General features: G+C 43.7%; 67 protein-coding genes and 1 tRNA gene. 31 read left to right on the top strand and 37 right to left on the bottom strand.

Annotated elements, in window-relative coordinates; genetic code table 11:
* Nucleotides 1-224: 224 nt before the first annotated feature.
* Complete coding sequence (locus DD657_RS13960) at nt 225-836, top strand: thymidine kinase (protein WP_021987355.1); 612 nt, start codon at nt 225-227, stop codon at nt 834-836.
* Here the strand turns inward: DD657_RS13960 and DD657_RS13955 are convergent.
* The 4 genes from DD657_RS13955 to DD657_RS13940 form a co-directional block, all read right to left on the bottom strand.
* On the bottom strand, nt 820-1,416 hold the full coding sequence (locus DD657_RS13955) for an IMPACT family protein (protein ID WP_287050505.1): 597 nt from the start codon (nt 1,414-1,416) through the stop codon (nt 820-822). The two genes, DD657_RS13960 and DD657_RS13955, sit on opposite strands and share 17 nt — an antisense overlap.
* Nucleotides 1,417-1,490: 74 nt before the next feature.
* Nucleotides 1,491-2,915 (bottom strand): chromosomal replication initiator protein DnaA, encoded by a 1,425-nt coding sequence (dnaA, locus tag DD657_RS13950; protein ID WP_068688836.1) that lies wholly within the window; start codon nt 2,913-2,915, stop codon nt 1,491-1,493.
* Nucleotides 2,916-3,295: 380 nt separating this feature from the next.
* Entirely contained in the window at nt 3,296-4,486 is a 1,191-nt protein-coding gene (locus tag DD657_RS13945) for an MlaD family protein (protein WP_287050502.1), read from the bottom strand.
* A gap of 1 nt (nt 4,487) precedes the next feature.
* Entirely contained in the window at nt 4,488-5,621 is a 1,134-nt protein-coding gene (locus DD657_RS13940; protein WP_021987359.1) for an N-acetylmuramoyl-L-alanine amidase family protein, read from the bottom strand.
* Between the two features lie 173 nt (nt 5,622-5,794).
* Here DD657_RS13940 and DD657_RS13935 point away from each other — a divergent pair, with 173 nt between their 5' ends.
* Nucleotides 5,795-8,395: a putative LPS assembly protein LptD gene (locus DD657_RS13935; RefSeq protein ID WP_287050498.1), complete on the top strand. Its 2,601-nt coding sequence runs from the start codon at nt 5,795-5,797 to the stop codon at nt 8,393-8,395.
* Between the two features lie 120 nt (nt 8,396-8,515).
* Here the strand turns inward: DD657_RS13935 and rlmB are convergent, their stop codons facing one another.
* Together rlmB and DD657_RS13925 are read right to left on the bottom strand one after the other, a co-directional pair.
* Nucleotides 8,516-9,259 carry a 23S rRNA (guanosine(2251)-2'-O)-methyltransferase RlmB gene (gene rlmB, locus DD657_RS13930; RefSeq protein WP_068688832.1) on the bottom strand — a complete coding sequence of 248 codons (744 nt, stop codon included), beginning with the start codon at nt 9,257-9,259 and terminating at the stop codon, nt 8,516-8,518.
* Nucleotides 9,260-9,330: 71 nt separating this feature from the next.
* On the bottom strand, nt 9,331-11,271 hold the full coding sequence (locus DD657_RS13925; RefSeq protein WP_021987362.1) for an ABC-F family ATP-binding cassette domain-containing protein: 1,941 nt from the start codon (nt 11,269-11,271) through the stop codon (nt 9,331-9,333).
* A gap of 347 nt (nt 11,272-11,618) precedes the next feature.
* Between DD657_RS13925 and pruA the strand changes: the two genes are divergently transcribed.
* Together pruA and DD657_RS13915 are read left to right on the top strand one after the other, a co-directional pair.
* Nucleotides 11,619-13,250 carry an L-glutamate gamma-semialdehyde dehydrogenase gene (gene pruA / locus DD657_RS13920; protein WP_021987363.1) on the top strand — a complete coding sequence of 544 codons (1,632 nt, stop codon included), beginning with the start codon at nt 11,619-11,621 and terminating at the stop codon, nt 13,248-13,250.
* Between the two features lie 372 nt (nt 13,251-13,622).
* Complete coding sequence (locus DD657_RS13915) at nt 13,623-16,130, top strand: beta-N-acetylglucosaminidase (RefSeq protein ID WP_287050492.1); 2,508 nt, start codon at nt 13,623-13,625, stop codon at nt 16,128-16,130.
* Nucleotide 16,131: 1 nt separating this feature from the next.
* On the opposite strand, the gene DD657_RS13910 is transcribed toward DD657_RS13915, so the two are convergent.
* Both DD657_RS13910 and DD657_RS13905 read right to left on the bottom strand, forming a co-directional pair.
* Nucleotides 16,132-16,686, bottom strand: coding sequence for a cob(I)yrinic acid a,c-diamide adenosyltransferase (locus tag DD657_RS13910; protein WP_021987366.1), 555 nt, complete (start codon nt 16,684-16,686; stop codon nt 16,132-16,134).
* Between the two features lie 129 nt (nt 16,687-16,815).
* Nucleotides 16,816-17,388 carry a hypothetical protein gene (locus DD657_RS13905; RefSeq protein ID WP_021987367.1) on the bottom strand — a complete coding sequence of 191 codons (573 nt, stop codon included), beginning with the start codon at nt 17,386-17,388 and terminating at the stop codon, nt 16,816-16,818.
* Between the two features lie 158 nt (nt 17,389-17,546).
* Here DD657_RS13905 and recG point away from each other — a divergent pair, with 158 nt between their 5' ends.
* Complete coding sequence (gene recG, locus DD657_RS13900; RefSeq protein ID WP_021987368.1) at nt 17,547-19,646, top strand: ATP-dependent DNA helicase RecG; 2,100 nt, start codon at nt 17,547-17,549, stop codon at nt 19,644-19,646.
* Nucleotides 19,647-19,797: 151 nt separating this feature from the next.
* Here the strand turns inward: recG and aspA are convergent, their stop codons facing one another.
* From aspA to DD657_RS13880, 4 genes are all read right to left on the bottom strand, one after another.
* Nucleotides 19,798-21,210 carry an aspartate ammonia-lyase gene (gene aspA / locus DD657_RS13895; RefSeq protein WP_021987369.1) on the bottom strand — a complete coding sequence of 471 codons (1,413 nt, stop codon included), beginning with the start codon at nt 21,208-21,210 and terminating at the stop codon, nt 19,798-19,800.
* A 294-nt stretch (nt 21,211-21,504) separates the two neighbouring features.
* Nucleotides 21,505-21,990 (bottom strand): DUF4494 domain-containing protein, encoded by a 486-nt coding sequence (locus DD657_RS13890; protein WP_021987370.1) that lies wholly within the window; start codon nt 21,988-21,990, stop codon nt 21,505-21,507.
* Nucleotides 21,991-22,067: 77 nt separating this feature from the next.
* Nucleotides 22,068-23,204, bottom strand: coding sequence for an acyltransferase (locus tag DD657_RS13885; protein WP_287050509.1), 1,137 nt, complete (start codon nt 23,202-23,204; stop codon nt 22,068-22,070).
* Between the two features lie 179 nt (nt 23,205-23,383).
* Nucleotides 23,384-24,586, bottom strand: coding sequence for a hypothetical protein (locus DD657_RS13880; RefSeq protein ID WP_287050487.1), 1,203 nt, complete (start codon nt 24,584-24,586; stop codon nt 23,384-23,386).
* Between the two features lie 252 nt (nt 24,587-24,838).
* On the opposite strand from DD657_RS13880, the gene DD657_RS13875 reads away from it, so the two are divergent.
* Together DD657_RS13875 and DD657_RS13870 are read left to right on the top strand one after the other, a co-directional pair.
* The gene (locus DD657_RS13875) at nt 24,839-26,236 is read left to right on the top strand and encodes an MFS transporter (protein ID WP_021987373.1); all 1,398 of its coding nucleotides are present in this window, start codon (nt 24,839-24,841) and stop codon (nt 26,234-26,236) included.
* A gap of 188 nt (nt 26,237-26,424) precedes the next feature.
* Nucleotides 26,425-27,066, top strand: coding sequence for a flavodoxin family protein (locus tag DD657_RS13870; protein ID WP_021987374.1), 642 nt, complete (start codon nt 26,425-26,427; stop codon nt 27,064-27,066).
* A gap of 28 nt (nt 27,067-27,094) precedes the next feature.
* Here the strand turns inward: DD657_RS13870 and DD657_RS13865 are convergent, their stop codons facing one another.
* Nucleotides 27,095-29,239, bottom strand: a complete 2,145-nt coding sequence (locus tag DD657_RS13865; protein ID WP_287050483.1) for a KamA family radical SAM protein — start codon at nt 29,237-29,239, stop codon at nt 27,095-27,097.
* Nucleotides 29,240-29,801: 562 nt separating this feature from the next.
* On the opposite strand from DD657_RS13865, the gene DD657_RS13860 reads away from it, so the two are divergent.
* Genes DD657_RS13860 through DD657_RS13820 form a run of 9 tightly spaced genes read left to right on the top strand, consistent with a single transcriptional unit; the run spans nt 29,802 to nt 42,693 of the window.
* Nucleotides 29,802-30,971, top strand: a complete 1,170-nt coding sequence (locus DD657_RS13860; protein ID WP_021986917.1) for a PP2C family protein-serine/threonine phosphatase — start codon at nt 29,802-29,804, stop codon at nt 30,969-30,971.
* Between the two features lie 24 nt (nt 30,972-30,995).
* Nucleotides 30,996-31,301: an STAS domain-containing protein gene (locus tag DD657_RS13855; RefSeq protein ID WP_068692055.1), complete on the top strand. Its 306-nt coding sequence runs from the start codon at nt 30,996-30,998 to the stop codon at nt 31,299-31,301.
* 13 nt (nt 31,302-31,314) lie between these two features.
* Entirely contained in the window at nt 31,315-31,719 is a 405-nt protein-coding gene (locus tag DD657_RS13850; protein WP_287050478.1) for an ATP-binding protein, read from the top strand.
* Between the two features lie 13 nt (nt 31,720-31,732).
* A complete protein-coding gene (locus DD657_RS13845; protein WP_287050476.1) occupies nt 31,733-33,331 on the top strand; it encodes a hypothetical protein in 1,599 nt (532 codons plus the stop codon).
* On the top strand, nt 33,328-36,150 hold the full coding sequence (locus DD657_RS13840; protein ID WP_287050474.1) for an ATP-binding protein: 2,823 nt from the start codon (nt 33,328-33,330) through the stop codon (nt 36,148-36,150). Before DD657_RS13845 ends, DD657_RS13840 begins: the two co-directional genes overlap by 4 nt.
* A gap of 25 nt (nt 36,151-36,175) precedes the next feature.
* Nucleotides 36,176-37,012 carry a sensor histidine kinase gene (locus DD657_RS13835; RefSeq protein ID WP_118773848.1) on the top strand — a complete coding sequence of 279 codons (837 nt, stop codon included), beginning with the start codon at nt 36,176-36,178 and terminating at the stop codon, nt 37,010-37,012.
* Complete coding sequence (locus DD657_RS13830; protein WP_287050471.1) at nt 37,009-39,372, top strand: TonB-dependent receptor plug domain-containing protein; 2,364 nt, start codon at nt 37,009-37,011, stop codon at nt 39,370-39,372. The genes DD657_RS13835 and DD657_RS13830 overlap by 4 nt, the downstream gene beginning before the upstream one ends.
* Before the next feature lie 11 nt (nt 39,373-39,383).
* The gene (locus tag DD657_RS13825; protein WP_287050469.1) at nt 39,384-41,813 is read left to right on the top strand and encodes an amino acid adenylation domain-containing protein; all 2,430 of its coding nucleotides are present in this window, start codon (nt 39,384-39,386) and stop codon (nt 41,811-41,813) included.
* Between the two features lie 4 nt (nt 41,814-41,817).
* The gene (locus tag DD657_RS13820; protein ID WP_118773851.1) at nt 41,818-42,693 is read left to right on the top strand and encodes a hypothetical protein; all 876 of its coding nucleotides are present in this window, start codon (nt 41,818-41,820) and stop codon (nt 42,691-42,693) included.
* Between the two features lie 332 nt (nt 42,694-43,025).
* Here the strand turns inward: DD657_RS13820 and DD657_RS13815 are convergent.
* Nucleotides 43,026-43,099, bottom strand: a tRNA-Arg gene (locus DD657_RS13815).
* A gap of 147 nt (nt 43,100-43,246) precedes the next feature.
* On the opposite strand from DD657_RS13815, the gene DD657_RS13810 reads away from it, so the two are divergent.
* On the top strand, nt 43,247-44,533 hold the full coding sequence (locus DD657_RS13810; protein WP_287050467.1) for a Na+/H+ antiporter NhaC family protein: 1,287 nt from the start codon (nt 43,247-43,249) through the stop codon (nt 44,531-44,533).
* A gap of 1 nt (nt 44,534) precedes the next feature.
* Here DD657_RS13810 and DD657_RS13805 read toward each other — a convergent pair whose 3' ends face one another.
* From DD657_RS13805 to DD657_RS13770, 8 genes are all read right to left on the bottom strand, one after another.
* The gene (locus DD657_RS13805; RefSeq protein WP_287050465.1) at nt 44,535-45,797 is read right to left on the bottom strand and encodes a TolC family protein; all 1,263 of its coding nucleotides are present in this window, start codon (nt 45,795-45,797) and stop codon (nt 44,535-44,537) included.
* Nucleotides 45,798-45,886: 89 nt separating this feature from the next.
* Nucleotides 45,887-48,931, bottom strand: a complete 3,045-nt coding sequence (locus DD657_RS13800; protein ID WP_287050462.1) for an efflux RND transporter permease subunit — start codon at nt 48,929-48,931, stop codon at nt 45,887-45,889.
* Between the two features lie 16 nt (nt 48,932-48,947).
* Nucleotides 48,948-50,030 carry an efflux RND transporter periplasmic adaptor subunit gene (locus DD657_RS13795; protein WP_287050458.1) on the bottom strand — a complete coding sequence of 361 codons (1,083 nt, stop codon included), beginning with the start codon at nt 50,028-50,030 and terminating at the stop codon, nt 48,948-48,950.
* Between the two features lie 103 nt (nt 50,031-50,133).
* Nucleotides 50,134-52,527, bottom strand: coding sequence for a gliding motility-associated ABC transporter substrate-binding protein GldG (gldG, locus tag DD657_RS13790; RefSeq protein WP_287050456.1), 2,394 nt, complete (start codon nt 52,525-52,527; stop codon nt 50,134-50,136).
* 9 nt (nt 52,528-52,536) lie between these two features.
* A complete protein-coding gene (locus tag DD657_RS13785) occupies nt 52,537-53,316 on the bottom strand; it encodes a 3'-5' exonuclease (RefSeq protein WP_021986933.1) in 780 nt (259 codons plus the stop codon).
* 181 nt (nt 53,317-53,497) lie between these two features.
* Entirely contained in the window at nt 53,498-54,622 is a 1,125-nt protein-coding gene (gene dnaN, locus DD657_RS13780; protein WP_068688779.1) for a DNA polymerase III subunit beta, read from the bottom strand.
* 90 nt (nt 54,623-54,712) lie between these two features.
* Nucleotides 54,713-56,101 (bottom strand): aminopeptidase P family protein, encoded by a 1,389-nt coding sequence (locus DD657_RS13775; RefSeq protein WP_021986935.1) that lies wholly within the window; start codon nt 56,099-56,101, stop codon nt 54,713-54,715.
* A gap of 262 nt (nt 56,102-56,363) precedes the next feature.
* Nucleotides 56,364-58,430: an alpha-L-fucosidase gene (locus tag DD657_RS13770; RefSeq protein WP_287050453.1), complete on the bottom strand. Its 2,067-nt coding sequence runs from the start codon at nt 58,428-58,430 to the stop codon at nt 56,364-56,366.
* A gap of 505 nt (nt 58,431-58,935) precedes the next feature.
* Between DD657_RS13770 and mce the strand changes: the two genes are divergently transcribed.
* The 5 genes from mce (at nt 58,936) to DD657_RS13745 (ending at nt 63,567) form a co-directional block, all read left to right on the top strand.
* A complete protein-coding gene (mce, locus tag DD657_RS13765) occupies nt 58,936-59,340 on the top strand; it encodes a methylmalonyl-CoA epimerase (RefSeq protein ID WP_021986937.1) in 405 nt (134 codons plus the stop codon).
* Between the two features lie 114 nt (nt 59,341-59,454).
* Entirely contained in the window at nt 59,455-61,014 is a 1,560-nt protein-coding gene (locus tag DD657_RS13760; RefSeq protein WP_021986938.1) for an acyl-CoA carboxylase subunit beta, read from the top strand.
* Between the two features lie 11 nt (nt 61,015-61,025).
* Nucleotides 61,026-61,391, top strand: coding sequence for an OadG family protein (locus tag DD657_RS13755; RefSeq protein WP_118773857.1), 366 nt, complete (start codon nt 61,026-61,028; stop codon nt 61,389-61,391).
* A gap of 80 nt (nt 61,392-61,471) precedes the next feature.
* Entirely contained in the window at nt 61,472-61,900 is a 429-nt protein-coding gene (locus tag DD657_RS13750; RefSeq protein WP_021986939.1) for a biotin/lipoyl-containing protein, read from the top strand.
* A 488-nt stretch (nt 61,901-62,388) separates the two neighbouring features.
* Nucleotides 62,389-63,567, top strand: a complete 1,179-nt coding sequence (locus tag DD657_RS13745) for a sodium ion-translocating decarboxylase subunit beta (protein ID WP_068692051.1) — start codon at nt 62,389-62,391, stop codon at nt 63,565-63,567.
* 48 nt (nt 63,568-63,615) lie between these two features.
* Here the strand turns inward: DD657_RS13745 and DD657_RS13740 are convergent, their stop codons facing one another.
* Entirely contained in the window at nt 63,616-64,047 is a 432-nt protein-coding gene (locus DD657_RS13740) for a DoxX family protein (RefSeq protein ID WP_287050451.1), read from the bottom strand.
* Nucleotides 64,048-64,267: 220 nt separating this feature from the next.
* Between DD657_RS13740 and DD657_RS13735 the strand changes: the two genes are divergently transcribed.
* The 3 genes from DD657_RS13735 (at nt 64,268) to DD657_RS13725 (ending at nt 66,840) form a co-directional block, all read left to right on the top strand.
* Nucleotides 64,268-65,290 carry a threonine aldolase family protein gene (locus tag DD657_RS13735; RefSeq protein WP_337955384.1) on the top strand — a complete coding sequence of 341 codons (1,023 nt, stop codon included), beginning with the start codon at nt 64,268-64,270 and terminating at the stop codon, nt 65,288-65,290.
* A 9-nt stretch (nt 65,291-65,299) separates the two neighbouring features.
* Entirely contained in the window at nt 65,300-65,986 is a 687-nt protein-coding gene (gene mnmC2 / locus DD657_RS13730) for a tRNA (5-methylaminomethyl-2-thiouridine)(34)-methyltransferase MnmC2 (protein ID WP_287050448.1), read from the top strand.
* A 77-nt stretch (nt 65,987-66,063) separates the two neighbouring features.
* Nucleotides 66,064-66,840 (top strand): TIGR02757 family protein, encoded by a 777-nt coding sequence (locus DD657_RS13725; RefSeq protein ID WP_021986944.1) that lies wholly within the window; start codon nt 66,064-66,066, stop codon nt 66,838-66,840.
* 41 nt (nt 66,841-66,881) lie between these two features.
* On the opposite strand, the gene DD657_RS13720 is transcribed toward DD657_RS13725, so the two are convergent.
* Nucleotides 66,882-67,436, bottom strand: coding sequence for a nitroreductase family protein (locus DD657_RS13720; RefSeq protein WP_287050506.1), 555 nt, complete (start codon nt 67,434-67,436; stop codon nt 66,882-66,884).
* Between the two features lie 484 nt (nt 67,437-67,920).
* On the opposite strand from DD657_RS13720, the gene DD657_RS13715 reads away from it, so the two are divergent.
* From DD657_RS13715 to DD657_RS13705, 3 genes are read left to right on the top strand one after another with little or no spacing between them, the layout of a single operon-like run.
* A complete protein-coding gene (locus DD657_RS13715) occupies nt 67,921-68,277 on the top strand; it encodes an ankyrin repeat domain-containing protein (RefSeq protein WP_021986945.1) in 357 nt (118 codons plus the stop codon).
* Between the two features lie 28 nt (nt 68,278-68,305).
* Complete coding sequence (locus DD657_RS13710) at nt 68,306-69,646, top strand: hypothetical protein (protein WP_287050443.1); 1,341 nt, start codon at nt 68,306-68,308, stop codon at nt 69,644-69,646.
* A gap of 36 nt (nt 69,647-69,682) precedes the next feature.
* A complete protein-coding gene (locus DD657_RS13705) occupies nt 69,683-70,102 on the top strand; it encodes a beta-N-acetylhexosaminidase family protein (RefSeq protein WP_235837401.1) in 420 nt (139 codons plus the stop codon).
* A 145-nt stretch (nt 70,103-70,247) separates the two neighbouring features.
* On the opposite strand, the gene DD657_RS13700 is transcribed toward DD657_RS13705, so the two are convergent.
* From DD657_RS13700 to DD657_RS13690, 3 genes are read right to left on the bottom strand one after another with little or no spacing between them, the layout of a single operon-like run.
* Entirely contained in the window at nt 70,248-70,706 is a 459-nt protein-coding gene (locus DD657_RS13700; RefSeq protein WP_021986948.1) for a shikimate kinase, read from the bottom strand.
* Nucleotides 70,706-73,456: a DNA gyrase/topoisomerase IV subunit A gene (locus DD657_RS13695; protein ID WP_021986949.1), complete on the bottom strand. Its 2,751-nt coding sequence runs from the start codon at nt 73,454-73,456 to the stop codon at nt 70,706-70,708. The genes DD657_RS13700 and DD657_RS13695 overlap by 1 nt, the downstream gene beginning before the upstream one ends.
* 31 nt (nt 73,457-73,487) lie before the next feature.
* A complete protein-coding gene (locus DD657_RS13690) occupies nt 73,488-75,323 on the bottom strand; it encodes a DNA topoisomerase IV subunit B (protein WP_021986950.1) in 1,836 nt (611 codons plus the stop codon).
* Nucleotides 75,324-75,478: 155 nt separating this feature from the next.
* On the opposite strand from DD657_RS13690, the gene DD657_RS13685 reads away from it, so the two are divergent.
* A complete protein-coding gene (locus DD657_RS13685; protein ID WP_287050435.1) occupies nt 75,479-77,533 on the top strand; it encodes a family 20 glycosylhydrolase in 2,055 nt (684 codons plus the stop codon).
* A gap of 74 nt (nt 77,534-77,607) precedes the next feature.
* A complete protein-coding gene (locus tag DD657_RS13680; RefSeq protein WP_287050432.1) occupies nt 77,608-79,671 on the top strand; it encodes a GDSL-type esterase/lipase family protein in 2,064 nt (687 codons plus the stop codon).
* Nucleotides 79,672-79,710: 39 nt separating this feature from the next.
* Here the strand turns inward: DD657_RS13680 and DD657_RS13675 are convergent, their stop codons facing one another.
* Nucleotides 79,711-81,153 (bottom strand): TlpA family protein disulfide reductase, encoded by a 1,443-nt coding sequence (locus DD657_RS13675; RefSeq protein WP_287050429.1) that lies wholly within the window; start codon nt 81,151-81,153, stop codon nt 79,711-79,713.
* A gap of 229 nt (nt 81,154-81,382) precedes the next feature.
* Here DD657_RS13675 and DD657_RS13670 point away from each other — a divergent pair, with 229 nt between their 5' ends.
* Nucleotides 81,383-82,156 carry a fimbrillin family protein gene (locus DD657_RS13670; protein WP_287050426.1) on the top strand — a complete coding sequence of 258 codons (774 nt, stop codon included), beginning with the start codon at nt 81,383-81,385 and terminating at the stop codon, nt 82,154-82,156.
* A gap of 135 nt (nt 82,157-82,291) precedes the next feature.
* Here the strand turns inward: DD657_RS13670 and DD657_RS13665 are convergent, their stop codons facing one another.
* From DD657_RS13665 to DD657_RS15190, 9 genes are all read right to left on the bottom strand, one after another.
* On the bottom strand, nt 82,292-82,819 hold the full coding sequence (locus DD657_RS13665) for a DUF4252 domain-containing protein (RefSeq protein WP_021986955.1): 528 nt from the start codon (nt 82,817-82,819) through the stop codon (nt 82,292-82,294).
* Between the two features lie 78 nt (nt 82,820-82,897).
* Complete coding sequence (locus DD657_RS13660; RefSeq protein WP_021986956.1) at nt 82,898-83,917, bottom strand: PorP/SprF family type IX secretion system membrane protein; 1,020 nt, start codon at nt 83,915-83,917, stop codon at nt 82,898-82,900.
* On the bottom strand, nt 83,910-84,257 hold the full coding sequence (locus DD657_RS13655; RefSeq protein ID WP_068688748.1) for a bactofilin family protein: 348 nt from the start codon (nt 84,255-84,257) through the stop codon (nt 83,910-83,912). The genes DD657_RS13660 and DD657_RS13655 overlap by 8 nt, the downstream gene beginning before the upstream one ends.
* Before the next feature lie 169 nt (nt 84,258-84,426).
* Nucleotides 84,427-85,287: a helix-turn-helix transcriptional regulator gene (locus DD657_RS13650; protein ID WP_021986958.1), complete on the bottom strand. Its 861-nt coding sequence runs from the start codon at nt 85,285-85,287 to the stop codon at nt 84,427-84,429.
* Between the two features lie 13 nt (nt 85,288-85,300).
* Nucleotides 85,301-85,615: a hypothetical protein gene (locus DD657_RS13645; RefSeq protein ID WP_021986959.1), complete on the bottom strand. Its 315-nt coding sequence runs from the start codon at nt 85,613-85,615 to the stop codon at nt 85,301-85,303.
* A gap of 95 nt (nt 85,616-85,710) precedes the next feature.
* Entirely contained in the window at nt 85,711-86,586 is an 876-nt protein-coding gene (locus tag DD657_RS13640; RefSeq protein WP_068688746.1) for a helix-turn-helix domain-containing protein, read from the bottom strand.
* Between the two features lie 16 nt (nt 86,587-86,602).
* Entirely contained in the window at nt 86,603-88,084 is a 1,482-nt protein-coding gene (locus DD657_RS13635; RefSeq protein WP_287050424.1) for an SUMF1/EgtB/PvdO family nonheme iron enzyme, read from the bottom strand.
* Nucleotide 88,085: 1 nt separating this feature from the next.
* Nucleotides 88,086-89,057 carry a glycoside hydrolase family 16 protein gene (locus tag DD657_RS13630; protein ID WP_287050422.1) on the bottom strand — a complete coding sequence of 324 codons (972 nt, stop codon included), beginning with the start codon at nt 89,055-89,057 and terminating at the stop codon, nt 88,086-88,088.
* A 173-nt stretch (nt 89,058-89,230) separates the two neighbouring features.
* Entirely contained in the window at nt 89,231-89,326 is a 96-nt protein-coding gene (locus DD657_RS15190) for a hypothetical protein (RefSeq protein WP_353745301.1), read from the bottom strand.
* Nucleotides 89,327-89,335 lie beyond the last annotated feature (9 nt).

Below are 89,335 nucleotides of genomic sequence, written 5' to 3'. Positions count from 1 at the left end.
CTACTGAGCTAGCGAATCAGTCTTTTGCCTAATTGCGGGTGCAAAGATAGGGGGAAAATCCGGAAAATGCAAATTTTATCTGTAATTTTTTACATTTTATTATATCTTACAGTATATCAGACGACAAAACTGTTCATAAATAAACGGATTTTATCAATTCTTTTCATTGCCCGAATATGGGGATTTTTATATTTTTGCCGGGGATAAGATTAATTCAATAAAAGATGTTTTTGGAAAGTGCCAGCAAAGCGGGATGGATAGAAGTGATCTGTGGATCGATGTTTTCAGGTAAGACGGAAGAATTGATCCGGCGCCTGAAACGGGCGCAATTTGCACGACAGCGGGTGGAAATTTTCAAGCCGAAAATTGATATCCGGTATTCGGAGGAGGAAGTTGTATCGCATGATGCCAATTCAATCCGCTCCACCCCTGTAGAAAATTCCGGAAATATCTTACTGCTCACAGGAGAGGTCGATGTCGTGGGAATAGACGAAGCCCAGTTTTTCGACGCCAACATTGTGGCGGTCTGTCAAAAACTGGCCGACAGCGGTATACGGGTCATCGTAGCCGGATTGGATATGGATTTCCTGGGAAAACCCTTCGGGCCGATGCCACAACTCATGGCTATTGCAGAATATGTAACCAAAGTGCATGCCATCTGTGTACATTGCGGTAACATCGCACAGCATTCCCATCGCCTTACAGCCAACGACCGGCTGGTTATGCTGGGGGAAAAAGACACCTACGAGCCTTTATGCAGACATTGTTTCAATAAAGCGAAAAACGAGGAACAGAAGCAGAAAAGTGAAGCCGGAAAACTCAATTTTCAAAACTAAGGGATTCTATTTGCTGTAAGCGGGAACTCAAACGGGAGGCATTCTGTTTACGGATAGATAACGTCATCCGGCATTCCATAGAGAAATCACGGGACATGACTTCCGGTTCTTCTTCCTTTACCACCCGCATGACTTCATTCATAACGGTATAGTCGAATTTAATACGAAAAACCTCGTCATCGGTTTTCTCGACGATCCGGGCATGACCGATAGCATCGGCAGCAGCAGCCCGGTAGGCATTGATCAAACCGGAAACCCCTAATTTTATTCCGCCGAAATAACGCACGACAACAATCAGGATATCTGTCAGATCATAGGAAAGAATCTGCCCCAGAATGGGTTTCCCCGCCGTAGAAGAGGGCTCTCCGTCGTCATTCGCCCGGAATTTTTTCTTATCGGCACCCAATCGGTACGCATAACAGTGGTGGCGGGCATCGTAATACCTGACTTTGATTTCCCCCACGATTTCCTTTACAGCTTCTTCTGTACGGACGGGATAAGCCAATGCGATAAATTTACTGCCCTTCTCCTTGTATAATCCCTCTGCCGGAGTTTCTATCGTTTTGTAGACATCTTCCATAGCTTAAAAAAAGGGGTTAAAATTCAGTCCCGGACTAAACTCTAACCCCTCGTTAATTCATTTATACTTTCCGATCAATTGCTGCAATACAATTTTTTCTGAATCTCTTCCACTTCTATACGGAACTTTCTATCAGTCTCCATCAGATCGGTAACAGCTTTACAGGCATACAATACCGTTGCATGATCCTTTTTGCCGATCTGATTTCCGATAAACGACAAAGAAGCTTTCGTATAATTCTTACAAAAATACATTGCCAACTGACGCGCCTGTACCACTTCCCGCTTCCGGGTCTTCGCCTGCAAAGCTTCCGGCTCGATATGGAAATGAGTACATATCACCTGCTGAATTTTATCGACCGTCAAATCCTCGGTTGCCTGTTTCCGAACCATCTTACCCAAAATATCCCTGACCAGCTCAACCGTCAGATCCTTTTTATTAAAGGTAGCCTGCGCCAGCAAAGAAATCATCGCTCCCTCGAGCTCCCGGACATTGTTATTTACAAATTTACAAATATAGGCAATCACATCGTCAGAAAATTCAATACCATCTTTCTTTGCCTTGTACAATACAATTTCTTTACGGGTTTCAAAATCCGGCGATTTGATTTCTGCGGACAACCCCCATTTAAAACGGGACAGCAACCGGTCTTCAATCCCGCTCAACTCAGCCGGAGCCTTATCACAAGTCAGTATCAACTGTTTTCCGAGTTGCTGCAAATGGTTGAATATATGGAAAAAAGTGTTCTGCGTAGCCGTCTTGCCTGCCAACTCGTGAATATCGTCCAAAATCAATACATCTATCAACTGATAGAAATGCAGAAAATCGTTGATTTCATTCTTTCGTACGGCTTCGGTAAACTGTGTCTGAAAAAGATTGGTAGATACATATAATACGATCTTCTCCGGAAAATTTTGCTTTACTTCCAGTCCGATGGCTTGTGCCAGATGGGTTTTTCCCAATCCGGAACCACCGTATATCAGCAAAGGATTAAAAGCGGTTCCTCCCGGATTCTGTCCGATAGCCATACCGGCAGATTTCGCCAAACGGTTACAGCCGCCTTCAACAAAACTTTCCATTGTATAAGCCGGGTTCAATTGAGAATCGATCTGTAAACGGCTCACATTCCGTTCGAACGGATTTTTCAATCCGCCGGAAATCTGATTGTTCAGATAAATGGTATTCGCTTCCGGTTTTTTCTCAGGCGATGAAGACATGGTAACTGATAACGGCTTTTTAGGCTGATTCTCAACAACAACCGAATATTCCAACTTGGCATTCGGACCGATCACTGTCTTCAAAGAACTGCGCAATATATCTATAAAACGCTCTTCCAGGCATTCGTAAACATAGCTACTCGCTACCTGTATCGTCAACACCCCCTCCTTGAACCTCAAAGGACGTATCGGCTCAAACCATGTCTTGTATGTTTTGGGCGGCAACTGCTCCTCAATCAACTTCAAACATTTCGACCAAATTATTTTACAATCTTTTTCCATAGTTCTGTTATACAGATATATATATTATACTCTTCTTCTCTGTTTTGGGAACGCTAATTTCCAAAAAAAAACCAACAAAAAAAAATCGGTTTTTATTTGATTTTTTATAAAAAGCCATTAAGGTTTATTTATCAGTGATTTAGATACACATAACTGATTATCAGTTATATATAAACAAAATCCAAGATTATTTTAAAGAAAATTTTCTTATATAATACAAGAAAACAGACTCAAAATTTATACGGGATTGTCCTGCCTAAAATATTAAAGCAGAAGGTGAGTGAACGCTTCAACATTTGACATAAAAATAAGTTTCGTTACAACATTATGTCAACTACATCCCTCCCTTAAAACGATCCTATTTAGAAGCGTTCTACATATTAGTTTTGTGATATTTTAACAATAAATGCATCTTTGAAAGCTTTATTAACAATAGTCAAATCCTTCTCTGCCCGCTTCAAAGTAGCATAGCTTCCAATCAAATAAAAGAAACGCCCGTGACGTTTAATTTCCTTTAAATCAGGATATTTCAGATACAACTCGGCTGTCAGCGGAAGCGGCTTCTCCGATTCATAAATGGCAATTCCATAATTGTCTTTCCCCTGTTTTCCCGATCCGCCGAAATCAAAAAGGGACAAATTAACAAACCGTTTGGGATCAGACCTGAAATCGACCAGTAACTTATTCAGGTTCTCACTGACGGCTGTCAGATTATAATACAGATCGTCATCGTTGACCATCTCTCCGAACGTTCCTTTTCCCCGGTTAATTTTCCGGGTAATCGAATCGAGCTGTTCCAATATACCGTTAAGACGATGTACCGTTTGGTTCAGGTTTACACTCCGCAACGAGTCGGAAATAACGACGATATTATCGATACCCCGGGAGATATTATGGTTATTTTCCCGCAAATTGGCTGATATGCTATTGACATTCTCCAATATCGAGGCAATTTGTGAAGATTGCCCTGTAATCAACTGGTCGAGTCCAGCAGAAGCATGCTCTACATTCGACAATGTATTCCGTACACTCTGCAAACTCTTTTCAATATTCCCTTTCGTATTGCTGTTAAATACTTCCTGTATATCGGTCAATACGGAATCGAGGGAAGAAAGTATATTTTCAGCCTTCAGTTTCAGGGGTTGTATCTGCTTATTCATTTGCTCTATCAACCCCAACTCTATTTGGGTTTTCAACGTATCTCCGCTACTGGCATAAGCAAGAGCATTCCCCGGTATAATATTGATAGCTTTCGAGCCCATCAAATCAGTACTCTGTATAGCCGCTATCGAATTAGCCGGGATTTCCAGATTTTTTCCTATTGAAAACTGCACCAATACCCGGTCGAAACGTTTCCCGATAAAGCGGATGGCATTTACCTGTCCCACGTGATATCCTCTATATACAACACTACTGGATACCTTCAGTCCGTCCACCCGTTCATACACCCCATAAAACATATTGTTCCGGTCGAACAAGGCTTTCGCTTTCAGAAAATTAATGCCCCAAAGCAGGATAACCACTGCGGCAATAGCCGTTATGGCCAACTTCACTTCCTTCCTTATTTTCATATCATTTCAATTTCTTTTCTATTTCCCGTGCCTCCGCAATCTTAATTAATTTTCCTTTATGTACGGCTATTATAAAGCAATCTTTTACAATTTTACGAACTTTCCCCAAACTTTTCTTCACGTCATCAAAACTTTGTGCCGCACCGACATAATAGCGGTAGCGATCACCGGTATGTATTTCACAAACAGAAAAAGAAGAACACAACTTAGCCGGTTCCTTGATTTTTGCACCCGCCGAAGCGACTTGCACCGCATAGAAAAAATCGGTCGGAACCACCGTATTCTTTTTTTCATCCGGTACAGAAACCTCCTCTGAATCTTCGGTTCCGGCCTGACTCAAAATAGCGCTGTTTCTTTCGACATGTGCCTTATAGCGAATAAAAGCCGTCACAATAGAATTGGCCATCTTACGCTGTCCGGCAGACGAATTTAAAAAAATTTCTTCCTCCGGATTGGACAAAAATCCCAATTCCACCAAAATAGCCGGCATTGCTACATCCTTCAAAACCAAGTACCCTGCCTGTTGCACACTGCGATCCTTCTTTGCCGTACTCTTGATCAATTCTTCCTGTACCAATCCGGCAAACTCGAGACTCTTGCCGAGATACAGACTCTGCATCATCGAAAAAATAATATAAGACTCTGCATTGGAAGGATCAAAACCGGCATATTTCACCGTATAATCGTCCTCGTATTTGATTACCGAGTTTTCGCGCATAGCCACCTTCAAATTCGCCTCCGTCTTGTGTAAACCGAGTATATACGTTTCAATTCCGCGTACCGAACGTTCTTTTACGGCATTCGCATGAATGGAGATAAAAAGATCAGCTTTCTGGTCGTTAGCAAATTTACTCCGGTCTCCCAATTGGACAAATACATCTTTTTGCCGGGTATATACAACTTTTACATCAGGCACTTTTTCCTTGATCAACCGCCCCACTTCCAAAGCCACTTTCAGGGTAATATTCTTTTCATAACTCTTTGATCCGACACAACCGGGATCTTTTCCGCCATGCCCCGCGTCAATGCAAACGCAACGAATTTTGCCCAAATCAGCCTGAGCAACAGCACTTAATGAAAGGATAAAAAACAAAAATACCGACAAAAACCAACCCGCCCCGTATCGAATTATCATGACATTTAAAACTTTTTAAAAAGAATCGTGAGTATTAACAATCAATATTTCTTACATTTGCCCTCCGAATACAGAAAGTAAAACGGCAATTATATTCAATACAAAAATAATACAATAAATTGCAAATTAGAGAATATATATACCAATTTATTAAGGTGTGTTTCATTTTTATAATGACAACATTTTCTTTCTCAATACTTTCTGCACAAGAGAAAGCCGACTCCTTACACCTTCTACGGCCTCTTTCCCTACCCCCTGCCGACACCTTAGTCGTCGTAAGCGACACGATACGGGTCGATACGGTCAGCGGAGATTCGGTCAAACCCGACAAACCTCTTTTTAAAGATATCATCTCTTACGATGCCGAAGATTCCATCCGTTTTTCTATCGAGCAAAAAAAAGTATATCTGTACGGAAATGCAAACGTCAAGTATTTAAAAACCGAATTAAATGCCCAATTCATTGAATTGGACATGGATAAGAAACAGGCTTTCGCATCCGGGATGCCTGATACGTCAGGTACGTTGATCGGTACTCCGAAATTTAAAGACGGAGGTCAGGAGTTCGAATCCAAAGAATTGAAATACAATTTTGAAACGGGAAAAGGATTTGTCAAGGAAATCATTACCCAGGAAGGCGACGGCTATGTACAGGGCAAATTGACCAAACGAATGTCCGACTCGATTTATTGTGTGAAAGACGGTTGGTATACAACTTGTGACCAGCACGATCATCCGCATTTCTATATTCATATGCGACGGGCCAAAATGATAAAGGATAAAAAAGTGATCTCCGGCCTGGCAAACCTGGTTATCGAAGATGTTCCTCTTCCGCTCGCTATCCCGTTCGGCTTCTTTCCCATTACCAAAAAAGGAACCTCGGGTATTATCATGCCCACCTATGGAGATGAACGGATGCGTGGTTTTAATCTTAGAAACGGCGGATATTATTTTGCGATCAGTGATTACATTGACCTGTCTTTGACCGGAGATATATATACCAACGGCTCGTGGGGACTGAACGTAATATCCAACTACCGTAAAAAATACAAATACAGCGGTAATCTCAATTTTACGATGAGCCGCAACCATACCAGCGAAAAAGGTATGCCGGACTATACCCAATCCAGCGACTGGTCGATCCGGTGGACCCATTCGCAAGATGCTAAAGCCAATCCGTACAGCACGTTTTCTGCATCGGTAGATATGTCTTCAGCCAACAACAACTATTACAACTCCACTAATATCAATGATATTGCCAACCAACGTAAACAGTCGAGTATATCCTGGAGTAAAAAATGGCCGGAAAAACCGTTCAGCCTTACGGCAGCATTCAATCACAACCAAAATAGCCGCGACTCTTCGATTTCATTGACCTTTCCGAATGTCAATTTCCGGGTCAGCCAGTTTTACCCGTTCCGGAAAAAAGGAAAATCGAGTAATCTGAAATGGTACGATAACATTGCCACCTCTTATACGGCGGAATTACGAAACAGCATACAAACAAAAGAAGATCTGCTGTTTAAATCATCCCTGGCAAAAGACTGGCAAAACGGTTTCAAGCATTCGATACCGTTGAGTACGACCATCAACCTGATCAAAGACGTATCCTTGACCCCGAATTTTTCTTATAACGGTGTATTATACCTGCATGCCATCGAAAAAACCTGGGTAAGCGATACCTCTTATGCAGCCGGAGGCTATGTAAAAAAGGATACGACCTATGGGTTACATTATGCCCACAATTACAGCGGATCGTTATCACTGGCTTATAACCCGACGATCTACGGTATGTTTATGTTTAAACCGAACAGCAAGATACATGCTATCCGCCATGTAATCCGCCCGAGTATATCCGTTGCCTATTCTCCGAAAATGGGCGTAAAAAAAAGCAAATATCATAAGGTATATCTGGACCAGAATAATCAGGCACAGGAATATTCCATATTTGAAGACGGTATATACGGTACCCCCACCGGTACGCTGGAATCTTCCGGTACAATCAACTTAAGCCTGGACAACAATGTGGAAATGAAGGTCAGAAACGACCAGGATACGACCGGCGAAGACGAATTTAAAAAGATAAAGCTACTGGAAAGTTTCCGTATCGCCACCAGTTACGACATGTTCAGGGATTCCCTAAACTGGAGTGATATCAAATTGAATGCCCGCACCAAACTGTTCAACAACCGAATCAACCTGGACGTAAGCGCAACTCTGGATCCCTATGCCGTCAACGTCAACGGAACGAAAATCAACCGCTATAACGGTGGACTCGGACGTCTCAAAAGCGTCACGGCTTCTACCGGCATACAGTTCTCTTCCGACAACGGCAAAAACAAAGAAGAGAAAAACGACCTGGTAGGTGGATTTTATGACCGGTACACCGATTTCGACGTACCCTGGTCGTTCAATATCGATTACACACTGAACTATTCGAAAAGTTGGACTAAAAACTCGGCAGAAGGTGCCACAAAAGCCCTTTCGAGCAGCACCCTTTCACAAATGTTACGTATCAACGGTGATTTTTCGCTGACTCCAAAAATGAAAATCGGTTTCTCTACGGGATACGATTTCGGTAACCATGAAGTGACAGCTACCAGTTTCAATATCACCCGCGACCTGCATTGCTGGGATATGACATTTTCCTGTATCCCGTTCGGTACTCACCAGTCATACAACTTCCAAATCAACGTACGCTCAAGCTTATTGAAAGACCTCAAACTAACGAAAAAAGAATCCTGGTACGATACCGGCAATTTCTATAACAGATAAACGGACTTATACGGCTTTTACTCCGGTAAGAACAAATGGCATCGCGCCTTTATGTCAAAATAAAAAAACGTGTGAATGATAACCTCCACACGTTTCATATTTTCGAAAATATTTTTCCGGTTATCCGCGCTGACGGACCACTTCAAACAACATTACCGCGGCAGCGGCCGACACATTCAGCGATTCAATCTCTCCTTTCAACGGAATCTTAATCTGCTGATTCACGATATTTAATATACCTTCGTCAATACCTTTATCTTCTGCTCCCATAACAATCGCCAGCGGCAGGGTCATATCAGCTCCGGTATACAACTCGGTTGCTTTTTCCGTAGCCGCATACACATAAATCTTCCGGTCGAATTTTAATTCCCGCACTAATTTTTTCAAATTGAGGATCCGGCAGACAGGTATATGATACAATGCTCCGGCAGACGTCTTTATGGCATCCGAGGAAATTTTAGCCGAATTTTTATTCGGAATGACGATCGCATGTACTCCTGCACAAGCCGCACTTCTGGCTATTGCCCCGAAATTGCGTACATCGGTAATCCGGTCGAGAATCAATATAAACGGTACTTCCCCTCTCGCTTCTACAGCATCCAATACCTCATTAAGATCCTGATAAGCCACAGGGGAAACCTCTGCCAACACCCCCTGATGATTGCGGTCGGCAACCGGTTTAAACACTTCATCCGGTACATATTGGAAAGGAATGTTATTTTCCCGGATCAAAGCAAACAACGACTGGAACAATTCGCCGCGCGTACCTTGCTTCAACATCACTTTATCGATTTCTTTCCCCTGCTGTATCGCTTCCATAACAGCCCGGATTCCGAAAATATACTCTTGTTTGTACTTCGCCATATATTTTTATTTCTAATTATTATTAAGGGCACCTCCTTTTCTGTCAATCCAAAAGTTTCCCTTTATGTAAATCAATATTTTTCTTTCAACTCCTCCAAAGCTTCATGTGCCGCTTCCCACTCCGTCAAACACTCTTCCTGACGTTTTTTTACTTCGTCATACTCTTTATAAAGCCGGTCCTCAATTTCTCCCGTAGCCATACGTCTTTCCATCTCCTCCTGCTTTTTTTCCAGAGCGGCGATTTCCTGTTCCACCTTCCCGATCCGCTGTTCGGCTTTCCTGATTTCCCGGTTCCACTGCTTCCGTTCTTCAAACGACACTTTATTCTCTGAAACCGTTTCTTCTGTAATTCCAGCCTCACCCTTCCCCTTTCCGGATTTCCAGCGTTCGTATTCGCTGAAACAAGCTATTTTTTTAGCTGCCAGAAAATCCGTCACTCCTCCCAGATATTCTTTTACGCCATGATTGGCAAATTCATACACTTTATCGGCCAAACCGGACAGGAAATCCCGGTCGTGGGAAACGACAATCACCGTTCCTTCGAAATTACGCAATGCTTCTTTCAATATATCCTTCGTCCGCATATCCAAATGGTTCGTCGGCTCATCGAGTATCAGTACATTATAAGGCTCAAGCAATAAACGTACCATTGCCAAACGGGTGCGCTCCCCTCCGGACAAAACTTCTACCTTTTTATCGACATCTTCTCCGGAAAACAAAAAAGCGCCGAGAATATCCCGTATTTTCTTGCGAATCTCTCCGACAGCCACCCGATCCACCGTATCCAGTACAGTCAGCCGGGTATCCAGTAAATCAGCCTGATTTTGTGCAAAATAGCCGATATTCACATTATGACCGACTTTTAAAAGCCCGTCATAAGGAATTTCGTTCATGATCATCTTAACCAAAGTAGATTTACCTTCACCGTTTTTCCCGACAAAAGCCACTTTTTCTCCCCGCAATATATCAATATCCACCTCTTTTATCACCAGTTTTTCACCATAGGATTTATGCAATCCCCGCCCACTGATAACAATCTCACCGGAACGTACCGCCGGCTGAAAACGGATCCTGATACGAGCCGTATCCTCCTGCTCGACTTCTATCCGATCGATTTTCTCCAATTGCTTAATACGGGATTGTACTTGTACGGCTTTCGTCGCCTTATACCGAAAACGCTCGATAAAATCTTCCATATCCCGGATTTGGTTCTGTTGATTCTGATAGGCCCGTAATTGTTGTTCTACCCGCTCTTTACGCAACTCCGTATATTTGGAATACGACACTTTATAGTCGTATACTTTTCCCAATGAAATTTCAATGGTCCTGGAAGTAACATTATCCAGGAATGCCCGGTCGTGGGAAACCAATACGACTGCTCCCGGATAGCTCTGCAAAAAAGATTCCAGCCAAGAGATTGATTCAATATCCAGGTGATTGGTCGGTTCATCGAGTAAAAAAATGTCGGGCTTTTCCAATAAAATCTTTGCCAGTTCGATACGCATACGCCATCCGCCGCTAAACTCCTCACATTTACGTTCCATATCTTCATTGGTAAATCCAAGTCCTTTCAACACCAGCTCTACTTCTCCATTCACATTTCCTTCTCCCCGCAACGTCAGTTGTTCCGTTTTATCGTTAATCCGGTCAATCAAATGCATATAGGCCTCCGATTCATAATCGGTACGCTCTGCCAGTTCCGCATTCAGCCGGTCAACCTCTTCCCGCAAGGCCAGCAAATCGGAAAAAGCCTTTTCTGCTTCCTTCCGTACCGTATTTCCATCCTTGTATAACATGCTTTGCGGCAAATAGCCCAAACGAAGGTCTGAAGCCATCGAAATATTACCTTCAGAAGGCTGTTGTAATCCGGCCAGCATCTTCAACATCGTCGATTTGCCTGCCCCGTTACGCCCCGTCAAACCAATACGGTCTTTCTTATTGATCAGAAAAGAAACCGAATCCAACAGGTAAAAACCCCCGAAAACAACGCTCACATTATTTACCGAAATCATAAATATTTGAAAATGAAAAAATGAAAATGGAAAATTCCGGCGCAAAGATAGGAAATATATTACAAATTGCAGAAAGTAAAAGTCATGGAAAGGATTATTGCTATATTGTTCATTTCCGGCAAACCGGAATTTCAGAACCCGGTTTACCTTATTTATGATATACAAATTCTCCTAAAAGATCTCTTCCCGCATATAAATACAAGCCTCTTACTTTCGTAACCCTATACTTTAGATTCAGTCAAAAATCATCCTTTTAAATCCCAAACCTGTCATTTGTCATATTTTTTATCTGGGAAATATTTTTATATTTGTGAACGTGAAAAAATTAACACTTAAAACATACAAACATGCCTAAAGGAGTATACAAATTACCAAACATGACGAACGAACCGGTAAAAACTTATGCACCCGGTTCTCCCGAGCGTAAAGCATTGCAGGAAAAACTGGCGGAAGTAAAACGCCAGGTAGTCGATTTACCGATGATTATTGACGGCAAAGAAGTACGTACCGGAAAATTAATGGATATTCGTCCGCCTCATGAACACAAACACCTGTTGGGACATTATCATCAGGGAGATGCCAGCCACGTACAAATGGCCATCGACGCTGCTTTGAAGGCTAAACCGGCTTGGGAAAAAATGCACTGGGAAAGCCGTGCGGCCATTTTCTTAAAAGCGGCAGAACTGATCAGCGGTCCTTACCGCCAGTTAATGAATGCCGTGACAATGCTCGGACAATCTAAAAATGCATTTCAGGCTGAAATCGATTGTGTTGCCGAACTGGCAGATTTCTATCGTTTCAACGTAAAAAATATGTACGAAATCTATCATATGCAACCGAACTCAGCCCCCGGTATATGGAATCGCACCGTATGGCGGCCGTTGGAAGGTTTTGTTTTTGCACTAACACCGTTCAACTTCACCTCTATTGCCGGTAATCTTCCGGGTGCTCCGGTTTTAATGGGTAACGTATGTGTTTGGAAACCGTCGAAAACTGCGGTTTATTCTGCACATCTGATCATGCAAATCTTAAAAGAAGCCGGATTACCCGACGGAGTTATCAATCTGGTATATTGCTCCGGCCCTGCTGCATCGGAAGTGATCCTTGGCAGTAAAGATTTTGCCGGAATCCATTTTACAGGCTCTACCGGAGTTTTCAACAGCGTATGGTCGAATATCGTTAAAAACATTGACAAATATCGTACTTATCCGCGTATTGTGGGTGAAACCGGAGGTAAGGACTATATCTTCGCCGACCCGACAGCACCGGCAAAACAAGTAGCCACAGCCATGGTCAGAGGGGCTTTCGAATACCAGGGACAGAAATGTTCGGCTGCTTCCCGTGCTTACATTCCTGCCAACATCTGGCCGGAAGTACGGAAATACGTTGAAGCCGATCTGGCTAAAATAAAAGTAGGCGGCGTGGAAGATTTTACCAATTTTGTCAATGCTGTAATCGATGAAGATTCGTTCGACAAGCTGGCTAAAGCCATTGACGAAGCGAAAGCTTCTCCGGACGCAGAGGTTATTATCGGCGGTAAATACGACAAATCGGAAGGTTATTTTATTTATCCGACCGTTATCCAGGCCAAGAAACCGGATTATGCAACCATGCTGGAAGAATTGTTCGGCCCCGTACTGACCGTTTATGTATACGAACCGGATAAAGTAGCGGAAACACTGGACATTCTGGATAATACCTCTACGTATGCCCTGACAGGAGCCATTTTCTCCCAGGACAGAGCAGCCATCGAAAAAATGACGGAAAGACTGACCCATACAGCGGGTAACTTTTATATCAACGACAAACCGACAGGAGCCGTCGTTGACCAGCAACCGTTCGGTGGCGGCCGTGCTTCCGGTACCAACGATAAAGCCGGTTCCGTATTGAACATGTTACGTTGGGTATCGCCGCAAACCATCAAGGAAACTTTTGTTCCCGCAACGGATTATATGTATCCGAACTTTTTAGAAGATTGATTTGCAAATCTACATACAAATTGTAGACTCTGGATTTACGATTTTAGATTGATCTCACAGCTTCCCCGCTAAACAAGAAAAATCATAAATCGTAAATTTAAAATAAAGATAACGAGGATGTGTAAATACATCCTCGTTTTTATTTCCCTAAACTTTATTAAAAATTTTATTATCTTTGGCCAGGCTACTAAAGATTCGTCCCCGGATTTTACGGATTTGAACCAGAAGAGGAAAAAGGACGAAAAAAGTAAAATAAACTTTTTTACAAAGCATTCTTTATTATCGGAACCGAAGTTTCAGGATAAAGAATTTACAGTTTTATTTAATTTGAGACCGAAAATCAATCATTAATCATAAAATTAAATTCAAAACATGCGTATTCTTTCCTTACTTTTATGTGTACTGACAATCACATTTCTACAAGCTCAGGATATAAAAATATATCCGACACCCCAATCCGTTAAAACCAATGCCCGGACAATCGTTCTGGACGCCCCGGTATTTTTGAACGGCGCAGCAGAAGCCGATACGACAGCAGTCGAACAACTTCGTCTATTGCTAAAAAGCGGAGCACAAAAGAAAAGCTATACGATTTATATCGGAGAGAGAAACGATCGTGCGGTAAAAAAATACGACAAATTCATTCCACAAGTGGCGGGAGGTTATTATTTATCCATTACCCCTGCCAAAACCGTAATTGCGGGAAATGATGAAAGAGGTACATTTTATGCCGTACAGACTCTAAAGCAATTAGTAAAAAACGACACGCTCCCGGAAATAGAAATCACAGACTATCCGACGGTAGCTTTCCGCGGTGTTGTCGAAGGATTTTACGGGCAGCCCTGGAGCCACAAAGACCGGATCAGCCAGCTTCGTTTCTATGGAGAAAATAAATTGAACACCTACATTTACGGTCCGAAAGACGATCCCTACCACAGTTCTCCCCATTGGCGAAAGGCATATCCGGAAAAAGAAGCCCGCCAGATCAGCGAACTGGTTGCTTTATCCAAAGCCAGTAAAGTCGATTTTGTCTGGGCAGTTCATCCGGGACAAGACATACAATGGAATGACGATGACCGTCAGGCCCTTCTCGACAAATTCGAAAATATGTACAAATTAGGCGTCCGTTCTTTTGCCGTATTCTTCGACGATATTTCCGGTGAAGGAACCGATCCGGTTCGCCAGGCAGAATTACTCAATTTCCTGCACGACCGATTCGTTGCTAAAAAAACAGATGTGACACCCCTTATCATGTGTCCGACCGAATACAACAAAAGCTGGTCAAATCCCAAGCCGGGTACTTATCTCGATATTTTAGGCGACAAACTGTATCCTTCCATTATGATTATGTGGACAGGTGACCGGGTTATCTCGGACATCACAGCCGAAGGGCTGGAGTGGATCAACAAACGCATCAAACGTCCGGCCTATATATGGTGGAATTTCCCTGTCAATGACTACGTACGCGATCACCTTTTAATGGGACCTTCCTACGGGCTGGACCTAACGGTAGGCCAACAAATGTCGGGATTCGTTTCCAATCCGATGGAACGTGCCGAAGCTTCAAAAATTGCTATTTTCAGTGTAGCCGATTATGCCTGGAATCCTGCAAAATACGATTCGAATGCTGCCTGGGAAAAAGCCATTCAGGTGGTCATGCCTCACGCTGCCGACGCTTTCCGTACTTTCGCTGCCCACAACTCCGACCTGGGAAAAAACGGACACCGGTACAGAAGAGACGAATCGGTCGAAATCAAACCCACCATCGAAAAATTTACAGCCGACTATCGTAAAGGCATACTTTCCGACCAATTATTAAAAGAAATTGCAAACGAATACCAGAAAATAGCTGTTGCCGGCACTTCCATTAGAGCTTTCAACGACAATCCGGAACTGATCCGAGAAATCACACCCTGGCTGGAACAATTTACGGTCTTAGGCAAAGCCGGACTAGCCGTAACCCGACTGGTAACCCTGAAAACTCCTCACGAAATCTGGAAAGCTTATTGCGAATTTTTAAACCTGGAAGCCCAACGACAGGCAATCGATAAAAAAGAAAATCAAAATCCCTACCAACCCGGAGTAAAAACCGGTTCTTTGGTGATGCAACCCTTTATTGATACCATCGCTTCCCTGATTGCCGACCGGTTTTATATACAGTCGGGCGGTAATACCTTGACTTCAACGGCTACAGCAGAACCGCAATTGTACACAGATATTACCCAATTGAAAAACCAGACCTTACAACAAACCTCAAACACAGTGGCTATCAACCCGGTATTGGAAGTGATCAAAATCGGCGCCGGTCAATACGCAGGAATTGAACTCCCGCAAACACCTGCTGCCCTCCAACTGGAAGCTGAACTAAACACAGCCATTGGTAACTGGGGAAAATTCCAAATCTCGACAGACGGGAAGACTTGGGAAGACAGGACCCCCAACAGCCGGACAAACACAGTTATCACATTAAATGATAAGCCTGTCCGGTTTGTCCGGTTTTGCAATACCGGGAAAAAAGACCGGGAAATTTACCTGAAAAAATTCATATTGACCCTGACAGCATCCGACGACCGCCTAAAAGAACTGGCATTCCTTCAAGACGGTAAACTCAACACGGCTTGTCCCCTGTCACAAAGAGAAAGCATCACTGTAGTCAATCCCTGTTCCGGACAGAATACAACCGTAACCATTTTACAAAACACTTCCGACCCCGTTTCCCTTAAAGTCACAGGTTTCAACAGCAAAGGCAATCCGACAGAACTAGGCATCATTACAGAAGCCTATGCCCGGCTGGATTGCCCTGCCGGTATAACCACCCTTCGTCTGACTTCGGAAAAGGGCGCAACAAACCTGAATGAAATCATCTGGCGGCAGAACTAACTTACTGATGACGGGGAGTCCAGTTTATTTCTCTGACTCCCCGGTCATTTGCCACCTTACGCGACAATACGAACAAATAATCGGAAAGCCGGTTGATATATTTTATCACCGCATCGTCTACCTCAAATTCCCGGTTCATATCGAGAATCCGCCTTTCCACCCGACGGCAAACCGTGCGGGCAATGTGACAAAAGGAAACGGCCTGATCTCCGCCCGGTAAGACAAAACTTTTCAAAGGCGGTAATTGCGCATCCATCCTGTCCATAGCCTTTTCCAACACAGAGATATCCTCTTCTGTCACCCCCAGACGAATCTTCAAGCCTTCGACACTGGTATCTGTAGCCAGATTACCACCGACATCGAACAATATGGTCTGAATCGTCACCAATTCGGATAGTTCCTGTTCTTCCAACGGAAAAGAACGGATCATTCCGATATACGTATTCAGCTCATCTACGCTACCATAGGCTTCAAGCCGTGCACTATTTTTAGGTACCCGTGTACCTCCGATCAGGGACGTCATCCCTTTATCGCCTGTTTTGGTATATATTTTCATCTTTAATTTTATAAAAGTATTTTACGTTTGGTTTATCCTACACAAGTTGTAACGAACAAATGTCCCGCATTGTTTTTTGTTTGCTCCATGTTTTCGCTGAACCGACACATCCCTTTCAAACCCCTGTCTCTATATGATCAAATTATACCGTCCCTTTTGCAGCTTCTCATCAAAAAACAGTAATCCGTACCACATCATATCCACCGATACCGTCGCTTTTCCTCTCCATTGCTGCCATAAGCGGGCATTAAAACTGTTCTTGTATATATCTGTTATTACGATACACTTTTGCCGGACCGTAGCTGTCGGCAGAAAATCGATCACCACATCCTGTAACACGGTCCGGGCATCCTTACCGATATAAATAAAACCGGCCTCCCGCATAAAACGGGGTTGATTGGCCTCCTTCCGGGCTGCACTACCGGAAAGATAAGCAAGTATATCCCCGGAATGAGCACTGAAACACAAAACATAATCCACGTTTAAGAAACAAACCAACCGGCAAATAAGGCGGTAAAGCTTCCGTTGCTTCAGCCGGATTTTCCGGTTATGCTCTGCCTCTTCCGGATAATTGAACTTTTTCTCCTTATCCCGGATTACATTCAGTATCAAATTGAACATAAAAGGAGAATGTACTCCGAATCCTCTCTTATGCCGGAACCGAACCGCATGTTTAATACGCTCTCTCAAATACGAATACATAAAACCGAATCATTTTTCAATACAAAAAAATTGTATGAACGAAAATAAGATATATTCCGCCGAAAGGGAAATAAAACACCGTTTTTTTCAGCATTCTTTTTTCCACCTCCGAAAAACATTATAACTTTGAAACTATTGTAACCAGCAGAAGAGAAACATTGGAAATATCGGGTCTGAACATAAAATACCTCTCGGGTGTCGGAGATAAAAAAGCTGCGATATTACGCGAAGAACTAGGGATTGAGAGCTACGAAGATATGTTATATCATATCCCTTACCGGTATATTGACCGTTCCCGGATCTATACGATCTCCGAATTGAATCCTCAGCTTCCTTATATACAGATCAAGGCATACATCCGTGATCTGAAACCGGTGGGGGCCGGTAAAGCCGCCCGGATGGTTGCAACAGCCTATGACGATACCGGCGAGTTGGAACTGGTATGGTTCAACGGCTTCAAATACCTGGCCAGCCAGATAGACGCCCAAAAAGAATACCTGATTTTCGGACAGCCTTCTTCCTTCAACCGGAAGCTGAACATTGTACATCCGGAAATCAATCCTTTTGAAAAAACATCCCCGTTGCTGGTCGGATTTCAAGCCGTCTATCCCACTACGGAGAAAATGAAAAAGGCTTTTCTGAATTCAAAAGCAATCGGTAAAATTCAGGAATCGATTTTCAAAAGTATCAACGGTAAAATTCCGGAAACCCTTCCGGCCTGGTTTCTCACAAAATACAAACTGATTTATCTGCACGAAGCCCTTTTCAACATTCATTTTCCGACCTCCCCGGAAATGTTGCAGAAAGCCATCTTCAGACTGAAATTCGAAGAGTTGTTCTACATACAACTCAATATTCTGAAAATGAAATACAAAAGGAAAACCGTTTTCAAAGGTTGTCCTTTTACCTCCGTCGGGGCGTATTTCAACAACTTCTACAACCGTTATCTTCCTTTCCCCCTCACCGATGCACAAAAACGGGTGATCCGGGAGATACGGCAGGACTGCGGCAGCGGTAAACAAATGAACCGCCTGTTGCAAGGGGATGTCGGTAGCGGTAAAACATTGGTCGCCGTCATGTGCATGCTTATCGCACTGGACAACCATTACCAAACTTGCCTGATGGCCCCCACAGAAATTCTGGCCAACCAACATTTCGACACCGTCAGCCAGATGTTAAAGGACCTGGGTATCACAGTAGCCTTACTGACAGGTTCAACAAAGAAAAAAGAACGGACCGAAATACTACAGCGACTGGCAGCAGGAAACCTGCAAATCATTATCGGAACTCATGCCTTACTGGAAGATGTCGTCGCTTTCAATAACGTAGGACTGGTTATCATCGACGAACAACACCGCTTCGGTGTCGCCCAAAGAGCCAAACTGTGGCATAAAAACAACATTCCGCCGCATGTGCTGGTCATGACTGCTACCCCCATTCCCCGTACACTGGCTATGACCCTATACGGGGATTTGGATGTATCGGTAATCGATGAATTACCTCCGGGACGTAAACCGATCACCACCTTACACGCTTATGAAAACAAATACAAAGAAGTATTTAAATTCATCGAACAGGAGTTACAAAAAGGCCGTCAGGCCTACATCGTATATCCCCTGATTTCCGAATCCGAAAAAATAGACTTTCATAATCTGGAAGAAGGATACGATAAGGTAAATGAATATTTTCTACCCCGAGGCTACTCCTGCAGTATGGTACACGGTAAAATGAAAGCCGTCGACAAAGACGAAGAAATGCGACGTTTTGTAAACGGCGAAACTCAGATACTGGTAGCGACAACGGTCATTGAAGTCGGAGTCAACGTACCGAATGCTTCCATTATGGTCATTGAAAGCGCCGAACGCTTCGGACTTTCCCAATTACATCAGCTAAGAGGACGTGTCGGACGGGGAGCCGAACAATCCTACTGCATTTTGATGACTTCTTATAAAATATCGAACGATTCCCGCAAAAGAATAGAAACCATGACCTCAACAAACGACGGATTCGAAATTGCCGAAGCGGATTTAAAACTCCGGGGGCCGGGAGACATCGAAGGTACACAACAAAGCGGACTTACCTGCAACCTGAAAGTAGCCAACCTGGGAAAAGACGCTCTTATCCTGAACGAAGCCTGCCGGGTTGCAGGAAGCATACTCGAAAACGATCCCGATTTAATCAAAGAAGAAAACGCCGTCTTTGCCTCCCAAATCAAACGCCTTTTCAAAACCAAAATCAACTGGCGGTTTATCAGCTAAATAAAATTGCCCTATCGTTACACAATTCATGCAACTCATAGGGCAATTCTATTAAAAAAGAAATTCCGGTTATTCGGCTCTCTGTATAATGACTCCCGGTATCCGAAAAAGATCATTAAAACAAAAAAACGAACATACTCCGTTCCAATATTTATTTTTTCCGGTAAAATTTATGCGGTTTTATCATCAGTTCCGGTTTCAGCAATTCATCCAATTCTTCTTTCGTCAACAGCTTTTCTTCCAACACCAGATCATAAACACTTCTGTTTTCTTTTAATGCCCGTTTGGCAATACGGGATGAATTTTCATACCCCAAAGTCGGATTCAAAGCCGTTACGATACCGATGCTGTTCAATACCATTTCACGGCAACGGTCAGCATTTGCCGTAATACCGTCTACACACAACACTCTCAAGCGTTCCATACCTTTTTGCAACATCTTGATCGAACCGAATAAAGCATGTACAATAATCGGTTCCATCACATTTAATTGCAACTGCCCGGCTTCTGCTGCAAAAGTAACCGTCAGATCATTACCGATAATACGATAGCATATCTGATTCACTACTTCCGGAATAACCGGATTCACTTTTCCCGGCATAATAGAAGATCCCGGCTGCATCGGCGGCAGATTAATTTCATTCAAGCCGCAACGCGGACCGCTGGACAATAAGCGCAAATCGTTACAAATCTTAGACAATTTGACGGCCATACGCTTCAATGCCGAAGAATACATGACGGTAGAACCGGTATCGGGAGTCGCTTCAATCAGATTGGAAGCCAACACGAATTCGTGTCCGCTGATAATCCGCAGATTCTTGATGCACTTCTGGGAATATTCGGGCTCGGAATTGATTCCCGTGCCGATAGCTGTAGCTCCCATATTCACCTCCAAAAACAACTTAGCCATCTGATTCAGGCGGTCGATTTCTTCTTCCAGATTAGCGGCAAAAGCCTCAAATTCCTGTCCCAAAGTCATAGGCACAGCATCCTGCAATTGAGTACGACCCATTTTCAGAATATCTTTAAACTCCTCTCCTTTCTTCCGGAAAGCCTGAATCATCAAACGCAATTCAGCTACCAATTCCTCATTCATGAAAATAAAGGCCAATTTGAAAGAAGTCGGGAACGCATCGTTCGTAGATTGTGATAAATTCACATGGTTGTTGGGATGGCAATATTGATATTCGCCTTTTTTATGCCCCAGAATTTCCAAGGCCCGGTTAGCCACCACCTCATTGATATTCATATTGGTAGACGTACCGGCACCGCCTTGTACCAGATCCACCGGAAACTGATCGTGAAAACGACCGTCAATAATCTCCTCGCAAGCCTCGGTTATGGCTTTGGCAATATCTTCCGGAAGCAATCCCAATTCCAGATTAGCTTTGGCAGCAGCCCATTTCACCATAGCCAAAGCTTTCACATAATTGGGATAATCACCGATTGTAATGCCACTGATATTTGCAAAATTCTCAATGCCTCTTAACGTCTGTATTCCGTAATACGCTTCTGCCGGAACTTCTTTTTCGCCCAGCAAATCATGCTCCATACGTGTTTTCATGATATTTTCTTTTATTAGTTTTTGTATGTTATTATTCAGTTACTTCCAAACTGTTATTTTTATTCTCTCCAAAAGAAAGATACCTTAAAAATATAACAATCTCTCCTTTGAGGACGTCAAAGTTAACAAAGAAAAACAGATTAACCCAAACTTTTCAGGAAAGAAATAGATGTTTGATTTTCACGCAATAGAAGGTTTCTCAAACGTTTACGAAGAATTAAAAAATATTTAACAAAAGGACTCCCCGCAGGAAGTCCTTTTTAACCTCATTTATTTGAAATTTTTCCGGAACATTTATTCCTCTTCCAGAGGTTTCAGGTTTTCCGGAATATGCTCCTCGTCATCTGAGAAATAAGGAAAAACATCCATAAACTGTGTATCGGCGATCGCCCCGATTTCATAAGGCACCACAAATGTGGAAAGGGCTTTTTCCAGATTTTCCAATGCTTTGTTTATATTGGCTGCCGCAATCAGATAGTACTGCGAACTCGATTTTTCTTTGCCGCTTACCTCATCGGCATCGATAATCGCTACTTTGGCCTTATACCAACGGTCGTCGTTCTCATCTTCCGATTCCACTAATTCCGTAATATTGGATTTTTTCAATCCGGTTATGTAATAATCGCCTTTGATAACCGATTCCATTTCATGCATAATCCGACTTTCTGCCTCCGTATACGACATGGCATCCAACAGATAAGCCTCGGTCACTTTTTTCTCTCTTCCGTCTTCGTTGACCTTCATATACTTCACTTTCGCTTCAAACCAATTTGCTGTCATAATTTTTTACTTTTCCACATTTAATATATATTCAACATATCTTTATCCCTGTATAAACACAGAGACTTACAAATCATTTACATAACGAGCCGGCGGGTCCACGAAAACGCCTTCATTCCCCATACAAGCAACCAACTGATACCAAAAGCCAGACAAGCCATCCCCAATATACGGACAATCACAGGAAGTCCGCTGACCGTTCCCAGGAGATCATAAGCCACCTGCACAAATACAAAATGGCACAGATAAATTCCGAATGTCAGAGAAGCCAGACGGGACAACCAGGCTGCAGAAGGCACATTGAGCTTTTGTACAATAACAAATACGGGAAATGTCATCATAAACACATTGATCCCGGAAAAATACCAGATGATCTCAAGATTTGCATAACTACCCGGAAAATATTTCTGGGTCAATACAAAGCCCAGTGACGTAACGGTATAACCGATAAGGAACATCGGTAGCGTAATGCCTAACGTACGTTTCCAACTCCATGTAAGCGGATATTTCACCAGATAGTATGCCAATACCAAATAGCCCACAAATCCGGACATATAGTAAAACATTCCGTAAATATTCCAGTCACACTCGCCCAGTAATCCCATATTACCGTAATTTCCGGTATATCCCAGCAAAGGAGCAGCCATCTTCACATACGGAAGTACCAGCGATATTCCCCAAATCCGCAGAAACAACCGGATATCCTTTTGTTTGGCATGCTCCATCCAGGTATTGAGGATCGGAATAATAAAATACAGACCGATCAACATATACAAATACCATAGCGGAGTCGTATCATAAGTAAAATTGAAAATAAAAGTATATAATTTCGTCAATGTCGCACCCATCGTAAAATTCTCCGGAGCAATAGAAGGGCTTACCGAAGATACCATGAAATTCAAATATACATAATACAAAAGCGGGAGCATCACTGACCAGAAAATAAGCGGTACGACAATCCTGCCGATACGTTTCCGGTAGAATACTCCCATTTCCAAACGCACAGGAAACAATAACACCCCACTCATCATAACAAACAAAGGCACGCAAGCCCGCACAAAGCTACCTGTAAAAGCTCCGGTCAGAAAAGAAGTACGATCGTTATCAAACTGACCGACAAAAGGATCGCAACAATGAGACAATACGACTAAAAAACAAGCAATAATACGCAACAGGTCTACCCAACCTATATTTTCTCTTTTCTGAAATTCCATCATGTCGTTTTATTATTATATAGTAACGGATAACCGTTTTTTTCATCCGGCTCTCCGTTTTCTTTTTCATAGAGCAGAGTTTGCACAAATTGTGCAAAATTCGGCGCAAAGGTAATGGATTCCCTCAAAAAACGACAAGAAACAAAAGTATTATCCTGAAAAAAATAACAACCGGTAAATTACAATCGTTTATAGATATCTTCGATAATCCGGGTGGCTTCTCCATACAATTTCTGTATTTCCACTTCGTTCAATCCGTTCTCTTCCCAAGCCGGAACGTGAGGCAGGAAAAGATAGAATATCTTATTCTCGGCTCCCTGTAACTGTTGCATATACCCGTTCCCCGTTTCATTCCAAAGTAAACGCCAATGCAGGTATTTTTGTCCGTTTCCCCGGTGAATCGGGTAAACCTTATCCTTCAAACGGGAAGCATAAAAACAAAGCGGCGCTGTCTTCATCTCATCATTATAAACAGCAAGGGAGGGCTGATTTTCTCCCATCTTCACCCATAACGGCAACACCACCGCTGTCGGAGGATAACCGAGAGCCGTCCACAAGGTCGTAAGTTCCGGATCATTTCCCGGCCTTACTCCCTGTATTACGATAGCAGCAGTCGACTCGCTACGCGGAATCATATCCTGCTCCACAAACCAACCGCTCGCCCGGTTCGGACTCTGTGCCTCGTCTTTCAAATCTATACCCAGGCGGCTGTTATAAAATGAACGGGAAGCTTCCTGCAGGATGCGTTGCGGAGTATATCCCTTCTGCTGCATTTTCAGAAAAACGGAAGTCGCATTATCAAAACGGATGTACCCCAGACCTTCGTCTTTTCGTCCCTCAAAAGAAAAATTAGTATAAATCAGATAACCGTTCGGCGCTAAAGACTCGTCATTCACATCTTTTTTAAAATAACAATCGTTCCCGGTTTCAAAGTAAGCGGCTCCGCCATAAGCATCGATCACACCGAAATTAGCCTCGACACGCATCGGTCGTTCAAGAGTATCCAGGAAATGCTCAAAATCCCGGACAGTCCTGCACACGCTCAACGCTTTACGCATCAATGCCCCCTCGTGATCCATCTCTTTTATCTCATCGTTCTTCAAATTAAAAGAAGCCGTATTCATAATACAGAAACCCGCCTCGTTACTTCCGGTCCAGACATCCCCGGAAACTCCGTCACTATTTACCAAACCCAAAAACCGATAACCGCCGTCATTGAAAAAAGCCATATGATTGAACGGCGTCTCCGTATCCCGGTGCTTCCACATCAGAGGCCGCCCGTCGGGAGTCACCTTACCCGAAATAATAACAGACGTACATGCCTCAACATCCTGCATGAAGAGACAAAAAGCAACTGTAATAAATACAATCCGTGTTTTCATAGGTTTCCTCTTATTTACAATTTTCACTCCTGCACAAAACAATACGCTAAAATAAAGGATTTTACCGATGCCCGGGCTAAATATCCGTTTATTTTTTTCAAATAAAAACAGAAATTAAAAAGATCAGGCATTAAAAATAGAAAATGTTAACGTTATTTTATCTTTTCCGAACGAAATTTATACCGAAAGTATCCTTAATACAGGAACATCCGATCGGTGATTTTACTATTTTTGTCACCAGAAAATAATCAAATGAGCAGCGGTACTATATCTATTCAGAACGAACCCGACGGATTACCGTTTCCACGCAGGATATGGGCAGTCATAGCCGCTTCGCTGGCACTGGTGATGTCGGTGCTCGATGCCAATATCGTGAATATCGTACTTCCGACTCTTTCGAGGGAGTTCGGCACAACGCCTTCCCTTACCATCTGGGTCATGAATGCCTATCAGTTAGCCATTACGATCTCCCTGTTGTCATTTTCTTCTTTAGGAGATATCTACGGTTACCGGAAAGTATTTCTTTCCGGGGTAGCGGTGTTCTGCGTAACTTCGCTCGTATGTGCACTTTCCACCTCTTTCTGGATGCTGACCATTGCCCGGGTATTGCAAGGCTTCGGAGCTGCGGCTATCACCAGTGTGAATACCGCCCAGTTACGTACGATCTATCCCCGGCAATATCTCGGCCGGGGTATGGGAATCAACGCCATGGTCGTAGCCGTGTCCGCCGTAGCCGGTCCTTCAGTAGCCAGTGCCATACTTTCGCTGGGGAGCTGGCACTGGCTGTTTGCCATCAACATACCGTTAGGACTGGCAGCACTGTGGATGGGTCTGAAATTTCTTCCCAAAAACGAACAGCGCCAAAACCGGAAATTCGACAAGATCAGTGCTATTGCCAATGCCTTCACTTTCGGATTACTGATCTATTCCATGGAAGGATTCGCCCACCATGAAAGTACCGATATGCTTTTGCTGCAACTGGCCTTGCTCGCTGTGGTCGGAACCTACTACATCCGGCGGCAATTCCGGCAGGAAGCTCCGCTTCTCCCCGTCGATTTACTGAAAATTCCGATATTTTCTCTCTCTGTGGTCACCTCCATTTGTTCTTTCACGGCACAAATGCTGGCACTGGTATCCCTGCCCTTCTTCCTCCAGAACATACTGGGACGGACAGAAGTCGCCACCGGGCTATTGCTCACTCCCTGGCCCGTCGCTACCCTGATTACGGCTCCGCTGGCAGGCTATCTGGTCGAAAAAATACATGCCGGGCTATTGGGTTGCCTCGGGATGCTGATATTCGGGAGCGGCCTATACCTGCTTTCCACGTTGACATCTCCTACCGACGGAGCGATCATTTGGCGAATGGCTGTTTGCGGAATCGGTTTCGGACTGTTCCAAACGCCCAATAACAGCACCATTATGTCGTCTGCCCCTATCAAGCGCAGCGGAGGAGCAAGCGGAATGATCGGCACAGCCCGGTTGCTGGGCCAAACATCCGGAGCAACTCTTGTCGCTTTGTTATTCAATCTGATTCCCCAGGGACAGAGTATTTCATCCTGCCTGTTGTTGGGAGCCGGATTCGCCGCCGTTGCAGCTATCGTCAGTTGTTTTCGCCTGTCACAGCAAATGCCGCTAAAGCGCAGACTTTAATTGTAAATTTTAATGCGATCTCTGACCGCCAGACAATCTTTCGTTTTAAATGCTACAATTACGGAAAAGGTCCATCTTAAAAACCCATCGTCCTCCGTTTCTAATATTGCAGACGGAAGCCGGTTCCTCCCTTGTATCCTTTTGAATAAAAATTCTAACTTTGCCGGTGCAAATCAAAATAAGAAAACATGAAAATCGTCGCTTTTAACGGAAGTCCGCGTAAAGGAGGAAACACCGAGCAATTGATCGAAGAAGTATTCAAACCCATCCGAAAAGCCGGTATAGAAACGGAACTCATACAATTAGGCGGACAGCCATTGCGGGGATGCACTTCCTGTTATGCCTGTTTTAAAACAAAAGACGGCCAATGTGCCGTTAAAACCGACAACATGAATACATACATCCGAAAAGCACAGGAAGCCGACGGGATCATCCTGGCCTCTCCGACTTACTATGGAAGCGTAAGTGCAGAAATGAAAGCTTTTATGGACCGTTTAGGCCTGACAACCATCGGACAAGGCCGTACTCTGACACACAAAGTCGGGGCAGCGGTAATCAGTGTCCGCAGAGGCGGTGCCGTAACCGTATTCGATGAACTGAACCGCTTTATGCTGGGCAGCGGTATGATTGTCCCGGGCTCGACCTACTGGAATTTCGGCATAGGAGAAATGCCCGGAGATATACACAACGATACCGAAGGCTTAAACAACATGAAAGACCTCGGTATACAAATCGCCTGGCTGATGGAAGCCGTACAGAACGCCAAAGCCCGCTATAAGAATAATGACCGTCGTAACAGTTACAGCCGCTACACCTCTACGGAAATATAATTCCGATTACCGGAAAATATTCCGCAGACTACAGGCACCCAGGAAATTTAAAATTCATCAGTTCTTTTGTTATTCCGCTCTCCTGGCGCGGATAGCGGAATATATCTGCAATCGTTTCGGTTTTTCCCTGATTATAATACCATACGGAACCGTAATTTTCCGCCCGTTCTCCCATACACTCCAATTGACGCAAATAATCGGCGACCGACTTACTTTCTGTGATATATACGCCTTCCAACCCGGCAACGACAGGACTATGAAAACGTCCGTTATCAAAGGTAAAATACAACACCCTCCGGCCATCCGGCAAAACAGCAACGGTGGTAAATGTCATACTCTTACCTATTCCCGGTAAATTCATTACATTACGATCCGTAGCTACAAAAGGAAGCCGGCAGGAGTCCAGCAACCAACCCAGATCATTCACGATATTTTCCGGAGACTGTGCAATTTTTCGAAGCATATCGGTCACTTCTGCGGTCAACTGTCCGTAAATTTTCTCTTCCTGCATTTCCTGCATAAGCCGGCAATTCGGAACGGCAAGTGCCCGGTTTTCAGCAAATCCCTTTACCGAAAAAGTATAATAGGACAGAATACCGGCCCGGTTAAGCATTCGCCTCAATGCTGCGCTATGCCCCCGTCTGGAAGTAGCAACGGTAAATACCTGCTGATTGGTAATCATCCAACCGGCCTCCTGTATCTTCCTTAAAGCTGTCAGCACTTCAAGTGTTATTTCGAGAGGCGACTCAAAATGAGTTTGAATGATAAACTGTTTAATACCGATCTGTTTTGCTTTATCCCGGAAATCCCTCAATAAAGCAACCAGCTCATCATCAATACGGTAAGGAAGATAGGCCGGCATTCGGGACCCTAAACGTACCCGTTGAATTACCGCATATTTCTGCCCCTCGGGACGATGTACGTTGGCCTCTTTTTTCCTCTGCGCCATCCCCAATATAGCATCCAGAATCTTTTTTAAAGTTACATTGGTACTCATCAAAGCATCTCCTCCGGTAACCAAAATATCCCGCAACTGCGAATCATTCTCAAAATAAGCCATCAACAGACGCAAACGATCATTCCAATCTTCACGGGGCGCCAGTTTCTCCAGATCGAAATTAAGCCTTCCTTGCTGAAAGCCATACATCCGCTGACATACGGCACATAAGCCTCCACAGGCACGCCCCTTGGAATCCGGAATGAAAATAGCCACCTCCGGATAACGACGGTGAATGCTATGATTATTGGGAAGCAACCAACCGGCCGCATTCGGTTCTCCCGGCCGCACATCGTCCTCTTTTTCCCAGGCCCGTATTTGTCCGAATTCTTTCACTAATTCTGCCGAATAAAGGATATAGCTTCGGATAGCGGCATCATCATATCCGAAAGGTCTGATACTTAACAAAGACAAATAATAAGGAGTTACAAAAAAAGGAATTCCTTTCCGCTCCGCCGTATGAAGAATACGCATTGTCTGATGAGAAAGGGTCATGCCCATAAAGTAATTCAGTTCATCGGCACTGCGAATAGCCATTGTCAACTGAAATTGATAATCAAACCACCAAGCCCGCACCTGCCTCTGTTTATCGGTCAAGCTCATTCCATCCTCAAAACGATAGCGGGAATTCATTTTCTTCCGGCCCTCTATTTTCTTTATCAGTAATTGTTGAATAAAATTCCGGTTACCGTTCCGTTCGTAAAATATATTCTTATCAATTCCGTTCGGCCAGTGATCACGTTCGTTTTCTGCTTGTACAGCAGAACGGACCATATAATTCGTTGCATGCAATTGCTCAAACAAATAATACCAATCAAGCATAAAATCAAGTTTGATTTCCGTATCTTCCTTACGCAACGTTTGCCAAAGCAACCCGACCGATTCAAATTTAATCTCATCATTTGAAGCAAAATCCCGGACAGATATCCCCTCCAGCTCCAACATCCGGTTTATACGCCGGGCAGCGGAATGCAAAGGCAATACTTTCATCGTCTGATTCTTTGTTAACGCTCTCCTACGGCTTCGGGATAACTGAAGAATATACATGCGAAGCAATCGCTTGAACTGTTCCAGTGTATCACTTCTGAGTGCCATCTGAACAATTTCGGGAAATTTATCCTTATAAACTTCCACCAAACGCGATACTGTAAAATAAAGCAGACTTTTTTTCTTCATATTCCTCCTTCTGATTTTTGGCTACAATGAAGAAACTCTCCTTCTGAAACGAGCAGATTTTCAATAACCGGATCCAATACATACAAGCAACATAATACAAGCTACCGAGAGAGATATCATTTATACGAAGATACTGATACCGTAGACCCGGGGAAATCCCCGGACACGACTCCCATGGAAGGGAAAAAGCAGAAAATCACTACAATATGCCGTGGTATTTACAAATATAAGAAAAGAATGAATCAAAAAGAAACTATTTTACATTATTCTTCCATTCCGGTCTTTTTTTACAACATATCAGTACCTTAACAACAATATCAAATCGCCGGCAAAGAGGAGTAAATCGCAAAAATAAATTTAAATCCGGATATTCTCAATCCGATCTTTTATCGTGTTTTACAAGCGAACAAAACTTCGGAATACTATTTTAAAAATCAATACACCCCATACAGAAGAATATTCCGTCCATTCAAAACATTAAATTACAGAAGAGTCCGAAACACTCTATTTTTGTTCGTGTCAAATTTTACATAATCAAAAGATTACACCAACAAATACAAATATGGCAACAAAAATATTAAGCGTGGATGATGAATCAGACCTGGAAATATTGCTTTCCCAATATTTCAGACGGCAAATCCGGAAAGGCGAATATGAATTTACGTTCGCTCACAACGGGCTGGAAGCTTTACAAAAGCTTTTGGAAACCCCGGATTTCGATATTATCCTAAGTGATATCAATATGCCGGAAATGGATGGACTCACATTATTGGCAAAGATCAATGAACTGAAAAACCCGGCTATGAAATGTATCATGGTTTCCGCTTACGGTGATATGGAAAACATTCGCTCCGCTATGAACAAAGGGGCTTTCGATTTTGCAACGAAACCGATAGATCTGGAAGATTTATCCCACACCATAGAGAAAGCCATCGAACAAGTACGCTATATCCGGGAATCCCAGCAAGAACACAGCCAACTGGAATCCATCAGAAACGATCTTGCCATTGCCGGAGAAATCCAGCAAACCATCCTTCCCCGTTTGTTTCCCCCTTTCCCGGAACTGGCAGAATATGTAGATATTTACGCATCCATGACGCCTGCCAGGGATGTCGGCGGCGATTTCTACGATTTTTTCCGGATAGACGACGAAAATATCGGCCTGGTGATTGCAGATGTATCGGGAAAAGGCGTACCTGCCGCACTGTTTATGGCCGTTAGCCGGACACTGCTCCGGGCTACCGCCTTACGGGGAGTCCCTTCATCCGAATGTCTGACGTACGCTAACAAACTGCTTTGCAAGGAAAGTCTGGACTCCATGTTTGTAACCGTTTTCTACGGAATATACAATTACAAAACCGGAATCATGGACTACACCAATGCCGGACATAACCCACCCTACATTCTGCGGCAAAACCACCATATCGAAACGTTACCGCTCACACCCAACTTCATCGTCGGAGTCTTCGACGATATCTCGTTCGAAAACGGTATGCTGAAACTGGAAACAGGCGATACGCTGCTCATGTATACAGACGGGGTAACGGAGGCCTTCAACGAAGAACGGGAGCAGTTTTCCGAAAACAGACTGCAAAATGCACTGAAGACCCTGCCGGAAAATCCCCAAACGAAGGATGTCGTCACAGAAATCCTCCGGCAAGTAAAAAATTTTTCAGGCAACTATCCCCAATCGGACGATATTACCTTGCTTTCTCTCCAACGGACGGAATAATAATATCAATTTAATATGAACAACATGAAAAATCAAAAAATTCATCAAGTCGGGCCGGTCTTAGACTCGATGACCAGTAATGACGAACAAACAGCTATTGTCGCATTGATAGAAAAAGGACATTCCATCGCCTTGGACTTATCCCATTGCACCTACGTATCCAGTGCCGGACTACGTGTTATGCTTTATGCTTATAAAATGGCAAAAGCCAAAGGTCAGGAAATCTGTCTCGCAGGAGTGTCCCAAGAAATAAAAGATGTCATGCGAATGACCGGTTTTGACAAATTTTTCCATTTCTATGGAAGTATTGACGAATTATCGAAATTTTAAAATCAACTGAACGATGACCGAACTTCAGTTTCACCCGATTCATGGAAGGCTCGAAGAAATTCTGACCTCATTGATGCATACCCGTGAAGTTGCGGCCCATCCTTCACTGGCCTATACAATCCGGTTAGTCAGTGAAGAAATTATCGCCAATATCATCAAGTATGCCTATTCTCAGGATTCGGAAGCTTATCTATCCCTGTATCTCTGTGATGACAACGGAGCCATCTCCATAGAATTCAGGGACGGCGGCATCCCTTTCAATCCGCTGGACAAAGCCGAACCGGATATTTCCCTACCTCCGGAACAACGGGAAATCGGAGGCTTAGGTATTTTTCTGGTGCGGGAAATGATGGATGATGTAACTTACATCTATCAGGACAGAGAAAACCGGTTGAAAATTACCAAAAAATATGCATAACCGACATTCAATTATGACAAAATCAAGTGTAAATAAATTCCGTTGGATTTCGGTTTCGTTTTGTATACTCCTGGTAGCCTGTTTCGTCTTATTCCAGACATACCGGCAATCGGAACGGGATATAAAACGGTTCATCCATGAATTGGAGGAACTGCGGAACAAAGAAAAACAATCCCAACTGATACAGCGTGTCAGTAAACAAATGGAAGAAATAGCCTATCAACAAAAGGAGATTTCTGAAAAGAGAAGGCAAGAAGCCGTCATACAAACCCATAAAGCCAACCGAATGCAGCTTCAAGCGGAAACGGAACGCGAAAAAGCACTGACGGCCCAAATAGAAACAGAAAAAGCTTACCGGTTAGCAGACAAACAGAAAAAATTAGCAATAGAGAAACAACAACAGGCTGAACACTCCAAAAAAATTGCCGACACCCTGGCTTTTCTGGCTTTGGGACGTTCTTTGGGATCGCTGTCCGGTACGCAATACCTATCCGGCAATAAGGAACTGGCTGCATTACTGGCCTATGCCGCCTGGAAATTTACACGAAAATATGACGGAGATATTTACCAACCGGCTATTTTCAACGCTTTATCCCGATCCTGTAAACAAAACCTTTTGTGGGCCGAACATAAGGAAGCCATTACAGAAATACTCCCGATAGGTCAGCCGCCAAGAGATACAGAATCGGGGAACGACTCTTTGAAGGGTATCCTCACCCTCAGCAAATATGGAGAAATCGCACATTGGGACTATAACAGCAACCGGATATCCTCCGTAAAATTCCTGATTGCCGACCCAAATTACGATTTCCGTTCAGCACAAATACACTCCTCTTTATCGGTCTATGCCCTGTCATTTAACGGGTATATCGTCTCGGTTACAACCCCTCCCAAGGTATATCCTTTACCTGTGGGGCAATACAAGAAATTAATTTACCCGGATTCCGGACAATTCATAATCGTTGCAGCCGACAAGCTGTATTCTTTCAATTGCACAACCCAGAATATACAAACATGTTATACTCCGGATTGTTCCATTTCTTATGCCGGAAAATCCGGAAACCGCCTTTATGTTTTCTTAAACGACGGAAAGATTGCGATATGCTCACCGGACGGAAACTTTATAAAATATACTTCATTCCGCTTGGAAGGATATACCGTTACCGCCTTCTGTCCCCTACCCGGCGGAGCATTCGTTGCCGGTTGCCGGAACGGTATTATTCTCCTCTGTGACAAAGAAGGAGCTATCATCCGGAAACTTATCGGCCACCAAGCCACCGTCACCGCTATTTGCCGGCAAGAAGACAAACTCTTCTCAGGCAGTTATGACAACACACTACGCTTGTGGAATCTTCAGAACGAAAAAATCGAATCTGCCGTCATCCAAACCAATCCGAACTGGATCTGTTCCCTTTATTTATGCCCGGACGGGAAATACATTTTCATGGGAGACGAAAAAGGCATACTGCAAAAAATCCCCATTTCCCCCGATCACATGGCTGCTGCTATCAGACAAGAACTACAAAGGGATTTTACCCGCGAAGAGTGGGACTATTACATCGGCAACCAGATACCATTTGAATCTTACAGCCTAAAGACATCCTTCCCATGAAAAAGACAATCTTACTGCTGATATTGTTCCATACCATCCATGCCCGTGCCTATGAAGGCGTTCCGTTCTTCACGAACTATCCGTCCTCGGTCTACCGGGCCAACAATCAAAACTTCGATGTCCTTTGCGACAGTTGCGGAAATGTGTATATCGCAAACTTCGAAGGGATACTTCATTACGATTACTGCCGCTGGAACATTCTTTATATGCCCGGATTTTCACGGGTCACCCATCTGTACCGCAGCAGTCAGGGCACGATATGGGCGGGAGGATACAACGTATTCGGACGAATCAACTACGATAAACGCGGATGTCCCGTATTCAAAGTCATCGCCTCCGATCTTGACGAACCGTTTATCGGGGAATTGGAAAATATCACAGAAACCGAAGGACATATCTATTTGAAAATGACATCGGGACAAATCTATACCGTTCAAGCAGACTCTCTGCTTCCTTTAATCTGTCACCCCTCCGAAAAATCGAATAAAAACGTCCCGAAAAATCCTGAAATAAACCAAATTCTTTCCCTGCCCAACAAATGGCAGGTACAAGCCACTGTAAATCATGGTCTGGTTGTCACCGACCTGACGGGGCAACCCCTTTTTTCGTTAAACGAAAAAAACGGTTTATGCAGCAATACCGTTTCCCGCATAGCCACCGATATGCAGGGTAACCTTTGGGGAATCACCGATAACGGAGTATTCCGAGTGTCTCTCCCCTCTGTTTTCAGTCATTACACCCCCCATGAAGGCCTAAAGGGAGAAGTCATATCCCTCGTCAGGTATAAAGGCACACTATACGCCGGAACCCTACAAGGACTTTATTTCCTGGAAAACAATACATTCAGTCCTGTAAAAGGGATTACTCAAGCCTGCTGGGAGCTTTGCATATCACCACAAGAAAAATTGTATGCAGCTACCAGTGACGGCGTATTTCTCATCCGTGATCCGAATAAAATCCACAAAACATCCCAAGCCAGTGCTTTCTCACTTGCATTTACCGGAAACACGCAATTCCTGATAGGCAGTATCGATGGAATCTACTGGCAAAATTCAATAAACCACCCCGCAAAAAAAATTTCCCAAGTGGAAAAAGCCATTCGTCTGAAAGTACAAAACGACGGTTCAATACTGGCAAAAACAATCTACGGTGAAATCTATGTGCATAGCAACAAAACGTCTTCCTTCGTCCGTCTGCCACGTAAAGCCGATGAGATAATGACGGCCTATACAGACCGAAGCGGCCGCCACTGGCGAACAGATATAAGAGGTAAAAAACTACAGGTAGATTCAGCTTCAATAGGAAACAACCGGTTAAACCGCTATTTAAAAGCCCTTCAAAATCATGTTATCCGGGTTATTTATACCGAAGACGAACGGGCGGCATGGCTGGGGGGTGATTTCGGATTGATCCGTATCGATTTACACGAAATCAAATCCCACGCTTTGGAAAAACCGTCTGTATTTATCCGCGAAATTCGTCTGAATCAAGACTCGGTATACAGAGGAGGATTCTTTCAGGAATATGTTCAAAAAAACAACCGTATGTCCGAAGAAATTCCCCGCTTTGAAAACCGTTTCCACAACATCCGCTTCTCATTTGCAACCCATGCCGCCGGTCTGGGCGAACCCAACCAATACAGATACCAATTGAACGGATATGACACCGAATGGAGTTTATGGAACAGTTTGACCGCAAAAGAATACACGAACCTATCGCCAGGCACTTACACATTCCGGGTACAAGCCCGAGATATGTACGGCAACGAAAGTGAAACAAAAGAATTCCGGTTTACTTTACTCCCCCCGCTTTATCTGAAATGGTACAGTCTGCTTTTCTACCTGTTGGCTTTGGCCGGCCTGTTATTTCTAGTATTCAAATGGAGGATGCATAAATTATTGAAAGAAAAAGAGAAATTGGAAAATATCGTCAATCAACGTACCCTTCTATTGATGAAACAAAAAGACGAAATAGAAGAGAAATCCATGAAACTGGAAGAAACACTGACAGAACTGGGAAAAGCTCAGGAAGGACTGGTACGCCAGGAAAAAATGGCAACGGTCGGAAAGCTGACGAAAGGATTGATAGACCGTATCCTGAATCCGCTGAATTATATCAATAACTTTTCCCACCTGACAGCCGGCTTATTGCAGGACCTCTATAAAAATCTGGAAGATATGGGAGAATACCCGAAAGAAGATATTTACGCAGATTCTCTGGATATCCTGAACATGATGGAAAAAAACCTGGGAAAAATAGAAGAGCACGGAAGCAACACCACCCGTATCCTGAAAGCGATGGAAGAGATTCTGAAAGACCGCAACAAACAGATGGAAAAAATGGATTTGGTTGCCTTATACCGGAAAAATATAGAATTACTAGGTAAATATTATGAAAAAGAAACCGAACGGATACCTATTTCAATCGATATCCGCTTACCCGGAGAACCGCTATTCATCGACGGGAATGCCGAACTACTGAGTAAAACGCTGATGAGCCTATTGAACAACGGTATGTATGCCATCATAAAAAAATACAATAAAAAAGAGTATTCTCCGGAAATCCGCCTGGAATTGAAAAGCGAAAACGGACAGGCCGTCACCCGAATATATGACACCGGTATCGGCATCGAACCAAGCATTCTGGACAAAATTTTCGATCCTTTCTTTACGACAAAAACAACCGGAGAAGCAGCAGGGACCGGACTATATCTCAGCAAAGAAATCATACTAAACCACCGCGGACAAATATCGGTACGTTCGGAAAAAAACGAATACACCGAATTCACAATCACACTGCCTCTTCGAAAAGAACAATAAGAAATCAGGATAAAAACAAAAAAATATGGAAATAAATAATTCAAAAGAAAAAAGGATCCGGGAACTGGAAGGCCAAATCAAGGAACAGGAAAAATTGGCCTCATTAGGAATGTTAAGTGCCGGCATCGCTCATGAAATACAAAATCCGTTGAATTTTGTCATTAATTTCAGTAAAATATCCGGTCAACAGCTATCCGATTTAAGCGGCATCATCGACGAAAACAGCAGGCACATACCGGCAGACGACCGTCAAGATATAAAAGATATCCTGACCGGTCTGCAAGAAAACATGAAAAAAATCATGGAGCACGGCAATCGTGCAACCGGCATCATCCGCGGTATTTTACTCTATTCCAGAGGGAAAGAAGATGAATTCATTCTCTCACGGGTACAACAACTGACGAAAGAATACGTTTGGCTTGCCTATCACGCGATGCGGGCTAATTACAAAAATTTCAACATAGCCATCCGTGAAAACTACGCCGAAGATATTCCTCCCGTTAAGTTGATCCCACAGGATTTCAGCCGTGCCATACTGAACGTCATGAACAATGCCTGTTATGCCGTATGGAAAAGACAGCAAAATTCTCCGGAGGCATATTCGCCTGAAATCAATGTCACCCTGGAAAAGCAAGGCGACCGATTTATCCTGTCCATCCGGGACAACGGCGAAGGCATGAACGAAGACGTAAAACAACGTATTTTCGATTCGTTCTTTACAACCAAACCGGCCGGTCAAGGCACAGGACTTGGTATGGCTATCGTACGTGATATTATCGAAAACAAACACCACGGAAAAATACAATTCGATTCGATACCGAATGAATACACCTGTTTCCAATTCATTATACCCATTATATGAAACAGACATTGCTCTATATTCTGTCGGTCTTGCTCTCTCTGCAATTAGCGGCACAAAGTACAGACAGTGCCCGGGACTCGTTTTCGAAAGCTGAAATGTGCTACAAAACCGGAAAAATAGAGGAAGCCCTTCGCCTGCTGGAAGAAAACCTACCGGCTTATAAAGATGCCATGCATACAGGAGCCTACCGTCTGACTGCATTGTGCTTATTGGCTTTGGACCGGTTTCAGGAAGCCGACCGCTATGTGACGCTATTATTGAAAGATGAACCCTATTATTACATTTCTTTACAGGATCCGGAGCGTTTTGCAGATATGATCAAAAAACACAGGGAAACCAAAATGACCCTGGTTACAGCATCACAGCAGGTAGAAACTCCGGAAGAAGCGCCTGTTCCCGTCATTCTGATCACGGAAGATATGATAAAAGCAATCGGTGCCGAATGCCTGCAAGACGTACTGATTGCCTACGTACCCGGAATATCCGGTTTGGCTTCCAACGAAGAGATGAACATCGCTATGCGGGGAGTCTATTCTTCGGGACAAGAAAATATACTCATCATGCAGGACGGACAACGGTTAAACAGCTACATCACAAATGCCATTTCACCGGATTACAGCATCAGCATGGCAAAAATCAAGCAAATCGAAGTACTCCGCGGACCGGCTTCCTCTCTTTACGGGAGTGTGGCTCTGACAGCAGTCATCAATATCGTCACCAAAAACGGTATGGACATCCGCAATGGTTCCATATCCGTCGGAGCCGGAAGTTACGGCCGGTTGACTGCCGATCTGCTGTTAGGGCGGCACGATATGCAGATGGATTTTATAACCTGGTTTTCTTTGTACCGGGCAACAGGAGAACCCGTCTTTATTCCCGCTAAAAAACAATATGCCCTCTATCCGAAAGACGGGAGCATCCGGCTGGACTGCTACTCCAACTTTCCGGCTATGGATGGAGGCTTTAAGTTACAACGGGGAAATTTTTTGTTGAGTTTCAGCATGAGCTATGCCAAGAAAAGACAACCTTACAGCATGTGGCTGTTTGCATCTCCCTATTCATACGACAAATTCCGCACATTCGACGGCTCCGGTCCCGGCTATTCAAGGTTATCGGCCAGAGAACAGGCCGTTTACAAACGGACATGGCAAAATCTGACCTTCAGCACCTCTTTCTATACAGACTGGAATAAAAATGTCAGATACGAAACTGCCGGAGACACTCTACACGACTATCCCATTCCCCCGGAACACGGTACCGATACTATTTTTCCGGAACACGGACCATTTCAATATATCCGTTGGCAGGACTTTAACATCGGTTTTAACAGCCGGGTAAATTACAACTACGACTGGGGCAAATATGGAAAAGGAAACCTGCTCGGAGGTGCAGAATGGAATCGGTATGCCCTATACGACTCCGAGTATCTGGAAGGGATGAATTTCAACGAAATTGTCCGGGTCTGGACAAACAAACGACTTTATATCGGAAATGAAATGAATATAAATATGTTTCTCCAGCTCAAACACAATCTGAATAAAAACTGGATTGTAAACGCCGGTGTCCGGTACGACTATAAAAAGCGGAAAAACGGAAAAATCCTGCAAGCGCTTTCTCCACGCTTATCCCTTATTTACATAAGAAATAATCTGAACCTGAAATGCAGTTATTCCAGATCATTTGTCGACGCCCCCTACTATTACAGAAATAACGACATGGATACCTACTCGGGAGGTGAAAATCTGAAAGCCGAATATCTGAGTTCTTATCAACTGACCTTTGCTTATCGTCACCAACCGTTTCACGCCGATATAGAATGTAATTTTTTCTACAACCGGGCCTCGCATTTTCTGTTTACGCAACCCGAAACCCGTGTTTACGAAAACGCCGGCTCACTGGATATGGGAGGTATCGAAATCGTCACCCGTTATAAAACCGGAAGAATAGATGCTAATGCCCATTTCTGTTACCAGAAAGTATTGAAGTATGCCTATTTTTTCGTCACAGACGGTTATGTGAATAATGTACCCGACTTTTCTGCCAATGCCGTAGCCGGATATTTTTGGATAAAAGAACAAAAGCAAACCTTTTCTACCTATCTGAATTTTCATTACAGCAACGGTTGTTATACCCAGGTCAGCGTTCTGGAGAACGGGATCAACGAAAAAGCAGTCAACCATACACTCCACCTGTCCGGCTACGCCGTTTTTTCCGCTACGGCCCGCTACAAATACAAAAATCTGGAAGGAAGTATCAATATCAACAATTTTCTCAATCATAAATACGAATACGGAGGAGCGATGCTCCCTATCCGACAAAAAAGCCGCTGGATATCCGGCAAAATAATGTATAATTTTTAAATCACAAACAGATGAAAAACAACATTCAAAGAATACTTTTTCAAACATTAACCGAACAAGGTAACAAAACAGCCGTCATCGCAAAAGACGGTGTCATTTCTTATCGCCAACTGGACAGTTATTCAGCCGGAATCGCACAGTATCTCAAAGAAAACTTAGCCATACCGGAAGATACGGAATTCCGGAAGATACGCATCGGAATCTGTATGAGCAGAAACAGTACATTGATTCCTTCCATCCTGGCTATCTTCCGGTTGGGCGCGACTTATATTCCGTTAGATCCAGAACTCCCGGAAAAACGCAAACAATATATAGCTGAAAACGCAGGCCTGTCTCTTTTATTGACAGATTCATCGGATAAAACGAAGGAAATTCCCGGTATCCGGCAGCTTTCCGTCGATTTATCGCAAATCCCGCAAAATTGTACCTGCGGATATATACAGGCCCGGCCCGACGACTGTGCATACGTCATCTATACTTCCGGAACAACCGGAAATCCCAAAGGCGTTCAGATCAGCTATATGAATTTAAGCACTTTTACAGAAAATCTGACGGCCCTGGAAATACATGGCCTAAACCCTGCTACCGACCGATACCTGGCTTTTGCCAGCGTCGGTTTTGATGTCTCCATACTGGAACTGATGCTTTGCCTGCCCACCGGAGGCACGCTGGTTCTCGCAAGTCAGGAAGAGCGAAAGGACATATCCCTATTGACCGAACTGATTAAAAGGGAAAAAGTGAACGTAGCTTTCCTGGCCCCTTCCCTTCTGGCCCACTTTCCCCACCTCGACTTCCCTCCTCTCGAAATATTACTCTTCGGAGCAGAAGCCATCAGCGAAAAGCTACTCGACCGGTTGAAACAGCAATCTTATACCCTGATACACATGTACGGTCCGACTGAAAATACCGTCATAAGCACGACACGAATTGTAAATGCCCATACCCCCTACGACAACATCGGTTATCCATTGAAAGGAATTACTTGTTACGTATTGGATGAAGAGCGAAAACAAGTCTCCTGTCACATCACGGGAGAACTCTATCTGGGTGGATTACAGGTTTCTCCCGGATACATCGGAAACGAAGAAATAAATGAAAAAGCCTTTATCCTGTACCACGGGGAACGGTTGTACAAAACGGGCGACCTGGTACAAAGGATGCCCGACGGTTCGTTACGCTTTATCGGACGAAAAGACTCCCAAGTCAAAATCAGAGGATTCCGGATCGAACTGAATGAAATTATGGAACATCTGAACAAAGATCCGGAAATAGAGAAGTCTTACGTCACAGTCATCGAACAGAACGGCCGTCAACTATTGGGTGCCTACCTGCAGCCGGCAGACAAACATAACTTCCGCCTGGAAGAGGTAAAAGAACGATTACGGGCTGAACTCCCTCAATATATGATTCCCAACCAATGGCAAACAGTAGACTGTTTCCGGCGCAACATCAACGATAAAATAGATACCCGTAGCCTTCCACCTTTTACCCTTACAGCCCAGGAGTATATACCGCCGGTTCATTCCGGAGAAAAGATATTATGCAATATTCTGAAAAACATGCTGGGCATTCCGGAAATCAGTGTTGAAGTGAACCTCATCAATGATTTAGGACTGACCTCACTGGATATTCTGAAGCTCGTCGCCGAAGCCAATGAGCAAGGGTGTCCGGTCACTGTACCGGCCGTTTATACCGCCGGAACAGTACGCGGGCTACTGACAGCTTCAAGGCAATGCCCCATCTATTGGTATAAACAACAACGCCCCGACAAACCGGTTATCATTCTGGTATGCGGAGCAGCCTACTTCAACCACCTCTATTTTCAGTTTGCAGACCGCCTGTATTCTCAATATGATCTTTTAGTCATCGACGCCATATACGATCATTTCCCGAAAGTAGCAACCGATACCCAAGGTTTACTGGACTATTATGTCCGGACCGTACAACCCTTGATCCAAGGACGTATAGTTTATGCGCTTACAGGCTTTTGTATGGGTGGTGAACTGGCCGTCGGACTGGCAGAACTGCTGCGCCGGTCAGCCGGAATAAATCCCAAAGTCTTTTCCCTGGACGGACAAGCCTGGCAAAATCCTGCTTTGAGTCAAAATTATCCGTTACTGATATTCCCGGGAGACTCCGAAGAAATGATCCGCCGACGGAATGAAATCACAAACACATACCTCCGAACCACGCCCAATCTCATATACCAAGGAGAAGTCGTCGTGATTTTATCCGGACTGTTTCACCAACAAGCCGGAATATCTCCCGACGAGCCCTGGACAGAAGAAAATTACCGGATATTTAAAGAAGAATACGACAATTGCGAAAAGCTATGGAACAAATACTACCCGGATGCTCCTGTTTTCCGCCTACCGACAGACCATTGGAACTTTTTCAAAGACGAATCCCTGGAACAATTACTAACTTTCTTTATCTCATAAAATAATGCAAACCGATAATTTTACAATAGGACGGAAAGAACTTCTCGTCCTATTGGTATTGACACTGCTTCTTCCTTTTCCCATCAACTGGGCCCTGGTAAAAATGAATCCATTGACCTTAATGGCAGGTGCTGACGACGTCCCGACCTGGATCAACTTCGGAGGCAGCTATATCGGCGGTATTATGGGCGGTATTATATCAATTCTCATTCTGAACAAAACGCTGCAACAAACGGGAGTTCTCCACCACGACCTGAAAATACTGCAACTCGACACCATCGTCTATACCCAGCAACAAGAGTGGCTGACCGGCTTTAAACAGGAGATGGCAGAAAACCTGAAAGCCATCGATCTATACGTACTGAACACCGTCGTCTCTTCCATCACTATGAAAAACTATACCTATGCCAAAGAAATACTGACAGAGATCAACAAAAATCTGGAATACCAAATGGTAACCGCCTCCTTCTACTTCACCACCTCTCAATTATCCCCGGAAGAACAAAAATACATGGATCTTGTCCGGCAGGTGCAAACAGAATACAGTTCTTTTATCAAAGACATTCTGTATTACATCCCTTTGGCAGAAACCTTATCTTCCCGTAAAAAACTTACCTACGACAGCCTGATGGACTATACCCTTTCCCAATACGATTATCTGCAGGAAAATACCGGTGCATCCTCCGGTCCGAAAACCGTTATTCCGCAAGTCATGGAAATCGCCCCCACCGACAACATCAGCCGCGAACTCGAACGGATCATGGAAGAACGTCTCACCGAACGCACCCACCTTTACCACCTGAAATCCGCCCTCGCCCAAACCACCCACCACCTCATCCTCTACGAAGAAAAACGCATCAACGCCATCCTCTATAAATAAAATAGGCGACTATATACCATTTTACAGTATAACACCATTTACAGACGTATTCTATTCATATACCAATGAGAATTGCGTTATCATCGGTACATGGGTAAATTCTAAAAATCCTTTCACATCGAAACACTAGCGAAGATAGGACAAAACAAAAGCTCTGCCGAAAGGGAGATTCTAACTTTGCAACTTTTTTAAAACAACAAAAATCAAAAAAACGAACAATCGTTACAATTTTTTGATTTTTGAATGAAAGAGGAAAGAAAAGAAAAATCCTGTAACATTTGGATAGTTACAGGATTTAGCTTGTTGTGTCGCTTTTTAGCTTTTCCTTTCAGTGATCCAGGCGGGATTCGAACCCACGACCTACGGCTTAGAAGGCCGTTGCTCTATCCAGCTGAGCTACTGGACCAACACTTTTACGGTTTGGCGGTGCAAATATAGTTGATTTTCGGACGAATACAAACTTTTGTTTCAGTTTTTTTGCAAACTACAGCATATCAGGATTTTATTTTACGGGGAGAATATGTATTTTTGCAGCTTCAATCAAAAAAACAGCATGGAACATCCTGTAAAAGCTAATTTCTGGGCATTGAGTCCTTTGTTTATATTTCTCGGCGTGTACTTGATTACCTCATTGATTGTCAATGATTTTTACAAGGTACCTATTACGGTGGCCTTTGTCATTTCTTCGGTGGTGGCCATACTGATGACGAGAAGGGAAAAATTAAGCGACCGGATTGCCCGCTTTTCCGGTGGAGCGTCGGATAAAAACATCATGCTGATGATCTGGATTTTTATCCTGGCGGGAGCATTCGCACAGTCGGCCAAAGCAATGGGTGCCATTGAAGCCACCGTCAATCTGGCATTGCATATCCTCCCGGACAACCTGCTACTGGCCGGTATTTTTATCGCCGCCTGTTTTATTTCCCTTGCCGTAGGCACCTCGGTCGGGACCATCGTAGCCCTAACACCGGTAGCCGTCGGAATTGCAGAAAAGACAGGAGTGGAATTACCGTTTATGGTAGCCATTGTGGTAGGCGGCGCTTTTTTCGGCGACAACCTTTCCTTTATTTCGGACACCACCATTGCTGCGACGAAAACCCAGGGATGCCGGATGAAGGATAAATTCAAAGTCAACAGCATGATCGTCGTACCTGCGGCAGTGCTCGTTCTGCTTTTCTATATTATTGAAGGGGTACAGGTACAGGCTCCGGCACAGATCGCAGAGATCGAATGGGTAAAGGTTATTCCTTACGTTGCCGTGCTGGGAACGGCTCTGGCGGGTATTAACGTCATGCTGGTACTGTTGCTGGGAATCGGTATTACGGGATTGATCGGGCTTTGTACTTCGGGCTTCGATCTGTTCGGCTATTTCGGAGCTATGGGAACCGGTATCACCGGCATGGGAGAACTGATCGTTATCACTCTGCTGGCAGGCGGAATGCTGGAAATGATCCGGTACAACGGAGGTATTGCCTACATTATCGAACGCCTTACCCGGCATGTAAGTTCCAAACGGTTCGCCGAATTGAGTATTGCGGGACTGGTATGTCTGGCCAACTTATGCACGGCCAACAATACAATCGCCATTATTACAACGGGACCGATAGCCCGTAATATTGCCGAACGTTTTCATATCGACCGCCGGAAATCGGCCAGTATTCTGGATACATTTTCCTGTTTTATCCAGGGCATCATCCCCTACGGCGCCCAAATGCTGATTGCCGCCGAACTGGCCGACCTATCGCCCCTGGCTATCATACGCTATCTGTATTATCCGGTGCTTATCGGTATTTTCGGACTTTTGGCTATCGCTTTCAGATACCCGAGACATTATTCCTGAATCAGAATCCGCTCAAAGCCCTTTCGTATTCAGCCAATGCCACTTTATACTGATAATAAGCGGACACGACATTCGTATAAGCCTGCAGCCAGGTTACCTGTGCCGAAAGCACATCGATAACCGGCAGTTTTCCTTCGTTATAGCTAAACGTATTCAATACCAGATTGTCGTGGGCGATATCCAGAGAAGAAGAAACAATCGCTACTTTTTTCAGGGATTCGGTCAGATTCACCCAGGCATTGTTCAATTCAAGGCTGATCTGATCGGACAACTTACTTCTTTCCAGCTCTTTCATCTGTTCCTGTACCTCACTGACCCGCACATCCTGCCGCCTCTTGCCCCAATAAAACACCGGAATATTCAAATTGGCAAAAGCAATGGTGGAAAAGCGCTTATCTCCGTCGATATTGATCAAGGTCGTTCCCCATTTTTCTTTTATACCGACAGCCAGATTCGGTAAATAACTTGCTTTCATCAAACGGGTCTGTACCCGGGCCAGTTCGATATCCTGTTCCGCCATCAGGTAATCGGGACGCTTTTTCAGGGCTACATCCACCTCCTGACGCAACGGAAGCGCCGAGATATGCTGTATCGAATCAGCCAGCCCTGTATCCGTATCGGCAGCAATTCCCATCATGATATTCAAGGTCTGCAACGAGGTCCGGTAATTGGTGGCACTCGTATTCAATTGCACTTCCGCTTCTTTCAAACGCGACTGCACCATCAGTACATCCGTTTTACTGATAGCACCTTCCGTAAAGCGCTTACCCACGACATCGAACAATTCGCTGACAATATTTACAAACCGGTCAGCGATATCGTACAGGTTCCGGTTCGCCACTACCGTCCAGTAATTGACATCGGCCGCATACAAGATATTGTCTACAGTATATTCCTCTCCCAGGCGGGCTATTGCCTCCTGCAAACGGGCGGCCTCGTATTGCTTGCGGACGGCACTTCCCGCATAGATATTCTGTACCAATCCGGCCTCGGCACTGTAATTATCGTGTTTCAGGTCGGTACCCGGCATAAAGGTTACATTCTCAATCTGGTAGGAATAACTGCCGGTGATATCGACCTTCGGGAAGAAACCGGTCTTTACGCTTTTCAGTGCGTATACCGCCGCATTAACGGCTTCCTGCGACTGCTTTATCTCCTGATTATAGTCAAGTACTCTCTGCCGGTATTGCTGTAATGTCAGAGATTGTGCCCGGCTGCCGGCACTCAGGCACAATAATAATCCGATCCATAATATATTTTTCATACTGATTTTTATTTAAGTCTGCCGCCCCTGTTTATATTTTTACATACTCTTTACACAATATGTCTCAAAGATGTTAAGATGTACCTACATCATTTTTTTTCACTTGCCGATATTCTATATATCAAACTATAGGTAACCGGCAATACAATAATCGTCAGCAAGCTGGCTACCAGCAAACCACCCATAATACCTGCCGCCATACCACCGAACATCGCATCGAACAGCAGCGGCAGCATACCGAGAATGGTTGTTCCCGAAGCCATGGCCACCGGGACAATTCTGGACTTGGTAGCCTGTATAACCGCATCCAAAGGCATCAGGCCGTTTGCCTGCTCGATACCGATCTGATCTACCAGTACAATTGCATTCTTAATATTCATTCCCACCAGGCCGAGCAGACCGAGCAAGGCAAAAAAGTCGAACATCCGCCCCAGCAACAGCAAACCGAAAACCACGCCGATAAAAATCAGCGGCACCATCAACAGGATGACCACCGGTTTGCGGTAAGTCCGGAAAAGCAATAATAAAACGATAAACATCAGAATAAAAGTCAGAGGCATATTGGCTGCCAAGGCTTGATTGGACTCCACCTGGCTCTCATCTTCCCCGAAAAATTTCATGGTGTATCCCTGCGGGATCTCTATGCTTTGCATTTCCGACCACAATTGCTGAAAAGCCTGTTTGGTATTGGCCCCCCGCTTGGGATCACACTGTGCCATCATAACCCGGTCGCGGTTATAGCGTTTAATAACATTGTAGTTATAATTCAAATCGAAACGATCAATAACCTGTGCCAGCGGAACGACATTTCCGGTTGCAGAGAATACCGGCAAAGTACGCATATTATCCAGATTACCGGCATCGAAATTCTCTTCTTTCAATAAAATAGGCATAAACAAATCTTTCTCCCGGTAATCTCCCAGCGGTAAACCATTGGTCGCAATTTTCAAAGCATAGGCGACAGCCTGACGGGTTATCCCCAGGCGCTGCCCTCTTTCCTGCGAATACACCGGTTCCCAAACCGGAACTTTATTACCCCAGCTATTACGGATATCGGTCACCCTATCATTTTGCCGCATAATGCCCATAGCCTGTTCTGTCAATGCTTTCAGCGTATCTATATTCTCTCCGATAAAACCGATCTCAATGGCGGCTTCTACAGCGGGAGACAGTTTGAACAAAGAAGAACGAATGAGCAGATTGGGATAATTATGCCGGACATAAGTATTCAGGCGTTCTTCCATCACTACTGTGTAAGATTTGTCTTTTAATTCTATCAGTATGTTACCGAAATTCGGCTTCGGTCCGAAAGAGGTACTCGCCAGATAATAACGCAGCGGAGAACCGCCGATCGTCGTCGACACATTCACGACTTCTTCCTGTTGCATCAGATACTGTTCGATATCCGTAAGCATTTTTTCCGACTCCCGGATGCTATAACCTTCAGGCAAAAAACAATCGGCCCGAAAATAGGGTTTGTCCATATTCGGAAAAAAATTCTGCGGCATCAATCCCATGATGATCATGGACACGACAAAAAGACAAACGACAACGATCACCGTTACGATTTTAAAACGGATAAGTTTTCGTAACACCCGGGCAAAACCGTTGTAAAAACGGGTATCATAAGGGTCTTTCCCCCCGGTATCTGCTTGTTTTTTTAAAATAAAACTCCCGAACAACGGGGTCTGGGTCAACGCCAGTATCCAACTCAAACCCAACGATACAGCCAGCACCACAAACAAAGGTTTGACGATTTCCGCTACGGCCGAAGGTGCCAGATACAAGGGCAGGAAAGAAAAAACGGCAATCAGGGTAGCCCCCAGCAATCCCCATTGGGGAATCGTTGCTCCCCGTATCAAAGCTTCCCGGCGTCCGATACCCCGGCGAATCGCTATCTGGGCATTGTCCGTCACTACGATAGCATTATCGACCAGCATCCCCATGGCAATGATAAATGCTGCCAGTGAAGTACGGTTTAGCCCGACTCCCATAAATTGCATGATCAACAGGGTACCGCCGATCGAAAATAAAAGGGAAGAACCGATCAGCATCCCAGCCCGGGCTCCCATTACCAGCAAGATGATAAAAATCACAATTGCGAGCGATTCCGCCAGATTAAGTAAAAAACCGTTATTGGCTTCCCGGGCTATCTGATCTTCCGGATACAAGGTTACCAGGTCAATGCCGACGGGCATTAAAGGCAGCAATTGCTGCAACTTCTCCCTCACCGATTCCCCGGTTTTAACCACGTCTTTCTCCGGTGCCGTAGCGACACCGATTCCGATCGCCCTTTTTCCATTTACCCGCATCAGACTTCCCGGCGGATCCATATAACCTTTTTCGATAACGGTTATATCTCCCAAACGAATTTGCCGTCCGTTGTCCGTTACCACCAACTGATTGCGGATATCGTCGAGCGTTTTATAAGTCCCTTCTGCCAATATTTTCAACTCCAGATAACCAGCCCTTTTTTCCCCGGTATTTATCAACGAGTTTTGGGATTTTATCGTCTGCATCACCCCGTTCAGATCGAGTCCGGAATTGGCCAGTTTAGACATGGATATAAACATATTCACCACCTCCGTTTGCTCACCGTAAAGGGCCACTTTCTGTACCCCGTCCACTGTTACCAGTTCGGTTTTTATCCGCTGTCCCCACTCTCTTAAATCGTGGTATGAAAAACCTTCCGAAGCAGTCAGACCGAAATAAATTCCAAAAACGTCACCGAAGTCGTCCGATACGGTAACTCCGGAAGCCCCCTGGGGCAACTGGGGCTGGATATTAAGTACTTTCCGCCTCAGCTCATCCCACATTTGGGGCATCTCACCGGGAGGCGTCGCCGGGTCGAGTTCGATATTGATCTTCGACATCCCGTAAAACGATTCCGACTTGATCTTATATACCCGCCGCATCGACTGTATCTCCCGCTCGATAGGCTCGGTAATCAGTTGCTCGACTTCCTGCGGTGTTGCTCCCGGGTACCGGGTAATCAATACCGCCGATTTTATTACAAAAGGGGAATCCTCTTTTTTACCCAGGGATTCGAACGCCAATATTCCTCCGATCATCAATATCGCCAGGAAAAAATAAATGACCTTCGGATTGTCCAATGAATATTTCGGAATATTCATACACTTCAATTTATAATCAAAAAACCGTTAATTCTGTTGTCAGTACATCCACTTTCTGCCCTTCTGTAATAAAATTCATCCCGTCCACCACGATAACATCTCCATCCTGTAAACCTTTTGTAATTAACACATTATCACTACCGAACAAGGAACCGATTGTAACCGGCAATGCGGTTACGGTGGAATTTTCCGGATGATAACGCCAAACTGCTGTCCGTTCGGTCAGAGGATCCATAAACACGGCACTCAACGGAACGACATAATGATCCGCTATCCGATTATCCGTCCTCAGATTTACCCGGACAGAAAAACCGGGATAAACGGGATATTTCGTCTTATCAAAAAGGGGATCATCGAGAATCAGTCTGACCGGAATCCCTGCTCCTCCCGGCGAGGCATCCACAAATTCCTGCACCCGGGCCTGAAAGCGCAGTCCCCGGTAAATATCAAATTCAACAGTCACCTGCATCTGCTCACGGGTAAGCCCGACACTCGTCTCGGGCAAAACAAACCACACCGTCAGCTTATCCGGATTGACCAATCTCACAATTCGTTCCCCCGGTTGTACTTTCTGGTAATTTTCAACATATTTTTGTTCGATAAAGCCATCGAAAGGGGCATACAAACGAGTATCTGACAACGCTTTTTCCGAAGCCCGGTATGCCGAACGGGATTGTATATAGCCGGCCTCCGACATCTCGAATTCCTGCTGCGAAATCGCCTGCATTTCCAATAATCTCCTGTCTCTTTCCAAACGGGAACGGGCCGTAATATAAGCGGCTTTATTGCCGTCATTCTGCAACTGATAATCGGTAGGATCAATCGCCGCTAACAGAGTTCCTTTTCTCACCGTCTCTCCGGCATCGATATTCATCTCCACCAAAGGACCGCCGACTTTAAAAGCCAGATCACTGAATTCTTCAGCCGCCACAATTCCGGTATATACTTTATCTAAAGCACCAGGCAAAGCGACGGTCCGGACCCGGACAGGACGTACGATATCCTGATAGGATTTGCCTTCATTACGGCTACAAGCCGGCAGTAGATACAACAAGGCAATAAAATACAAGAGTTTCATAGCGGGTAGTGTGATTTTCATCGTATAAAACCGTTCCCGGTAAAACCGGATTCAGATCGTATAATGTTACCACCTTATACGCCCGCTACCATAAAATAGTTTGAAAAATAGAAAAGAAAAGTTTTCAGATACGCCCGTATTTTCGTTTCCTGACGAACCAGAAAATACCCCCACCCATTAGTACCAAACCGAGAGGCAGCAATAAATTCAACATCTCCCAATAGGTACGTTCCCCCTTTAAACGGGTTTTATCCAAAAGATAGAGAGAAAGGTTACGTCCCCGCAGAGCCATCCACCCTTCATCGTCACAAAGGGTATTGATGCAATTCAATATAAAATCACGGTTACCGTATACGCGGCCACTGTATTCGTCATAGCCCAACGGAATTGTACGGGCATTCTCCCCCGTCCCGTATACCTTATTTCGCAAAACATCAGCATCGGCAATTACAATCATCCGGTTATAACCGCTTTCCGGCTTAAATTCAGCTTTTACGGCATCTCCGAACCGCCGTCCATAACGGTATACGGATTCGAAACCGCCTTCCAGCATCACGGCGACAGGCAGATAGCGCTTATTGAACCGATCCTCCGTCATCTTTTCCTCCGTAATGGACAAAGACACCGGACAGGGTGTTTTCATAGCAGCAGCATAGCGGGAAGAGGCAAGCAACACACTTTTTTTCAACCCTTCTTTTCCGCCTACCGTGTCTATCGTATTGGCATAATCGACACGTACCGGCTGTATACCGGCAGTCACCGCATTTCTTTGGGGTATCAGCAAAGGAGAAAAATACCAGGGAGCCGGACTATATTCCGGCGTATTCCCATGCATACCCGTCACTACAGGCACCAACACACAATTCCCATCCAGTAAAATGTCGGGATTGATCCGCACTCCGTATTTAAACAGCATATCCTCAATATGGAGAGGCCGGTACACGGCATAAGTCGTTTCCTGCTCTTTCAATACATCGTGATTAACATCCACCTCATCGATACACCACAATATACGCCCACCATTCATCACATACTGATCCAGAATGTATTTATCTTTCTCCGGAAATTCCTTTGTCGGTCCGGCAATAATCAATGCCCGGTAATACGATAAATCGGCTGCCAGGGTATCGGGACTCACAAAGTCGACCCGGTAGTAATAAGCCAATGTCCGTGCTATATCCTCAACCTCCTTATAAGGTAATTCCCCGTGACCGGTCAGGAAAGCCACGGCTTTTTTCTCTTTACGTGTCACCAGACGCAAGGCCTTGGTCAATTCATATTCCAAAGCTTCGATAGAATGGTTGATATTCTCTTCTGCCGCATATCCCGGAACGTTTTGCAACAAACTGAGACTGACTTCCGTCGAATCGTCATACACCAGCAAACCGGGAAAGATAAATTGCTGGGAAAGGGTCTCGTCCTCCGTCGTCCGGCTGAGGTTTACCGGCATAATCCCCCGTTCGGCAAGATAACGAACCAGTTGTTTCTGTTCTTCCTTATCCTGTATCTCTGCCGGATTCGTCACCGAATAGCGCAGTTTATTCCCCGTAATACGCCGGAATTCTTCCAGCATACGGGTCGTAGCATATTGTAACTTCTGCATGCCGGGAGGCAGATTTCCTGCCAGAAAAATATCCACACCGATCCCCCGGTCTAAATTTTTGAGCAGTTGACGGGTATTTTCAGACAAGGTATAACGTTTATCGTCTGTAATATCGGCCCGTATATACAGATGAACAGCGGCTACATTCAGCAACAGCAATGCCGGTAGTACATAAACCGCTTTCCATTTTCGGGCACCGTGATATTTCCGTACCGTAAGCCATATAAAAAAAGCAATGACAGTCAGAAAATAGGTAACGTCTTCCAACGCAATTACCCCCCGGGACATCGGTTCATAATGGTAATTTACACCCAGTTTCAATATAAAGTTCTGAAATTCGGACAATGCGGGTAAATCACTCAGAAAATCGAATCCGGACAACAATAGGAAGGACAATACCAATCCGTATAAAAAAGCCACGATTTGGTTTTCCGTTACCGAAGAAGCCCATACGCTCGCAGCAACATACATACCGGACAAAAATACAAGGCCGATATAGGACCCCATAATTCCACCGACGTCGATATGTCCTTCCGGCTGTGCCAAGAACCACAAACTGAGCGGATATATCAGGGTCGGCAATATTGAAAACAAGACCAGTAAAAAGCCGGATAAATATTTAGCGGTTACAATCCGGAGAACGGAAACCGGACGGGTAAGCAATAATTCCAGCGTACCCGTTCTTTTTTCCTCTGCAAACAAACGCATACAGAGTACGGGTACCAGAAACAAATACAATACGGGAGCCAGTGAAAAGAAAGGTTGAAGATCGGCCAGGCCGCTTCCGGGAATGTTGTACATTCCGGGAATTATCCAAAGAAACAAACCGTTCGCTACCAGGAAAAAACACAATACGACATACCCCGACAACGAGGCAAAAAAAACCTTTAACTCCTTCCGTATAAGCTCACGCATAATTTTTTATCAGTGGTTCAGCATTCCTGCACTACGCAACTTGATTTCCGTCAAAATTTTCTTGGTATACAAAGGAAAATCACTGTTCAGCATCCACGCATAATAGCCCGGTTGTTCCTTCAATACCTGTTCCACCGGGATACCTTTATTTTTACCGAAATTGAAAACTTCCACCCCCTTATCATTGTATACGATAAATCCGGCAAAATCGGCATTGTTGTTCTGTGTCGAAAATTTACTTAAAAATTCAACATTATTTTCCAATTTCTCGTTATAACGATCCAATTGGGCTTTCAACACCTCATAAGTAGCAAAGGTATCAGCAGCAGCCGTATGTGCATCTTCCAGACACTTGTCACAATAAAACCGGTAAGCAGCCGACAATGTCCGTTGCTCCATTTTATGAAAAATCGTCTGAACGTCTACAAATTTCCGTTTCCGCATATCAAAATCCAATCCCACACGCAAAAATTCCTCTGCCAACAAAGGAATATCGAAGCGATTGGAGTTGTACCCCCCCAGATCACATCCTTCGATATAGCGAGCCAATTCCTTAGCTATTTGCTTAAAAGTAGGGCAATCTTTCACATCTTCGTTCGTAATGCCATGTACCGCAGTTGCCTCTGCCGGGATAGGTATTTCCGGATTCACCCGCATGGTCTTTTGCTCTTCTTTTCCGTTCGGATAAACTTTAAGTACGGAAATCTCGACAATCCGGTCTTTGGCTATATTAATACCCGTTGTCTCTAAATCGAAAAATACAAGAGGATTGGCTAAATTCAATTCCATAATATCAATTATTCAGAAGATTACAAACATATTCCCTCTTCCGGTTGCCATCTGCAAATCCGGATTCCCAACCGGAGTGGCCTCTGCTTTCCGGTTATGCATTCAAATCAGGAATATTTATAAGAGTCGTCCGGTCTCCCAAACGACTCTTTCTGTTTATTCAAAAATAAATTCCTTTTTATCAAACCATCATCGGCATCAACAGCATCAGCAAATCTTCCCCGCTATCTTCATTTTCGAAGGGCAGGAACAAGCCGGGCCGGGTAGGATCGGACAATTCCAAAACAACATTTTCCGATTCTATATTGGCCAGAATTTCCTGTACAAAAGGAGATTTAAAACCAATAGCAATCTCTTCTCCGTCATACTGGCAACTCAAAGTTTCATGACCGGACATGGAATAATCGACATCCTGGGCGGAAATCGTCAGTTTACCGCCTGACAAATCGAATTTCACCAGATTACTGGCCTGATTAGCCATCACAGATACCCGACGCAAAGAATTGTATAATTCTTTTTTCTCGATAATTACTTTCTTCGGATTATTCTGCGGGATGACCGAATTATAGTTCGGGAAACGTCCTTCAACCAAGGTAGAGGTCATTCGGTAGTCTCCGAATATAAAACAAGCCATTTTTTCATTGAAGGAAATCTGCAAGGCAGCATCATCTTTGGGCAGAATATTTTTCAGCATCAAAGCCGGCTTTTTCGGCAATATCAATGAGTACTGTCCGTTTTCGCTCTTGGCATCGAAACGTTTATATCTGACAAGTTTATGAGCATCGGAAGCTACGAAGGTAAAATTATCTTCATTCATTTCGATCAGAATGCAATTCATCACCGGACGCAAATCGTCATTAGCCGTTGCAAAAATCGATTTTACGATACCGTCAAGCATCAGGCCGCATTTGGTTTCGAATGTGGTATTTTCTCCTTCCGGGGCTCCCTGTATCGGATAATCTTCAGCACTTTCCCCCCGCACGGAAAACTCCCCTTTTTCCGAAATGATTCTCACTTCATTCGTTGTTTCGTCGATATCGAATGTCAGAGGTTGCTCCGGAAATTCCTTCAACATATCCAGCAATATCTTTGCCGGAATAGTCATACGTCCTTCCTGTTCCAGACTTTCCAATTCGATTTTCGCTTCCATGGTCGTCTCCTTGTCGGAAGCCGTCGCATATAAAACACCGTCAGCAGCAACCAACAGGATATTATCCAAAATCGGCTGCACCGGTTTTCCACCGATTACTTTACTCACTGCCTGCAAACGGGTAAGCATTGTATTACTTGATACAACAAATTTCATATGTTATATTTTATGTATTAGTATTATCCTTTAAAATAAACGCCTAAATTAATGCTTTTTTTTCTCCCTTTGAAATTTTCAGGATTTTTTTTAGCCCATAATTTCTTCAACTTCTTCCACGGTGATAGGCGTTCTCCGGTCTCCGAGTACACGGCAACCGTCTTCCGTAATCAAAACATCGTCCTCCAGGCGAATTCCTCCGAAATCTTTATAAGTTTCGATCTTATCATAATTCAGGAAATCCTTGTGTAAACCTTTTTCCTTCCATTGATCGATCAAAGCGGGGATAAAATAGCATCCCGGTTCGTCCGTTATAACAAATCCCGGCTGTAATGTTCTGCCCATACGCAAAGAAGACGTTCCGAATTGTTTGACCGGGCGGGTTATCTCATCATACCCGACATAAATCTGCCCCAAATCTTCCATATCATGTACATCCAAACCCATCATATGTCCCAAGCCGTGAGGCATAAACAAGGCATGCGCACCGGCAGCAACAGCGGCATCCACATCTCCCTTCATCAGTCCCAGATCTTTCAGTCCCTGTGCCAACACCTTACATACTTCAAGATGCACCGACAAATAAGTGACTCCCGGACGGGACAACTCCAACGCCCGCTGATTACTGTTAACGACAATATTGTATACATCCTTTTGGCGGGCACTGAATTTACCGTCCACAGGTACGGTACGGGTAAAATCGGAACAATAATTCATGTTATTTTCCGCTCCCGCGTCAGTCAGCATCATCCGGCCTTTCTGTAATATCTGGCTATGGTCATGGTTGTGCAACGTTTCTCCGTTTTGGGAAAGAATCACCGGAAAAGAAACCATACTTCCGTATGAATTGGCAATACCTTCGATCAAACCGGCAATATACTGCTCCTTAACTCCCGAACGGCAATTCCGCATGGCAGTTGTATGCATTTCATAACCGATATTACATGCTTTCGTTATTTCATCGATTTCGCACTGTTCCTTGACAGAACGCAGAGCAACAACAGCTTCGATCAATTCGAGCGATGCATAAGTTTTCAGCAACGAATGATGGATTCCGAGCAAATCTTCCAGCATCTGCATATTCCGGTACCGGTAAGGAGGCAAAAAATGGATTTTCCGCCCCTGTGCAATCGCTTCTCTCAACATATCTGCCAGCTTGGCAAAAGGCCGGGTATTGGAAATGCCGACGGCTGCCCCCAACTCTTTTACCTTTGGTTGCGGTCCCATCCAGATGATATCATCCATATCCACATCGTTGCCGAACAAGTAATCCTTATCGTTATCTACATCCAATACACCTGCGAATCCCGGCATATTCAAACCGAAGAAATACAAAAATGAACTATCCTGACGGAATCTGTAGGTATTGTCCGGATAATTGGCAGGAGCTTCCCCATTACCCAATATTAATATCAAACCTTCCCATACCCTCTCCCGTAACTCTTTTCTTCTCTTTTTATAAACATTTGCTTCAAACATGGCTTTATATTTTTAAGTTAATTATTTTCCGAAAACTGAAATCGGAACCGACCTGTAAATTCACCGGCATTCTGAAAACAACAATCCTTTCTATACCTTTTATAATCTACAATCCAATTCTATAATCCCCAATTTATAATCGTAAATCATAAATCTGAAATCTAAAATCGTAAATCTAAAATCGTAAATCGTCCTCCTTCTTTCTACTTTCACTTTACAAATCCGCTAAAGGAGTACTAAGATAAACAATAAAAAATAATGTTTACAATTTTATCCGTAAATTATTCAGGCGCATGGCCGAATTCTTTGCCGGGGTATCGGCAGCCCTGACCCGGCAACGATGCCAGTTTTCAGAACCGAGCGGATAAGACGGTAAAGACAACTCATATGTATTCAATACTCCGACAGGCAAAATACTGTAACAAGATTTTTTTCTAAAACGGTTATACACCTTCAGCAACAATTGGTTTCTTCCTTTTTCCAACGGCAACAGGACAAGCTCGGTATCGCCGGTCGCCTTACGGGGAGAGATATGAGCCGTCAGGCAGTTGCCGTTCAAATAAACCTGTATACCGTCCCCACTCCCGATTTCAACCGGGACGACCTGTTTTTTATCCGACTCAATTTCCTGCAATACAAGGATGGAACTACGCTCCCGGGCCGTTTTTTCATATCGTTTACCGTAAACAAAACCGGGGATATGCGCCCATCCGTCAGCAGTATCTATGGGTACTCCGATCTGCGGCCGGCTCCCGAACACACTTCCCGAAGGTTTACTGTAGACATTTCCCCACTTTACTCCTTTTACGTTCCGCTTCTCCGCCAATTTTCCTCCCTCGAGCAAAATCTCCCGTTCCTGTCCGTCAATTCCGACCCGTATTTTCCGGCCGGCCTCCTGACCTGTATAGTAAATCAAAGGACGGACATCCGTTTTACGGCTTTTAAAAACCCAGTTATAAGCAATTGTACTTTGAAAACCGGTGTAATAATCGATACTGGAATAAGCATACTCCGGAAAGGCATGCAAAGGCATCAGTTCCCGTTCCCCGGCATAAGGAGATAACGGTTCGATTTGCCAGCCGCTTTCAAGTTCCAGACAAATGACCTCTAACGGACTGTCGGAAGGCCTGTGTCCTTGTCCGTAAAGTCGCCACTCACCTTTTTCGCGGGCAAACGCAACGTCACCCCCTCCGATACGAAAAGCCGATACGATATTTCCCCGCAACCCGTTCAAACAAACACTGTTCAAAGCCACCGAAGGATCAACAAACAGATACATCCGGTTTCCTTTCACCGTTATATCTTGCCAGGCATATTGATCTTCAAAAGGATTCGGCTGTGTTCCATAGATCCCTTCCCCGTATTTTTTCAACCATTTCCCCATCTTCTCCAATACATCCTTTTCAAAAGGTACAACACTTCCGTCTCCTTCCGGACCGATATTGAGCAGATAATTCCCACCGCGGCTCACTACCTTTACCAAACTCCGGATTTTTTCATCTGCCTTCTTTCCGGGATCCCCTCTTTCCTGCCAGGAACGGTATCCCCAGGTCTCCTCAAAGAACGAAGCAGCAGTCTGCCAAGGCACTCCGATCTTATAATCCGGATATTCATTATCCGCCATCACGCTAAAATCACTGCAATCGTTCCCCAAGCGTCCGCTAATCATACAATCGGGTTGCAAGGAATCCACCAAATCATAAAGCCCCCGGCTTTGCTCCGGCGTAAGAGAGCCCATATCGAACCAAATTTCCGAAATTTTTCCGTATCCCGTCATAATCTCCGTCACCTGTTTCCGGTTAAAAGCATAATGTTCCGGCGTCAGCGGATCAGCATTGTGACTGGATATCGGATAAGCCTGCGGGAAATGCCAGTCGATCAGCGAAAAGTAAACGCCGAAACGCATCCCTTGCCGACAGCAAGCCTCGGCCAATTCTTTCATGACATCCCGGGCAAAAGGAGTCGCATCGACAATATTGTAATCAGTATACCGGCTATGGTACATACAAAAACCGTCGTGGTGTTTGGAAGTAAAAACAATCGATCTCATCCCGGCTTTTTTAGCCAGTGCAACAACACTGTCGGCATTCCAATGCAACGGTATAAAACGATTTGCCACAGCCGCATACCAATCTCCGAAGATTCCGGCATGTGCCTGAATTTGTTCACTATACCCTCTGGTCACAGGCTGTCCGTCCCACACACCTCCCAATTCGGAATACAGCCCCCAATGAATAAACATGGAAAATTTCTGATTCATCCATACTGAATCCGGTTTATTTGCATAAACCCCGGAAGTGAATAACAATAAAATAATCAGTAATCTCATAGTTGTATAAATATTTCATCCGCAAAATTACAATTCAAAAATTTTCCCTGCTGCTTCCTGCATTTATCCGGCTATAAAAGTAATAATAAAAATTTGAAGATGTAAAAACAGAAAAATATGGGAACGGAAAATTAAAAAAGTAATGTACCGGCGGTGAAACCGGATAAAATCGTATACCTAAAATCAAAAATCGCAGATCATGAAAAATCTACATTTAAATTTTAAATTTGGTACACGAACACCTTTCAGCAGAACAATTTAAAACTATAAATCCAACCTCTGAAATTAAAATCATTACCGTTTCCCGAAAAAAAAGAAAAATTTAAAAATATCTGTTCTTTTTTTTTTGGTAATCGCAAGAACAATCAGTAATTTTGGTCACAAATTGCAGGTAAAACGTTTCCGATTCTTCTTGAATGCGCGAGGTGAAATATGTTATACAGCATAATTATTTGAAAATCAAATACATTAAAATAAAATTTATTTATTCATTAAATTTATTATCATGACGCCGACTCATATTGAACACATTGGCATTGCAGTTGCAAGCTTGGATGAAGCCATTCCCTTTTACGAAAAAGTATTGGGATTGAAATGCTATGCCATCGAAGAAGTCAAAGACCAAAAAGTAAAAACAGCCTTCTTTCAGGTAGGCCAAACCAAGATCGAATTGCTGGAATCTACAGATCCGGAAGGCCCGATCGGTAAATTTGTAGAAAAGAACGGTGGTGGCATGCATCACATTGCTTTTGCAGTTGAAGATGTTGCACAAGCACTAAACGACGCTGCAGAAGCCGGTTGCCAATTGATCGACAAAGCACCGCGTGGTGGTGCTGAAGGTTTGAAAATCGGCTTTTTACACCCGAAATCCACAAACCGGGTATTAACAGAACTTTGCGGTAAAAAATAATTATAAAATCTGAAAATTTAAAAATGTAAAAACATGAAAATGAGACCACTTATACAGCGGATGTCATTTTCATGTCTTTACATTTTTAAACGATCACATTAAATACTATTTATGATGACAAATCAAGATAAAGTAAAAAAACTGATTGATCTTCGCGCGACAGCGAAATTAGGCGGTGGTGAAAAGAGAATTGAGTCACAGCACAAAAAAGGCAAGCAAACTGCCCGCGAAAGAATCGAAATGTTATTGGATGAAGGTAGTTTCGAAGAATTCGACATGTTTGTAACTCATCGTTGCAATAACTTCGATATGGCTAAAACCAAATTCTTAGGCGACGGTGTCGTAACCGGTCAGGGTACAATCGACGGCCGCCTGGTTTTCGTATTTGCACAGGATTTCACCGTATTCGGAGGTGCTTTGTCGGAAACACTGGCACAAAAAATCTGTAAGGTAATGGATAAAGCTATGATTGCCGGTGCTCCGGTAATCGGATTGAACGATTCCGGTGGTGCCCGTATTCAGGAAGGTGTAACTTCATTAGCCGGTTATGCCGAAATTTTCGAACGTAATATTCTGGCTTCCGGTGTAATTCCTCAGATTTCCGCTATTTTCGGACCTTGTGCCGGCGGTGCCGTATATTCTCCGGCATTGACCGACTTTATCCTGATGACTGACGACACATCCTATATGTTTGTTACCGGCCCGAAAGTTGTCAAAACGGTAACGGGTGAAGACATCAGCACGGAAGACCTGGGTGGTGCCAGCGTACATTCTACCAAATCAGGCGTTGCTCATTTCCGCGTAGAAAACGAAGAAGAAGGTATTATGATTATCCGGAAACTGTTGTCTTATCTGCCTTCCAACAACCTGGAAGACGCTCCGATTATTGACTGCAATGATCCGATCGATCGTTTGGAAGACACCTTGAATTCCATTATTCCGGACAATCCGAACCAGCCGTACGATATGCTGCATGTAATCGAAGCCATCGTAGACAACGGTGAATTCCTCGAAGTACACCGCAATTTCGCTAAAAATATCATCGTAGGCTTCTGCCGTATGGGCGGTATTCCGGTAGGTGTAATCGCCAACCAACCTAATTTCCTGGCAGGAGTTCTCGATATACAGGCATCGCGTAAAGCAGCCCGTTTCGTACGTTTCTGCGACTGTTTCAATATTCCGATTCTGACCCTGGTCGACGTTCCGGGATTCTTGCCGGGTAGCGGTCAGGAATACGGCGGTATCATCATTCACGGTGCTAAACTGTTGTTTGCTTACGGTGAAGCTACTGTACCGAAAGTTACCGTAACCTTACGTAAATCATACGGTGGAGCACACGACGTAATGTCCTGCAAACAGTTACGCGGAGATGCCAACTATGCATGGCCTTCTGCCCAGATCGCCGTTATGGGAGCATCCGGAGCTATTGAAGTACTGTACGGTAAAGAAGTAAGCGCAATTGAAAATGCAGAAGAAAAAGCTAAATTCATTCAGGAAAAAGTAGATGCTTATGACGAAGCATTTGCCAACCCTTATCAGGCTGCTTCTTACGGCTATATCGACGATGTTATCGAACCGCGCAACACCCGTTTCCGTGTGATCCGTGCATTCGAAAGCCTACGTACCAAAAAAGTCGTCAATCCGCCTAAGAAACATAGTAATATACCTTTATAAAATAAAAGCATATGATAAATTTAATCACGCTCTCTGCAGATGTGATCAGGGAAGCCGGTGGATACACAATTTCTATCGTAAGTATATTCGTGGTATTTATTTCTCTCGGAGTGCTGGTGTTCATCTTTATGTCTATTCCGAAATTACTGGAATTAAACATCAGGAAAAAACTGAAAAAATCCGGTGTACCGGAAGAGCAAACGAATATCAACGTGGAGGGAGATGTAAATGCGGCTATTGCTTTGGGATTACATATGTATTTCAATGAATTACATGATGAAGAAAGCAATATCATCACCATACATACCGCACAGAAGCAATACTCCCCCTGGAGTTCTAAAATCTACGGTGTACAAAATCAACCTGTAAGAAAGTAATAACGACAAACGATGAATGAGCATAAATAGAAAACAATCGTTTTTTCTGCTCGTTCGAAGTTTTTGACAAACAAAAAACGATGAAAAAATATAAGTTTAAAATAAACGGCCAGACTTACGAAGTAGAAGTAGGCGAATTCGACGGAACCAACGCAACAGTTTCTGTTAACGGTACTCCCTATCAAGTAGAAATGCAGGGAGAAGAGAAAAAAGCAAAAACTCCGGTACTTGCACGTAAACCTGTGGTTAACAAACCGGGAGAAGGAGAAATCAAGAAGACTGAAAGTAGCGGTGCTTCTTACAAAATCAACTCTCCGCTGCCCGGAACGATCAAAAAAGTCAATATTACGGTCGGTTCTGCTGTCAAAGCCGGTGATTGTGTTATGATCATGGAAGCGATGAAGATGGATAATAACGTTATAGCAGAAAAAGGCGGTACGGTACAGGCCATCAAAGTAAAAGAAGGAGATGCCGTTCTCCAGGGCGATACATTAGTAGAAATAGCATAATTACACTGTATATGAACAAATTTATTTTCATTATGCTATCTTTTCTGTTTGTGGCCTTAAGCGGAAATTTCTGCCTGGCATCGAACGGAGGTAGTTTAAAAGAACAACTCGTCCATGGAAAATGGATGAACAAAGCTGACGGTTACATACCGAAGGCGATCCGCGCGGCGGATTTAAAACCCGATCAAAAAGAGCGGAAAGTTGCCCGCTACAAAGTTTACAGTTTCAATGACGATGGTACGTTTACGATGGACTCCATTAAACAACGTTATACCGGAGACTGGAGACTGGAAGGCAGCACAGTGATCATGACGTTCAATCCGAAAAAGATTACTGAATTTTCTCCGAATCTGGACCCGAATGCTTCCGGAACCAATTACATTACCCACGATATCATGGTAAATCTGGGTAACCGGACAGCAACACTCCAGGGGGATATGCTGAATTTCGGCACACCCTCACAGAATGCCTACCATAATTCCGATGCTATGGCCGGAATGAAAAATTTCTGGGAATTCACCGGATTTGCCAATGCTACAACAGGAAATCTGATCATGATCGTCGTAGCCCTTATTTTTATCTGGCTGGCTATTCGTTTCGATTATGAACCGATGTTGCTGATCCCGATCGGTATGGGTATCATTATCGGTAACATTCCATTCTATATGGGAGAAGCATTCAACCTGAAATTAGGTATCTACGAACCGGGATCTGTACTGAATATCCTCTATTCAGGAGTTATCAACGGCTGGTATCCGCCCTTGATCTTCCTGGGTATCGGGGCAATGACCGACTTCTCGTCTCTGATTTCCAATCCGAGACTGATGCTATTGGGAGCTGCGGCCCAGATCGGTATTTTCGTAACTTTTATCGGAGCTTTGTGGTTAGGCTTTGCACCACCAGAGGCCGGAGCTATCGGTATTATCGGTGGTGCCGACGGTCCGACGGCTATCTTCCTGTCATCGAAATTGGCTAACGGTGTAAACATGCTGGCCAACGGCGAATTAGTCAAGAACCTGATCGGTCCGATCGCTATTGCAGCTTATTCATACATGGCTTTGGTGCCGGTGATTCAACCGCCTGTAATCAATTTACTGACAACCAAGCACGAAAGAAAAATCAAGATGCGTCCGCCGCGTTCTGTCAGCCGCTTGGAAAAACAATTGTTCCCGATTATCGGTTTGTTATTGACTGCGTTCATCGCACCGTCGGCTTTACCGTTGCTGGGTATGTTATTCTTCGGTAACTTACTGAAAGAATCTACGGTAACCAATCGTCTGGCAAATACGGCCAGCAATGCTTTGATCGACACCATTACCATGTTATTGGGTGTTACCGTAGGTGCTTCGACTCAGGCAGATGTGTTCCTGACAAAAGACTCCATCCTGATCTTCGGTCTGGGAGCTTTCTCGTTCGTAATAGCAACCGCCAGCGGTGTATTGGTCGCTAAGATCATGAACTGGCTGTCGTCGAAAAACAATCCGATCAATCCGATGATCGGTGCTGCCGGTGTATCTGCTGTGCCGGATAGTGCCCGTGTCGTTCAAAACATGGGATTGAAAAACGATCCGAGCAATTATCTGTTGATGCACGCCATGGCTCCGAATGTTGCCGGTGTAATCGGTTCTGCCGTTGCTGCCGGTACGTTACTGAGCTTCCTGATGTAAAAATCCAGGTCTACTACATAAAAAAACGCCTCTTTTCGAGGCGTTTTTTTATTCTTTCCATGCAGCCTTACCAAAAATGCGATAATCCAGTGAATAACGTCCCCCTCCTATAAAGAAGAAAAAGACATAAACAGCCAGATACATGACGGCCAACTCTTTTGCCTGAAAAGCATCTCCTCCATGTATGACGAATACAGCTACAAGCATATTAAAAATCAACGGCAAAGTAACCAAACGTGTCAGTATGCCGAAAATCAACAATACCGAACAACCGACTTCCGCCGAAACTGAAAGTAACAAAGATATCATAGGAGTTACTCCCAGCGGATCTGGAAACGTATTCATCAACGAACCGAAATTCGCCAGTTTAACTCCGCCATGAGTCAGCATCATTATCCCGACAAACAAACGCAGCAAAAATAAAAACGCAGAAACACCGTTTCCTTTCAAAGGTGTCCCATACAAAAAAAAGCTTTTCATAACTATAACGTATTTAATGATCCTATATTTTTTAAACGTATACGAAAAAAACAAAATATTTGTTTTCAATATACACCGATTTAAATTTCAGATTAAATAACTCCGACGACAAATCAGTTTGTCAAACAATTTAAAATTTACAATTTAAAAGCTAAAATCCACAATATATAATATATTTTCTATCTTTATCCCCGAAAATCAAAATGCAATAAACATGAGTATTCGTGGTTTTGGAAGTGATAATTTTTCAGGAGTTTTACCGGAAGTATTCAATGCTTTGAAAGAAGCCTCTTACGGACATCAACATTCATACGGAGAAGACAAATATACGGCTAAAGCCGTGCAGGATTTCAAAAAAATTTTCGGAGAAAGTATAGACGTATATTTTGTATACAATGGTACGGGAGCCAATATTGTCAGTCTCTCGGCTTTCGCCCGCTCCTACAATGCCGTGATATGTGCCGAAACAGCGCATATCAATGTTGACGAATGCGGTGCAATTCAGAAACAAGCAGGCTGCAAATTATTGACAGTTCCGACATTTGACGGAAAGCTGAATGTAGGATTGATACAGAATCATATGCATGGCTTTGACGACCAGCATCACTCCCAGCCCAATATTATTTCGCTCACCCAATGTACGGAACTCGGAACGGTATACACCCCGGAAGAGTTAAAAGAAATATGTGATTTTGCACATGCCAACGGCTTATTCGTGCACATGGACGGAGCACGTCTAGCCAATGCCATAGCTTACCTGCAATGTGACCCGACGGACATCACGACAAAGGTAGGCATTGACGTCCTTAGTTTCGGCGGAACCAAAAACGGTATGATGTTCGGAGAAGCCGTTATTTTCTTCAACACCTCCGTATGCCGGAATGTAAAGTACATCCGCAAACAAGCGATGCAACTGCATTCCAAATCCCGTTTTATCGCAGCCCAGTTCTCCACCCTATTAAAAGACGGCCTATGGTTGAAAACGGCAGCACATGCCAATCGGATGGCACAAAAACTGGCTAATGAAGCCGCTTTGATTTCCGGCATTAAAATCACCCAGAAAGTAGAAGCCAACGAAATTTTCGCCATCATCCCCCGAAGTAAGATTGCTGAACTGCAAGAAGAATGCTTTTTTTACGTATGGGACGAAAATGCGTCCGAAATCAGATGGGTATGCTCTTTCGATACCACGGAAAGCGACGTCATCGAATTTGTCAATCTATTAAGGGAGAAATTACTGTAATATCCGGTTATGGAGCGTATTCTCACGCCGACAGAGGACGGAAGTATGACTTTATACATTCCGGAATTGAACGAACATTACCACTCGATCCACGGAGCCATTCAGGAATCCCGGCACATTTTCATCCGGGCGGGTTTGGAGTACTTCCTGGAAACTCATCCGGATTCGATAAGTCTGCAAAATCCGTTACATATACTGGAAGCAGGCTTCGGTACCGGACTGAATGCCTGGCTGACTTTAATCCGTACCCGGGAACTACAATTGCCGGTGTGTTATCACAGCATTGAAAAATATCCATTGGCAAGCGATGAAATCGCCTCCCTAAATTATTCCAACTTTACCACACCCGCAGAACAGGAATTGTTTAACGAATTGCATCGGTGTCCGTGGGAAACGGAACAATCTGTTTCCCCATATTTCAAACTATACAAACACCGGGAAGATTTCCGGAACATTCATTTCCGGTCACAATTCAATATCGTATATTTCGACGCATTCAATCCGGACGTACAACCTCATCTTTGGACAGATGCGGTATTCAATCGCTTCTACGAAGCCCTGAAACCCAACAGTATATTGGTAACTTACTGTGTAAAAGGCATCGTAAAGCAAGCCCTCCGGAATGTCGGTTTTCGTCTGAAACGATTACCCGGTCCTCCGGGAAAACGCGAAATGTTACGGGCGGTCAAACTTTGACTGCTACCGAATTTATTTTCCGATATAGTCCAATACGTTTCCAACTAATATTTACCTTGCAACACAAAATAAATTTCATGAACCGTCAAGAAATAAAACAATTACTCGACGAAAAATATTCGGAATATTGCAAATCGGATTTTTTCATAGAAACTGACCCGATCCAAATACCGAAAATGTTCGAAGAAAAAGAAGACATCGAAATATCCGGATTTTTAGCCGCTTCTCTGGCCTGGGGGCAACGTCCGACAATCATCAGAAAGTGCAGGGAACTCATGCAATTGCTGGATTATGCTCCTTATGATTTTATTCTGAACGCTACCGAAACGGATTACGAGCGTTTTACCCATTTCAAACACCGTACATTCAACGCATACGACTGCTGCTATTTTTTACATGCATTGGCCCATATCTACCGGAATCTGGGAGGGATGGAAAAAATATTTACCGATTCGTTCCGTCAACACGGCGACATGTTAAAAGTATTGAGCGACTGGTACAGACTGTTCACAATCCATCCGGCCGAAAAACGGGTTTTGCGGCATATCGCCAATGTAGAAAAAGGCTCTGCCGCCAAACGCATAAACATGTATATCCGTTGGATGGTGCGTAAAGACCACAGCGGTATAGATTTCGGACTCTGGAAAAATATCCCGGCTTCGGCTCTACTTATTCCTCTTGATCTGCACACGGGAAACGTCAGCCGCCAACTGGGCCTGCTCACCCGCAACCAAAACGACGCACAGGCCGTTTTGGAACTGACGGAACGTTTACGCGAATTCGATCCGGCCGATCCTATACGCTATGATTTTGCCCTCTTCGGACTCGGAGCATTCGGAAAACAGAATATTTAGATTTATAACTTCAGCTTGCCCTGACAGAAATCTAAAATCAATCAATACTTGCCGTAATGTACTTTCGTTTCGTCCCATTTATTTTTCGGACTATGCGGGATTGCCGGATATCCGACAGGAATGACACATAGGGAAAGAATATGGTCGGGTAAACCGATTTCCTTTTTTACAACAGCCATACGGTCGTCATACGGATAAGTTGCCGTCCAGACAGCTCCCAGTCCAAGTGCTTCCGCCGCCAATAAAATATTTTGAGTAGCCGCAGCACAATCCAGATACCAATAAGAAGATTTGGTTGTATCCCCGCATACGACAATAGCCATGGGAGCATCTTTCAACATTTTGGCATAAGGCAAAGCTGCCGCCATAGAATCCAAAGCTGCCCTTTCCGTTACAACGACAAATTCCCAGGGACGGGTATCTTTACCGGTAGGAGCAGCCATTCCGGCTTTCAGCAACAAATCCGTTTTTTCTTTTTCTACCGGCTTCGGTAAATATTTACGGACACTTTTACGGGCAAAGATATTTTCCAGAGCATCCTGTGTCTGAAACGTTCCTTCTTTTTTCTCTGAATTACAAGCTACCGTCATCATCATTAAAATAAAACCTGAAACAATTAAACTCGTTTTCATTATAATAAGTTACAGTTAATCATATAAGACTATTTTAGATTTCCATTGATTTGACTTAACCAATTGAAGACTAAACTTTTAGCGAATTATTTGAGAAATAGAAGTAACGATTTAGCAACCGTGCGAATTTCAGCGTTTTGCATTGCTATGTTGTCAAATAACTCTTTCAGTTGTAAATATAATATCTTTTTCCGAGAATGCGAAATAAATATTTTGAGAAATACTGATTTGTAAAAAACGAAGAGATGAAGCAATTTGTGAGGCTGTACAGGTATTCACTTCTCCTTGTCACAGTGCAAATTCTTAGGGAAAATCATCGGTGGAATAATAAATATCTGTAACTTTGTTTACGGCAACAGAGTGGTATTATATCTGTAAACCTTGCAATTAGGTAATTCAAGTTTATAGTTTCTATGGTTGATTTTTAATTTATCAACCAATATTTTTTATGGAAGAGCTATTTCGACTGATACGAGATGAAAACGACATTGACAAAGCCTCGTCTCTGATTCGTTCGGGTTACATGCTGGAACCGTCTTATAAGGACGAATACAATTCCGGTCTCTTGTTTTATGCTGTTTGTCGAAAAAGCCCGGTATTGGTAAAAACACTGGTAGAAAAAGGCTTTGACGTGAATGACCGATTGCCCGGTGGTGCGACTCCCTTGATGTATGCGGTCAGGAACAATGCAATCGGTATTGCAGAATACCTGCTGGAAAACGGAGCCGATTTGTCTGTCGGTGGCAAACATATACTGGATATAGTAAAAGATAAAACGATTAAACTATATCTATCTGATTTATAAACCTTATAAATTACAAACGATTATGTCAATGCATGCAATAGAAAATTTGGTGGAATATTCCGTAATAACCGTGGCCACCGCTTCGCCTGTTCCACCTTTGGCACAAAGTATTTGTTACAGTCTTTATCATTTTCAGAATCAACTGGACTGCGGGTACACGGTCTTACGGGTCCGGGATGAATTGGAGCAGCTTGGTTATCTCTCCCTTCTGTCGCCGGAGCAATTGCCCGAACCAGAGCGTAGCGAAGCAATGGGGCTTGTTGCAGAGGGCGGTTTCTTGAAAGATGATACTTATGTGGACTACCGTTCCGGAAAATGTTGTGTCACCGCAGGGTCTGCATTATGGAAAAAGCTACTTGACATGGGTGTTATTCAAGTGTCGTCCGAAGAGGAATTGCGGCTGCTTGACCCTTTAGAATTGGCGGAGCAGATTGCACCACTGGCTTCCAAGGCACTTGCCCAAGGTGATAAGCGGGGAGCCGACACGCTGGGACATTGGTATGCGTTTTTTCCGCTGTCGTGCGTGGTGGGAGGTTTTGACGATGACAATGCCCCCGGACCGGAAAGAATCCAAGCCTTGCTCCGGTTGCTGGCAGTTCCCGAAGCGTTTGAAGTGGCAGCAGCTTACGGCAATGAGCTGGATGTCGATTATGAAGAAGAGGAAATGTCTTTCCTTGCCGGTTGGGAACAGCCCTATCATAAATGGCTGAAAGAGTGCAAAACAGACGATAAACAACTGCAAACAAAGGAATTAGACTCATTTTACGGACAGGTAATGTATCAATATATTCAACGTCATAATTTTGAAGAAGCAGACCGTTACGCATCTATGATAACGGATGAATATAATCGTTTGCTCCATCGTTGCATAGCCGGTTATGCTTGCCACCAATGGCTGACAACGCAGGAACCGGGCACGTTGCCTCCGTCACGCCTACTCTCTCTCCCTGAGGTCAAAGAGGGGTTTGAACGCCTGAGTGGACTACCCCTGCCCGAAAAAGACCTTGCCACATGCCGGGTTTTTCTGTTACAGACACTTGGGTTGTTGGGCGACTATCCGGCTTTCATCGGAATGCAGCAATCCCTGTTTACGGAAGCCGTCGAGAAACTGGAACAATACCCCGAAGGAGAGACCAAACAGATGCAGCAAATCGCATTGTCCATCAGCTATTACCAAATACTATACACCAATCTTCCGGACAATTATTCCTCCAAAAAAGGATGGATGCGAAAAGGCTTTTCCGGATTGATGGAACTACCCGATGCCAAGCGGAGATGCGGCGAACTGCTCGCTGAAAATCCGCAAATGGCAGATACGCTGCACGAATACATGGAACAATGCGACACCTTGATACAATATCTTAAATAAAAAGATAATATGGGCTTCATCTTCAAAAAAATTAAGATGGTATTGCCGCTGCTGTTAGTGGCGGCATATGTTTGGGGACAGGCGACGGATGCAAAGAATTTCACCATTACGCCACAAACCGTAATAAGAACCAATTTGCCCAAACTGTCTCCCTGCTTGTTTGAGCTGCAAGACATATTGAGAGAACGGTTCGGGCAAATTGCTATCGTGGGAGGAATGCGGGCAACAGGAAATTCGGTTATCGAACTTTGGACAGATGTTGAATTGGAAGGGGAAGCCCATTATATACTCGATATATCGGCAAAAAAACTCTCCATCAGAGGAGCTACACAAAAATCTATTCAATGCGGATTGAAGACCTTGGACAAAATCTTACAGGAGGAAACAAGCAATACGGCGAACAAGCAAATAACTCCTCGCCGTATTGAAAATGCATCCGACAGTATTTGCCCCTGATAGCTTGTGTCTATCCCATCAATGTAATTTCTTTTATCTTGCCATCTTCAATAGCGGCATATAGGAAATGTCCGGCAAACGTATCGTCCGTGTCTTGAAAGAAAAGTTCCAATTTGTAATGGGCGAAATTCCGTTTACGATGTGTTTATTTTACTTCTTCCTTCGCCTGTTTGTAATAAGGCAAACGTTCCTCCAAATGCCGACATACGAAATCATATATTTCATCATCGTTGAGTTTACTGACGATCGGACGTTTCTGTTTCCCGCGAATCAAGCGTTCCACAATCGTATCGACAGGCGTATTGATAAAAATCGTATGTCCCTGAGCGTTCATATATTGCATATTGTTGTTAAAACAAGGAGCACCTCCGCCGGTCGACATCACAAAATCCCCATATAGCTCACAAACTTCCTGCAAATAACGGGTTTCCAACTTTCGGAACCCAGCCTCTCCTGCTGCTGCAAAAATTTCCGGGATAGAACGTCTTTCCCGATCGACAATATAAGCATCCAGATCGACAAAACGAATCCCCAATTCCGCAGCCATTTCCCGCCCCCGACGGGTTTTCCCGCAAGCCATATACCCAACCAGAAAATATTTCATTATTCGAACTCCAGCTTCATCTGTTCTTCATTATCCGCAATCTCGGAAGGATTGGTCACTTCAAATTCCACATCGGCACTGATTTCATTTTCCTCTTCAATCACCAAAGGCGTTGTTTCCTGTATCCGGTCGACCTCGAAAGTCGTCAAGCGCTTGCCTCTTGCCTTAAACGATTTTTCACCGATAAATTCATCCGCCTGTATAACCTCAACCGGGCGGGTCGCATACTTCCCTCCGAATACAATTTCAAACCGGGGATGCCGCTCGCTACTCAAACCTACCAGATAAGATCCTTCGGCTTCTCCGATAAACGAAAATACTTTATTGCTTTCTTCAAATTTAAAACGCTTCAGGTAATAAAAACCTTGTTCGGCATCAAAAAATACAACCGACCAGACCTTATGCGGATCGAATTTTTCAAAAATAATATATTCTTCCTCATAATGGTTATTGAGGTCAAAATCAGTCGTATAGTATGTACCGTTCTTATTAACAACCAGAATACGGTCCTCTCCCTGGAATTCTCCCAGGTATTTTCCCCGGTTATCCGTATTCAGCCGGCGTACATCCTCATCCAGCCAAATTTTGCACCCGCCCAAAGTAGAAACACCCTTTTGTACGACATTGATTTTATGAATATCGTTTTTCGACAACAAATTTCCTTGCGAATCCCGGCCTTTGATCGCCAAAGCCGCAAAATCATATTCGAACACCAGTTTCTTCAAATTGGGTTTCGGTTTCAGGCACACTTTAATCACCTCCGCTTCTCCGTTCGGGTTAGCGGAAAAATGAATGATACGGGAACCGGCCGTTCCTTTTGTCACATTGTAAACCTTATCCCGGGTGACACCCGTCACATTAAACCGTTTCACATAATATACACCGTAACGTCCGTCCCGGTAAGCGACGTTGTATATTGTACGTTTATCGTTTTTCTTGAATACATTCACATACAAAACATCCTTACCCACAAAAATCTTGTCAGCAACTTTCGTGACATAATAGCTACCGTCTTTTTTGAAGATGATCACCTCATCCATATCGGAACATTCGCAGATAAATTCATCTTTTTTCAAGGCTGTTCCGATAAATCCTTCTTCCCGGTTTATGTACAATTTTTCGTTGGCAATCACAACTTTAGCCGCTTCGATATTCTCGAAACTCCGGATTTCAGTTTTCCGTTCCCGTCCCTTGCCGTATTTTGCTTTAATACGGGTATAATAGGCTATCGTATACGGAATGATATGTTCTATATCGTGCCTTACCTGTGTCACTTCATCCTCGAGTCCCTGAATATATTGATCGGCTTCTTCGGAATTGAATTTGAGAATCCGCTTCATCTTGATTTCCAACAGCCGTTTGATATCGTCATCGGTCACCTCCCGGTATAATTTCGGTAAAAACGGAGTCAAACGCTTATGCACATGAACAATTACATTCTCTAAGGTAGGACTTTCCTCAAACTCTTTATCTTTGTAAATACGTTCTTCGATAAAAATCTTTTCCAGAGAAGCAAAATGTAATTCTTCCAAGAGCTCATGAAGCCGGATTTCCAACTCGAGTTTCAACAGAGCCACCGTATCGTCTGCCGATTGGCGGAGAATATCGGAAATCGGCATAAAACAAGGCTTCTCGTCCTCGATAACGCATGAATTCGGAGACACCGACAGTTCACAATCGGTAAAAGCATACAAAGCATCGATCGTCTTATCGGAAGATACACCCGGCGCCAGATAAATCAATATCTCCACATTGGCAGCCGTATTATCGTCAATTTTTTTGATTTTTATCTTGCCTTTATCATTGGCTTTTATAATACTGTCGATCAGGGTTGAGGTCGTACGTCCAAAGGGAATTTCCGTAATCCGGAGGGTTTTATTATTATTGTCTTTCTCGATTTTCGCCCGGATTTTTACCGCCCCTCCCCGCAATCCGTCATTGTATTTTGCCACATCAATCATACCACCGGTCGGAAAATCGGGATATAAAACAAAATCTTCGTGTTGCAAATGTGCAATACAGGCATCGATCAACTCATTAAAATTATGAGGCAATATTTTCGAAGCAAGCCCCACAGCGATTCCTTCCACCCCCTGAGCCAAAAGCAAAGGGAATTTTACAGGCAATGTCACCGGTTCCCGGTTACGTCCATCGTAAGAAAGCTTCCAATTCGTCGTTTTGGGATTAAATACGACATCCAGGGCAAATTTAGACAACCTCGCCTCAATATAACGGGGAGCTGCAGCACCGTCTCCCGTCAATATATTCCCCCAGTTTCCCTGACAATCGACCAATAAATCTTTTTGTCCCAATTGTACAAGGGCGTCCCCGATAGAAGCATCCCCATGCGGGTGATATTTCATCGTATTTCCGATGATATTGGCCACCTTATTGTAACGCCCATCGTCCATTTCACGCATCGAATGAAGAATCCGGCGCTGTACGGGCTTCAAACCGTCGTTCACATAAGGCACAGCCCGCTCCAATATAACATACGAAGCATAATCCAAAAACCACTTTTGATACATACCGTCCAGATGTTGTATCGAACGTATCTTCCCGTTTTCCTCTGTATGCTCCTCCGTTTCTCCCGGAGACGTTGATATTTCAAAAGCCTCCGGCTGCGAACCTTCTCCCCCTGCAACTTCTTCCGGAGTCTCCTTTTCTACGGAGCCTTTCAGGCTCTCGTCCGTTGACTCCGGTTGTTGCTCTTCTCCGTTAAAATCGACATCGATGATATCCTCTGCCATGCTGGTTTATATTGTAAATTTTCAATTTTAATTATCTCAACTCGTCTTTCTCGATATACAGGTTCTCTATGATGAAATCCTGACGCTCGGGGGTATTTTTTCCCATATAATACCCCAACACCTCATCGATGGAATCTCCTTTCGTAAGCCTTACCGGTTCCAGACGTATATCCTTACCGATAAAATGCTGAAACTCATTCGGAGAAATTTCCCCTAAACCTTTAAAACGGGTAATTTCAGGCTTCGGACCTAATTTTTTTATCGCCGTTTCCCGCTCGGTATCGGAATAACAATAGCGTGTTTCCTTCTTATTTCTTACCCGGAATAAAGGCGTCTGCAAAATATACACATGTCCGCTTCTTACCAGATCAGGAAAAAATTGTAAAAAGAAAGTCAGTAACAATAACCGGATATGCATACCGTCCACATCCGCATCCGTGGCGATGATAACATTGTTATAACGCAAATCCTCCAATCCGTCCTCGATATTCAATGCCGCCTGCAACAAATTGAATTCCTCATTCTCATATACGATCTTTTTTGTCAATCCATACGAGTTCAGAGGCTTTCCTCTCAAACTGAATACGGCCTGAGTATTGACATCCCTGGATTTTGTAATCGATCCGCTAGCAGAATCCCCCTCTGTAATAAAAATAGAAGATTCGTTTTTCCGCTCGTGGTTGGAATTAAAATGTACCCGGCAATCCCGCAGTTTCCGATTGTGCAAACTGACTTGCTTCGCCCGTTCCCGGGCAATCTTCTGAATACCGGACATCGCTTTCCGTTCTTTCTCCGTCTCTACGATTTTCCGCAGCAGCAACTCTGCCGTGTCCGGATTACGATGCAGGTAATTATCCAATTCTTTCGTAACGAAATCCATGATAAAATTCCGTACGGTCGGTCCTTCCGGTCCTATATCCTTAGACCCCAGTTTTGTCTTAGTCTGGGATTCGAACACCGGTTCCTGCACCTTGATACTGATGGCTCCGATAATAGAAGTCCGGATATCCGATATATCGAAATCTTTCTTGTAAAAATCCCGTATGGTCTTCACCACAGCTTCCCGGAAAGCATTCAGGTGGGTTCCTCCCTGTGTCGTATGCTGACCGTTTACAAACGAATAATACTCTTCGCCATATTGCCGTCCGTGAGTCATAGCCATCTCTATATCATTTCCCCGTAAATGAATAATAGGATAAAGCCCCTCCCCGCTCATATTCTCTGTCAGTAAGTCATACAACCCATGCCTGGAAAAATATTTATGGCTATTGAAAACGATCGTCAAACCGGTATTCAGGAATACATAATTTTTTACCATCGCTTCCAAATACTCGGCAATAAAATGATAATTCCCGAAAATATCCTTATCCGCCAGGAAGGTTACCTGCGTACCGTTCGGCTCATTTGTCGGTTCAAGATCACGCTCCTCTACAATTTTGGCCCGGCAATACCGTACATACTTGGTCTCCCCGTCCCGGAACGATTGTATTTCGAAATTTTCAGACAGAGCATTGACGGCTTTAATACCGACACCGTTCAAACCGACAGATTTTTTAAAAGCTTCAGAATCGTACTTGGCACCGGTATTCATCTTCGAAGAAGCATCCACTAATTTACCCAATGGAATTCCCCGTCCGAAATCCCGGACAACGACTTTACGGTCTTCAACTGTGATAAGGATTTCCGTACCGCATCCCATTGCAAACTCATCGATAGAATTGTCTACTACCTCTTTCACCAAAATATATATACCGTCATCCGGAGCAGAACCGTCTCCCAATTTTCCGATATACATCCCGGGACGTAAACGGATATGCTCCTGCCAATCTAAAGTCCGAATCGAATCTTCTGAATAATTTTCTACCATCTTTCACAGTTTTGTGCAAAAGTAGTGATTTTAATGCAAAAAAAAGAATTCTTATCCGGACAGAACCGATTGTTTCGCCACTTTTTTCAAGAAAAAAATTGTAAAAAAAAACTTATATTTGTTCCGTAATGCCAGACGATCAAAATCCGCCGAACATGTATAATAAACTGATTTTTACGATATTATTCAACATACTATTCTTTTCTGTCTCAACCGCTTCGATAAAAGACATTTATCTTCTCCCCCAACCCCGGCAAATCCTATTCAACAATCAAAAATTCCCGATCGGAAAAATACAACTATCGACACCGGTATTAGCTGAAGAGCTGGATTCATTATTCCGGGAATGCGGAGGCAGAATCGTCCCGAAAGCTTCTCTGAATGTCGTCGTCCGCATCACAGACAGTTTACCGGATATAAATTTAAATCCGGAAGAAGGCTATACGTTATCCGTCACCCGTAATCGGATATACATTCAGGCAACAACCTCCACCGGGGTCTACCGGGCTATGCAAACGTTACGTCAGCTTAAAAAATACGGACAGCCGTATTTTACAGGCTGTACAATCACCGATTGGCCCGCTTTCCGTATCCGGGGCTTTATGCACGATGTCGGCAGGAGTTACATTTCCGTAGAAGAACTGAAACGGGAAATTGCGATGCTCGCCCGATACAAAATCAATGTCTTTCATTGGCATCTTACCGAAAATCAGGCCTGGCGACTTGAAAGCCGCCTGTTTCCCGCTTTAAACGACAGTTCGAATATGACACGTATGCCGGGGAAATATTATACACTGGCAGAAGCCCGGGAACTAATCGATTTTTGCAAAAAACACCACGTATTATTGATCCCGGAAATCGATATACCAGGACACAGCGAAGCTTTTAAACGTACATTCCGGCACGACATGCAAAGCCGGGAAGGAAAAATCATCCTCAAACTGCTATTCGACGAAATTTGCGAAAATTTAGACGTTCCCTATTTGCATATCGGCACCGACGAAGTCTCTTTTACCGATCCGGACTTCGTCCCCGAAATGATTTCCCACATCCGCACAAAGGGGAAAAAGGTTATCTCATGGAATCCGGGATGGACATACCAACCGGGAGAAATAGATATGACACAGCTCTGGAGCTACCGGGGCAAAGCCCAAAAAGGCATCCCGGCCATTGACAGCCGCTTTCACTACCTGAACCATTACGATATCTTCGGCGATCTGGTTGCACTTTACAACAGCCGCATTTACAACTGCAATGAAGGCAGCGACGATATTGCAGGAGTTATCCTTGCCATCTGGAACGACCGGCTGGTCGTCCCGGAAAGAAACATCATACTGGAAAATAACTTCTATCCGGCCATGCTGGCCATTGCCGAGCGTTCCTGGCTGGGAGGCGGCCATGAATACTTCGATGGGAAAGGTACCATATTGCCTGCCGATAATACTCCGGCATTCATCGACTTCGCCGACTTCGAAAAACGTATGTTATGGCACAAAGAACATAACTTCCGGGAATATCCTTTCGCCTATGTCCGTCAAACCGATATCCGGTGGAACATTACAGACCCATTTCCGAATGAAGGTGACCTTTCCCGGAGTTTTCCCCCGGAACAGGCATTACAAACACACTACCAATACAAAGCCCAGACATATAATGTACATCCGGCAATCGGCGCAGGCATCTATTTACGTCATGTTTGGGGTACACTGATTCCCGGTTTTTTCTGCAATCCACAGGAAAACCATACGGCCTATGCCTGGACATGGGTATATTCGCCTAAAAATCAGGAAACCGGATTATGGGTAGAATTTCAAAATTACGGACGTTCGGAAAAAGACCTTCCTCCGCTTCCGGGTAAATGGGATTACCGGGAAAGCCGTATCTGGCTCAACAACGAAGAAATACAACCTCCGGAATGGACGGCTACCCACCGTACCCCTTCCAATGAAACAGCTTTAGGCAATGAAAATTGCGTCGCCAGACCTCCTCTGATCGTAAAACTGCATAAAGGATGGAACAACGTATTCCTGAAACTCCCCATAGGACGCTTTTCCACACCGGAAATCCGTTTGCAGAAATGGATGTTTACAGTTGTATTCGTCACTCCCGACGGCCGGAAAGCCGCCGATCTGATTTATTCAGAAAAAAATCCGTACTCCGGAAGTAAAATACGCCCAACCGGAACAAATAATGTATCCCGAATACGATAACGATGGATTATATCCGACCGGTAAAAGCTATTTATTTATCAACATATCATTGCTTTATCTTATATCAACGAATAATGAAAACGATTTTTCTTTGTCTCATTTTTTTATTTTACCTGTCGGCAATCTATGCCGGACAAAAAATCAAAGTAAGCTGTATCGGCAACAGCGTAACTTACGGATATCTGCTGCCCGAACGGGAAGTAAACGCATACCCGGCACAATTGCAGCGGTTATTGGGAGAAAAATACGCCGTCGCCAATTTCGGTAAAAGCGGGGCGACACTGTTACGAAAAGGACACCGCCCATATACCGAGCAGGAGGAGTATCGCCAAGCCCTGGAATACGCAGGAGATATGGTTGTTATCCACCTGGGACTGAACGACACGGACCCCCGTAACTGGCCCAATTACCGGGATGATTTTATACGGGATTACACCGATTTGATCGCATCGTTTCGCAAAGTCAATCCCCGTTGTAAAATATGGATTTGCCGTCTCTCTCCAATCGGTAACAGACATCCCCGCTTTCGTTCCGGCACCCGGGACTGGTATACCGACATCCAGCAGAAAATCGAAAAAATCGCAGCCGACAACAAGGTCGGCCTGATTGATCTGCAAGCCCCTCTGTACCATCGTCCGGACTTGTTACCCGATGCCTTACACCCTGTTACGGAAGGAGCGGCCATACTGGCTAAAACCGTCTACTCCGCCCTTACTGGCGATTATGGCGGACTGCATATGCCTGATATCTATACGGATAACATGGTTTTACAACGTGATCGTCCCCTCCTGATTTCAGGTTCAGCCGACGCCGGACAAAAAGTCAGTGTTTCCATTGCCGGACAAAAACAAAGTACACAAACGACTTCTGACGGTAAATGGAACATCACACTGAAACCGCTCCCGGCCGGAGGCCCCTATACCCTGAAAATAAATACCGACAACCGTACTCTCGTTTATCACAATGTTTTAATCGGAGAAGTATGGCTATGCTCCGGTCAATCGAATATGGCTTTTATGCTGAAACAAGCAGCAACAGCCTCCGAAGATCTTCGACAAGCAAACAATCCACATATCCGTCTTTTCAATATGCGCCCCCGTTGGGAAACCTATGCAATGGAATGGGAGTCGTCGGTACTGGATTCCCTGAACCGGTTGGAGTATTATACCATTCAAGGTTGGACAATATGCAATGCCCGGACATTACCGGATTTTTCCGCTGTAGCCTATCATTTCGGGAAAATGTTAGCGGACAGCCTGAATGTCCCGGTAGGACTGATCTGTAATGCAGTGGGCGGTTCCCCTTGTGAATCCTGGATCAGCCGGCATACCCTCGAATTCGATTTTCCGGATATATTATGCGATTGGAAAAACAACGACATGATTCAGGATTGGGTGCGTGAAAGGGCTTCTCTCAACATTAAAAAGGCCGGAAATCCATTCCAGCGACACCCCTATGAACCTTGTTATCTATTCGAATCGGGCATTTTTCCTTTAATGCAATATCCGATACAAGGCGTTATCTGGTATCAGGGAGAGTCGAACGCTCACAATACCGAATTACACGAAATACTGTTTCCGATGTTGGTAAACGACTGGAGAAATTATTGGCAACAACCCGAAATGCCCTTTTATTATGTACAGCTTTCGAGCTTGAACCGCCCCTTCTGGCCCTGGTTCAGGGACAGCCAGCGGCGTATACTAAAAGCCATCCCCCATTCCGGCATGGCGGTATCATCGGATCTGGGAGACTCCCTGGACGTACACCCCCGACACAAAAAAGAAATCGGGGAACGTCTGGCCCGCCAGGCATTGTGCCACACCTACCATCGGGCAATCCTGCCTTCCGGTCCGCTTTTCCGGAAGATAAAGACCGAAGGGAAACAAGCCATATTGGAATTCGATTATGCCGAAGACTTGAAAACAGCCGACGGACAGGCTTTGCGTACATTTGAAACTGCCGGTGACAATGGTATATTCTATCCAGCAACGGCAATCATAAAAGGTAACCGGATCATCGTCGAATCGGAAAAAGTATCCCGGCCACACGCCGTACGTTACGGCTGGCAACCGTTTACCCGGGGTAATCTGGTCAATAAAGACAATCTCCCGGCTTCAACCTTCAGGACCGACCTGTAAGCGCAAAAAACATAAAACCAAGGGTATCGGAACCCCATATTATTGGACTTCGATACCCATTTTTTTATATTCGTGCTTGAGCAAATCGACCATTTGATCAACAGTCAGACTCTTGGCTATAAACTTTTTATCCTTATCGAGAATATACATAACCGGAGTCGAAAATACATTGTAATATGTCCGGTAATTCGATTGGTTGTTCGGATCCCAACAATTGATAAAATCAAAAAGGTCGTTTTTCTCGACAAACTCTTCCCATTGTTTCTTATCGGTGTGTGTATTGACGGCAAACACCTTCAAGCCATAGGGAGCAAAACGCTCATAAATTTCTTTCCTGACCAACGGGACCTGTGTTTTACAATGTCCGCAATTCGGTTCCCAGAACAGCAGCAATACAAAAGGAGCTTTCACTTCGTACAAGCTGACCCACTCTCCTTCCAACATCGAAAGCTTCAACTCCACAGCCGGATGATTTAATAAATTAAACTGCCGTTTGATCACCTCTTCCCGTATGGTTTTCAACCGCTCAGGCGTCACCCACTCCGGTGTCACATCCACATAATAACGCTGCCCGAACTTTACAAATGCTTCGTCCATCCCCATGATCTTATTCTCGAAAGTGGAAGTAAGGCAATAATCCGTCAGATAACGAAACATCAACTTATTCGGACGTGCTTTTTCGACCAAACGTACACAAGCCCGGTACAATGAGTCGGGATAATTGATTACAAAGTTGGAAAAATAATTATCCAACTGCTTTTTAAAAATATCCGTACGTATCAACATACTATCCGTCAGATTCGCATTGTCCCAATAATGTTCCTGCATATAGAAAAAAGACTTCCGGCGGATTTCCATATCCCGGTCTTTCGTTCCCTCCGGCACCTCTTTTGAAAAGTCGGGAATTTCAACCGGCAGCGTAAACCGGGCAAAGGTAGCCAAAGCCGTTCCGGGAAAACGCTTTAAGATCGTTCCGATATAACTTCTGACCTCCTTATCCAAAACAGCATAACGGGCAGAATACTTCTCCCTCACTTCTGCTTTTTTATTATCGGGATCTTTCCGGAATTCCTCCCGTATAGTACTGTTTTGCCTCCCCATTTCCACCATAAACTTCTGAAACTCCAGGAAAGCCTGATTTTCCGGCGATCCCTCTATCCGCATCGTATTCAAAATCTGACTCGTATCGCAGGAAATACTGAAACTCTGATCACTACCGATCAAAATATCCCAATTACTGGACGGTGAAAAATACAACATATATATGCCGGAGGCCAGTTTCTTCGAGGCATGACGAAAATACCCGACCCCATTATTATCCAGGGCCACTGTATCCTGTACCATCAACTGTTCCTCATAATGACAAGCCAGTGAAACCTTTTTTCCTGCCATCTGTTTCACCGTCAATTTAATCGTATACTGGGCCATCGTCTGTCCCCACATCATTGTACTAAACAGCAATAAACCAATTATCCCTTTCATCCTCTCCTTATTTTACATTACACATACACGGAAATATAATTTTTCCACGTACAAATATCCGATTTTTTTAAAGAAAATGTTCCCACATCCCTGAAAAATAAACAACAAAAGCAATAGCATCCGAACCGAAATTCCAAAAACTTATACAACAAAATGTCATATAATTATAAATCATGCCTTTAACCGGAAGATTACTTTTAGTGCTTCAATTATTTAATAGATGACAGATATGACAAAAAAATTCATTTACACATTAAGCTATTCTTTTCTATTTTTTGCCTGTACCGAAAGCCAGCAAGCCCCTTCCGATCAATTGGAAATTAGCTGGAACCCTTTGCCTGATTATCATTACTATCTGTACACGCCGGAGAAAGGTACGCTTCCGGCCGGCAAAAGCGACTACAATTTCTCCAACGGGGAATCTTCTGCTATTTATCCTTGGGACACAAAAGGAATTGAGCTATATGGCCTGGCTTTAGATAACCAAGCGACAGAACACGGCATATATCCGGAAGCCACTCCACAAGGCTTTGTCCATTTAAAATTGTCCGGCCAAAACATATCGCCAACCTACAACGAAATCTTACTGGCAAAACCACAATCCGTAAAAGCCGGTGAAGCTAAAGTCCGTCTCGAATTCAAGCCGGGGATGAGTTTGCTCTATATCGACATAGAAGGGGCTTCGGAATATCAATTTGATATTCGGATCGAGGCTGTTGAAGATGGCTATATCGATTTACAAAAAGGGGAAGTTATTGCAGACGGAAAAATAAAAGAGATTTATTTCTCATCAGCCGGCCGCTCCGTACCGGTTATTCCACAAACATTAGCTTCGGATACAAAAATATACATAACAGGACGTTCCTCTGACGGACAAATGGTAAGAACAAATTACCCCCTGACTGATCTGGTATTGAAAAGCAATCGCAAATACACCTGGATATTCGGTCTCGATTCGGGAAAACTCACTTTCCGAAAATTCTCGGAAACACCCCGGAAGTAATTTAATTTTCGCCCCAACCGTACTTGTACGACAGGGGCGTTTTTCCTGACAAGCAAAAAATTCTGCAAATTATTTTCCATAAACATTCTAACCCGTATTTGGTAAATAACTTGCAGAAATTCAACATGAATCTTATTACATTTTCTTTCCTAACTTTTCGAAAATAGTTATGCTTTTCACGATTGAAGGAATTTTTGCAATATTGAAACTCCCTTCAAACTCAATGATATCCAACATATTTACAGCATCGTATATCATTGTCATTCCTACGGGTTTGTCTTTTTCCATCTTTACAAAAATCCGGAGTGTCGCCCCTCCTTCGGAAGTATTTTTCAACTGGACAAAATTATTATTGGTAAACACAGCATCGAAGTCTTTCAAAATTTTTTCATACACACCCATATCGCCGTGCTCTTTATTGAAAAACATCATATTCAATCTTTCCAGCTTTTTCAATTCGTTCAATAAATCTTCAGAGAAGCCGTTATTATCCAAAATGACAAATAAACTCCGGGGAATAAATGAAATGTTGATATTTTCCACTCCTTCATAATTTACCATGGCCTTTGTTACAGGGCAGGTGGCGCCGTCTTTCAGGTTCTGAGCATTTACCGCCATAAATCCACTCACAATAAAAATCAAAATCACAAATAATTTTCTCATAGATATTCTGCTTTTTTGGAAGAACAAATTAAGTATCAACGTATATATATCTTCCATTTATACATACATCTTCTTTATTTAAAAACCATTCAGATAATTCATCTCATTTTTCCGGAAGAATTTCGGACACGGTATCTCTTTATACCGTTTTTTCCGGGTTCGTTCACCCATCAGGAAAATCAACGAAACCTCGTGAGCACCGCTTCCCACACGGGCCAACCTGGAAAGTCCCCAATCAAAACTATAAGCCACCCGGAAAATACGATTGTCATATCCCAGCATAAAGATCATAGCATTCAACGGACGATCGAAATTTTGCCGGAACCAGGCACCTCCCGTAAGATTACTCCAATTGACAAACCCTCCGTAATTCATCTGATGATGGGAAGCCTGCTTCTGAAACATAAACAAAGGATTAATACTATAACGACTCTCCCGTAACCCCCGATGATGTATGGCAAACTCAGCACCGGCATGTAAGGTATATTTCATCGGTAAATGAGCATCTGCCGAAAAAGCCAATGAAGGCTCGCCCAAATGCTGTACAGAGCCACCCACTGTATAATTTCCTGCAAAAAATAGAAATCCAGTCGAAAAATCGACACTCAATTTATTTAAATTCGAAGGGTCATCCCCTGTCTGGTGAGGATATACCGAACCGAAAATCGGATCGATCATATCCGGAAATTCCAGATTGGACAAATCCGCTGAATTTTGAATAACCGAAACACCGACTGCAAAACGTAAACCGGCATGTGGACGCAACTTCACCAAATAAGAATAAATTCCGGAAAAGGTTGTCGTTACCAAAGCCCCTTTTCCTTGCCGGTCCTGCTTGATTTGAATCCCAAAACCACTGTTTATAGCGGCCTGATGCCGATCATAAGAAACGGCATAGCTGATATAAGGACGTCCGACTTCAGGCCATTGATTCCGGTAGTTCACAATCAACCGATGGTAATATTGCGATCCGGCAAAAGCAGGATTCAAGTCCAACTGGTTGGCAAAAAACTGGGAATACTGAAGATCCTGTGCCACGAGCAAATAACTTCCTCCGAATATCCCGATAAACAATAATAAAATTCTCAATTTATACATTCGCGTTCCGTTCAATACAACAATCCCCGTTAAATTCAGCCCCCGACTCTATTTCGATTTGTGCAGTTGTAATTGTTCCCGTCACCTGAGACGTATTCTTTAAAGATACAAAACCGGAAGAAAAAATATTCCCGTTCACCACCCCGAAAACAACCACACTCGGAGAATTTATATCTCCTTCGATCTGCCCCGTGGTTCCTATGACCAATTTCCGGCAGGCATTGATACTTCCTGAAACCCAACCATGAATACACAAATCATCCTGTGATTCGATATCTCCCGTAAATTGTGTTCCTTCGTTCAACAAACTAACGACGACTTCCTTGGTATTCTTTTTCATAATCTGAAATTTTTAACTAGAAAGGATTATGTTCTGACCTAAAACAAAGTATAATATATATGTGCATGTGTTGTATAAAACTTGAACAAATATGTAGGGGACAAGATATATGTATGTATAAAATTTGAACAAATCTTTAAAGGCAAGAAAGGTCAGAAACATAATCTTTCTAATTTTTCAAACAATCTTTCTGTATATTTAATGTTTTCTTCAAATCTGTCGGCGACATACCGAACCAGGTTTTACAAAACTTATTCAGATGCACAGACGAATCGAACCCCAGTTTATCAATAATTTCTTTAAAAGAACAGTCTGTCACAGACAAATAGTAACGGACTTGCTTTGACTTTTCCCGCAAAATCCATTGCTCGCAAGTCTCCCCGAAAATTTCCTTAAAATGCCGCTGAAAAGCCCGTTTACTCATCAGACACACCTCTGCCAATTCCTCCAGACGCATATCGTTCCTGTAATTAGCCAAAACCATATTTTTAAAATCCATACTCTTAGCAATAATGGGGTAAAAAAACATAGACAACTCTTCCTTGGAATAATAAGCCCGGAAAATAATAAACAGCTCTTTCAATTTATCATCAAACAAATAGCTATCAAACCTATGATTAGAAATATATTCAATCTGCAATTTCAAAAAATCATCCATCGGATAACGAATATCCAATGTATCAAATTCGTACTTTAACATACTTTGAATAGGACTCAAAGCCTGAAAAGTAAATTTATCGCATAAGCTATACAATTCATCGAAGCCCAGAATCAAAAGTTTTGCTTCAGTTTCCAGTGTCAGCATACAATTCGCCTGAATTCCCAGAAACATCATCTCTCCTGTATGTAATTCCCGGTGAATTGATCCATTATAAATATACTTTATTTCACCTTCCAGATTAAAAATCAAATAATTACATTTTTCAAAAGAATCCTTTTCCAGAACCTCTTTAGCCGGAAATTCAAAATATTTAAACATTGAACCTTTTTTCCGGTCACTTCCATCTTTCATATAATAAGTGATATACATAATGCTCAAAAATTCAATTTATTAAACGTGATTTCCAAATCCGAAACCCTCCGTATTTCAATTTACATTTCACTTCCAGTATGTCTTCACTACGGAAAATCAATTCCTGCCCCATAAAAAACTCACGGGGTTGTCTGCCTAACGGAATCCGGATCAGACACATCTCAGACTTATGATCGACGATTCGTTCGACACTTCCCCTGACCGGAAAAGTAGAATTGAGATAAAAGGCTGAAGATTCATAAGCATACCATTCCGAACCTTCACGATGGAGATAAATACAGTTTCGATTATCACCTTCCATTTGCAATATCCTGAAAGCATCCATAAACACCAAATATTTTAATACACGCTATCTATATTCAAAAGTATAATCTAACAAGCTCAGTAAATTATATCAAGCCGTCATTCTATTGTAAATTATCAATCCAGTAAATAGGTACAATCCTTCTTCATCCTTTCTATATACTGTGTCGGAGACATTCCTAACCATTTCTGACAAAATTTGTTAAAATGCGAAGGAGAAGAAAATCCCACCGCTGCCATAAGCTCCTTTAAATTCACATTCACGTCCATCAACTGATTTTTGATGTGTTCTACTTTTTGTATTTGCATCCATTGATAAACAGGTGTACCGTAAATTTTAGCAAATGTCTTCTTGAAATAATAGGGATTATGACCGCAAAACTCGATTAATTCATCGACAGAACGTGCATGCAGGCAATGAGACAATACCAGTTTTTTAAAATCCCTGTTTTTATTGACAACGACAGGACGGAATAATTCTGCCAATTCCACCATAGTATAATAATTATACAGTAAATTAAACAACTCTTCCTGTTTTATTTCCTGTAAATGTCCGCACGCGACCCCATCCTCGAGATAAGATTTCAACAAAATCAAAAACAAAAGGAGTTCCTTACGAACCTCGGTCGGATGAAAACGATATTCCACCTTTTCACAGATACTGGATAAACGAAATAAGAGTTCCCCACCCTTATTTCCCGGATGATCCGTTGTAAAAAAAATCAACTTTACCGGAGTAACACATTCAATACGAACTCCTTCGTAAACCAAAAACATTTCATCCTTTCCCGCAATCCAAGGCTCGGTATTTTCATCCCTTACTTTCATTTCACCTTCCAATATAAAGAAGAGAAAGTAGTCGGTTTTATCTTCTTTGAAAACATGAGAACACCCTTGCTCCAAGAGGATCAATTTAAAGCCTCCGGTCAATTTTCGCGTATAATTTATACAAGGTACACAAGCCCACGTATAAAATAGTTTAGCAACATCCATCACCCTATAATTTCTGTTATTTGTAACCTATTTGACTCATTGCACACCGGAAACCGATGTCATTGGCGGCTTTTTTCTGATTAAGATACCGACGGCCTCCCGGAGAAAGCCAATACGTTCCGTCTTTCCAGGAACCTCCTTTGTAAACACGGGCTTCATCATTCAACAATGTCGTAACTTCTTTCTGATTGGCATAATACATTTCAGAAGTTCCCCGATCCATGCCCGACTTCCAATCAATTTCATTTGAAATCCGGGACTGTAAATCTCCGTCCCGATAATTCCGGTTATCAGCAATTCTGTAATTTTCCCGGTTTGCTAATTCAACATCTGTCTGATTACGATAACGGATACGCCCCAAACTGTCCTTTTCAACTATATTTCCATTTCCGTCCGTCATGGGTACTTTAAATATATTTCCCCGAAAAGGGTTAAACTCCGCCATATCCTGAAAAGACAAAGGACGATATACATCGAACACCCATTCATTTACATTTCCGGCCATATCATATAATCCGAAATCATTCGGCCAGAAAGATTTTACCGGAGCCGTATAGCCCCATCCGTCATTTGCAAAACCAGCCACACCCATATAATCTCCCCGGGCACGCCTGAAATTTGCCATCATTTTTCCCCGGTGTTTTTTTTCGTCATTACGCACCCAACTACCGTTCCAGGGATAAATCCGCGTACCCGCCACTCTTTCGTCTTCTGTATTTCCGATCAAACCGTAAGCAGCATATTCCCATTCCGCCTCAGTAGGTAAACGATATGACGGTAACAATAATCCGTCCTCCCACTTTACAGGACGAGCCTCCCTGCCATTCCCCTTGTAATTTTTATAAACAGCGCCTGCATACTGACCACTCAAATAAGCTTCCGTATTAAAATTATTTTCATCCTGCTGTCCTTCCGGATCATGCTTCAAAACCTTTTTATCGACCAGCATCTGTTCATTTACCCGGTCTGTACGCCATATACAATATTCAGTTGCCTGTTCCCAGGAAACTCCGACAACCGGATATTCAGCATAAGCAGGAAAACGCAAATAATTCTTTACCATGGGTTCATTGTATCCCAACTGATCCCTCCATACCAATGTATCAGGCAATGCCCTTTTAGCCACTTCCGGATAGTTGACATACACCCGCCCCAACCAATTCAGATATTCCAGCCAATCTATATTACGAACCTCCGTTTCATCCATATAAAAAGAAGCAACCGTAACCCGTCGTTGAATATTGTTATTTTCTCCCATCACATCTTCCTGCGTACGGCCCATCACAAACGTCCCGCCGGGAATAAAAATCAGACCGGGTCCTGCTTTTGTATGCTTTACCTTCGTGTATTCAATTCCGCCGTTTTCAGGATCATTATAAGCCCAGCCGGTAGTAGCCGATTTTTTCTTGCCAAACAGATTTTTCACTTTCTGACAGGAAGTCAGAGATAAAACACACAAGAGACATATAAGCCCTGCAACATATTTTTCTTTTCTCATATCAATCGAATTTATTCTTTGTATAAAAACGTACCCATTCCACCTTCATCATCTCTGACAGACGAACTTCCCCCGGTTCCTCTGTCGTTCCCAGACTCAGACAAGCATACAAAGCAGGTGCATCGGGTAAATGTATCTTTAAGGTCTTCACTACACAATCGTTGATCTTCCAAATCATCCGGTCCTCCAGCCAATCAAAAGTAAAAATGTAAAACCCGGATTTCAGACGTACCTTCCTTTTCAATTGTTCCACATCTTGTTCCTCTCCCGGATTACCCAGAAAACATCCGGCTTCATAACCTTTGGAACCGAATTTTACGATATTGATGTGCGGATAAAACCGATCCCCTGTTAACCAAAAACAATAATCCAAAGAAGAATCAGCCGGTATTTCCAGTTTTACTTCAAAACGTCCCAGCTTCTGACGAAAAGACAAAGCTGTATTTACCATTCCGGAAGTATAGCCGTAATCTTTGGTTATAATACCCCAACGGGGATCCCAATATTTACCATTGATTTGCTGCTGACGAAATTCAAGATACAAGTGTCCTTCCCTGACTCTCACATTATCAGGAATAAACAGCTGAACATCTCTCCCTACACCATAGGTAGCCTGAAGAAAACGTTCCCCGGCATAATAACGTGTAATCCATTTCGACCGCTCAAACGTGTTAAAATGGTCTTCAAAAGTCAGACTCCAGGAACGATACTGATAAAAAACCGGATCTTTTTTTAATTCGTAATAACGTCGCAACTCCGGGTCCTTTTTCAATCGGCGATATGCTCTCAAATCATGGAATGCTTCGCTCTCTTTCCATCTTTCGGCTTTACGTTTCCACGAAAATTTCCGCAATTGACGACAGCGTATATTGAAATCATCACTCCCTATTTTTTCTTCCAACTTCTGATACCGGTCCGGCAATCCGCTCGCCTTTAAAGCCGTAAAAAAACAGTGATCCTCTCTGAATTTCATTCGTTCGTTTTCAGCTTTCCGGGTAGAACGTATCCGAATCCGTCCGGGAAATAAAAATGGCCACATAAAGCAATCCAAAATTCTTAAAATTTATAAACCCCTCAAGTCACTTATCCCTCTGTATCTTCTATCGATTCTTTCTCATTGACAGTCAACACCCCGCTTTCAATCGGTTAGTATTCCCATAAATCCTGCTCGTAATTAAAAATTTCATCTCTAATCCGGTCAGACTCGAGTACGGCATCCATTCCGACAGCATAACTGCTGATCGTACGGTT

The organism is Culturomica sp. (assembly GCF_003524185.1).
GTDB lineage: Bacteria > Bacteroidota > Bacteroidia > Bacteroidales > Marinifilaceae > Culturomica > Culturomica massiliensis.
This window is presented reverse-complemented; position numbering and strand designations above follow the sequence as displayed.

Bases quoted from the DNA above. Each gene is read 5' to 3' on its own strand.
- DD657_RS13960 (WP_021987355.1), top strand. From the start codon at position 225: ATGTTTTTGGAAAGTGCCAGCAAAGCGGGATGGATAGAAGTGATCTGT.
- DD657_RS13955 (WP_287050505.1), bottom strand. From the start codon at position 1,416: ATGGAAGATGTCTACAAAACGATAGAAACTCCGGCAGAGGGATTATAC.
- dnaA (WP_068688836.1), bottom strand. From the start codon at position 2,915: ATGGAAAAAGATTGTAAAATAATTTGGTCGAAATGTTTGAAGTTGATT.
- DD657_RS13945 (WP_287050502.1), bottom strand. From the start codon at position 4,486: ATGAAAATAAGGAAGGAAGTGAAGTTGGCCATAACGGCTATTGCCGCA.
- DD657_RS13940 (WP_021987359.1), bottom strand. From the start codon at position 5,621: ATGATAATTCGATACGGGGCGGGTTGGTTTTTGTCGGTATTTTTGTTT.
- DD657_RS13935 (WP_287050498.1), top strand. From the start codon at position 5,795: ATGACAACATTTTCTTTCTCAATACTTTCTGCACAAGAGAAAGCCGAC.
- rlmB (WP_068688832.1), bottom strand. From the start codon at position 9,259: ATGGCGAAGTACAAACAAGAGTATATTTTCGGAATCCGGGCTGTTATG.
- DD657_RS13925 (WP_021987362.1), bottom strand. From the start codon at position 11,271: ATGATTTCGGTAAATAATGTGAGCGTTGTTTTCGGGGGTTTTTACCTG.
- pruA (WP_021987363.1), top strand. From the start codon at position 11,619: ATGCCTAAAGGAGTATACAAATTACCAAACATGACGAACGAACCGGTA.
- DD657_RS13915 (WP_287050492.1), top strand. From the start codon at position 13,623: ATGCGTATTCTTTCCTTACTTTTATGTGTACTGACAATCACATTTCTA.
- DD657_RS13910 (WP_021987366.1), bottom strand. From the start codon at position 16,686: ATGAAAATATATACCAAAACAGGCGATAAAGGGATGACGTCCCTGATC.
- DD657_RS13905 (WP_021987367.1), bottom strand. From the start codon at position 17,388: ATGTATTCGTATTTGAGAGAGCGTATTAAACATGCGGTTCGGTTCCGG.
- aspA (WP_021987369.1), bottom strand. From the start codon at position 21,210: ATGAAAACACGTATGGAGCATGATTTGCTGGGCGAAAAAGAAGTTCCG.
- DD657_RS13890 (WP_021987370.1), bottom strand. From the start codon at position 21,990: ATGACAGCAAATTGGTTTGAAGCGAAAGTGAAGTATATGAAGGTCAAC.
- DD657_RS13885 (WP_287050509.1), bottom strand. From the start codon at position 23,204: ATGGAATTTCAGAAAAGAGAAAATATAGGTTGGGTAGACCTGTTGCGT.
- DD657_RS13880 (WP_287050487.1), bottom strand. From the start codon at position 24,586: ATGAAAACACGGATTGTATTTATTACAGTTGCTTTTTGTCTCTTCATG.
- DD657_RS13875 (WP_021987373.1), top strand. From the start codon at position 24,839: ATGAGCAGCGGTACTATATCTATTCAGAACGAACCCGACGGATTACCG.
- DD657_RS13870 (WP_021987374.1), top strand. From the start codon at position 26,425: ATGAAAATCGTCGCTTTTAACGGAAGTCCGCGTAAAGGAGGAAACACC.
- DD657_RS13865 (WP_287050483.1), bottom strand. From the start codon at position 29,239: ATGAAGAAAAAAAGTCTGCTTTATTTTACAGTATCGCGTTTGGTGGAA.
- DD657_RS13860 (WP_021986917.1), top strand. From the start codon at position 29,802: ATGGCAACAAAAATATTAAGCGTGGATGATGAATCAGACCTGGAAATA.
- DD657_RS13855 (WP_068692055.1), top strand. From the start codon at position 30,996: ATGAAAAATCAAAAAATTCATCAAGTCGGGCCGGTCTTAGACTCGATG.
- DD657_RS13850 (WP_287050478.1), top strand. From the start codon at position 31,315: ATGACCGAACTTCAGTTTCACCCGATTCATGGAAGGCTCGAAGAAATT.
- DD657_RS13845 (WP_287050476.1), top strand. From the start codon at position 31,733: ATGACAAAATCAAGTGTAAATAAATTCCGTTGGATTTCGGTTTCGTTT.
- DD657_RS13840 (WP_287050474.1), top strand. From the start codon at position 33,328: ATGAAAAAGACAATCTTACTGCTGATATTGTTCCATACCATCCATGCC.
- DD657_RS13835 (WP_118773848.1), top strand. From the start codon at position 36,176: ATGGAAATAAATAATTCAAAAGAAAAAAGGATCCGGGAACTGGAAGGC.
- DD657_RS13830 (WP_287050471.1), top strand. From the start codon at position 37,009: ATGAAACAGACATTGCTCTATATTCTGTCGGTCTTGCTCTCTCTGCAA.
- DD657_RS13825 (WP_287050469.1), top strand. From the start codon at position 39,384: ATGAAAAACAACATTCAAAGAATACTTTTTCAAACATTAACCGAACAA.
- DD657_RS13820 (WP_118773851.1), top strand. From the start codon at position 41,818: ATGCAAACCGATAATTTTACAATAGGACGGAAAGAACTTCTCGTCCTA.
- DD657_RS13810 (WP_287050467.1), top strand. From the start codon at position 43,247: ATGGAACATCCTGTAAAAGCTAATTTCTGGGCATTGAGTCCTTTGTTT.
- DD657_RS13805 (WP_287050465.1), bottom strand. From the start codon at position 45,797: ATGAAAAATATATTATGGATCGGATTATTATTGTGCCTGAGTGCCGGC.
- DD657_RS13800 (WP_287050462.1), bottom strand. From the start codon at position 48,931: ATGAATATTCCGAAATATTCATTGGACAATCCGAAGGTCATTTATTTT.
- DD657_RS13795 (WP_287050458.1), bottom strand. From the start codon at position 50,030: ATGAAAATCACACTACCCGCTATGAAACTCTTGTATTTTATTGCCTTG.
- gldG (WP_287050456.1), bottom strand. From the start codon at position 52,527: ATGCGTGAGCTTATACGGAAGGAGTTAAAGGTTTTTTTTGCCTCGTTG.
- DD657_RS13785 (WP_021986933.1), bottom strand. From the start codon at position 53,316: ATGGAATTGAATTTAGCCAATCCTCTTGTATTTTTCGATTTAGAGACA.
- dnaN (WP_068688779.1), bottom strand. From the start codon at position 54,622: ATGAAATTTGTTGTATCAAGTAATACAATGCTTACCCGTTTGCAGGCA.
- DD657_RS13775 (WP_021986935.1), bottom strand. From the start codon at position 56,101: ATGTTTGAAGCAAATGTTTATAAAAAGAGAAGAAAAGAGTTACGGGAG.
- DD657_RS13770 (WP_287050453.1), bottom strand. From the start codon at position 58,430: ATGAGATTACTGATTATTTTATTGTTATTCACTTCCGGGGTTTATGCA.
- mce (WP_021986937.1), top strand. From the start codon at position 58,936: ATGACGCCGACTCATATTGAACACATTGGCATTGCAGTTGCAAGCTTG.
- DD657_RS13760 (WP_021986938.1), top strand. From the start codon at position 59,455: ATGACAAATCAAGATAAAGTAAAAAAACTGATTGATCTTCGCGCGACA.
- DD657_RS13755 (WP_118773857.1), top strand. From the start codon at position 61,026: ATGATAAATTTAATCACGCTCTCTGCAGATGTGATCAGGGAAGCCGGT.
- DD657_RS13750 (WP_021986939.1), top strand. From the start codon at position 61,472: ATGAAAAAATATAAGTTTAAAATAAACGGCCAGACTTACGAAGTAGAA.
- DD657_RS13745 (WP_068692051.1), top strand. From the start codon at position 62,389: ATGGCCGGAATGAAAAATTTCTGGGAATTCACCGGATTTGCCAATGCT.
- DD657_RS13740 (WP_287050451.1), bottom strand. From the start codon at position 64,047: ATGAAAAGCTTTTTTTTGTATGGGACACCTTTGAAAGGAAACGGTGTT.
- mnmC2 (WP_287050448.1), top strand. From the start codon at position 65,300: ATGGAGCGTATTCTCACGCCGACAGAGGACGGAAGTATGACTTTATAC.
- DD657_RS13725 (WP_021986944.1), top strand. From the start codon at position 66,064: ATGAACCGTCAAGAAATAAAACAATTACTCGACGAAAAATATTCGGAA.
- DD657_RS13720 (WP_287050506.1), bottom strand. From the start codon at position 67,436: ATGATGATGACGGTAGCTTGTAATTCAGAGAAAAAAGAAGGAACGTTT.
- DD657_RS13715 (WP_021986945.1), top strand. From the start codon at position 67,921: ATGGAAGAGCTATTTCGACTGATACGAGATGAAAACGACATTGACAAA.
- DD657_RS13710 (WP_287050443.1), top strand. From the start codon at position 68,306: ATGCATGCAATAGAAAATTTGGTGGAATATTCCGTAATAACCGTGGCC.
- DD657_RS13705 (WP_235837401.1), top strand. From the start codon at position 69,683: ATGGTATTGCCGCTGCTGTTAGTGGCGGCATATGTTTGGGGACAGGCG.
- DD657_RS13700 (WP_021986948.1), bottom strand. From the start codon at position 70,706: ATGAAATATTTTCTGGTTGGGTATATGGCTTGCGGGAAAACCCGTCGG.
- DD657_RS13695 (WP_021986949.1), bottom strand. From the start codon at position 73,456: ATGGCAGAGGATATCATCGATGTCGATTTTAACGGAGAAGAGCAACAA.
- DD657_RS13690 (WP_021986950.1), bottom strand. From the start codon at position 75,323: ATGGTAGAAAATTATTCAGAAGATTCGATTCGGACTTTAGATTGGCAG.
- DD657_RS13685 (WP_287050435.1), top strand. From the start codon at position 75,479: ATGTATAATAAACTGATTTTTACGATATTATTCAACATACTATTCTTT.
- DD657_RS13680 (WP_287050432.1), top strand. From the start codon at position 77,608: ATGAAAACGATTTTTCTTTGTCTCATTTTTTTATTTTACCTGTCGGCA.
- DD657_RS13675 (WP_287050429.1), bottom strand. From the start codon at position 81,153: ATGAAAGGGATAATTGGTTTATTGCTGTTTAGTACAATGATGTGGGGA.
- DD657_RS13670 (WP_287050426.1), top strand. From the start codon at position 81,383: ATGACAAAAAAATTCATTTACACATTAAGCTATTCTTTTCTATTTTTT.
- DD657_RS13665 (WP_021986955.1), bottom strand. From the start codon at position 82,819: ATGAGAAAATTATTTGTGATTTTGATTTTTATTGTGAGTGGATTTATG.
- DD657_RS13660 (WP_021986956.1), bottom strand. From the start codon at position 83,917: ATGTATAAATTGAGAATTTTATTATTGTTTATCGGGATATTCGGAGGA.
- DD657_RS13655 (WP_068688748.1), bottom strand. From the start codon at position 84,257: ATGAAAAAGAATACCAAGGAAGTCGTCGTTAGTTTGTTGAACGAAGGA.
- DD657_RS13650 (WP_021986958.1), bottom strand. From the start codon at position 85,287: ATGTATATCACTTATTATATGAAAGATGGAAGTGACCGGAAAAAAGGT.
- DD657_RS13645 (WP_021986959.1), bottom strand. From the start codon at position 85,615: ATGGATGCTTTCAGGATATTGCAAATGGAAGGTGATAATCGAAACTGT.
- DD657_RS13640 (WP_068688746.1), bottom strand. From the start codon at position 86,586: ATGGATGTTGCTAAACTATTTTATACGTGGGCTTGTGTACCTTGTATA.
- DD657_RS13635 (WP_287050424.1), bottom strand. From the start codon at position 88,084: ATGAGAAAAGAAAAATATGTTGCAGGGCTTATATGTCTCTTGTGTGTT.
- DD657_RS13630 (WP_287050422.1), bottom strand. From the start codon at position 89,057: ATGAAATTCAGAGAGGATCACTGTTTTTTTACGGCTTTAAAGGCGAGC.